We start from the raw sequence: 115343 nt of genomic DNA on the forward strand, positions 1-115343 counted from the left end.
CGGGCTTGTCCTTGACCGTGCTACGGACAGTGTCGTATTGATGGCTTCTGAAGAAGGCGGTACGGAAATTGAGGAAGTGGCCGAAAAGACACCAGAGAAAATATTCAAAGAAGTAATCGATCCGGTTGTCGGCCTGACTGGTTTCCAAGCACGGAGGATTGCATTCAATATCAATATTCCGGCTTCACTTATAAATAAAGCTTCCAAACTGATGATTAACCTATATACAGCTTTCGTTGATAAGGATTGCTCAATCGCAGAAATCAACCCATTAGTGGTAACGGGCGACGGCGATGTAATGGCGCTTGATGCTAAATTGAATTTCGATGATAATGCGATTTACCGCCATAAGGACATCGCGGAGTACCGTGATTTGGATGAAGAGGATGCGAAAGAGATTGAAGCATCAAAACATGGATTAAGTTACATATCGCTTGACGGAAATATCGGATGCATGGTTAATGGTGCCGGGCTTGCTATGGCGACGATGGACATCATTAAACATTATATGGGAGATCCCGCTAACTTCCTTGACGTTGGTGGCGGCGCCACTGAGGAAAAGGTAAAAGAGGCTTTCAAAATCATCCTTTCCGATCAGAATGTTAAAGGCATCTTCGTTAATATCTTCGGAGGAATCATGAAATGTGACATCATCGCTACAGGCGTCGTGGCTGCTGCCAAAGAGCTTGGACTGGATGTCCCTCTTGTTGTTCGTCTTGAAGGAACGAATGTGGACCTTGGCAAAAAGATTCTAAAAGAGTCAGGTTTAAATATTACGGCTGCTGAATCAATGGCAGATGGAGCACAAAAAATAGTATCACTTGTAGGATAATAGGCAGGGGGGAACATAATGAGCGTTTATATTAATAAAGATACGAAAGTGATCGTTCAGGGAATCACTGGTGCAACAGCATTATTTCATACAAAACAAATGTTGGAATACGGCACGAAAATCGTAGGGGGAGTCACTCCGGGTAAAGGTGGAACAGAAGTGGAAGGGGTACCTGTTTTCAATACAGTTTCCGAAGCTGTCACTGAAACCGGTGCGAGTGCATCTGTTATCTATGTACCGGCACCATTTGCTGCCGATGCAATTCTTGAAGCCGTAGACGCAGAACTTGATCTTGCCATTTGTATCACGGAACATATTCCTGTACTGGATATGGTCAAGGTGAAGCGCTACATGGAAGGCAAAAAAACTCGCTTGATCGGACCGAACTGCCCAGGTGTCATTACTCCTGAAGAGTGTAAGATTGGTATAATGCCAGGGTATATCCACAAAAAAGGCCATGTAGGCGTAGTTTCTCGTTCTGGAACTTTAACATATGAAGCTGTTCACCAATTATCTCAAGCAGGCATCGGACAATCTTCGGCTGTCGGTATCGGTGGAGATCCCGTTAACGGGACGGATTTCATTGATGTTTTAAAAGCGTTCAATGAAGATCCGGAAACACATGCGGTGATCATGATCGGGGAAATCGGCGGAACGGCAGAAGAAGAAGCGGCAATCTGGGTGAAGGAAAATATGACTAAGCCAGTTGTTGGTTTCATTGGTGGCCGTACGGCTCCTGCCGGTAAACGCATGGGACATGCTGGTGCCATCATCTCAGGAGGAAAAGGGACGGCTGACGAGAAGATCCGCGTCATGAACGAATGTGGAATTAAAGTTGCCGAAACTCCATCCGTAATGGGAGAAACATTGATTTCCGTTTTAAAAGAAAAAGATATTTACGAACCTTGTAAAACGCATTGATTTAAGCTGGGCCGACCTTTTTTTGGGTCGGTCTTTATTTCCTCGAATTTCCTCAGGAGAGACCAAGTACATCACTATCAACCTACCTTTAAAAATATCCGATTAGGGGCGTTTCCAATTGAATAAAAAAGAAAAGTTAATCCATCTCCATCATTGCCGCGGAGCAGGATGGAAAACAATCCAAGCAATCATGTCCAAAGACCCATCATTATCTTCCCTGTTCACGACGAATTACGTTGAATGGGCAAAAATGCTCCCTATCCCTTCAAATAAGCTTAACCTCTTTCTCAAAGATTTACATTCACTCCATTCCATTGAAAAACTAAAAAAATATGAAGATAGCCAAATCCATTGTTTGACGATCTTCGATGATGAATATCCTTTTTTGCTAAAACAAATATTCGATCCCCCGTGGGTTCTTTATTTTAAAGGTGATAAGAAGCTTTTAACAAGGAAGAATACCTTGGGTGTTGTTGGAACACGCAAGCCAACCTCGTATGGGCTGGGGGCCTTAAAAACGATTATATTACCGCTTGTAAAGAAAAAGTTCGTGATCATAAGCGGAGTGGCGGCTGGAATCGATGCAGAGTCACATAAGATCACATTAAGGGAAGGCGGAGATACGATAGGGGTTTTAGGCGGGGGGCTTAAGCAAATATATCCGAAATCCAATTTTACCCTAGCTGAAGAAATCATGAATAAAGGCCTGCTTATATCTGAGACTCCACCGGAAGTGAAGGCGGAACCATGGATGTTTCCACTTAGGAATCGAATCATCAGTGGATTATCAAAGGGCGTATTCGTGGTGGAGGCAAAAGAAAGAAGCGGTTCCCTTATTACAGCACAAGCTGCTTTGGAACACGGCAGGGAAGTATTTGCGCTTCCTGGTAATGTTACGAGCCCTGAATCACTGGGTACCAATCAATTGATTTATGATGGTGCCAAACTTGTTTTTAGCTCCAGGCAGATCGAGGAAGAGTTTTGAACAATATAATATAGAAGATAGACGGAGAATCAAACGGGGAATTTGAAAAAATCGGTGCTTTTTTAGAAGGGTGGGTTGAATTATTAGACAAAAAGGTTGAAAATATTGTAAAACTGTTATAAGTTTTGCAAATGGCACCTCTTGTCAAAAAAACTATAAATAAATGAATCAGCATGCTTTGAAAAGTAAAGAGGTGTTGACAAATGATTTTTGAATGATTAATAATAGTGAAGATTTATATTACCTCTTTGAGGAGGATTTATTGGATGTCAGAATACTTAGTGATTGTGGAATCGCCCGCAAAGGCGAAAACAATAGAACGTTACTTGGGAAAAAAATATAAAGTAAAGGCTTCCATGGGGCATGTACGCGATTTGCCTAAAAGTCAAATGGGTGTCGATGTTGAACATGAATATGAACCTAAATATATAACTATCCGCGGCAAAGGCCCGGTTTTAAAAGAATTGAAAACCGCTGCAAAAAAAGCGAAAAAAATCTATCTCGCGGCTGACCCCGACAGGGAAGGGGAAGCAATTGCCTGGCATTTGGCTCACAGTCTTGATGTTGACGTTAACTCAGATTGCCGCGTGGTATTCAACGAGATCACGAAAGAGGCTATCAAGGAATCATTTAAATCGCCTAGGCCAATAAATATGAAATTGGTTGATGCTCAGCAGGCAAGAAGGGTCTTGGACCGTCTGGTCGGATACAATATAAGCCCGTTATTGTGGAAAAAGGTGAAAAAAGGCTTAAGCGCGGGACGGGTCCAATCGGTTGCTGTACGGATGATCATTGACCGGGAGAAGGAGATCAAAGATTTTATTCCGGAAGAGTATTGGACAATCAAGGCTGATTTTGTAAAAGGGAAAGAACAGTTTGAAGGTTCTTTCTTCAGCCTTGGCGGCGAGAAGAAGGATTTAAATACCGAAGAGGACGTCAAAAAAGTGCTCGCTTCTTTAAATGGCGGCGAATTTACGATAGGAGCTGTGGCTAAAAAGGAAAGAAGGCGCAATCCAGCAGCACCTTTTACAACTTCCTCCCTGCAACAGGAAGCGGCACGTAAATTGAATTTCCGTGCGAAGAAAACCATGATGCTTGCTCAGCAGCTTTATGAAGGAATCGAGCTTGGCAAGGAAGGTACAGTCGGGTTAATCACTTATATGAGAACTGATTCGACCCGTATTTCAGATAGTGCCAAAGAGGAAGTCCATACGTTCATTCAAAATAATTATGGTAAAGAATATGTTCAGGTCGAGCAGCGCAAGGAGAAAAAACAAACTAATGCCCAGGACGCGCATGAAGCGGTCAGGCCAACAAGCACATTACGTGAACCGGGTGTAGTCAAGGAGTTCTTATCCAGAGATCAATTCCGTCTTTATAAATTGATTTGGGAACGATTCGTTTCCAGTCAAATGTCTTCGGCGGTCATGGATACGATGAGCATCGACCTGCATAACGGGGATGTCATCTTCAGGGCAAATGGTTCAAAAATTAAATTTCCGGGTTTCATGAAGGTATATGTTGAAGGATCCGATGACTCGGTTGAAGAAAAGGAAAATGCACTTCCGGATGTGAAAAAAGGTGATCAATTCTTTTCAAAAGATATCGAGCCGAAGCAGCATTTTACACAGCCTCCGCCCCGATATACTGAAGCCCGTCTGGTTAAAACCCTAGAGGAGCTGGGAATAGGCCGTCCGTCTACATATGCGCCTACCTTGGATACGATCCAAAAACGGGGCTATGTTACCTTGGATAATAAACGGTTCATCCCGACAGAGCTTGGTGAGATCGTTCTCGAATTGATACGCGAATTCTTCCCGGATATTCTCGATGCAGAGTTCACTGCCAAGATGGAACAGGAATTCGACAGCGTTGAGGAAGGCAATATTGAATGGATTAAGGTCATCGATGAATTTTATAAAGAATTTGCCATTCATTTGGCTAAAGCCGAAGTCGAGATGGAGAAAATTGAAATCAAAGATGAACCTGCAGGTGAAGATTGCGTGGAGTGCGGACATGGGATGGTCTTTAAGATGGGACGTTATGGAAAGTTCATGGCATGCAGTAATTTCCCGGATTGCCGTAACACCAAACCAATCGTCAAGGAAATCGGGGTCAAATGCCCAAAATGTAAAGAAGGGAATATCATTGAAAGGAAAAGTAAAAAACGCCGCATATTTTACGGGTGTGATACCTACCCTGGATGTGACTTCATATCTTGGGATAAGCCTCTGCCGCGGAGTTGTCCAAAATGTGAAGGGACACTTGTTGAGAAAAAACTCAAAAAAGGAGTCCAGGTCCAGTGCATGGATTGTGACTTTAAAGAAATGCCCCAAGCATAGAAAAGGCCGTGAAATCGTTTACTTTCCTTGTGAACTATCGAAAAACCCTAAATATAAATGGACTCGGCATCTGCCGGGTTTCTTTATGTTCAGTGAAGTATGATATCATGGTGATATGTGGATTTACTTCCAAGAAGAAAATGGATAAAGGTTGAAACTTTTTTATTTAGGCCATGTGATGTAAAATTCAGTGGACAAGTACATTCTTTTAAAGATATAATTCCTATTTGCGTCCGTTACCCTTTTAGTAAATAAGGATGGCATATCTTTAAAATAATCGTTAGCAGGAATGAGTATTTCGGGTATAAATACATAGATATCGTTAAAAATGAAACTTCTGGAAAGCAGTTTTAATGATAAATGATCCTGTCTTATCATATCTATACATGGAGGTTCGAAAAATGAAAGAAACAAAAGTAAGTGTAATCGGTGCTGGGCTTGCTGGAAGTGAAGCGGCGTGGCAGTTAGCTAAAAGAGGAATTAAAGTCGATCTATACGAAATGCGCCCTGTAAAACAAACGCCAGCCCATCATACCGATAAATTCGCTGAACTTGTTTGTTCCAATTCACTTCGGGCAAATACGTTAACAAATGCAGTTGGTGTATTAAAAGAAGAAATGCGTATACTGGATTCGGTCATCATGTCCGCAGCGGATGCTTGTGCTGTTCCTGCTGGCGGTGCATTAGCTGTTGATCGTCATGAATTTGCCGGTCTTGTTACGGAAAGGGTCAAAAATCATCCAAATGTGACGGTCATTAATGAAGAAGTGACGGAAATTCCGGAAGGTCCTACAGTCATTGCAACCGGTCCGCTTACAAGTCAGTCACTATCTGATAGCTTAAAGCAAATCATGGATGAAGAATACTTGTACTTCTATGATGCTGCCGCACCAATTCTTGAAAAAGACAGCATCAATATGGATAAAGTATATTTGAAATCCCGTTATGATAAAGGGGAAGCAGCTTATTTGAACTGTCCGATGACGGAAGAAGAGTTTGACCGCTTTTATGATGCATTGATTGCTGCTGAAACAGTCCCGCTTAAAGAATTCGAAAAAGAAATCTTTTTTGAAGGCTGCATGCCGATTGAAGTGATGGCATCACGTGGGAAGAAAACGATGTTATTTGGTCCATTGAAGCCTGTTGGCCTAGAAGATCCAAAAACGGGAAAACGTCCTTTTGCAGTGGTTCAATTGCGTCAGGATGATGCGGCAGGAACACTTTACAATATTGTTGGTTTTCAGACACATTTGAAATGGGGGCCGCAAAAAGAAGTATTGCAGCTCATACCTGGCTTGGAAAATGCGGAAATTGTACGTTATGGGGTCATGCATCGAAACACTTTCATAAACTCACCTAATGTTTTGAAGCCAACGTACCAATTCAAGAATCGGGATGATTTATTCTTTGCCGGTCAGATGACTGGCGTTGAAGGGTATGTTGAATCGGCTGCATCGGGACTTGTCGCAGGTATCAATGCTGCAAGGATCGTCGAAGGTCTGGAGCCTATCATTTTCCCTGCGGAGACGACGATGGGCAGCATGGCAAGGTACATAACGTCGACGAATGGTAAGAGCTTCCAGCCGATGAATGCCAACTTTGGATTGCTTCCAGACCTTGAAGTGAGAATCAAATCCAAAAAAGAGCGGAACGAAACACATGCTAAACGCGCTTTGGACACAATTCAGAACTTTGTGAAAAATTTGTAAAATATTTGCCTGCTGTTTTAAAGTATGATACTATTTATTAGCCTTTGCGAGGTGTTTCCATGATTAATCAAAACAAGGCATTATCATCCTTCATCGAATATTTACAAATTGAAAAAAACAGTTCGCATTACACCATTGAAAATTACAAACGTGATATACACGAATTTTTTCTGTTCCTTAACGAACAGGGCATTGGGGATATCACGTCCGTTGAATATCTTGATGTCCGGTTATATCTAACGAATTTATATGAGAAGAAACTTTCTAAGCGCACTGTAGCAAGGAAAACTTCTTGCTTGCGGAGCCTTTATAAATTTTTACTGCGTGAAGGTGATGTGAAGGATAATCCTTTTTCCCTTGCTTCTTTACCTAAAAAGGATCAAAGACTGCCACGTTTTCTTTATGAGAAGGAAATGAATCAGTTGTTTTCCACTTTAAAGAAAGATTCACCGATAGGAATAAGGAACAATGCCTTACTGGAATTATTGTATGCTACAGGCATTCGCGTAAGTGAATGTTGTGACATTAAACTGCAGGATATCGATCTTTCCTTAGGTACGGTACTGATCCATGGAAAAGGAAAAAAGGATCGCTACGTTCCGGTTGGTAGATATGCACAGGAAGCGATAGATCTATACATACGTACAGCCAGGATGGAATTGACTTCGTCTGACGCCAAGGCGCATGTTTATTTATTTGTTAATTTTCGTGGAGACCCTTTGACACCTAGGGGAGTTCGCTATATATTGAATGAATTGATTAAAAAGTCAGCCGCAGATGGAAGTCTTCATCCCCATATGCTAAGGCATTCGTTTGCTACACACCTATTGAATAATGGGGCGGACATTCGCACGGTTCAGGAATTGCTTGGTCATTCTAAAATTTCATCAACGCAAGTGTATACGCATGTTACAAAAGACCAATTGAAAAAAGTCTACAATGCATCACATCCGCGGCCTTAAATGTTGAAAGGGGACACTTTATGACAACGATATTTGCAGTGCATCATAAAGGTGAATGTGCCATGTCCGGTGATGGGCAGGTTACTTTAGGAAATTCAGTAGTGATGAAGCATACCGCGAGGAAAGTGAGAAAAATCTTTAATGGTAATGTTCTTGCAGGTTTTGCTGGTTCCGTTGCAGATGCTTTCACTTTATTTGAGATGTTTGAAGCTAAACTTGAAGAGTATAATGGCAATCTTCAGCGTGCTGCCGTTGAAATGGCAAAACAATGGAGAAGTGACAATGTATTGAGAAAGCTTGAAGCCATGCTTATCGTGATGGATAAGAACCATTTGCTGCTCGTTTCTGGCACCGGGGAAGTAATTGAACCGGATGACGGGATTCTCGCCATAGGATCGGGAGGGAATTATGCATTGGCTGCCGGCAGGGCATTAATGCGATTTTCCAGCGACCACTTATCGGCAAGGGAGATCGCTCAATCATCTTTACAAATTGCAGCGGAAATTTGTGTATTTACAAATACAAATATAATCGTGGAAGAGTTGTAAGGAGGAGCGCAAATGTCAAAAAAAGCTAATTTAACACCGAGGCAAATCGTTGAAAAACTGGATCAGTATATCGTTGGGCAGCGTGAGGCAAAACGGGCAGTGGCAGTGGCTCTTCGGAATCGCTACCGACGTTCCCTTCTCTCGGATCAACTTCGTGACGAAGTCGTTCCGAAGAATATATTAATGATTGGACCGACAGGTGTTGGGAAAACAGAAATAGCTCGGAGAATGGCTAAATTGGTAGGTGCTCCTTTTGTAAAGGTTGAAGCAACGAAATTTACGGAAGTCGGGTATGTCGGCCGGGATGTAGAGTCCATGGTCCGTGATTTAGTGGAGACTTCCGTCCGCCTCGTGAAGGAAGAAAAGATGGCGAGCGTAAAGGAACGGGCAGAAGAAAATGCAAATCGCCGTTTAATAGAGCTATTAGTGCCATCGACTAAAAAACAGAGTAATTTCAAGAATCCTCTTGAAGTCTTTTTTGGAGGCAATAACAATCAAGTCGAACAGGACCCGGAAGAAAATTCCGAAGATTTAAGTTTGCAGGAAAAAAGAAAAATCGTCGCTGAAAAGCTGGCTAATGGTGAGCTGGAAAGTGAAATGATAACGGTCGAAGTGGAAGAACAGACTGCTTCTATGTTTGATATGCTCCAAGGTTCGGGAATGGAACAAATGGGGATGAACATGCAGGACGCTTTAGGAAGCTTGATGCCGAAAAAAAGCAAGAAGCGCAAATTGAAAGTAAGTGAAGCAAGAACCGTTTTAACAAATGAAGAAGCGGCAAAATTGATTGATATGGATGAAGTAACTTCAGATGCAGTATACGGGGCTGAGCAAAATGGGATTATCTTCATAGATGAAATAGATAAAATTGCCAGTAAGCAATCAGGAAGTTCATCAGCGGATGTATCAAGAGAGGGTGTCCAAAGGGATATCCTGCCAATTGTTGAAGGTTCAACAGTAGTGACTAAATATGGTTCAGTTAAAACGGATCATGTCCTATTCATTGCTGCAGGGGCCTTTCATATGGCTAAGCCATCCGACCTAATCCCGGAATTACAAGGTAGATTCCCAATTCGTGTAGAATTGAACAAACTGACTGTAGACGACTTTGTACGGATTCTGCATGAACCCGATAATGCCTTGTTAAAACAATATGTTGCTTTATTGGAAACTGAAGGTATAGAAATTGAATTTTCTGACGATGCTGTTCGTAAGATAGCAGAAGTGGCCTTCGAAGTAAATCAAAACACAGACAATATTGGTGCAAGAAGACTTCATACCATTTTGGAACGGTTGCTTGAAGACTTATCTTTTGAAGCTCCGGAAATAACGATGGAGAAGATTACAATTACGCCCCAATATGTCGAAGGTAAGCTTGGTTCTATCGCCCGGAACAAAGATTTAAGCCAGTTTATCCTTTAATTAGAAACAATTTTGGCAATGATTTGCCTAGCAATGAACATAAAATTACGGAAATACAACTTCATAGTTATTGTGAACCATGGTATTTTTAGGAGGAACAAATCAAATGAACTTATTAGCAAAAACAAGAAAAATCAATGCAATGCTCCAAAAGGCAGCAGGTAAAGCAGTTAACTTCAAGGAAATGGCTGAGAGTTTAAGTGAAGTTATCGAAGCAAATGTATTCGTCGTCAGCCGCCGCGGGAAATTACTTGGCATCGCAGTAAGTCAGCAAATTGAAAACGAACGCATGTACAAAATGTTGGAAGATAAACAATTCCCTGAAGAGTACACAAAAAACCTGTTCAATATTCCTGAAACCTCTTCGAATCTTGATATCGAAAGCGAATATACTGCTTTCCCAGTCGAAAACAAGGAACTTTTCTCAACTGGATTAACAACGATCGTACCGATTATGGGTGGGGGAGAACGTTTAGGAACATTGGTTCTTGCCCGTTTACAAGAAAAATTTCACGATGATGATTTAATTTTGGCTGAATATGGTGCGACTGTAGTCGGTATGGAAATCCTTCGTGAAAAATCAGAAGAGATAGAAGAGGAAGCTCGTAGTAAAGCTGTTGTTCAAATGGCGATTTCCTCGTTATCTTACAGTGAATTGGAAGCGATAGAGCACATCTTTGAGGAACTTAAAGGTAATGAAGGTCTGCTTGTAGCATCGAAAATTGCGGACCGTGTCGGCATCACCCGTTCCGTTATCGTAAATGCCCTAAGGAAACTGGAAAGTGCAGGGGTCATCGAATCACGCTCTCTTGGAATGAAAGGTACTTATATCAAGGTATTGAACGATAAATTCCTTCTTGAATTAGAGAAGCTTAAAAATAATTAACATATAGAAAGGCAGTCCTTGAAAAAAGGGCTGCCTTTTTTTGATATTTGAATGTGTTCTATCCGGGACAAACAGGCAAATACGGTGAAGGGCAGGGGAGAAATGGAAAATGTGCATATGGACGTGTTTTCTATTATAGGTAAATATATCCTGTAGAGGGAAATTATATTATTATACTGTCGAAAAGGTGTAAATGAACGAGAGAAAAACTTTTTGATTCTTAAAAGACTATTTATAACGGTTTTATTCATCAGGGAAATTTGTCGAATGGTTCAACACTTTGAAAAAAACGGTTTTTTTTCAAAAAAGAAAAAATGCAGTAATTCGTTGGTTTCTTTTAAATCCTTTATTTTAAAGGGTGGAATCAACCAAAATAAAATAATTATTTGAAAGTAAATGTGAAAATTAGTTCTAAAGTATCAGGTATATAGGTAGGTTTTCCGATATGATATAAAAGTTAATTGAAGTAAAATTTGGTTAATATGTAGAATATCATATTAAATTGTAAGTTTACGTAATATTAACCCTATAATGATACTAAGAAAAAAGACAAATTCGAGCAATTTGAGACAAATTTCGACGATAATAGGTCTAAAGTCTATGTATTGTTTATGGACATAGTTATTATGTTTCTTTAAAATTAAAACGTAAATGCGCTGGTTCAATTTATTGGTAAAGTGATTATCTGGTAATTATAGAAAGAGGTGACCGATATGGAATTATTTTCGAATACTTTTCAATCACTAGAAAATGCCCTTGATTATTCTAATGCAAAACAAAAAGTCATTTCACAGAACATAGCCAATGCGGACACGCCTAATTATAAAGCAAAAGATGTCGACAAAACAAAGTCCTTTAAGGCGGAGCTGGAATCTTCCCTCGAGTCATATCGTACCGATGAAAGACATTTTACCTTCAAATCTGAGGGGAGTCATGCTTCTCACATCGTGGCGCAGAAAAATGTCCGATATAACAACAATGGAAATAGCGTGGACATTGATAAGGAAATGACGGATCTTGCTGCCAATCAAATTTATTATAATGCAGTAACCGACAGGCTTTCGGGTAAATTTCAATCATTGCAGAATGTAATTAGAGGAGGTAAGTGATGGGGATCTTCCAAAGTATAAACATGACCGGATCTAGCCTGACGAGTCAAAGGGTTAGGATGGATGTAATCTCTGCTAATATGGCTAATGCCGATTCGACCAGGGCGGAATATGACGCTGAATCGAAAACATGGAAGCCATACACAAGAAAATCTGTTGTGTTGCAAAGTAAGGAAAACGGTTTTTCGAGTTTCTTAAACGCAGCATCCGGAAAAACGAGCGAAGTAGGGAATGGAGTGAAGGTGACTGGAATAGTAGAAGATAAAACACCTTTTGAACTGGATTATAATCCGGACCATCCTGATGCCAATGAAGATGGTTATGTTGAAATGCCAAATGTCGACCCGCTTAGGGAAATGGTTGATTTAATGAGTGTCACACGTTCATACGAAGCGAATGTGACTGTTCTAAATGCATCAAAGGGAATGATGATGAAAGCTTTGGAAATCGGAAAATAAATTTTTGTAAGGAGATGTTGTTATGGAGGGGATTTCTCTTTCGGCAGTGACCAATGCAAATCATGTACTGAAAAAAGATCAAAGCAACACTAATACACCATACGAAGCACAGAGGGATTTTGCGTCGGTATTAAAAGAATCAATGAATAAAGTCAACGAAACACAGGTGGCATCCGATGACCTTACAACCAAATTGGTTAATGGAGAGGATGTTGAGCTTCATTCGGTGATGATAGCTTCACAGAAAGCCAGTGTTACCATGCAGGCTACATTAGAGGTTCGGAATAAGGTTGTGGAAGCCTACCAGGAAATGATGAGAATGAGTATATAGCATTCATTTTTTAACCTCATATTATAGAGAAAAATGACCAGGGGGAAAACAAATCCCCCAATCATAAATTCATAGACTGACCGGGGGATTTAAATGAATGAAGTACTAGTGAATTTTAAAAACAAAATAACTGCTTACTGGACGAGCCGCAGTAAAAAACAAAAAATCATGATGGTTGGTTCAGCGGCATTAATTATCATAATCATTACCGCGGTTTCAATTTTAACCACGCGTACGACGCTGGTGCCTTTATACTCCAACTTAACTCCATCGGAAACGGGGAGCATTAAAGAAAATCTAGACAGTCAAGGGATTATGAATGAAGTTTCTGAAAATGGAACGACCATAAAAGTTCCTGAAGAAAGACTGGATTCACTTAAAGTGGAACTGGCAGCAGAAGGAATTCCGGAATCAGGCAGCATCGACTATTCCTTTTTTAGTCAGAGTGCCGGTATCGGCATGACTGAAAATGAATTTAATGTCATTAAATTGGACTCAATGCAAACGGAATTGGCCAGTTTAATAAAAAAGATTGATGGAGTGGAAGATGCCAGTGTAATGATCACTCTTCCTGATGAAGGGGTTTTTGTCAGTGATTCAGCTGGGGAAGCGTCAGCATCCATTGTATTGAATACGAAACCCGGTTATAAATTTGAGGAAAGTCAAATCAATTCCCTTTACCATCTTGTCTCAAAAAGTGTTCCGAATCTCCCTACAGATAATATCGTCATTATGAACCAAGAGTTTGAGTACTTCGATCTTGAAAAACAAAACTCTTCTTTTGCGTCCGCATTTGCTACTCAAAACGAAATAAAAAAAGAGATAGAACGCGATATTCAAAGACAGGTACAAAATATGCTGGGAACGATAATGGGAAGAGATAAAGTCGTAGTATCAGTAACGACAGACATTGATTTCACCCAAGAAAATCGGGAAGAGAATTTAGTTGAACCGGTCGATGAAGAAAATATGGCTGGGATTGAGATTTCTGCGCAAAGAATAAATGAATCATATAGCGGGGACGCAGCAGGTGCAGGAGGCGTTCCGCAAAGTGAAGATTCCTCAGATTCACTGGGAACCCAATATGCTGAAGGCACAAATGGTTCCGGTGATTATGAAAAAGTGGATGAAACGATAAATAGTGAAGTGAACCGAATCAAGAAAGAAATAGTCGAAAGCCCATATAAAGTTAAAGATTTAGGTATTCAAGTCATGGTCGAACCGCCTTCAGCTGACGATCCGAATTCTTTATCTCAACAGAGTGTGGATGATATTACACAAATCCTGGGTACGATAATACGCACGACAATCGAGAAAAAAGCTGAAGGGGAAGAACTGACGGACGAGGAGCTTAATAATAAAATTGCGATTTCCGTTCAGCCGTTTAACGGAAAAATGAAGGTGCAAAAGGACGAAACGAACCCTTCTTTACCAATATGGGCGTACATCGTCGGCGGAGTGCTAATACTTGCCATTATCATTCTATTAATCTTATTTCTCCGGTCCCGAAAACAAGCTGAAATGGAAGAGGAGTACGTGGTTGAAGAGGAAGAGGAAGAGGTCGTACTTGAAGTTCCGGATTTGAACAAAGAGAAGGAAACGGAAGCATCCTTAAAAAGAAAACAATTGGAGAAACTTGCAAAAGAAAAGCCGGATGAATTTGCAAAATTATTAAGAAGCTGGATAGCGGAAGACTAGGAGGCTTTGAAAGTGACAGAAAGAAAAAAAAAGGCCGGATTGACTGGCAAACAGAAAGCTGCCATCCTCCTTATTTCCTTAGGCCCGGATGTTTCTGCATCCGTATATAAGCATCTTACTGAAGAGGAAATTGAGAGATTGACCCTTGAAATCTCTGGAGTGAGGAAAGTGGAATCCCATGATAAAGAAGAAATCCTGGAAGAATTCCATAATATTGCTTTGGCACAGGATTACATCTCGCAGGGCGGGATAGGATATGCGAAACAGGTTTTAGAAAAGGCATTAGGCACTGATCAGGCAACCGCCATCATTAACCGTTTAACATCATCCTTACAGGTTCGTCCATTCGACTTTGCACGAAAGGCAGATCCTGGACAAATCTTGAATTTCATCCAGAACGAGCATCCGCAGACCATTGCATTGATCCTGTCTTATCTTGATCCCACACAGGCTGGACAAATATTGTCTGAACTTCCGCAAGAGGTGCAGGCAGATATTGCAAGAAGGATTGCATTAATGGATAGCACTTCACCGGAAATCATCAATGAAGTGGAGCAAATACTCGAAAGGAAACTTTCTGCGACCGTAACCCAGGATTATACACAGACTGGTGGAGTTGAAGCTGTTGTGGATGTGTTGAATGGTGTTGACCGCTCAACGGAAAGAACGATTTTGGATGCACTTGAAATCCAAGATCCGGAGCTTGCTGAGGAAATCAAGAAACGAATGTTTGTTTTTGAAGATATCGTGACCCTTGATGGCAGGGCGATTCAGCGAGTAGTCAGGGAATCTGATAACGAAGACCTTAAACTTTCTCTTAAAGTGGCTAGTGATGAAGTGAAGGAAATCGTCTTCCGAAACATGTCAAAACGCATGGTTGAAACGTTCCAGGAAGAAATGGAATTTATGGGACCGGTACGTTTGCGTGATGTGGAAGAAGCACAATCAAGAATTGTTGCCGTCATTCGAAAGTTGGAGGAAACTGGTGATATTGTGATAGCCCGCGGCGGAGGGGATGATATCATTGTCTAGGATTATCAAATCCCAGCAGGCTAATCAGGAGAAAAGCAAAAAGATTGCAATAAAATTGCGCCCTTTCGACCTTCTTCAAAATGATGTTGCAGATGAGCGGAAAAACCTTCATTATCTTCAATCTGATGAATTTCTCAATGATGCTAAACAGGAAGCGGAAACGTTATTGCTCGAAGCTAAACAAAAAGCCCAAGCGATTGCTGCCGAAATCCAGCAAGAACGAGAACAATGGGAGAATCAAGAGAAAGCAATGTTTATCGAACAAGCTCAAAAAGAAGGGTATCGGCAGGGAGTAGAAGATGGTATTCAAAAGGGGTATAACGAGATTGCAGCGGAAATAGCCTTCGCTAATGAAGTGGTAGAGTCTTCAAAAAAGGATTATCGGCACCACATTGAATCATCTGAAACGGTTATTTTGAATCTTGCCCTGAAAGTGGCAGAGAAAATTATCGGGCAACAGCTTGAAAAAGATGAAGTGTCTTTTTTATCGATAGTTAAAAGAGCCATCAAAGAGGTGAGAGATAGCAGTGAAGTGCAACTGCACATCCATCCGATCCAATATCAATCGATTCTTTCTCATAAAGATGAATTGATGGCAATCTTTCCGAAAGATACCGAGTTGTATATCTTTCCGGATGATGAGCTTGAAGAAAGCAGCTGTATCATTGAATCCGAAAACGGAAGGATGGATGCCAGTGTCGACAGTCAGCTGCAGGAAATAAAAGTGAAACTAACTGAATTGCTGGAAGGGGAGTAGAGATGAAAACTAGAGACCTATTGGCCTTAATTGATGAGGTTGATCCTTTCAAACATTACGGACGGGTCAAACGTGTCGTGGGGTTAATGATAGAATCTCAAGGCCCTGAAAGCTCTGTAGGCGATGTTTGTTATATCTATACAGGTATACAAAGAAAGAAAAATCGAATCTTGGCTGAAGTTGTCGGCTTCCGTGATGAAATGGTTATTTTAATGCCGTTTACAGCAGTTAGTGATATTGCACCGGGTTGTATCGTGGAAGGGAGCGGAAGGAGTCTTGAGATAAAGGTGGGAAGTGGGCTAATTGGCAAAGTAGTCGACCCATTGGGAAATCCTATTGATGACTCCATGCTTCCAAAAGGTCTCGCGACAATTTCCGTGGATCAAGATCCGCCGAATCCGATGAAACGACCTCCCATTAATGAGCCGATAGATGTAGGAGTTCGAGTGATTGATAGTTTATTAACAGTTGGAAAAGGACAACGTGTTGGTATCTTTGCAGGGAGCGGTGTCGGGAAAAGCACGTTGCTTGGAATGGTGGCAAGGAATACGGATGCGGACTTAAATGTAATCGGTCTTATTGGAGAACGGGGCCGTGAAGTTCGGGAATTCATTGAGAAAGATCTTGGACCAGAAGGACTTGCACGATCAATCGTTGTAGTGGCGACATCTGACCAGCCTGCGTTGATGAGGATAAAAGGTGCTTTGACGGCAACTGCCATCGCGGAATATTTTCGTGATAAGGGATTGAATGTGATGCTGATGATGGATTCGGTCACGAGGGTTGCGATGGCCCAGAGGGAAATTGGGCTTGCCATCGGGGAACCGCCGACGACCAAGGGGTATACGCCATCCGTTTTTGCCATCCTTCCAAGGTTACTTGAAAGAACGGGAACAAATCAGCTGGGTACCATTACAGCTTTTTATACAGTTCTCGTCGACGGTGATGATATGAATGAACCGATTGCTGATGCTGTCAGGGGAATTTTGGACGGTCACTTCATACTGGACCGTAACTTGGCCAATAAAGGACAGTTCCCAGCGCTCAATGTATTAAAGAGCATTAGTCGTGTCATGAACAATATTGTTGGGGAAAAGCATAAAAACGCTGCAGAAAAATTGCGGGCAAGTTTATCAACCTATATGGAGTCGGAAGATTTGATAAATATAGGAGCTTATAAGAAGGGTTCTTCCAAACAGATAGATCATTCAATTATACGCTATCCGGACATCATTTCATTTTTAAAGCAAGGAACCAATGAACATGCTTCTAAAGATAATAGTATCAACGCCCTTGTCGAATTGATGGAGAAAGAGGATTAATGATGATTTATCAATATAAGTTCGAGAAAATCCTGTCCATCAAAGAAAAAGAAAAAACCGATGCACTGGCTAAATATAATGCTGCTTTAAAAAAATTTGAAGAAGTGGCAGAAAAATTATATAAGCTTTTAAAGAAAAAAGAAGAGTTGCTTGAGTTTCAACAGGAGAAGCTGCGAAATGGATTATCCGTTCAGGATATTCGTCATCATCAGTTATTTATGGACAATTTGGAAAAACTCTTAAGCCTCTGTCAACAGGAAGTCATTGAAGCGCGATACAAGATGAATACTCAACGGGATATATTGATGGAAAGAAATATCGAGGTTAAAAAGTACGATAAAATGAAAGAAAATGATTATCTTGAATTTCTCGATGTCATGAAGGAAGCTGAGAACAAAGAAATGGATGAAATATCTATCCGGCAATACTTAAGCAAAGGCGTAAGGTGATGGAATGCGTAAAAAAAGTGAATCTAATGAATTGAAAGAAAGCAAGATAAGCAAGTTTCAATGGTTTCTTGTCATCTTCATTCCATTAATCTTTGCGGTAACTGTTGCATTGATCGTTTTTACAGTTGCAGGGGTGGATGTAGTGAAAAAGGCAAAGGAAATGTCGGCGAAAATACCCTTCATTGAATCGGATCAAAAGGATGAAGAGAATGGTAAATCAGCGAATAATGATGAGAAAGTTTCCATGAAGCTCGAAAAATTGGAAACCGAGATTGATAATAAGGAAAAGGAGATAGAGAAGCTTGAGGGCATCATTGATACACGTGATAAGGCCATTGCGAAGGCAGAAGCGGAAAAACAGCAGCTTCAAACAGAAATGAATCAACTTAAGGATAGTCAGAATAATAGTAAACAAGCGTTCAAAGATATAATCCGTACTTATGAAACGATGGCTCCCAAGAGAGCTGCACCTATCATTACAGAAATGAATGATGAAGATGCAGTGGAAATTCTTTCAAGTATGAAAGCAGCCACATTAGCTAAGGTTTTGGAGCAAATGACAACAGCGGATGCTGCAAGATTAACGAAGAAACTAACGGAACAAAGTTCTTAAGTAGAAAGAGTGAGGAGGTGAATATATGAATTCAGCCATTAATTCTATACTTCCTTTGGCATCATTGAATCTAAAGGTACCGATTAAGGCAAATCAGCAAACTAATTCAGGGTTTGGTTCCGTCCTTCAATCAGCCATGGGTGCAGACCCCCCCATTCCATCGGATATGGCAGTCATCACTGAAGGACGAATTTCTGTAATAAAGGATTTGCTTGTTTTTTTGAAACTTGAAAGGTTGAGTGATACAGGGGAAGAGAATGCTGCCGTAGCCCCTACAGTAAACCAACAAGGTAACAGCCATATTTTACAAGTCCTATCAAATGAATCTGGAAATGATGAGGATGCCCTTGCGGATTTCTTAGCGAGCATCAAGGAACTGGATTTAGAACAAGAAGTGGATGACTTCAGTCTGAATTCACAAAGTTTGTTATCAGCCAATGTCATGGACCTGTATACAATCCTGAAAAAGGTTACTGCATTGAGCGAAGAAGAATGGCAAGACCTCCCCTTATCTGGTGTGGTGAATCTTTTGAAAATGGTGAAAATTCAATCTATTCTCTCGGAGAATAAGGATATGACACAAGATGAAGCAGCCATCCAGAAGCAAATGAACCGCCTGCTTGAAGGGATAACGGGAAAGCTGGAGAAATGGGTGTCCAATCAGTCTAAATCAGAAATTGAACGATCATTTAACACGTTGGAGAAAGGGCAAACTAATTCCATAGAGACATTGAAAAGCGCATTCTCGCAATCATCCGGGAGTGACAAAGTAAATAAGGATGGGGCAGTGGGCAGCGATTTGACTTTGCAAAGTACGGATAGCGGTAAACATCAAGGGCCTGGTATGCCTTTTTTCATGACAAAGCTGGAACAATTCGTCTTGACAGCTCCAAAAGGTGGGCAAACCATCAGTCAAGAAGAGTTTGTTAAGCAATTTGAAAATATTTTAAGTAAGGCTAACTTTAGCGGAACTAACGGTGTAAATAAACTGGTGATCAGATTGAATCCTGAACATTTAGGGTCCCTAAGAATTGAGTTGATTCAAAAGGATGGTATGCTGTCAGCCAAGATTCTGGCTACTACTTCCCAGGCCAAAGATATGCTAGAGAATCAGATTCACGGTTTAAAACAAGCCTTTAGCGGACAAAACATTCAAATTGAAAGAATTGAAATATCGCAGGCCTTCAATGCTTTTAACTCTGAGAAATTCAGCCAGAAAGATGCGGAAGAACATAATGAACAACAGGAGAGTAAGGAAGAAAACAATGATGAGACGGAAAGCGAGTTTATGGGATCCCTTGCCGATGCTCTGTTAAATCTGGAAGTGTAGGTGAAAAAATGACGACCATCGATACATCGCTATTATTACCAAAATCTCAAACTGAAAACAGAAAAGCCGGGGATGCATTGGGAAAAGATGATTTCTTGAAATTGTTGCTTACCCAGCTTCAAAACCAAGATCCTTCAAGTCCGATGGATAATACGGAATTCATCGCCCAAATGGCCACTTTTTCTTCTCTGGAACAGATGATGAATATGGGAGCCCAATTGGAAGAAATAATTGGGGTCAATCAACAGAATAGTTTAATGAACTATAACTCTTTTGTAGGAAAGGAAGTAACTTGGCACAAGTTGGATGAAGGCGATGAAGACCTTGCGATAGAAGAAGGGAAAGGCATCGTTAAATCCATTCAATATAAGGGGGATGGTGTTTATTTTCTGTTAGAAGATGGCACAAAGCTTGAACCCGCAAATATTTCGGCAATGAAACAAACAAGTTCCACGGCGAATAACCTGACGGAGGCAAGTGAATTAATAGGCAAGCGCGTTTCCTGGATGGACGAAAAAAGTGGAGAGTCTTCCGCTGTCGTAATCTCGGTATCCATGAGTAATGGCAAGCTGCAAATTGAAATGGATGATGAAAACAAAACCAAGTTATCATCAGAGCAATTGATAAAAATCGCTGAAGCTTAAGGAGCAAAGCAGATTCCGCTCAGGTGATGTCACAAACCCAATTACAGTTTAGGCAAAGGCAGATGATCCCACAAAGGCTTTCGATAGCATTTTCAAGCTGCTGTCTCCACAAATGAAAATTAGACCATTAGTAAACATGCTCAATTACGGAAGAGTCAAAGGAGTATAGATATAGCCCTGCAAACTTGGGACAAAATAGCCCATAAAGCCAATGAGGCCAAAAAGGTGTGGGTAACCGAAGCTCTTTTCATTATTACAGCTAATGCGGCACTCATAGTAAGCACGGAAAGCAACAAGGCCATCACGGTCATGGACAGGGATGAAGCAACATCACAAATTTTCACGAAATCAATGGAACCATAATTATAGATAAATAGGCTGGACCTGGAAAAGGAAGCCTGGACTGCGGAATGACGGAGCAGTCGTTATATGAAAGGGGAGGTTTATATGCTTCGTTCAATGTATTCGGGAATAAGCGGATTAAAAAACTTACAAACAAAATTGGATGTTATCGGTAATAACGTTGCCAATGTCAATACATATGGTTTCAAAAAAAGCCGTGTGACTTTCAGTGATGCGATGAACCAAACGGTATCTGGTGCAAGTGCAGCAACAGCCAATAAAGGCGGAACCAATTCCAAACAAATTGGATTGGGCTCCACGATTGCTACAATCGATACGATCCATACACAGTCAAGCCTGCAAACCACCGGCCGCGATCTTGATTTAGGGATATCCGGTGATGGCTATTTTGTCGTCAAGCAAGGTGATTCTCTTTCATATACACGCGCAGGTAACTTTTATCTGGATGATAACGGTACGCTTGTAAACGCGAATGGTTTGAAAGTACAGGCATACAAGATTGATGAAAACGGGAAAAGATCAAAAACGATTGGCGACGTTGCTGTTAACGTCAATGCGATTTTACCTGCCATTACCACTACTAAAATATCAGTAAGTGGAAATCTAGCTTCTGACGCAATTGATGGTACCGTATTTAGCCAGCAAATGAAAGTTGTGGATGAAAAGGGAAGAGAACAAACGGCAACTATCTATTTCCAAAAAAACGGTGATGATAAATGGGAGCTTTTTGATGAAGAACCTGCTGCTTTGGGGAATACCTCAGCCACTAAACCAAAGCCGTTCACTTCAGTGAGTTTCGATGCTAATGGTCAGATCGTGGCAGCAGATAAAACCCAGGCAGGTCAAACCATAAACATTTCAAGCGGCAATGAGGACGACTCGGATACAGCAGTTGATGAAAGCGTTCAAAAAGTTAATTTGGATTTTGATTTCTCGAACCTCACTCAAGTTAAAGGTTCCACTACTGCTCTTGTCAATCCGGACGGTAATAAAGAAGGTAAACTGGAAAGTTTTAACATTGGTGCATCAGGGGAAATAAATGGCGTTTATTCCAATGGACTTATCACAACCTTAGGCCAACTGGCCGTTGCCAAGTTTTCCAATGCATCAGGCTTGACGAAAACGGGTGGAAATACTTTTCAGGAATCAATCAATTCAGGTACTGCAAACATCAATATCGCAGGTGAGGGGCGCGGTGTGATTGCATCAGGTTCATTGGAAATGTCCAATGTGGATTTATCAGAAGAATTTACTGAAATGATCGTTGCTCAACGTGGTTTCCAGTCGAATTCCAGGATCATTACGACGTCGGATGAAATTTTACAGGAATTAGTTAACTTAAAACGATAGGTTAAGGGAGGGAGGAGCCAGGTCTCTTGCTCTGGCTCCTAAATATCATTATCAAAGTCAGAAGGCTCAATGGAAAATGCTTTCATATAAATGCATTGTACATAGACACAGTCGAGTCATTGCCAGATACGACGATTACATTTACAAATGGTAAGAAAATCGTTGTGCTAGAGAAGGAAGAGGAACTGGTTGAAGCTATCATACAATTTTATCGTACCGTTAATGTTCTCGGTTTTCGTAAGGATGTGGAGGAAAGTTCATGAAAAAAAAACTATTGACTATTATGTTGATTTTACTCGTGGCTATAACGCTTGTTGGTGTCATAGCGGTCGTGGTTGTGACAAAGTTATCTGATCCCACATCTGCCGAAGATAAACCTAGCATTGACGAAATTGTGCAATCATCAGTGGAGGTTCCTGAAATTACTACGAATCTTGCCGGCAATGATTATATTAAAATATCATTTATGGTCCAAACGGAAAATAAAAAAGCAAAAGAAGAGTTGGAAAAAAGAAATTTTCAAGTGAAAAATATCATCATTACCGAACTATCCGAAATGAAAGCGGAAGAGTTAACCGGTAAAAAAGGTAAGGAAAAGCTTCAGGAAGCTTTAAAGACTAGAATGAATGAATTAATGGAAGAAGGAAAAGTTGAAAAGGTTTATATAACTTCCTCGATTCTGCAATAAGAACATCCTTGCTTCATTAAATAAGAAGGGGAAGCTTTGGAGGTGAGTGTTAATGTCCGGGGAAATATTATCGCAAAATGAAATCGATGCTTTGTTATCGGCCATTTCCACAGGGGAAATGGATGCAGATGATTTAAAAAAAGAAGAAGTAGAAAAAAGAGTGAAAGTATACGACTTTAAAAGGGCGCTTCGGTTTTCAAAGGATCAAATCCGGAGTTTGACTAGGATACACGAGAACTTTGCCAGGCTGCTGACCACATACTTTTCTGCTCAGCTCAGAACATATGTCCAAATATCCGTTGCTTCTGCAGATCAATTACCATACGAAGAATTTATCCGATCGATTCCGAAAATGACCATCATGAATGTTTTTGAGGTACCGCCCTTGGATGGACGAATCATTCTTGAGGTAAACCCGAATATCGCATATTCCATGATGGATCGCGTTTTGGGCGGGCGGGGCATAAGCATGAATAAGGTGGATAGTTTAACGGAAATAGAAACGAAAATCATGTCGAATTTATTCGAGAAGGCTTTTGAAAATTTACAGGAGGCTTGGGGAACGATCGTTGACATAGACCCGGTGATGACTGAGTTCGAGGTGAATCCACAATTCCTGCAACTGGTTTCGCCCAACGATACAGTTGTGGTCATATCCTTGAATACACAAATCGGAGAAACGAGCGGAATGATAAATGTTTGCATTCCTCACGTCGTATTGGAACCGATCATACCAAAGTTGTCCGCTCATTATTGGATGGAAAATTCCCAAAAGGAAAAAATCCCGGAGGAAATCATGATTTTGGAACAGCGTATCCGAAACGCAGATCTTCCCATTATATCCGAACTTGGTTCCACGGACATCACCATCGAGGATTTTTTGCTGCTTGATGTTGGCGATGTCATCGATTTAAATAAGGCAATCGATGAACCTTTGACGATTACCATTGGAGGGGTCCCAAAATACAGCGGGCAGCCAGGAAAAGTAGGAAAAAAACATGCTATCCAGATTCTTGATATTTTGAAAGGGGGAGACGAAGATGGTAAGTGATGGAATGCTTTCACAAGATGAGATAGATGCCCTTTTAAAAGGTACAAGTGATATAGAGGATGAGGTGTTCCCTCTTTCGATTGACGATTATTTATCAATGATGGAACTCGACACCCTCGGTGAAATTGGTAATATCTCCTTCGGAAGTTCGGCCACTGCTCTATCCACGTTGTTGAATCAGAAAGTGGATATCACCACCCCGACGGTTACTTTAATTGAAAGGGGACAGATCGAGGAAGAATTCCCGCATCCATACGTAGCGATTCAAGTGCAATATACAGAAGGTTTTTCAGGTATAAATATGCTGGTAATCAAGCAGAGCGATGCAGCTATCATTGCAGATTTGATGCTTGGCGGAGATGGGGAGAATCCTTCTGACCTGCTTGGGGAAATTCAATTGAGTGCTGTCCAGGAAGCCATGAACCAAATGATGGGTTCTGCTGCGACATCCATGTCGACCATTTTCAGTAAAAAAGTGGATATTTCACCACCTAGCGTAGATTTACTTAACTTTTTAAATGGAGTAGGTGAAAATGCGATACCTGACGAGGACTTATTTGCAAAAATCTCGTTCCGCCTCCGTGTCGGTAACTTAATTGACTCCAACATTATGCAATTGTTGCCGTTAGAGTTTGCTAAAGGGTTAGTTTCTGAATTATTAAATGGGACGGGCGAAAGCCAATCTGCCGATATGAATACGCAAAAAGCACTGAGTGATCCAGTAATGAACATTCCAACTCAGGAGCCGGCACCATTCCAGGATAACCGGCCTGATCGATCGGTAAATGAAACTTATGGACAAGGCGGTCATCAAACCCAACCCATGAACCAAATACCGAATGTACCACAACATTTTGGAGTTTCATCCGTACCAACAGGACAGCCGGTGAATGTTCAGCCTGCCAGTTTCACTAGTTTCCAGCCTTATCAGCTTCAGGAGCCTGAAAAGAAAAATCTCAGCATGCTGATGGATATCCCCTTGCAAGTGACTGTGGAACTTGGAAGAACGAAACGCTCCGTAAAGGATATTTTGGAGCTTTCCTCCGGATCGATCATCGAATTGGATAAATTAGCAGGAGAGCCAGTGGATATCCTGGTAAACAGCCGCTTGATAGCAAAAGGTGAGGTAGTGGTGATTGATGAAAACTTTGGAGTGCGTGTTACGGATATCATGAGTCAAAGTGAACGATTAAATAAAATAAAATAATTTGGGGGACGAAAATAATGGCTAATAAAATTTTAATTGTGGACGATGCAGCATTTATGAGAATGATGATAAAGGATATCCTTTCTAAAAATGGTTTTGAAATAGTCGGGGAAGCAGCAGATGGCGCCCAAGCAGTGGATAAATATAAAGAAACCCACCCGGATCTTGTAACGATGGATATTACCATGCCCGAAATGGATGGTATTACAGCGTTAAAGGAAATTAAAAAGATAAATCCTCAAGCTAAGGTCATCATGTGTTCAGCGATGGGGCAGCAAGCCATGGTCATCGATGCGATCCAGGCGGGTGCAAAAGACTTTATCGTGAAGCCATTCCAGGCAGACCGTGTTTTGGAAGCCATAAATAAAGCATTAAGTTAAGAGGGTGTCTTCATATTGGTTTTAATTAAAAAATGGCTTCAGTTCTCACTGATGATAGCAGTATTCTTCTCTGGGGCCATACAGGCCCATGCGGAAGATCTTGAAAAAACAGTGAAGGATGTTTATGAACAGCCAGATGATTTAAAGGTGGATAAAGGTGAAACAATAGACTCGAAATCTACCAAACAGGCAACGAATCCTGACAAAGTGGGGATAACCGTTTGGGAGTTTCTGAGAATGATATTTGCTACTATTTTTGTAGTGGCCCTTCTATATACCCTATTAAAGTTCATTAATAAAAAAAGTAAATCGTATCAAAAGGCAAATTCGGTGGAGAATTTAGGCGGTACGGCCCTTGGTGCAAACCGTTCAGTTCAGCTTGTTAAGGTCGGCGGGCGAATATTGGTGATCGGGGTAGGCGAAAATATTCAGCTTTTGAAAGAAATAGATGATCCCGAGGAATATGAACAGCTTTTGAAAGATCACAACGATAAGATCGATCAAATGATCCAGCCTGGGAAACTTGCATTGAAGTTGAAAAATAAGTGGTTGAAGAAAGGCGGGTCCGAAGCCGCTAGTTTCTCTGCAGAGTTCAAAAGTCAACTTGATCAAATGTCTGATAGCAGGAAAAAGCTGTTAAAGGAGCTTGATAGGAAAGGAAGAGACAATGAATGAATGAGTTCATGGAGTTTTTTAATAACAGTGATCCCACTAATGTCTCTACTTCCGTCAAACTTGTACTTCTGATGACTGTCTTATCACTGGCTCCAAGCATATTGATCTTGATGACCTGTTTTACAAGAATCATCATTGTCCTGAGCTTTGTGAGAACATCGCTAGCTACACAGCAGATGCCGCCGAATCAGGTGTTGGTCGGCTTGGCACTTTTCATGACATTTTTCATAATGGCACCGACTTTTCAGGAAGTGAATGAAAAGGCATTAACCCCATTATTTAATGAAGAGATAGATTTAGAAGAGGCATATGTACAGGCCTCGATACCATTCAAGGAATTCATGAGTGCCCATACAAGGCAAAAGGATCTGGCGTTATTTTTGGATTATGCCAAGGTGGATAAGCCTGAAACGATACAGGACATTCCCTTGACTGCCTTTGTACCGGCTTTTGCAATCAGTGAAATCAAAACAGCTTTTCAAATAGGCTTCATGATTTTCATTCCCTTTTTGGTTATTGATATGGTCGTTGCAAGTGTTCTGATGTCGATGGGGATGATGATGTTGCCGCCAGTCATGATTTCCCTGCCATTTAAAATCCTCCTTTTCATTCTTGTTGATGGATGGTATTTAGTGGTGAAGTCTTTATTACAGAGTTTTTAAGCAGGTGAGAAAAAATGAGTGCAGATTTTGTTATTGATATAGCAGAAAAAGGAATTTATATGGTATTGATAATTGCTGGTCCATTGATGGTAATCGCTCTTATTGTAGGACTATTAGTAAGCATCTTTCAGGCGACTACACAGATTCAGGAACAAACCTTGGCATTTGTTCCGAAAATCGTCGCAGTCTTATTGGGACTCATTTTATTGGCTCCATGGATGCTGAGCCACCTATTATCATATGCAAATGAAATATTCGGCAATCTGAATCGATTTGTAGGGTAGGGCATGGAGGAATTATTTCCGCACTTTCCCGCCTTTTTATTAATTGTAGTCCGGGTCACTACGTTTTTCGTGGCCATGCCTATTTTTTCGTACCGTTCAATACCGGTACAACATCGGGTCGGGCTTGGAATCTTCCTTGCCTGGATCATGTACTACACCATCGATGCTCCGGTTCTGGAATTGGATGTGACGTTTTATTTTTTGATCATGAAGGAAGCGCTTGTTGGCCTTTTCATTGGGTTTGCAGCGTATATGATTTTGTCCGCCGTTCAAGTCGCTGGCGGATTGATTGATTTCCAAATGGGTTTTTCAATAGCGAATGTCATCGACCCCCAAACGGGGGCACAAAGCCCGTTGATGGGACAATACCTTTATACGGTCGCTTTATTATTCCTATTGAGCACTAACGGTCATCATTTGCTTTTGGATGGAATTTTTTATAGTTATCAGTTCATCCCGATTGACCAATTATTTGTACCATTCGGAGATCATGCACTGATAGAATATTTGGCCAAAGCTTTCAGCAAAGCTTTCATGATTGCTTTTCAAATGTCCATACCTGTAGTGGGAAGTATTTTCTTAGTGGATGTCACGCTGGGGATACTTGCCAGGACAGTCCCTCAATTAAATGTGTTCGTTGTCGGAATTCCAGTGAAAATCATTGCCGGCTTAGCGGTTATCATAGTGGTAATGGGGATGATGATGACAGTTGTCACCCAACTCTTCAATTTCTTGCTTTTGACCATGCGTCATCTAATGCAGTTGATTGGAGGCGTTTGATGTGGAGAGGTTTCAGTTGGATTTGCAGTTTTTCGCAGGTGAGAAGACCGAAAAGGCGACTCCCAAAAAACGTCAGGATTCGAAGAAAAAAGGTCAGGTGGCAAAGAGTCAGGATGTAAATACCTCTGTGAATTTACTTGCAGTGTTTTCAGTATTATTGCTTATGGGACCGTACATGTATAATCATCTGCTCGGTCTCATGAGAGAATATTTGCAACATTTTACCTTGACTGGATTCAACGAGGAAAATATGCAAATTATCATGATTGAGGTTTTAAGGGAGATGGGCCTTATCCTGGGACCCGTTTTCGCAGCAGCGTTAGTGGCTGGGATATTGGCTAATGTCATGCAAGTCGGATTTTTGTTTTCTACTGAATCCATTCAGTTCAAACTTGAAAAATTGGATCCCATTAAAGGGTTCAAGCGCATTTTTTCAATGAGGGCCATTGTTGAATTATTGAAATCCATTCTTAAAATAGCATTTGTTGGTTTTGTTGCCTTTTATGTACTATGGCAGCGCATGGATGAGATAATGATCTTATCGCAAATTTCTGTGGAAGAAGCAATGGCAACATTGGCGGATATTACGATAAAAGTAGGATTTTATGCCGCTGTGGCTTTATTGTTCATTGCTCTATTAGACTATTTGTATCAAAAATATGACTTTGAAAAAAACATCCGGATGTCCAAACAGGATATTAAGGATGAGTATAAAAATTCCGAAGGGGACCCGCTCATCAAATCCAAGATAAAGCAAAAGCAGAGGCAGATGGCAGCTCAAAGAATGATGCAGGAAATTCCCAATGCGGATGTCGTCATCACCAACCCGACGCATTTTGCCATTGCTTTAAAATATGATGAAGAAAAAGCTGAGGCTCCGTATGTAGTGGCAAAGGGCGTTGATTTTGTTGCGCAGAAAATTAAATTCATTGCTAAAGAAAACGATGTGATCATGGTGGAAAATCGGCCTTTGGCCAGGTCTTTATATGATCAAGCCGAATTAGGCCAGGCGATACCTGAAGAGTTCTTTAAGGCGGTCGCTGAAATACTGGCCTTTGTATATAAAACCAAAGGTAAACTGTAAAGAAGTAATAGGGTAACCCGCTAGTAAGGAGAGAAAAAAACATGCGAGCAAGAGATTTAGTTGTTATATCGAGCGTCATCATGATCGTTGCCATGTTGGTCATTCCATTGCCAACATGGTTGTTAAGTATTTTACTCCTATTAAATATCTCTCTTGCGTTGCTGGTTCTATTGACTACGATGAATATGAAAGAACCTCTCGAATTTTCAATCTTTCCTTCCTTGCTCCTTTTACTGACGTTGTTCAGGCTGGGGTTGAATGTTTCCACGACTCGTGCCATTTTGACCTATGGTGATGCTGGGGGAGTTGTAGAAACCTTTGGGTCATTTGTAGTCGGCGGTAACGTGCTTGTAGGATTAGTTGTATTCATCATTTTGGTCATCATCAATTTCATCGTCATCACGAAAGGTTCCGAACGGGTCTCGGAGGTGGCGGCAAGATTTACACTGGATGCGATGCCAGGGAAACAGATGGCCATCGATGCAGATTTAAATGCTGGAATGATTTCCGAAAACGAAGCACGTGCCAGAAGGGAAAAAATCAGTAACGAAGCAGACTTTTATGGTTCCATGGATGGAGCGAGTAAGTTTGTTAAAGGGGACGCCATAGCGGGCATCATCATTGTCATCATTAACTTGATTTTCGGTATGATCATTGGCGTCATGCAATTGGACATGAGCTTTGGAGAGGCAGCCGTCCATTTTTCCATGTTATCAGTTGGTGACGGTATCGTGAGTCAGGTACCTGCTTTATTGATTTCTACAGCTACGGGAATAGTTGTAACCCGGGCTGCCTCGAATGGAAACCTCGGAGCGGATATTGTTGAACAGTTATTTCAATTTCCCAAAATGCTTTACCTAACAGCAGCAACCATTTTCCTTTTAGGGTTATTCACTCCCATTTCCGACTTATTCACCATTCCGATCGCTGCTTTATTAGTCGTTGGAGGGTATACGATTTCAAGGATTCCAAAGCAGGACGAAAGTGAAATACAAGAAATGGAAGAAGTGTTGGAAACCGATGAAATGAAAAGTCCAGAAAGCGTCGTTAACCTTTTAAGTGTCGACCCGATCGAATTTGAATTTGGATATGGATTGATTCCGCTTGCGGATGCCAATCAAGGGGGAGACCTACTGGACCGAGTCGTCATGATCCGCAGGCAGCTTGCGATTGAATTGGGGCTCGTGATCCCAGTTGTCAGAATACGTGATAACATACAGTTGAATCCCAATGAGTATCGGCTGAAGATTAAAGGAAGCGTCATGGCAAAGGGGGAATTGCTCCTTAATCATTTCTTGGCCATGAGTCCAGGGGTGGAGGATGATTCAATAGAAGGAATCGATACAATTGAACCTTCTTTCGGTTTACCAGCCAAGTGGATCACGGATGACATGAAAGAACATGCCGAATTGTTGGGTTATACAGTTGTGGACCCGCCAAGCGTTGTATCCACTCATTTGACGGAAGTCATAAAGGCCAATGCGCAGGAATTATTGGGCAGGCAGGAAACGAAACAATTGATCGATCATCTTCACGAATCGGCACCTATACTGGTGGAGGAAGTCACTCCGAATCCTTTGTCTATAGGAGATGTACAAAAGGTATTGGCAAAATTATTGAAGGAAAAAGTTTCAATAAGGAACTTACCGATCATTTTCGAAACACTTGCTGATTATGGCAAGTTATCGACTGACACAGATTTGCTTACTGAGTATGTAAGGCAGAATTTAGCCAGACAAATAACGAATTCTTTTATTACGGATGAAAATAGAATTAAAGTCATAACATTATCGGGAAAAGTGGAGAAGACTATCGCGGATGGTGTACAGCAAACCGAACATGGTAATTTTTTATCATTGGATCCAACTCTATCGCAATCCATATTGGAGGCAATTGCAGCCAAATTGGAAGAGCTGACCCTAATGGATCACCAACCGATCTTACTCTGCTCTCCAGCAGTAAGGATGTATGCCCGGCAATTAACTGAACGTTATTTTCCTAATGTACCGATTCTTTCATACAATGAACTCGAATCGAATGTAGAAGTACAAAGTGTAGGGGTGGTGAATTTCGATTGAAGGTAAAGAAATATTTGGCACCAACAATGAACGAGACAATGAAGCGAATAAGGGAGGAACTAGGCAGTGATGCGGTAATCTTAAGTTCAAAGGCTGTATATACTGGTGGTTTCTTAGGGTTATTCAAGAAGAGGAATATTGAAGTCATTGCAGCCATAGACCCCTTGTCCCAGTCTATCCAAACCGTAACCAAACAAAAATCGAAGAAGTTGCCTTCAAAGCTGGAAATGGCAAGTCATGCCCTGGAACCTAATGAAGGCAATAGGGAAAGTGCTGACTTATTAAAAGAAATCGAAGGTTTGAAAGATATGATAAAGACCTTGCAAATCTATTCACCTGATCAAAAATATCCGGGGAAACTGCAGGAAATGCATGAATACCTAACCGAGCAGGAAGTGGATCTTTCACTTCGGTCCAAAATCATGGATGAACTTCTTGAAAAATGGTTCGTTTTTAAACAACAATCCACTGATGAAGAGGTTCAAGTTTGGTTGGAAGAAGCCATGTTCGGGATTTTGGAAAAGGTCGATAATGGAAAAACCGGACTGCAAAAAAAGTATATTAATTTTGTTGGCCCGACAGGTGTGGGAAAGACGACGACCTTGGCAAAAGTGGCTGCAGAAACCATGTTGAAGCATGATAAAAAGGTGGCTTTCATTACGACGGATACGTACAGGATTGCTGCAATAGATCAACTTAAGACATATGCCAAGATCTTAAACGTTCCCATAGAAGTGGCTTATAATCTGGAAGACTTCAAAAGGGCGGCTGAACGCTTCTCCCATTATGATTTTGTTTTCATTGATACGGCCGGAAGGAATTTCCGTAACGCGCAATATGTTAAGGATCTAAATGAAATCATCCATTTTACAGATGAGATGGAAACCTATTTAGTGCTGTCATTGACTTCTAAACAGAAGGATATGGAAGATATTTATCGACAGTTTGCTGCCATACCGCTTAAACAGGTCATTTTTACAAAAGCGGACGAAACTTCCACTTTCGGGCCTGTATTCAATTTTATACACACTCATAAATTAGGAGTCGCCTATATAACAGATGGACAGAATGTACCGGACGATATTGAAATAGCTACATCATCACAACTAATGAAAATGGCTTTTGGGGCTAAAAAATATGAAAGATCAAGCTGAGAATTTACGAAGAAGATTGGAAGTCCGCCAAAATCAATCAATGGCCAAAACGATTGCCGTTTTAAGCGGTAAAGGTGGAGTGGGAAAATCAAACTTTTCTTTGAATTTTTCCATTGCTTTATCCCAAAGAGGGAAAAAGGTACTGTTGTTCGACATGGATATCGGTATGGGGAATATTGATATTTTGATCGGGGAACACTCGCCCTGCAGTATTATTGATTTTTTTGAAAAAGAATGTAGGTTGAAGGATATCATCATGTCAGGACCGGGAAATATTTCAATCATTACAGGAGGAACAGGGATGACGAATCTCTTTTCACTTGATGAAGATAAATATTCGCGCTTTAATGAAGAATTCAGTTTATTGCTGGCAAATTACGATTATATCTTATTTGATATGGGTGCAGGCATCACTGAGGATTCCATGAAATTCCTGTTATGTGTGGATGAATTGGTCGTTATCACGACGCCTGAACCTACGTCCATCATGGATGCATATTCCGCAATGAAATATATTCATTCAGTAAACAAAGAGATTCCATTCTTCCTAGTTTGCAATCGCGTTTTCTCGAGTAAGGACGGCAAAGAAACGATTAACCGGCTACAAAATGCGCTAGTGAAATTTTTAGGTCTGGAAGCTGTAGCTCTAGGTTACCTGCCAGCTGATAGAAGCGTACCCAAATCTGTTACCAAACAAATGCCCTTTCTCCTTTTCGATTCTGAAGCCGATGTATCCAAAGCCATCATGGACATTGCTTCGAGATATGCAAATCATTCATTTGGGGAAGAATTGACTTTGCAAAAAAGCCGTTTCCTCCAAAATATGAAGAGATATTTTTTGGGAAAGTAGGTCTCCTTCTATGGATAAAGTAAAAGTGCTGATAGTGGACGATTCTGCATTTATGAGAAAGTTAATCTCAGATTTTTTAGCAGAAGATAGCAGGATGGAAGTCATCGGGACTGCCAGGAATGGAATAGATGCCATAGAAAAAATAAAGGCTTTAAAACCCGATGTCGTGACTTTGGATGTGGAAATGCCGATTATGGACGGGTTGGAAGCATTAAACCGGATCATGAATGAATGTCCAACCGCTGTAGTCATGTTATCAAGCACAACAAAAAAAGGAACGGAAAATACATTTGCCGCCATGAACAGCGGAGCCTTTGATTTTGTGGCTAAACCTTCGGGAGCCATTTCATTGGACTTACATAAAATCAAGAAAGAACTCCATGAAAAAGTTTTGGCTGCCAGCAGGGCAAATGTTCACAAACTAGAAAAAAATGCGAGAAATATTGAAAGAAGCCCATCCGTTTGGGAAAAATATAGTAAAATAGATTCAATGTTATCATCAACAAACGAAAAAAATCAAATAAAATGGTCCTATGGATACAAAAAAATAATAGTCATCGGTACATCAACAGGAGGCCCGAGAGCTCTGCAGACTGTCTTGACAGGACTCCCAGAAGACATTGATGCTCCTATACTCATTGTCCAGCATATGCCCCCCGGTTTCACAAAATCCTTGGCAACACGCCTGAATTCGTTATGCAAGATTAAAGTGAAGGAAGCTGAAGAGGGAGAACTGATTCAAAAAGGTGTCGCCTACATCGCACCTGGAGGTTATCACTTGAAAGTGAGGAAAGTCGGAATCAGCTGGGCAATCCTTTTGGATCAATCCGATTTGCGTAATGGACATCGCCCGTCGGTTGATGTGCTGATTGAATCGGTGAGTGAAATGAATGATTATGCGAAAATAGCCGTCATCATGACCGGGATGGGGATGGATGGGTCAAAGGGGCTTACCAAGCTTAAACAAAAGGGTCCTTTAAAAGCGATAGCCGAATCACAGGAGACTTCAATCGTTTTTGGTATGCCCAAGGCGGCAATCAATACCAAGTTAATAGATAGCATAGAGGATGTAGAAAAAATAGCTAGAGCAGTAATAAGCTATTGTTAACACGTGGAGGTGTGAGATTGTATGGATATGAATCAGTATTTAGAGGTATTTATTGAAGAAAGTAAAGAACATCTTCAAACATGCAGCGAACAGTTGCTGGTACTCGAAAAGAACCCGGAAGACCTCTCGATAGTAAACGAAATCTTTCGTTCCGCCCATACCTTAAAAGGGATGTCAGCAACTATGGGTTATGAGGATCTAGCCAATTTAACTCATAAAATGGAGAATGTTCTGGATGCGATCCGAAACAGTCAAATCGTTCTTTCGCCTGAATTGTTTGACGTGATATTTTTAGCGGTAGATGATTTAGAAGCGATGGTCGTGTCTATTGCTGAAGGTGGAGATGGAAAAAGAAATGTGATGGGGGTTGTCCATCAGCTGGAAATGATTGAAAAAGGCGAGTCACCCGTTTCTTCAACCATTGCAGAAGTGGCAGCAGCTTCTGCTGTCCTTGAAAAGGAGGAAATGACTGTTGGAGATTACGATGAATTTGAATGGACCGTACTACAACAGTCAAAGGATCAGGGATTCAACAGCTTCGAAATTTCGATAGGGTTGCGTGAGGACTGTCTTTTAAAAGCTGCCAGGGTGTTTATGGTTTTTGAGGTGCTTGAAAAGTCCGGTGAAGTAATCAAGTCACACCCACCCGTCGAACTTTTGGAAGAAGAGCAATTCGATCAGCGATTTACAATCACGATGGTAACAACGGAATCGAGTGATGAGATAAAGAATAAAATCATGAAGGTTTCAGAAGTGGAACAAGTTGTCGTAAATGCACTTGATCTAGAACACTTGCGGTATGCCGCCCATTCTATAGAGGATAAAGTTACTGAAATCCCAAAACAAGAGACAAATAATGCCGAGCTTCCAACGGAATATGATGATAAGAAAAAACAGGCACCCGTTAAGACGGCATCAAGCAAGACCATTCGGGTTAACATTGAGCGGCTTGATATATTGATGAACTTATTCGAGGAACTAGTAATCGATAGAGGCAGGCTTGACCAAATTTCCAGTGATTTGGATAATCAAGAATTGCATGAAACGGTAGAAAGAATGTCCCGTATAACCAGTGATTTACAAACAATCGTATTGAATATGCGGATGGTGCCCGTGGAAACTGTATTCAATCGTTTTCCTAAAATGGTACGTCAATTGGCAAGGGACTTAAACAAGAAAGTCAATTTGGAAATCAACGGTGCCGAAACGGAACTTGATCGTACAGTCATTGATGAAATCGGTGATCCCCTCGTCCATTTAATAAGGAACGCCATGGATCATGGAATTGAAACACCTGAAGAACGTTTGGCGAAAGGGAAGAATGAAGAAGGTAAAATCCTGTTAAAAGCATATCACAGCGGTAATCATGTTTTCATTGAAATCGAGGATGACGGCGCAGGAATCAATAAAGATCGAGTCTTGAACAAGGCGCTATCCAATGGGATATTAACTAAGGAAACTGCCGCCACCCTAACCGATAAGCAAATCTATGAATTGATATTCGCATCTGGTTTCTCAACAGCGGAAACCATTTCAGATGTATCGGGACGCGGTGTGGGGCTTGATGTAGTTAAAAATACCATAGAGTCCCTCGGTGGATCTGTGGCGATCGATTCCAAAGAAAATGAAGGATCCATCTTCCTTATTCAGCTTCCGCTTACATTGTCCATAATTTCTGTCATGCTGGTTGCCATCCAAAACGAAAAATATGCCATACCGCTTTCTTCCATCATAGAAACAGCAATCATAAAAAAAGCTGATATCATGAATGCCCATAATCAACAAGTCATTGACTTCAGGGGTAAGGTTCTGCCGCTTCTATTCTTGAAAGATATATTTGAAGTGCCTATCAGTCAGGAAGAAGAAGAGTCCCTCTCTGTGGTGATTGTAAGAAAAGGTGATAAATTAGCGGGATTAGTCGTAGATTCATTTATCGGGCAACTGGAAATCGTTCTGAAATCATTGGGCAATTATTTAACCAGTGCATTTGCCATATCCGGGGCTACGATACTTGGTGATGGTCAAGTTGCATTAATCATAGATTGCAACACATTGATTCATTGAATGATAGATGAATGGTGCAGGTATTGGGATGGTTCGACCATGTCGATGAGATTTCGTCAAGACTTCACAATCATCATTATTTTTTTAAAGGAGGGGAATAGATGTCGGAGGATATGAAAGTAATCGTATTTCAAATTAAGGATAAGGAATATGCAATTCCAGTGGATAAGGTCAGCGGCATTGAAAAGCTACTGCATATTACCAGGGTTCCAAAGGCTTTAAAATTCGTTAAGGGAGTCATAAATTTAAGGGGGGTAATCACTCCAATTATTGATTTACGGGTTCGCTTTGATTTTGAAGAGGTGGAATATGATGAATCAACCAGGATTATCATCGTTATTCTGGATGATATGGAGGTGGGGTTAATAGTGGACTCTGCCAATGATGTTTTGGATATTCCAGTGGAGAGTATCGAACCTCAGCCTGAAGTTGTGGGACATTTGTCTTCAGAATACATTAGCGGAGTGGCTAAAATTGAAAAGCGACTGCTCGTCCTGATTAATTTGGAGAAGGCCTTAAGTCTTGAAATGACTGAAAATATGTTAAGAGAAGGATAATCATATGTCGTTCATTGAGAAAATCAACACTCTTCAGCTCGATATTTTGAAGGAAATCGGTAATATAGGTGCAGGAAACGCAGCTACGGCACTTTCTGCCATCCTTAATAGGAAAATTGATATGAATGTTCCTAATGTCCGAATCGTTTCTTTTGATGAAATGATGGAAATGGCTGGCGGGGCCGATCACGTCGTGGCAAGCGTTTTTCTTAGAATAGAAGGTGATGCTTCAGGGAGTATGTTTTTTATCCTTTCACTTCCTGTAGCCCAATACTTGATTCGTAGGATGACTGGTGATGAAACCTTTTTGATGGAATCAGCACCCTATACTGAACTGGCACTCTCTTGCCTGCAGGAATTAGGGAATATTTTATCGGGATCCTATCTCTCTTCCCTATCTGATTTTACCCGATTGAATATCTATCCATCCGTTCCATCCTTGAGCATCGATATGGTAGGGGCAACGATCAGTTATGGGTTATTGGAATTATCTCAAGTAAGTGACGCAGCCATCGTCATTGATACTGTACTTGAAAAGGACCAGCTTTTTGCTGACTCGGTTAGTGGTCATTTCTTTTTATTACCTGATCCCGAATTTTTTGATATCATTTTTTCCGCCTTAGGAGTCTCACCTAATGATTGAATCGGTAAAGGTCCAGGTTGTTAAGGTTGGAATAGCGGATATGAATATAATAAAGCCTCCCTATACGATTCGTACTTCAGGTTTGGGATCGTGTGTCGGTGTTGTGATTTATGATGAAAAAAAAGAAATTGCAGGTTTGGTCCATATCATGCTTCCAGACTCTTCACTCGCTAAATCGGGACAGATCAACGTTGCCAAATTTGCAGATACGGCGATAAAGGAATTGGTGCAGGTATTAGTCAAAGAAGGCGCAAGATTGCCATTCCTAAAAGCGAAGCTGGCTGGAGGAGCACAAATGTTTCAATTTGCCTCCGGAGGGGATTTAATGAGAATCGGACCCCGGAATGTGGAAGCTGTCCGGAAAGAGTTATCTGACTTGCGGATTAGAATCGTTGCCGAAGATGTTGGCGGGAATAGCGGAAGAACGATTGAATTCAATTTAAATGATTGTCTGCTAAATATACGTACCGTTACAAAAGGGACTAAAAACATATAGGATCGGATTTGGGTTTTGAAAAGCCAAAAATATGACAGGTACATTTGCAACCGAATTTTTATTGCATGTATGGCTTTTAGGGCCGTAGATCACAAATCGTATAACAATGTTAGGAGGATGTCCAATGTCTCATCTGACCATCGAAGAAGAGCAGTTATGTTGGAAAAATTGGGTGGATTGCAGAGATCCGCTAGCCGGGGACATATTGGTAAAGAAATACATACCTCTTGTATCGTACCATGTTCAACGTATTTCAGTAAGTCTTCCTAAAAATGTGAGCCGGGATGATATAAGGAGTTTGGGAATGATGGGGTTATTCGATGCCCTGGAACGTTTTGATACGAAGCGTGACCTCAAGTTTGACACATATGCATCATTTAGAATTCGTGGTGCCATTTTAGATGGATTAAGAAAAGAGGATTGGCTTCCACGGAGTGCAAGAGATAAAGCCAAGAAAATTGAATCTGCAATAGAGAAGCTGGAGCAGCAATACATGAGGAACCTTTCGCCAACTGAGATTGCCGCTGAATTGAATATTCCGGAAGATGAAGTATATGCTGCATTAAATGAGAATTTCTTTGCCAATGTACTATCGATGGATGAAAATCCCCAAGAGGACGATAAAGAAAGCGCAAATTTTCATATTAAAGATGAAAAGGCGGATTTACCTGAGGAACATGTGTTAAGGGATGAACTGTATGAGGAATTAGCCAAAGTCATTGAAACCCTAAATGAAAAAGAACAGTTGGTTTTACAGCTTTTTTATAAAGAAGAACTGACGTTAACCGAAATCGGACAGGTGATGAGTCTATCTACGTCACGGATATCCCAAATTCACTCGAAAGCGATTTATAAATTAAGAAACACGATGCAAGATCAAAAGATTTAATGAAGATATTTTCATTGAAGAGGGCTATGGAGTCTGGAAGGCATAAGAGATTCCTATTGAACGGAGAAAGCACTATAAATCAACTTGATAGAAGTCTTACGGATACCTACATCAATAAATGTTTCGAAATCACAGAATGTTCGAACTGTACTTCGTCAAGAAGAGCATAGGGAAAGTAATCAAGAAGAAAAAAACAACAGTGAAAAAAGATCCCCATCCGCTTAAAGGTCAGGATTGACTATTACGGTTAATTAGGAGGCAGCATGTCAGCATTTTTTATATTTCTGTTGTTTGTATTGAACATATTCACCATTTTTGCCATCATCATTTTATATCTTCGTCAAAATCGTTTAAGTATGTTGGAAAAAGACCAAAAAGCCGTCCTTGGAGAAATGGAACAACTTTTGTCTGGTTATTTAATGGAGATGAAGGAGGACAACGAGACACTGGTAAAGGCAATCAAAAATTCGCTGGTAATGAATCCTGAGCATGGACAAAAAGGACAAGAACATGTTTCAATCAAAGAAACAAAGGAAGAAAAACAAGAAAAACAAGAACAAAACATTCTACTAGATTATAAATTGGGAAGTCGTGCCGCCGCTAAAAAGCAGGCTATTGACGCTTATAAAATAATGCCTGAAGAAAATGAGGCCAATGCTTTACCCTTAAAAGTCGAGGACAAATTGGAACTTGCAACGGCTTCCACTTCCACTCAGAATCAGGGGAAGCCGGCTGTCAAGGAATTTTCGGACATGCTGCAGGCTTCGTTAAATGAACGGTCATTAAATGAAAAAGTGGATATGTTAGCGGATCAAGGACATTCAATAGAGGAAATCGCCAAAAAGTTAGGTCGCGGTCAAACGGAGATAGAGCTATTACTAAAGTTTCGCATGAATAGATAAACTTATCTCTTGATTGTGTAGAGTCATTATGATATATTATGAAATGGTGTTAATACACACGCCCCGTGATTCTTACAGATGGTGCTGTTACGACAGTTTCTGTATGAAAATGATCGGTGCGGAGGAAAAACAAAACCATTTAGGAGGAACTAAAATGTCAGTCATTTCTATGAAACAATTGCTTGAAGCTGGTGTGCATTTCGGACACCAAACACGTCGCTGGAACCCAAAAATGAAGAAATATATCTTCACTGAGCGTAACGGCATCTACATCATCGACCTTCAAAAAACAGTTAAAAAGGTTGAAGAAGCTTATAACTTCGTGAAAGAACTAGCTGCTAACGGCGGTACTGTTCTTTTCGTCGGAACTAAAAAACAAGCTCAAGAATCTGTTAAAGAAGAAGCTATCCGTTCTGGTATGTACTATGTAAACCAACGTTGGTTAGGTGGAACTTTAACAAACTTTGAAACAATCCAAAAACGTATCGCTCGTCTTAAAGATATCGAAAAAATGGAAGAAAACGGAACTTTCGAAGTCCTTCCTAAAAAAGAAGTTATCCAACTTAAAAAAGAATGGGATCGCTTAGAGAAATTCTTAGGCGGTATTAAAGATATGAAGACTCTTCCAGATGCGATCTTCGTTATCGACCCACGCAAAGAGCGTATTGCTGTTGCGGAAGCACACAAATTACACATTCCACTTGTTGGTATCGTTGATACAAACTGTGATCCGGATGAAATCGATGTAGTTATTCCTGCGAATGACGATGCAATCCGTGCTGTTAAATTATTAACAGGTAAAATGGCAGATGCTATCTTAGAAGCTAAACAAGGCGAAGAAACAGCAACTGAAACAACTACTGCTTAATAAGTAAAAAAGGTTGCTTATTCAGTAAGAAAAAAGGTGATAAGAGGATAATGCCTTTTATCCCTTTTTTTTGCACTAAATAAACATACATAAAATCACTGTACGGAATGTCTTTTTTAAAAGGTATGGGCGATTTTTAAGGGATGAAAATCATCAGCTGGTTTAGTCCGTCATATTGACTGAAAAAGTGGATGTTTTTCGGAAATATCGTCAAAGCTCGTTATTTTCTTTGATGATAACAAGTATTTTTTGGCAGTAATGGGTAAAGATTGAATAAACTGCATTTAATTTGAGGAGGATATATATTATGGCAATCACTGCACAATTAGTTAAAGAATTGCGTGAAAAAACTGGTGCCGGTATGATGGACTGTAAAAAGGCACTTGTACAAACAGAAGGCGATATGGAAAAAGCAATCGATTTCCTACGTGAAAAAGGAATTGCAAAAGCTGCTAATAAAGGTGACCGTATCGCTGCTGAAGGTTTAACTTCAATCGTTGTTGAAGGAAACCAAGCGGTTATTCTTGAAGTAAACTCCGAAACTGATTTCGTTGCTAAAAACGAAGGCTTCCAAATCCTTGTTAAGGAATTGGCTGGGTTCCTTCTTGCGAACAAACCTGAAAGCGTTGAAGCTGCTCTTGAGCAAACAATGGAAAATGGAGCAAAAGTTGCAGATCATATCAATGCTGCTGTTGCTAAAATTGGGGAGAAATTAACTCTTCGCCGTTTCCAAGTCGTTTCTAAAACAGATAACGACGCATTTGGTGCATACCTTCACATGGGTGGACGCATCAGCGTACTATCAGTTCTTGAAGGTACAACTGACGAAGAGGCAGCTAAAAGCGTTTCAATGCATATAGCTGCAATTAACCCTAAATATATCTCTCGCGACCAAGTGGATGCTAGCGAATTAGAACGCGAACGCGAAGTTCTTACGCAACAAGCTCTTAATGAAGGAAAACCTGAAAAAATCGTTGCCAAAATGGTTGAAGGACGTATCAATAAATTCTACGAAGAAATCTGTGTTAACGAACAAGCTTTCGTTAAGAACCCTGATCAAAAAGTGGGACAATTCGTTGAATCAAAAGGTGGAAAAATCCAATCATTCGTTCGTTATGAAGTAGGGGAAGGTCTTGAAAAACGTCAAGAAAACTTTGCTGAAGAAGTAATGAACCAAGTTAAAAAAGACTAATTGTCAGATAATTAATAATGGGGAACACTCTTGTGTTCCCTATTTTTTGAAATGTCATGAATTTTTGGCAGTATTCCAAGAAAGCATGATGAACGAATGAAAAGATTACATAGTTGGAGGTTCTCATGAGTAACGCTAAATATAAACGTGTCGTTCTAAAACTAAGTGGTGAAGCATTAGCCGGTGAAGAAGGATTTGGAATTAACCCTGCAGTAATTAAATCCATTGCTGAACAAGTCAAGGAAGTGGCTGAGCTTGATGTGGAAGTGGCTGTTGTTGTCGGTGGCGGAAACATCTGGCGCGGGAAAATAGGCAGTGAAATGGGCATGGATCGTGCTAATGCCGACTATATGGGGATGTTGGCTACAGTCATGAACTCATTGGCATTACAAGACAGCCTTGATCAGCTTGGAATTGAAACGCGCGTGCAAACTTCCATTGAGATGAGACAAGTCGCAGAACCATACATTAGACGCCGTGCAATCAGGCATCTAGAGAAAAAGAGAGTGGTGATTTTTGCAGCTGGTACAGGTAATCCATACTTCTCGACGGATACCACTGCCGCCCTGCGTGCTGCAGAAATTGAAGCTGATGTCATCTTGATGGCGAAGAATAATGTGGATGGCGTATACAATGCAGATCCGGTTAAAGACAAAAATGCAGTGAAGTATGATAAACTTTCCTATCTTGATGTGATTAAAGAAGGGTTAGAAGTAATGGATTCAACTGCGTCCTCACTATGCATGGACAATGATATCCCATTGATCGTCTTCTCGATCATGGAAAAAGGTAATATTAAACGGGCCGTTTTAGGCGAAACGCTTGGAACTATTGTAAGGGGGAAATAAAAGATGCCGAAACAAGTTATTTCGAATGCGAAAACGAAAATGGAAAAAGCCATTGGAGCGTACACACGTGAATTAGCAAGCATCCGTGCCGGAAGGGCAAATGCCTCATTGCTTGATAGAATCTCGATTGATTATTATGGTTCGCCGACACCAGTTAATCAGGTGGCTGGTATTTCTGTCCCGGAAGCTAGACTATTAGTCATTCAACCATATGATAAAACGGTATTGGGTGAAATCGAAAAGGCGATTTTGAAATCAGACTTAGGCTTAAATCCTTCTAATGATGGATCGGTCATCAGGATAGCCATCCCGGCGTTAACTGAAGAGCGCAGAAAAGAGCTTGTGAAAGTTGTGAAAAAAGAAGCGGAAGAGGCGAAAATAGCAGTCCGTAATGTGCGTCGCGATGCTAATGATGATTTGAAAAAGCTTGAAAAAAGTGGTGAAATCACTGAAGACGATTTACGTGGCTATGCTGATGACATCCAAAAGATGACAGATGGCAATATCACGAAAATCGATGAAATTACAAAAGATAAAGAAAAAGAAATTTTGGAAGTATAATTTCCAATTATGAATTGATTAAATAAAGAGGACCGAATCCATACTGGGTCATGTCTTGGTGCTAACATATAGGTGTGCTTAAAGGAGAAAACTGTTATAATAAGGTTTCTCCGATAATGATTACTCCTTGAGTTGGTATGTTGCATGCAAACGTTGGAGGTGGTCCTTTTTTTGCATTTTTCATGGCAGTCATAATCGGTTTTAGAAAAAAAGAAGTAATGATTTCTCCCTTTCAAGCTTCTAATGAAGAAATAATTTTCATAATAATAATATGAGAACCAGTTTTTTTTTGATATTATAATATAGATTCTTTTTAAGCGGCAGAAAGCTTGATATACATAGTGCACGAAAAACTTTGCCTTTGTAGAGAGATAAGTACAACCTGATGGGGGACTAACATATGTATTCACTTTGGAAGCGTTTCGTTAAAAAAGATGCTTCTTCCGATGTAACAAATAGGATTCAGCATATTAAACAGTTTGATGTTCCTCAGCATATCGCCATCATTATGGATGGGAACGGCCGTTGGGCCAAAAAGCGTGCATTGCCACGTGTGGCAGGTCATCATGAAGGAATGAAAACCGTTCGTAGAATTACAAAAGTTGCCAATAAATTAGGGGTCAAAACTTTGACGGTCTATGCGTTTTCCACTGAAAACTGGAAACGTCCGAAAAGTGAAGTCGACTTTTTGATGAAGCTGCCCCAGGAATTTCTTGGGACTTTTTTACCCGAGCTCATTTCCGAAAATGTTAGAGTTGAAACGATTGGGGACTTGTCACTCATTCCGTCACATACTCAAAGTGCCGTTAAACGGGCAATGGAAGACACGAAAGACAATGATGGGATGATTCTGAATTTTGCCCTGAACTATGGAAGCCGTGGGGAGATTGTATCTGCAGTGAATAGCATCATTCAAGATGCTAAGAATGGTATAATAAAGGAAAATGTAACGGAGGAAATGGTATCCAGTTACCTGATGACCAAACATTTGTCGGATCCTGATTTACTGATCCGTACAAGCGGTGAAATCCGTTTAAGTAATTTCATGCTTTGGCAGTCTGCTTATACGGAGCTATGGTTTACTGAAGTGCTGTGGCCGGATTTTAGTGAAGAGCATTTATTGCAGGCAGTTGAGGAGTATCAAAAGCGTTCACGAAGATTCGGTGGCGTTTAATGTAGAAGGCGAGGAAAATGGAATAATGAAACAACGAATTATTACGGCGGTCGTAGTTGCCGCTATCTTCATTCCACTAGTCATTTTAGGGGGCACTCCCTTTTTACTGACGGTTTATCTGTTAGGTTCAATCGGTTTGTATGAACTGATGAAAATGAAAAAGTTACGTGTACTATCTTTTGAAGCAATTCTTTCTCACATATTATTGTGGGTGCTTTTATTGCCTAATGAGCATACCGCTTTTTTGGCAGAAATTAATTATGATAAAGTTCAAGTATTCTTGATCGGGGTTTTGCTGCTGTTACTTTATACAGTCGTTTCAAAAAACCGTTTTACCTTTGATGACGCAGGCTTTCTAGTGATTTCAATCTTATACTTGGGCATAGGTTTCTACTTCCTATTTGAAACACGTGACTCTTTGGGGTTGGGGCTGATCTATATCCTGCTTACCCTATTTACGATCTGGGCAACTGATTCCGGAGCCTACTTCATTGGTAAATCGCTTGGTAAAAGAAAGCTGTGGCCAGAAATAAGTCCAAACAAGACGGTGGAAGGATTTATCGGCGGGTTAATATCCGCGATGGTCGTGGGTGTTCTATTTTACGCCTTCTCCAGCCTTGATTACACGTTATTACAATTATTATTGATTTCATTAATCATTGGGGTATTCGGCCAATTGGGTGATCTCGTCCAATCGGCGTATAAACGTCATTATGGCGTAAAGGATTCAGGGAAGCTTCTCCCGGGACATGGTGGAATTTTGGACAGGCTAGATAGTGTGATCTTCATTTTACCGATTTTGCATTTATTGCATGTTTTATAAGATAAATATAGGCAAGTGTTATATGGATTAGGAGATGAACAATTTGAAAAATATCAGCCTTTTGGGCGCGACAGGATCGATTGGTCAACAAACGGCGGATGTAGTTAGGTCCCATCCAGATCAATTCAAGATCGTGGCGCTTTCTGCTGGAAAGAATATAGAATTGGTCAGGACTTATATACAAGAGTTTGAACCGAAACTGGTTTCAGTCCAGACGGAAGAAGATTATCATGTTTTGAAAAGTGAATTCTCCAACCGCAAAGATATCGAGTTCATGTATGGGGATGATGGATTGACTGCTGTTGCTGTTTATGGTCAGGCGACGATATTGGTCAATGCCGTCATCGGAAGCGTGGGTCTTTATCCGACACTTCAAGCAATAAAGGCTAAAAAGGATATTGCTATCGCCAACAAGGAGACGTTGGTGACGGCAGGTCATTTGGTCATGAGTGAAGCAAAAAAAGCGGGGGTCAGATTGCTGCCGGTTGACAGTGAGCATTCCGCCATTTTTCAGGCACTGCAAGGTGAAAAGGAAAAAAATATAGAACGTCTTGTCATTACTGCTTCAGGAGGCAGTTTTCGAGATCGGACCAGGGAAGAATTGAAGGATGTAACGGTGGAAGAGGCTCTGAACCATCCGAACTGGTCAATGGGAGCTAAAATCACGATCGATTCAGCATCAATGATGAATAAAGGTTTGGAAGTGATCGAGGCCCATTGGCTATTCGATCTTCCGTACGATAAAATTGATGTATTGCTACATAAGGAGAGCATCATCCATTCCATGGTTGAGTTTCATGACTCCAGCGTGATAGCACAACTGGGGACACCGGATATGCGGGTTCCGATACAATATGCACTTACTTATCCAGACCGTATTCCGCTGGCAGGTCGCAAACGATTGAACCTTGCTGAAGCAGGTAAACTGCATTTTAGGGATATGGATTTCACCAGATATCCTTGTTTGCAATTCGCCTATAAAGCAGGTAAAATGGGCGGAACGATGACTACTGTGTTGAATGCCGCCAATGAAGCCGCAGTCTCTGCATTCTTATCTGGAAAGGTAACCTTCCTTGAAATTGAGTGGTTAATTGAAAAAGCGCTGAATCAGCATTCCGTCATAGCCCTTCCAGATTTAGAAACGATTCAGGAAGTCGATAATATGACAAGGCAGTATATAGAATCTTTAGTGAAAGATAGGTGACCGGAACATGCAGACTTTAGAAACGATTATAGCGTTCATCATCATTTTTGGAGCTCTAGTATTTTTCCATGAGCTTGGGCACTTAGTGTTTGCAAAGCGTGCAGGAATCTTATGCCGTGAGTTCGCAATCGGTTTCGGGCCAAAAGTATTCACATATAAAAAGAAGGAAACCGTTTATACCATCCGCTTGCTTCCTCTTGGCGGTTACGTGCGTATGGCCGGTGAGGACGCAGAAAATATAGAATTGAAACCCGGCTATCGGGTGGGATTAATGTTCGATAATGATGAGAATGTTACAAAGATCATTTTGAATAATAAAGATAAATATCCTGATATTCGCCTTGTTGAAGTTGAAGTGATCGACCTTGATCATAAACTCATCCTTACTGGTTATGAAGAGGGCGAGGAAGATACACTAAAAACGTTTACCATCAATAAAGAAGCTGTGATTGTTGAAAATGGTGTAGAGAACCAGATCGCTCCTTTTGACCGGCAATTTGCCTCAAAGTCGCTTGGGCATCGTTTTCTGACGATTGTGGCTGGTCCGGCAATGAATTTCGTTTTGGCTTTTGTCATTTTTGTGCTGATCGGCCTGTTTCAAGGTGTCGTGGTGGATGAAGCGAAACTTGGTGAGTTGACTCCGGATGGTTCGGCTGTAAATGCCGGTTTAAAATCGGGAGATGTCATTCAATCCATAGAAGGGACGGAAGTCTCCACTTGGGGCGATGTTCAGGAAAGCATTCAAAAGAACCCTGGGCAAGAGATCGAGTTCGTCGTTGACAGGGAAGGGAAAACATTGGAAGTACCGGTTGTTCCACAAGAAGTGGAAAGGGAAGGGAAGAAGATCGGGATTATCGGTGTTTACCCTCCGGTTGAAAAAGCACCGATTAAAGCTATACAATATGGTTTTACAGAAACGTACTTTTGGACAAAACAAATCTTCATCATCCTTGGTGATCTTGTAACGGGCGGATTTACGATCGATAGTTTATCTGGTCCTGTAGGCATATATAAATCAACTGAGGAAGTGGCGAAACAAGGTTTATTCACATTAATGAAATGGGCAGGGCTGCTCAGCATTAACTTGGGAATCATGAACTTGCTTCCTCTGCCGGCATTGGATGGAGGAAGACTGTTATTCTTTGTGGTCGAATTCTTAAGAGGGAAACCAATTGACCGTCAAAAAGAAGGGATGGTCCACTTCATCGGCTTTGCTTTGCTGATGTTATTGATGATTGTCGTTACTTGGAATGACATCCAGCGATTCTTCCTGTAAGACATGTTTGGATAATGCAAAAACAGGCCAGCAGAATTATCTGTTGGCCGTTTTCTTATCTGAAGGGATTTCCTAGTTTTTTAATCGTTTTGGGGAAATTGTTTGTTTTCTAGGGAAATCGTAAGTATAATCGAGAATGAGTATATTAAATTAGCTTTTCTGAATGACCGGAAAGTCTTTTTTTATGAAATGACCGTATTAAAATGTTGCGGTATCAAATTTACCGAAGCTGCAAGTAATTTAAAGGAAATATTGAAGAGGTGCAGATATGAAACAAAGTATGACGTTGATCCCTACATTGAGGGAAGTGCCTGCAGATGCTGAAATCAAAAGTCATCAGCTGCTATTGCGTGCAGGATTTATGAGACAAAATTCCAGCGGGGTTTATAGTTTTATGCCGCTTGGAAAAAAGGTGCTTCAAAAGGTTGAGGCAATCGTTCGGGAAGAGCTGGAAAATGCAGGTGCAGTGGAACTGTTGATGCCGGCTTTACAACAAGCCGAATTCTGGCAGGAATCTGGACGCTGGTATACTTATGGTCCAGAGTTGATGCGGCTTAAGGATCGCAACAACCGTGAATTTGCACTTGGTGCCACTCATGAAGAAGTGATAACCAGTTTAGTTCGCGATGAGGTGAAATCCTATAAGCGTCTTCCATTGACGGTTTACCAAATCCAAACTAAATTCCGTGATGAAAAAAGACCGCGTTTCGGATTGTTGCGTGGACGTGAGTTCATCATGAAGGATGCTTATTCTTTCCATGCTAATCAAGAAAGCCTGGATGCTGTATATAAAAATTTATTTGCGGCATATTCGAATATATTTAGCCGTTGTGGGTTGAACTTCCGTGCGGTCATTGCCGATTCTGGGGCAATGGGTGGTAAGGATACACATGAATTCATGGTCCTGTCTGAAATAGGGGAGGATACCATCGCTTATTCGGATACTTCCGATTATGCAGCCAATATTGAAATGGCACCTGTGAATGTAAAATATGAAAAAAGCAGCGAAGAACAAATTGCACTTGAAAAAATTCATACACCGGGTCAAAAGTCGATAGAAGAAGTTGCTTCATTCCTGAATACTGATGCAGTGAAACTAATAAAATCATTATTGTTTAAAGTGGATGAAAAGTATGTGCTAGTTTTGGTACGAGGAGATCATGAAGTCAATGATATCAAGCTGAAGAACTTCTATAATGCTTCAGTCGTTGATTTGGTCGATCCAAATGAGACGAAGGAAGTCTTGGGATGTGCAATTGGATCTCTTGGACCAATAAATGTCACTTCTGAAGTGGAAGTGATTGCGGATCTTGCCGTCGAAGCCATGGTTAATGGAGTTTGTGGTGCAAATGAGGAAGACCACCATTATGTGAACGTCAATCCCGCTCGTGATTTTAACGTGGCCAACTATATAGATCTTCGTTTCATCCAAGAGGGTGACCCATCTCCTGACGGAAACGGAAAAATTAAGTTTGCCAAAGGGATTGAGGTGGGCCACGTATTCAAACTAGGAACAAAATATTCCGAAGCTATGAATGCGACATTCCTGGATGAGAATGGGCGGTCGCAGCCAATGATCATGGGATGTTATGGTATTGGGGTTTCCCGTACACTTGCAGCTGTCGCTGAACAATTCAACGATGAAAAAGGATTGGTCTGGCCAAAGGATTTAGCGCCATACCAAGTCCATTTGATTCCAATCAATATGAAGGATGAGGATCAGGCTGCCCTGGCAGAAGAATTATATAAAGATTTAAAGGGACAAGGCATGGAAGTTCTAATGGATGATCGTCAAGAACGTGCGGGCGTAAAATTCGCAGACTCCGACTTGATCGGTCTTCCTGTCAGGGTGACTGTTGGTAAAAAGGCATCCGACGGAATTGTCGAAGTGAAAATCCGTAAAACGGGTGAGGTTCTTGAACTTGAAAGAGCTGAACTAACTCAAAAGCTTCACGAAATACTCGGATAATTTAAAAATGGGGGAACTAGGCATCATTCAATTGGATGATGCTTTTCCTTTTCATGGATTTGGATACTAGTGAAACATTCATGATATGTTATAATAGCCTCTGATATCAAAACGAAAATGATAGTGAATAATATCTAAAGAGATAGTAGATAGGGGAGAGAGGGAATGGATCAAAATCCAAATAGCGGTAGAGAGAGATTTCAACTCTTGCTCCAGCAAATGGACTTGACCGAGGATGCCTTTGTGAATTACTTCATAGGTGCCGAAATTGATAAACTCTCAATCGAGAGGGAGTCCAAAACATGGCATTTTGCCTTTAATATACCTGCATTGATTCCTTGCAGTGTTCATACAAGACTAGCTACTCAACTAGCAAGTACGTTTTCCCATATTGCGAAGGTCACATTCAACTTGAATGTGGCCAATCCGCAAGTGACCGAACAATTGGTAAAAGAGTATTGGAAAAACTGCATTGGCGAACTTGAAGGAATGTCTCCAGCACTGTTATCGCTCCTGAATGAACAAGTGCCAACCGTAAATGGATATAAGCTTATCGTAAGCGCCCGAAATGATACGGAAGCTGGTCAGCTGAAACGAAAATACTCTGGCATCATTTCGAATATCTACCAAACATTCGGTTTTCCCCCGTTGACACTTGAAGCGGAAGTGAAGGAAACCGTGTCGAATCCTGATTACCAAAAGTTTTTGGAAGAGAAACAAAAGGAAGACGCGGAAAAAGGACTTGCTGCGCTAGTGGAAATGCAGAAGAAAGAATCGGAAAAAGGCGGCGACGATGGCGTCTACGAAGGACCGGTTAAAATTGGGTATACGATTAAAGAAGATGCGGATTTCCGCAGAATCGAACAAATTATCGATGAAGAGCGCAGGATTGCTATCGAAGGATTCGTATTTGATGCAGAAGTGCGTGAGTTGCGAAGCGGACGAAGCCTGCTGACATTTAAAGTCACGGATTATACGAGCTCGATATTGGTCAAAATGTTTTCGCGTGATAAAGAAGATGCTGCCATACTTGCCCGAGTGAAAAAAGGGATGTGGGTACGTGCCCAAGGCAGCATCCAAAATGATACATTCGTACGTGACCTTGTAATGATCGCAAATGATATAAATGAAATTTCTAAACAAGGACGACAGGATAAGGCCCCAGAAGGAGAAAAGCGTGTAGAACTGCATATGCATACCCCAATGAGCTCGATGGATGCAGTGACACCTACTTCAGCGCTTGTTGCCCAGGCTGCAAAGTGGGGGCATAAGGCTGTTGCCATTACAGATCATGCAGGAGCACAATCATTCCCTGAGGCTTATAGTGCCGGGAAAAAGAATGGAATCAAAATCCTTTATGGCGTCGAAGTGAATCTTGTAAATGATGGTGTACCCATCGTTTATAATGAGGCGCATATCGCTTTGGCAGATGCCACCTATGTTGTATTTGACGTAGAGACGACGGGTCTGTCAGCCGTTTATGATACGATCATTGAATTTGCTGCAGTGAAAATCCGTGACGGTGACATCATTGATCGATTCGAGTCATTTGCTAATCCGCATCACCCACTATCCAATACGACGATAGAATTGACTGGAATCACTGATGATCTTGTAGAAAATGCTCCCGAAGTCTCGGAAGTGCTAGAAAAGTTCAAGGACTGGGCGGGCGATGCGATCCTGGTTGCCCACAACGCAGCCTTCGATATGGGGTTTTTGAATATAGGTTATAAAAACTTGGGTTATCCTAAAGCTTCCAATCCTGTTCTTGATACATTGGAACTTGCCCGTTTCTTATATCCGGAGTTTAAAAATCATCGGTTAAATACACTATGTAAAAAGTTCGATATTGATTTGACCCAGCATCATAGGGCCATTTATGACGCCGAAGCTACGGGTTACCTTATGCTGAAGATGCTGAAGGATGCAATGGAAAAGGAGATTACCCACCATGATCAACTTAATGACAATATGGGTAAAGGAAATGCTTACCAGCGTTCCCGGCCGTCACATTGTACGTTGATTGCGCAAACACAGGCTGGCTTAAAAAACCTTTTTAAATTAATTTCAATATCACACATCGATTATTTCTATCGTGTACCTCGATTACCGCGCTCACAACTTAAAAAGTATCGTGAAGGAATCCTGGTCGGATCGGGATGTGATAAAGGGGAAGTTTTTGAAGGGATGATGCAGAAGGGTTTTGAGGAAGTCGTCGATATCGCCGAATTCTACGATTATCTTGAAATCCATCCGAAGGAAGTGTATCAGCATTTGATCGAGCTTGAATATGTACGGGATGATAAATCATTAGAAACGATAATTTCGAATATCGTCAAGCTTGGTGAAAAGCTGGACAAGCCAGTCGTAGCCACGGGAAATGTGCATTATTTGGATCCCAATGATAAAATTTACCGTAAAATCCTTGTGAATTCACAAGGCGGCGCAAACCCGCTGAATCGTCATAAGCTTCCTGACGTACATTTTCGGACAACAGATGAAATGCTGCGGGAATTCTCCTTCCTCGGTTCCGAGAAAGCCAAAGAGGTCGTGGTAACCAACACGAATAAAATCGCTGATATGATTGAAGAAATCAAGCCAATCAAGGATGAGTTATACACACCTAAAATTGAAGGTGCAGATGAAGAGATGCGTGAAATGAGTTACGGCATGGCAAGGAAGATTTATGGAGAAAACCTGCCGGAAATCGTGGAAGCCCGTCTTGAGAAAGAATTGAAAAGCATCATCGGCCACGGTTTTGCCGTTATTTATTTAATTTCTCACAAGCTTGTTAAAAAATCATTGAATGATGGTTATCTAGTTGGCTCAAGGGGATCGGTTGGATCATCTTTCGTTGCCACCATGACTGAAATTACAGAGGTGAACCCACTTCCGCCGCATTATGTATGTCCTGAGTGCAAGAAATCCGAATTCTTCAATGACGGTTCTGTAGGTTCCGGGTTTGATCTGCCCGATAAAGACTGTCCCGATTGTGGCATCGCTTATACAAAAGACGGGCATGATATCCCGTTTGAAACTTTCCTTGGATTTAAAGGGGATAAGGTTCCGGATATCGACTTGAACTTCTCCGGTGAATATCAGCCGAAGGCCCATAACTATACGAAGGTCTTATTTGGTGAAGAATATGTATATCGTGCCGGAACGATTGGTACGGTCGCTGAAAAAACGGCTTATGGATATGTAAAAGGGTATTCCTCCGATAATAACATCCATATGCGCGGAGCCGAGACCGATCGCCTTGTTGCCGGTTGTACTGGTGTGAAAAGGACGACTGGACAGCACCCGGGCGGAATCATCGTCGTTCCGGATTATATGGATATCTATGATTTCACACCAATTCAGTTCCCTGCGGATGACCGGAATTCAGAGTGGAAAACAACTCACTTTGATTTCCATTCCATTCACGATAATATTTTGAAACTTGATATACTTGGACACGATGATCCGACAGTAATCCGGATGCTTCAAGATTTAAGTGGCATCGATCCAAAGACCGTTCCTACCGATGATCCTGAAGTAATGAAAATATTCAGCAGTACTGAATCTTTAGGAGTTACCGAAGAACAGATCATGTGTAAAACGGGTACGCTTGGCATCCCGGAATTTGGTACGCGTTTTGTCCGGCAGATGCTTGAAGATACAAAACCTACGACTTTTTCCGAGCTTGTTCAGATTTCAGGCCTTTCCCACGGTACGGATGTATGGCTGAGCAATGCACAGGAACTGATCCACAACCGGATCTGTACACTAAGTGAGGTTATAGGCTGCCGGGATGATATTATGGTCTATCTGATCTATCAAGGTCTCGATCCTTCACTGGCGTTCAAAATCATGGAATCTGTACGTAAAGGGAAAGGGCTCTCGGAGGAATTCGAAGAGGAAATGAGGAAAAATGAGGTGCCGGAATGGTATATCGATTCATGTAAGAAGATTAAATACATGTTCCCGAAAGCCCATGCTGCAGCTTACGTCTTAATGGCTGTCCGGATTGCCTATTTTAAAGTGCATCTGCCCTTATTATATTATGCTGCCTATTTCACAGTACGTGCCGATGATTTTGAAATCGACGCCATGACACGGGGATCGCAAGCGATCAAAGCAAAAATGGAAGAAATCATGGTAAAGGGATTGGATGCATCCACAAAGGAAAAGAATACATTGACGGTTCTTGAACTAGCTTTGGAAATGTGTGAACGAGGATATTCATTCGCTAAAGTGGACTTGTACAAATCCAGTGCAGATCAATTCCTAATTGAAGGAAATACTTTGATTCCGCCTTTCAATTCGATCCCTGGTCTTGGAACGAATGCGGCGATCAATATCGTCAACGCACGGGGAAATGGTGAATTCCTCTCCAAAGAAGACCTTCAACAGCGGGGTAAGGTTTCGAAGACCATTCTTGAATACCTTGATAAACAAGGCTGTCTGGAGTCATTGCCTGAACAAAATCAGTTATCTTTATTTTAAAAGAGGAAACGGATTTCAAAAAGGAAGAAACAGACATGATATTTGCATAAATATCTTGATTATGGTATATTTTTATTGGAAATACTAAGAGGAACCAATGGCAAGAGTGGGGAAACCCACTCTTTCGTGTTGTAATGACCATTTATTTTGAATCCGAAACCAAGCGCATACAACGCACGTATGGAGGAAACAAATGAGTAAAAAGGTAACGGAAGTCGTAGAGGAATTAGCATTACCAATTCTTGAAGAATTGCAGCTTGAATTAGTCGAAGTGGAGTATGTGAAGGAAGGTAAAAGCTGGTTCCTTCGAGTGTACATTGATAAAGAAACAGGCGTAGATATTGATGATTGCGGAAATGTGAGTGAAAAACTCAGTGAAAAGCTTGATGAGGTTGATCCGATTCCACAAAATTATTTTCTCGAAGTTTCATCACCCGGAGCTGAAAGGCCTCTGAAAAAAGAGAAGGATTTCCTTAATGCTATCGGTAAAAATGTTTACATAAAAACATACGAGCCCATTTTAGATGAAAAAGAATTCGAAGGAATCTTAACCAGTTTCGATGGTGAAGAAGTGACACTCGAAGTCAGAATCAAGACAAGAAAGAAAACGATCGTCATACCATTCGAAAAGGTAGCCAAAGCAAGATTGGCGATTACCTTCGCTTAAGTCAAGCAAATCATTAATTTAAATATCCGTAAGGGGGATCACCATGGGCAATGAGTTATTGGATGCTCTCTATATTTTAGAAAACGAAAAAGGAATTTCCAGGGAGGTTTTGATCGACGCGATTGAATCTGCCCTTATATCGGCATATCGCCGTAACTTTAACCAAGCACAAAATGTACGTATCGACTTGAATCTTGGTAAAGGAACAATGCGTGTATTTGCCAGAAAAGACGTTGTTGACGAAGTGTTCGATTCGCGTCTGGAAATTTCTGTTGAAGAAGCAAGAGCAATTGATCCCAACTATCAGTTAGAGGATGTTGTCGAAATGGAAGTAACACCTAAGGATTTCGGCCGTATTGCTGCACAAACAGCAAAACAAGTCGTCACTCAAAGGGTGCGTGAAGCGGAACGGGGCATCATTTATGCCGAATTCATCGATCGTGAAGAGGATATCATGACTGGTATCGTTCAACGCCAGGATTCCCGATTCATTTATGTGAGCTTAGGTAAAATCGAGGCTTTGCTCCCGGTGAATGAGCAAATGCCGAATGAACAATATAAACCGCATGACCGCATTAAAGTTTTCATCACTAAAGTTGAAAAGACTTCCAAGGGTCCGCAAATTTTTGTATCCCGTTCACATCCTGGCCTTTTAAAACGTTTATTCGAAATCGAAGTGCCTGAAATTTTCGATGGAACAGTCGAGATCAAGTCAGTTGCCCGCGAAGCAGGCGACCGTTCAAAAATCTCCGTGCACTCCGATAATGAAGAAGTCGATCCTGTCGGTTCCTGTGTAGGCCAAAAAGGCCAGCGTGTTCAGGCCATCGTCAACGAATTGAAAGGTGAAAAGATCGATATCGTCAAATGGTCGGAGAATCCGGTCATTTTCGTTGCGAATGCTTTAAGCCCTTCAAAAGTACTTGAGGTCATTGTTAAAGAAGAGGAAAAGGCAACGACAGTAGTCGTTCCTGATTATCAACTCTCCCTGGCAATTGGTAAGCGTGGACAAAATGCCCGTTTAGCTGCCAAGCTTACAGGCTGGAAAATTGATATCAAGAGTGAAACGGAAGCTCGGGAAGCTGGTATATATCCTGTGGAAGAACAGGAATTCCTTTTGAGCAGAGATAGTTATGTTACTGAAGAGGAAACAGATTTCGAAGAGGATAACGAGTAATTCGAGGTGAAAAAAGATGAATAACCGAAAAAAAATCCCGATGCGCAAATGTGTGGCGACAGGCGAAATGAAGCCGAAAAAAGAACTCATTCGCATCGTTCGATCTAAAGAAGGGGAAGTCAGCCTGGATCCGACCGGTAAGAAATCTGGAAGGGGAGCTTATTTGACTCTTGATCGGGATGTTATCGAGCTGGCCAAAAAGAAAAATGTGCTGGCTAATCACCTTAGTACCCAAATCGATTCTTCCCTTTATGAACAATTGCTCGAATTAGTGAATAAGGAGAAAAACTAACACCATGACCCAACAACAACAATGGATGTCTCTATTAGGTTTGGCCAATCGAGCACGCAAGCTAATTTCGGGTGAAGAATTAGTGGTTAAAGAGATTAGAAGCGGTAATGCCAAAGTTGTTATTTTATCCGCGGACGCTTCAAAAAACACTGAAAAAAAAATATCTGATAAGTGCGCATTTTATCAGGTTCCTTTAAAAAGAGTCGAAAGCAGGTCATTGCTCGGCCATGCGATAGGTAAGGATGCTAGAGTTGCCGTCGCAGTTCTGGATGAAGGTTTTGCACAAAAACTCCGAACGCTGCTCGATTAAATTTTACGGGGGTGAACGTATGACAAAATTGCGTGTATATGAATATGCAAAACAAAAGAACGTTTCAAGCAAGGATGTAATAAATAAACTTAAAGAAATGAATATAGAGGTAACAAACCATATGACAGCATTAGACGATTCAACTGTAAATAAATTAAACGATTCAATCAAACCTAAAAACGAAGATAAAAGCCAAGAGCCAAAAGCTAACGCTACAGTTGCGAAGTACGAAGCCGAAGCGGATGAAAAGAGCACTGTCAATAAAGAAAAACTGAAGAAGAAACCACCAGTTAAACCTGTAGGGACGAAAAAACCAACTGGCGGCCAGTTCAACAAGGGTCGCAATAACAAGAATAAAAATAATAAACAAAGACAACAAGCGCCTCAGGCACCTGTTACAAAACGTAAAGAAAGAGAACTTCCAGAGAAAATTACGTTTTATGAGTCTTTGACGGTTATGGAACTTGGAAAAAAACTCCACCGTGAACCTTCTGAAATCATTAAAAAGCTCTTTATGCTTGGTGTTATGGCAACAATCAACCAAACTTTGGATAAAGATGCAATTGAATTGATTTGTGCGGAATACGGTGTAGTGGCCGAAGAAGAGATTCGTGTCGACCTAACAGATCTTGAATCACTTGTCACTGAGGATGCTTCTGAAGATTTGATTGAACGTCCGGCTGTCGTGACGATCATGGGGCACGTTGACCATGGTAAAACGACATTGCTTGATTCTATACGCCATACAAAAGTCACTGAAGGCGAAGCGGGCGGAATCACTCAGCATATCGGTGCTTATCAAGTTAAAGTTAACGACAAGAAAATAACATTCCTTGATACACCAGGTCATGCTGCGTTTACAACAATGCGTGCCCGCGGTGCACAAGTTACCGATATCACCATTCTTGTCGTCGCTGCGGATGATGGCGTTATGCCTCAAACGATTGAAGCGATCAACCATGCTAAAGCGGCAGAAGTACCAATTATCGTCGCTGTCAATAAGATGGATAAAGAAGCTGCCAATCCGGATCGTGTAATGCAAGAATTGACAGAACATGGTTTAGTTTCTGAAGCATGGGGCGGAGACACTATTTTCGTACCAATTTCAGCTAAGAACGGTGAGGGTATCGATAGCTTGCTTGAAATGATTCTTCTTGTCAGTGAAGTGGAGGAGTATAAAGCGAATCCATCTCGTAAAGCAAATGGAACGGTTATCGAAGCGCGTTTGGATAAAGGGCGCGGATCGGTTGCCACATTGCTTGTTCAAAACGGAACGTTGAAAATCGGGGATCCGATTGTTATCGGTAATACATTCGGACGTGTTCGTGCGATGGTTAACGATCTTGGACGCCGTGTTAAGGATGCAGGTCCTTCAACACCGGTTGAAATCACTGGATTGAACGAAGTGCCGCAAGCTGGCGATCGTTTCATCGTCTTTGAAGATGAGAAAACGGCCCGTCAAGTTGGGGAAGTGCGTGCACAGAGACAACTTGCTTCACAACGTAATGAGAAATCCCGTGTAACCCTGGATACTTTGTTCGAACAAATGAAAGAAGGGGAAATTAAAGAATTGAACATCATTCTAAAAGCTGATGTTCAAGGTTCTGCTGAAGCAGTAGCCGCTTCCCTGAATAAAATAGAAGTGGAAGGCGCTAAAGTGAAAATCATTCACATAGGCGTTGGTGCCATTACAGAGTCTGACATCATCCTTGCTACAGCTTCAAATGCAATCGTCATCGGATTTAACGTCCGTCCTGACGTGAATGCGAAGCGTGCAGCTGAATCAGAAAATGTTGATGTCCGCCTGCACCGCATCATCTATAAAGCGATCGAAGAGATCGAGTCGGCTATGAAAGGGATGCTTGACCCTGAATTCGAAGAAAAAATTATCGGTCAGGCTGAGGTTCGTACGACTTTCAAAGTATCCAAGGTGGGCACGATTGCCGGTTCTTACGTTACAGAAGGAAAAATTACACGTGATAGCGGAATTCGCTTAATTCGTGAAGGTGTCGTCATTTACGAAGGTGAAATTGATGCATTGAAACGTTTTAAAGATGATGTTAAAGAAGTGGCAACGAACTATGAGTGCGGTATTACGATTAAAAATTACAACGACCTTAAAGAGGGCGATGTAATTGAAGCGTATGTAATGGAAGAGATCGAACGTAAATGATCGTTGGCTCCGTCCAATGTGAATGCATCATCCATGACACCCATTCTTTAAAAGAAAAAAGGGCCGTGCTTCAGCGGGTCATGACACGGCTTAAGCAGAAGTTCAATATTTCTGTAGCAGAAACCGATTTTCAGGATTTATGGCAGCGGACAAAGATTTCAATCGTAACCGTAACATCCTCAAGGAAGGCTACAGAACGGGAACTTCAAAATGCCCTTAAATTTCTAGATTCTTTTCCGGAACTAGAGCGAACAATAACAGATATAGACTGGCTTTAGGCTATCGAGGTGATATTATGAGCCTTCGTTCAAATCGTGTTGGCGAACAAATGAAAAAAGAGCTGAGTGAAATTATCGGCCGAAAAATTAAAGATCCAAGAATCGGATTTGTTACAGTGACGGATGTCGCGGTTACAGGCGATTTACAACAGGCAACTGTTTATATTTCCGTTTTGGGTGACCAGGAACAAAGGGAGAAAACCCTGCAAGGTCTAGCTAAGGCAAAAGGATTCATGCGTTCAGAAATTGGGCAGCGAATCCGCCTGCGCAAAACCCCTGAGCTGTTTTTTGAATTTGATGAATCGGTCGATTATGGTAATCGTATCGAGTCGTTGATTTCCCAAATCAATTCAGAGGATAAACCGGCTGAAAAAGACGAGGAATAAGCAAGCAGTAAAAGGAGGCCGACTCAATAAGTGCTTTGCACTTCTTGAAGTCGGTCTCTTTTTTTTGAAACCGAATATGAAAAAAGGAAAAACACCTTTCGGGGCGGGGTTCATAATCGTTTAAGGTGTTTTATAAAAGATGAGGTGAAAGCGTGAACGGTATTCTTCCATTATGGAAACCCAAGGGATTGACATCCCATGATTGTGTTTTTAAATTAAGAAAGATTTTAAAGACAAAAAAGGTTGGGCACACAGGTACTTTAGATCCTGATGTAACAGGGGTTTTACCTATTTGTATTGGCAGGGCAACAAAGATAGCCGAATATCTGACAGAAACCGGTAAAGCTTATGAAGGGGAAGTGACCCTTGGTTTTTCAACGACAACTGAAGATGCAAGCGGCGAAAAAGTCGAAGAGAAAAAGATTGATCAAGTGATTCAGCGTAAACGGATTCTCGAAGTGCTTGAATCATTGACAGGAAAAATTGAACAGACGCCGCCGATGTTTTCAGCGGTAAAGGTAAACGGGAAGAAATTATATGAGTATGCCCGTGCAGGGATAGAGGTGGAGAGGCCGACAAGGGAGGTCACCATCTATGATATTACCCTTCTCGATGATCGTTCTGAATTTAAAGGGGAAACCATATCTTTTCGTTTTCGCGTAAATTGCAGCAAAGGAACCTATATTCGGACACTTGCAGTCATGATGGGCGAAGAACTGGGTTTTCCTGCTCATATGTCAGACTTGACGCGTATTGAATCAGCAGGTTTTAAGCAGGAGGACTGTTTCACATTTTCTGAAGTGGAAGAGTTCATGGAAAATGGTCAAATGGATGAATTTCTGTTGCCTTTAGAGCGGGGATTATTTCATTTGCCCAAATTTCAGATTAGTGATAAAGTAGCAAAGAAAGTACTTAACGGCGCGGTATTGGAACAATCAAAGGATGTTGTTGTTGAAAAAGGAATGCCATTTGTGATGGTCGATCCAGCAGATAAGGCAATTGCCATTTATCAAATACATCCGACAAAAGAGGGATTAATTAAACCTGTAAAAGTATTGGCACAAGAATTATAGACCGTTTTACCGCCGGAAAGAGGAGATTGAAAGGTGAAAGTGATCGCAATAGAGCATCCTCATCAACTTAATACGGATGATTTTCCCGAGCTTGTAATGGCGCTTGGATTTTTTGATGGCATACATAAAGGCCATCAAATAGTCATTCAAACCGCCAAGCAAAAAGCCGATGAAATGAATCTTAAGTCAGCAGTCATGACATTTGACCCGCACCCTTCTGCAGTACTGGGTAGGAAAACGGAAAATATCCGATATATCACTCCACTTGAAGATAAGGTGGATATCATAGAGTCGATGGGGATCGATTATTTATTCATTGTCCATTTCAGCAAGGAATTTGCTTCGGTACTGCCGGAACGATTCGTTGACGAATACATTGCCGGGCTGAATGTCCGTCATGTAGTTGCAGGCTTTGATTATTCATACGGTCGCTATGGTCAAGGGTCGATGGAAGATTTGCCTGTTTACGCACAAGGCAGATTTTCGCAGACAGTCGTTGCAAAACAGACACTTGAAGATGAAAAGGTTAGCTCGACGAGAATCAGGGAAACTCTCGGTAATGGCAACTTTTCCGACTTTTATCATTTGGCTGGACGACGCTATATAACGAAAGGTCATGTCGTTCACGGTGAAAAGCGGGGCAGGAAGTTGGGTTTCCCCACCGCTAATATTGAAGTAAGTGATGATTATATCTTCCCTGCAGCAGGCGTGTACGCCGTCAGGATCAAAATAAGTGGTAATTGGTATAAAGGGGTTTGCAATGTCGGATACAAACCTACGTTCCACGAAGAAAAACCTAAATATCCCACTGTTGAGGTCCATGCCTTGGAGTTCTCGGGAGATATTTATGGCAACCAGGTTTCGGTTGAATGGCATACAAGACTTCGGAGTGAGCATAAATTTTCCGGACTTGAGGCATTGGTCGCTCAGATCGAAACGGATAAGCAAAATGCAATAGCCTATTTTGCAAAGCTTGAAGCATAAAAGACAAGACTTGCAATTTTAATGAAAAACATGTATTCTATTGTATGTATGAAAATAACCATTGCTTGGCTAGTCGAGACTCCGACGCTGGCTCGGTAATAGGTGATTTTACAGAATTTTAGGAGGAATAATAACATGGCAATTACACAAGTACGCAAAAACGAACTTATCGCAGAATTCAGAACTCACGATACTGACACTGGATCTCCAGAAGTTCAAATCGCAGTATTAACAGAAGAAATCAACAACTTGAACGATCACTTACGCACACACAAAAAAGACCACCATTCACGTCGCGGTCTTCTAAAAATGGTAGGTAAACGTCGTAATCTTTTAACTTACCTACGTAACAAAGACGTTACTCGTTACCGTACACTAATTAACAAATTAGGTCTACGTAGATAATTTTTTCAGGAAGGCGGGAAATTTCCCGCTTTTTTGATGTTAATCAAATGATTTGGACGTGTTCTACTTAAGGCTGGGCCTTCGTCCTTGGGACTCGGCAGGAGCCGGGTCCTTTTCCATTTATAAATGATCAGGATATACATAATCAAATGAATGAAATTTTTATTCATTTTACTGTTAATGCTTGTTTTTTTCGTGCATAATAGGAATAGTTTGGTTTTAACTCGAGTTCAGTTACTTTCACATATAAATGATTTAATCCAATACAGGTTTAGGTAAACTAAACCTCTAAGTGAAGATTCAGAGAGGGGTTTAATAAATGGGACAGGAAAAACATACGTATTCATTTGACTGGGCCGGCCGTAATGTAACGGTAGAGATAGGGCAATTAGCCAAACAAGCGAACGGGGCAGTTTTAGTCCGTTATGGAGAAACTGCTGTATTAAGTACTGCGACAGCTTCGAAGGAACCTAGAAATGTTGACTTCTTCCCTTTGACAGTCAACTACGAAGAAAGGCTTTATGCAGTCGGTAAAATTCCGGGAGGCTTCATCAAACGTGAAGGACGACCGAGTGAAAGGGCAATTCTTGCTAGCCGTTTAATCGATCGTCCAATCCGTCCGCTTTTCGCCGATGGCTTCAGGAACGATGTTCAGATCATCAGCATGGTCATGAGTGTCGATCAAGATTGCTCTACGGAAATGGCAGCCATGCTAGGTTCTTCCCTTGCACTTTCAGTTTCCGATATTCCGTTCGAAGGTCCGATTGCTGGAGTTGTAGTGGGGAGAATCAATAATGAATTCATTATTAACCCTACTGTTGACCAACTAGCTAAAAGTGACATCAATCTGACGGTTGCCGGCACTAAAGATGCCATCAACATGGTTGAAGCCGGAGCGAATGAAGTACCAGAGGAAACGATGCTTGAAGCAATCATGTTCGGACATGATGAAATCAAGAAGATCATTGCATTCCAAGAGAAAATCGTTGCTGAAATCGGCAAGGAAAAAATGCAGGTCACTTTATACCAAGTGGATGCGGAACTGGAAGCAGAAGTGAAAGGCCTATGTGAAGCAGACTTGAACAAAGCTGTACAAGTTCAGGAAAAACATGCTCGTGAAGACGCGATCAAAGCAGTAAAAGATCGTGTATTGGTTCATTATGAAGAAGAAACTGATGAAGAAAAATTAAAGCAAATCAAAGAAATCCTTAATAAATTGGTTAAATCCGAAGTCCGCCGTTTGATCACGGAAGAAAAAGTGCGTCCGGATGGCCGTAATCCTGATGAAATCAGACCATTATCATCTGAAGTCACGATTCTGCCCCGTACACACGGTTCCGGATTGTTCACACGCGGACAAACCCAGGCGCTATCCATCTGTACATTAGGTGCACTTGGTGATGTGCAGATTCTGGACGGACTCGGGACCGAAGAGTCAAAACGTTTTATGCATCACTATAATTTCCCGCATTTCAGTGTAGGTGAAACAGGTCCTATCCGTGGGGCAGGGCGCCGTGAAATCGGTCATGGTGCACTTGGTGAAAGAGCATTGGAGCCCGTCATTCCAAACGATAAAGACTTCCCATATACAATCAGGCTTGTTTCTGAAGTCCTTGAATCGAACGGTTCAACATCACAAGCAAGTATCTGTGCAAGCACTTTGGCAATGATGGATGCCGGGGTTCCATTGAAAGCTCCAGTTGCCGGTATTGCCATGGGCCTAGTCAAATCAGGTGAGCACTATACAATCTTAACGGATATCCAAGGTATGGAAGATCATCTGGGAGACATGGACTTTAAAGTTGCAGGGACTTCAAAAGGTGTTACTGCCCTACAAATGGATATTAAGATTGAAGGACTTTCAAGAGAGATTCTTGAAGAAGCTTTACTTCAAGCCAAACATGGCCGGATGCACATTTTGGAATCAATGATGTCAACCATCAATCAACCGCGTGAGCAGTTATCCAAATATGCTCCAAAAATCGTTACAATGTCCATAAATCCGGATAAGATCCGAGATGTCATTGGACCGAGCGGAAAACATATCAACAAAATCATTGAAGAAACTGGCGTGAAAATCGACATCGAACAAGATGGAACGGTATTCATATCTTCTACTGATGAACCAATGATTCAAAAAGCGAAGAAAATCATTGAAGATATCGTACGTGAAGTCGTAGTGGGCGAGCTATACTTAGGTAAAGTTAAACGTATCGAAAAGTTCGGTGCCTTCGTTGAAATCTTCAATGGTAAAGACGGTTTGGTACATATTTCTGAACTGGCTGAAGAAAGAGTCGGAAAAGTGGAAGATGTCGTTTCACTTGGCGATGAATTATTGGTCAAAGTCACTGAGATCGATAAGCAAGGAAGGGTTAACCTTTCCCGTAAAGCAGTCTTGAAAGAGCAAAAAGAGGCAGCCAACCCTTCTCAATCGTAATTGAAAATAGAAATCCGGCATGCGATTCCTTGTGAATCTGCATGCTTTTTTTGTTTAAAGGTATTGGAATATCCATCGGGCGAATGGCGTTAAAAGGATGTCATGTTCTACCTTGTCCGTTTTCTTCATACATTTTGGTATGAAGGGGGCGTAAAAAATGAATAATAAATGGAAGCAGATAGTTGCGATAAGTGCCATTGCAGGTATATCATGGTTATTAGTGCAAAATCCATATACACAAATTTATTTGACCCAATTAACCGATGATTCAGTTGCTTCAATGAAGCAAGAAGACGAGCTACTTTTACAAATAAAAGAATCAACAAAAAAATATGAGATTGCACCACAGGATGCACGAATAGATTCTGTTTGGAAAACCGTTCCTGCATATAATGGCCTGAAGGTAAATATTGATGATTCTTATAAAGCCATGAAGAAGGAGGGCGTGTTCGATAAGAATAAGCTGGTATTTCAGCAGGTCCCTGCAAAGATACATATGGAGGATCTTGATCCTGCTCCCATTTACCGGGCCCATCCCGAAAAGCCAGTGGTATCATTTTTAATCAATGTGGCCTGGGGGAATGAATACTTACAAGATATGTTGGCCGTGTTAAAAAAGAATAATGTCAAGGCCACATTTTTCCTTGAAGGTAATTGGACCAAGAAAAATCCCGAATTGGCCAAGATGATTAAGGGTGGCGGGCACGAAATTGGAAATCATTCTTATTCACATCCAGATATGAAAAACATATCCGCACAAGCTACACGTGAGGAAATTCGAAAAACGAATGAAGTCATTGAAGCTGTGACAGGTTTGAAAATGAAATGGTTCGCACCACCAAGTGGAAGCTACCGGGATGAAACGGTGAAAATCGCGGATTCTTTCGGTATGGAGACCGCCATGTGGAGTGTGGATACGATCGACTGGCAAAAGCCAAGCCCTGAAGTCCTTCAACAAAGAGTGCTTTCTAAGGTACACCCTGGAGCATTTATATTGATGCATCCAACTGAATCTACTGCAAAATCATTGGAAACGTTAATAATTGAAATAAAAAAGAAAGATTTAGATATCGTTACCGTTTCGGAAGCAGTAGATGAAGAGCGATTGAATCCATAATGTATTGGTAACGATAGCAGCATAGAATGATTGGGAGGAATGTTAGTTGATTAAGAAATACACGTGTCAAAATGGAGTTAGAATTGTATTGGAAAATATTCCAACTGTACGTTCAGCAGCAATTGGAGTATGGATAAAAACAGGTTCAAGAAATGAAACGCCAGAATTGAATGGGGTTTCTCATTTTCTGGAGCATATGTTCTTTAAAGGAACAACTAAGAGAAATGCGCGCGAAATTGCCGAATCGTTCGATAGTATCGGTGGACAGGTGAATGCATTCACATCAAAAGAATATACATGCTATTATGCTAAAGTAATGGATAACCATGCAAGCTATGCGCTTGAAATCCTGGCTGATATGTTCTTCAACTCTACATTTGATGGGGAAGAATTGAAAAAAGAAAAAAATGTCGTCTATGAAGAAATCAAAATGTACGAAGACACACCAGATGACATTGTCCATGACCTCTTAAGCAAGGCGGTATATGAAAATCACCCCCTTGGTTATCCAATTCTAGGGACGGAAAATACGCTTGACACTTTCAATAGTGATACACTAAAAAAATACGTCCATGACATGTATACACCCGATAAGGTAGTCGTGTCCATTGCTGGGAATGTGGATGAAAAATTGATCAAGGAAGTCGAAAGCTACTTTGGCTCGTATCAAGGAGGGGAAGACCGTCTTGAATTGGTCAAACCTTCCTTCCACGAAAATAGGATCACCCGTAAAAAAGATACGGAACAAGCCCACTTATGCCTTGGTTACAACGGATTGGAAATAGGCAACGATAAAACATACAGCCTGATTACCTTGAATAATATCCTTGGGGGAAGCATGAGCAGCCGTCTATTCCAGGACGTCAGGGAGCAACGCGGCCTTGCCTATTCCGTTTACTCTTATCACTCCAGCTATCAAGATAGCGGTATGGTGACAGTATATGGGGGGACAGGCACAAATCAGCTTGACAGCCTGTATGAAACCATTCAGGAAACACTGGATACTTTAAAAAGGGATGGCATTACGGAAAAGGAATTACGAAATAGTAAAGAACAACTAAAAGGCAGCTTGATGCTCAGCCTTGAAAGCACGAATAGCCGCATGAGCCGGAACGGAAAAAATGAGCTTATGTTGGGTGAGCACCGTTCCCTTGATGATATCATCATCAAGATTGACGAAGTGACTGAGGATACCGTCAATGAATTGGCAAATCAGATCTTTACGGAACATTCCTTGTCATTAGTGAGCCCACTGGAAAATTGGGACAAATAATAACGAACAAGTCTGAACCTTCATTAATGGGGGGGCAGGCTTTTTTTCTTTGAATGCGGGAGGGTCCAGTTTTTATGGACAATATTTGGTTAAATGCCTTCTAAGTTTACCTTTTTCGGATATAGATTGAATAGAAGACGAAAAAGGGGGAACCAAAATTGAGGTTGAGCGAACTGAGCGGTAAGGAAATAGTCGATGTGAATAGGGCGGAAAGATTAGGAATCCTTGGTCAGACGGATTTGGAAATAGATGAAACTGGACAAATTACCTCGTTGATCATTCCATCTGTCAAATGGTTCGGCCTTTTAAGGAATGGCAGTGAAATAAGAGTGCCATGGGAACATATAAAAAAAATCGGTGCGGATATGGTCATCATTGATTTTCAGGAAGGACTCTCGCTTAAAGAAGGAGAGCATATGGACGGATAATGACGCTCGCTTCATACTACTTGGAACTTCTCGAAATACACTTTCGAAAACGCCTTAGCTGGCAATAGCTATGGCGTTTTTTCTTTTCTTATCACCGTTTTTTAAGTAAAAACATAAGATGGCAGGGTAACTAGAGAATGTAGCAAAAACCGAATTGCTTCCTGAAGGAATTGTATCACGAGGCAAGGAATGTTTAGGATCTTTTAAATAAAGAAGGTGACGGTTTTAATGCTTACAGGCATGCAAATCGCTGTAATTGGTGGAGATGCGCGTCAGCTTGAAGTTGTCCGTAAACTGACGGAGCTTGATGCAAAGTTATTATTGGTAGGTTTTGAACAGCTTGACCATGCTTTTACCGGAGCGGTTAAGGGAAAAATGGAAGATATAAACTTCAAGGAATTAGATTCAGTTATTTTACCTGTCCGGGGTACGGATTCAGATGGGAAAGTAGAAACGATCTTTTCCAGTGAAGAGGTTGTTTTGACTGAAGAAATGATAAAAAATACCCCGGAACATTGCACTTTTTATGCAGGAATCAGTAACGATTACCTCGATGAGATATTCAAGAAGGTGGATCGCAAACTTGTTCTATTGTTCGAACGTGATGATGTCGCTATTTATAATTCGATTCCCACTGTTGAGGGTGCGATCATGATGGCCATTCAACATACGGATTTTACTATTCATGGATCGAATGTAGCCGTTCTGGGACTGGGAAGGGTCGGTATGAGTGTAGCCCGGTCATTCCAGGCACTTGGAGCAAAAGTAAAGGTGGGGGCAAGAAAAAGCGAAGATATAGCGAGGATCAGTGAAATGGCATTAGCCCCTTTTCATTTAAATGATCTTGCTGCAGAAATGAAAAATGTTGATATATGTATCAATACGATCCCTTTTCCTATAATTACCGCAAACGTCATCGCTAATATGCCCGTTCATACATTAATCATCGACCTTGCTTCAAAACCGGGGGGGACGGATTTTCGTTACGCTGAAAAAAGGGGAATTAAGGCGCTGTTGGCACCGAGCCTACCGGGGATAGTTGCCCCGAAAACAGCTGGTCAGATATTAGCGAATGCACTGGGACTATTGATTCAAGGCGAGTTCTTGAAAAGGAAGGGGAAAATAATATGAGTCTCAAAGGTAAACGGATTGGTTTCGGATTAACAGGATCACATTGCACATATGATGAAGTGTTTCCGGAAATAGAAAAACTTGTAAATGAAGGGGCGGAAGTCATCCCAATCGTAACATCGACTGTTCAAAACACGGAAACCCGTTTTGGAAAGGGCGAAGACTGGGTCGAAAGAATAGAAAAATTGACGGGGAATCACGTCGTTGATACAATCGTCAAAGCGGAGCCTTTAGGACCTAAATTGCCACTCGATTGTATGGTGATCGCTCCTTTAACGGGTAACTCAATGAGTAAAATGGCAAATGCCCTTACCGATTCGCCTGTACTTATGGCTGCAAAAGCGACGATGAGGAATCACCGTCCAGTCGTGGTCGCGATATCAACAAATGATGCACTTGGGTTAAATGGTGTCAATCTAATGAGGCTGATGGCAGCAAAAGATATTTATTTTGTTCCATATGGCCAGGATAATCCCACAGGCAAACCAAGTTCCATGGTTGCAAGGATGAGCATGATAAGGGATACGATCATATCGGCACTGGAGAGGGAACAGATTCAACCTGTCATCGTCGAAAGGTTCAAGGATGATTTAGCCTGAACAAGTTTTTGCCACGGATCTAGCTTTCAACGACTGGTATATATGCATAAATTTGTAGGTTGAAGTTATAAAAAACCACTCCACTACCAGAATATTTTGTTAAAGTCCGACCCTTTGGAATGTTAATGTGATAAAATAAATGATATTCTGAACAAGAAGTAATAAATCCAACAAATAACTTATTTAAGAGATAGAAAAGGAGTATGCATAAATGACTGAGACACAGGGATTGCGTATTGCAGTTGTGGGAGCAACTGGAGCAGTAGGACAACAAATGATTTCAACACTCGAACAAAGGGACTTACCGATAAAGAAAATCATCTTTTTATCATCGGCTCGTTCCGCAGGAATCAAACTTACGTTTAAGGGCGAAGAAATCGAAGTTCAGGAAGCAAAACCTGAAAGCTTTGAAGGCATCGATATCGCTTTATTCAGTGCTGGAGGAAGCGTGTCTAAGGAATTGGCTCCAGAAGCAGTGAAACGCGGTGCGATAGTGGTGGATAATACGAGCGCTTTCCGCATGGATGAAAATGTGCCGCTAGTCGTTCCTGAAGTGAATGAAGAAGACTTGAAGCAGCATAATGGGATCATTGCAAACCCGAATTGTTCAACTATCCAAATGGTTGTGGCATTAGAGCCTATCCGCCAGACATATGGCTTATCAAAAATTGTTGTTTCTACCTACCAGGCTGTTTCTGGTGCAGGTGCAGCAGCGATAAATGAATTAAAGGAACAGGCTCGCGACTTGCTTGATGAAAAAGAAATCGATCCGAAAATATTACCGGTAAAAGGGGACGAAAAGCATTATCAAATCGCATTTAACGTCATTCCCCAAATCGATAAATTCCAAGATAATGGGTACACATTCGAAGAGATGAAAATGATTAATGAAACAAAGAAAATCATGCATATGCAAGACCTTCCAGTGGCTGCAACTTGCGTGAGGCTTCCTGTTGTAACAGGTCATTCGGAATCTGTATACATTGAAGTTGAAAAAGAAGGCATAGCGGCTTCCAAAATCAAGGATTTAATGAGAACGGCACCTGGCATAGTGTTGGAAGACGAACCGGAACAACAAGTTTACCCAACACCTGCTTCATCCGTCGGCAAGAATGATGTATTCGTCGGTCGAATTCGCAAAGATTTGGATGAAGATAAAGGCTTCCATTTATGGGTGGTTTCCGATAATCTATTAAAAGGTGCAGCTTGGAATTCCGTTCAAATTGCTGAAAGCCTTTTGAAATTAGGTTTGGTTACCGTTAAGTAATAATTTATTCTTAATGAACTCGACAGAAAAACAAATTCCAATAGGATAGAGAGTCTTTGTCAGCTTCCCGGATCGGGGAGCTGGCTTATATTTGGGGTGCATATTATGAAAATTATCGTCCAGAAATACGGCGGGACATCCGTTCGTGATGAGGAAAGCCGTTCATTTGCCAAGGGGCATATCGAAAAAGCGATTAAAGAAGGATATAAAGTGGTGGTTGTGGTTTCAGCAATGGGAAGAAAAGGGGATCCTTATGCAACGGATACCTTACTTTCCCTTGTAAATGGAACCAAAGCCAGCCTTTCAAAGCGAGAACAGGATTTACTTATGTCTGTCGGAGAAACTATATCATCTGTAGTATTTACTAACATGCTCTTGGAACATGGTATTGATGCGGTTGCTTATACTGGAGCTCAAGCAGGATTCATGACGAATAACGACTATTCCAGTGCGAAAATAATCGAAATGAAATGCGATCGCCTCATGAAAGAACTTGAGGTGAAGGATGTTGTCGTTGTAGCAGGTTTCCAGGGAGCTGCTAAAAATGGTGACATCACGACCATCGGCCGTGGTGGAAGTGATACTTCAGCAGCTGCATTAGGTGCCGCATTGCAAGCTGAACGGGTCGATATTTTTACGGATGTCGAAGGAATCATGACAGCAGATCCACGCATTGCAGATCAAGCTCGTCCATTATCAATCGTTTCATATACGGAAGTTTGCAACATGGCATATCAAGGGGCGAAGGTCATACATCCGAGAGCTGTTGAAATTGCGATGCAGGCAAAAGTCCCGATTCGGATAAGGTCAACATACAGCGAAGGTTTGGGAACCCTTGTTACAAGCGTGAACAAGGGAAGCCAGGGCAGTGACATACGTGAAAGGCTTGTGACCGGGATTGCCCATGTACCAAAGATCACTCAAATCAAGGTCCGTGCGAAAAAAGATCAATATAATTTACAGGCTGAAGTTTTCAAAGCGATGGCCAATGCCTCCATTTCAGTTGACTTTATAAATATATATCCAAGTGGTGTAGTTTATACCGTATCGGAAGAGATGACAGAACTTGCCCTCTCGATTTTGGCCGAGCTTGGTCATGAACCGGTCATTGAAAGGAATTGTGCCAAGGTATCGGTAGTCGGTGCAGGCATCAATGGAGTACCTGGCGTGGCAGCGAAGATTGTCACGGCGCTTTCCGAAAAGGAAATTGCCATTCTCCAGTCAGCTGACAGCCATACGACAATTTGGGTACTCGTAAAAGAAGAAGATTTAATAGAAGCCGTTAATTCCCTGCACTATGCATTTCAATTGCATGTAGGGGAAGTCCAATAATCAGGTTTTTATTAAGTAAATGTTTTAAAAATTAAAGAGGTGTTAGATGATGATATTTGGTAGAGTATCAACCGCGATGGTCACCCCTTTCGATAGCAAGGGAAATATTGATTTTCAAAAGACGACTTCATTGGTTAATTACTTATTAACGAATGGGACCGATTCACTTGTGCTGTCGGGAACGACAGGGGAATCTCCAACTTTATCTTCGGAGGAGAAAATCGCGTTATTGCGTCATGTTTCTAAGGTTGTTGAAAAACGTGTGCCCATCATCATGGGTACAGGAAGCAACAATACGTATGCTTCCATCGAGTTGACAAAAAAGGCGGAACAAAATGGCGCCGATGCGATAATGCTGGTTGCCCCGTATTATAGTAAAACGAATCAAGAAGGTCTGTACCAGCATTTTAAGGCTATTGCAGCCAGTACGACGCTCCCTGTTATGATATATAATATCCCTGGGCGGGCTTCCGTTAATATTGAACCGGAAACGATCATCCGCCTTTCGAAAATTCCCAATATCGTAGCCGTTAAGGAAGCAAGCGGGGATTTAAATGCTATGACCCAAATCATAGCCGGCACGGATGAAGATTTTGCATTATATAGCGGGGACGATGCTTTAACACTACCGGTGTTGGCGATTGGTGGTGTGGGTGTAGTATCGGTTGCTTCACATATTGCTGGCAAGGAGTTGCAGAAAATAGTGGAGGCCTTCATCAGTGGGAACTTGAAAGAGGCAGCCCGGCTGCATCAGGAACTGTTACCGCTTATAAAAGGTTTGTTTGCAGCGCCAAGCCCTGCACCTGTCAAAACAGCTCTTCAGTTATATGGAATTGACGTTGGATCGGTCAGACTCCCAATCGTGCCATTGACGGAGCAGGAACGCCTGGCATTAACCAAGGTATTAAAAAAATAAAAAGACACGGAACAAGCTGATCGTTGAAGATTGGCTTGTTTTTACATAATGATGTATATGAACGGGATATACTTTCCGATTTCGGGATGATAGTATTTGAATTTTTTATAATCAATCGAAACTGGTAAAAGTACAAAGGATCTCTTACATAATAGGTTGTTTTTTTTGAATTATATGAAAAAGTCCCTCTGAAAATGGTAAGTGTTGTCATGTTTTTTGAACATCGGTTATAATGAAATCATTGGGAAATTATGAACGGGATTTTTTAAGGAGGATATTCGATTGGGTAAAGATAAAAATAATGGAATAAAAGTGATTTCTCTTGGAGGACAAGGGGAGCTTGGTAAAAATATGTACGTCGTTGAGGTGAACGAGGACATCTATCTTCTTGATGCAGGATTAATGCTGCCGGAAGACGAAATGCTCGGAATCGATGCGGTCATCCCAGATATTTCTTATTTGATGGATAATAAGGAACGGGTGCAGGGGATATTCATTACCCATGGTCATGAAGACCATATGGGAGCGCTTGCTTATGTCTTGAAATATTTACCGGCTCCTGTTTATGGAACTAAGCTTACACTTGCTTTAATCAAAACGAAATTAAAGGAAGATGGCTTTAACGGCAGGGCAACTTTCACTGAAATCGATTCGGATTCCCTTTTAAGTTTCCCTCAAGCAGCCGTGTCCTTTTTCCGGACTAACCATAGCATTCCCGATTCTGTCGGAGTCGTGATCCATACTCGTGAAGGTGCAATCGTTTATACAGGGGATTTCAAATTCGACCAGGCAGCAACGGATCTATATAAACCGGAAATCGGTAAGATGGCCAGTATCGGTGAAGAAGGTGTCCTATGCCTGCTTTCGGATAGTACCGGTGCCGAGAGGCCAGGTTATACGACTTCAGAAGCAGTTGTGGCCAAAGATATAACAGAGGTTTTCCATGCTGCCTCCGGAAGGATCATCGTTGCGTGCTTCGCTTCGAACATCAACCGGATTCAACATGTTTTCAATGCAGCTGCAGCAAGTCGCAGAAAAGTGGCAGTTGTAGGAAAAAGCCTGCAACGCGTTTATGAAACAGCCTTGAATCTTGGCTACTTAAAGGTCGAAGAAAAGCTGATAATCCCGATTAATGAAATTTGCCATTATGACGACCGTGAAATCGTCGTGTTATCGACTGGTCATCAGGGTGAACCCATTGCAGCACTTCAAAAAATGGCAAAGCAGACCCACAAGCAGGTAACGATCAAAAAGGGAGACACCGTTTTGATCAGTGCATCACCCCTGCAGGGCGGTGAACTTATTTTATCCAAAACCGTCGATTTGCTATACAGGGTTGGTGCTGAAGTGGTATCTGCCAATAAATATAAAGTGCACGTAACAGGGCATGGGAGCCAGGAAGAGCTAAAAATGATGATCAATTTGATGAATCCTAAATTCTTAATCCCTGTACATGGGGAATACCGCCATTTATATGCCCATCAAAAAGTTGGGGTTGCTGCGGGAATTAAGCGTGAAAACATCATAATTGCCGAAAAAGGGGATGTCATCGAACTAAAGGGCAATAAAATGGGGCTTTCCGGCAAAGTCTCTGCAGGAAATATCTTGATAGATGGCAGCGGTGTTGGAGATGTGGGTAATATCGTTCTTCGTGATCGGCGCTTGTTATCCCAAGATGGCATTTTGATTGTAGTCGTCACGTTGAACCGTCAGGATAAAAGCATTGCAGCAGGCCCTGAAATCATTTCAAGGGGCTTCGTATATGTTCGCGAATCAGAAAAAATGATTGCGGAAGCAACTGAAATAGTAAGTGAAATCGTAAAGAAAAATGGGTCGCGCCAGCCTTTTGATTGGTCCACGCTGAAGCAGGAAATGCGTGATGCACTAAACCAATTCTTCTATGAAAAAACGAAACGCCGCCCAATGATTTTACCGATCATAATGGAATATTAAGTAAGTAACCCCTGATTTGAACAGTCAGGGGTTCTTTTTTCTGACTCCATATCTTGAAGAATGAAGTCCGAGACTCGAGACATAATAAAGCTATAGGCTAAAAGAGAAAGGGGTTGGCATAGTGGATAATGCACCATTACCAAATGAAAATGAAGGCAAGCAGGAAGGTAAGAATTCAACTTTAATCGAAAAGATCCAGCAGCTGGGGGCTACTAATGTTCCGCAACTATCTCAAGACTCAAAAATCCATTGTTTGACGATCATTGGACAAATTGAAGGACATATGCAGCTGCCGCCTCAAAATAAAACGACCAAATATGAACATGTTATTCCGCAAATTGTGGCAATTGAACAAAATCCCAATATAGAGGGGCTGCTTGTCATATTAAATACGGTCGGAGGAGATGTCGAAGCGGGACTGGCAATCGCAGAAATGCTGGCTTCCCTATCAAAGCCATCCGTCTCGATTGTACTTGGGGGAGGGCACTCGATCGGTGTGCCGATTGCGGTTTCGTGTGACCATAGCTATATAGCAGAAACAGCAACGATGACGATTCATCCAATTCGTTTGACGGGGCTAGTCATTGGCGTGCCTCAAACCTTTGAATACTTGGATAAAATGCAGGAAAGAGTCATTAAATTTGTTACGCGCCACTCCAACGTTACGGAAGAAAGTTTTAAGGATTTAATGTTTGCCAAAGGAAACTTGACACGTGATATCGGTACGAATGTTATCGGGGCCGAGGCAGTTGAAATCGGTATGATCGATGATGTAGGAGGAGTGGGCCAGGCCATGAGAAAACTAAATAGCTTCATGGAAGAAAGAAGGCCAAAAATTGCCGGGGAAGAGGAGGGGCTTTTGCAATGACGCTTTATACGATCGTTCCTGAAGAAATAATTTTCCCTCATCACCATGAGAAGACGGCGAATTTAATGGAAATGATCTACAATGGTGTACATGTTATGGTTGAACATGACGGTGGCCGCACGTTTCGCATTGATCGAATCGTCAGCACCGATCCTGAAGATTATATGAATGTACACATTCAGCCGGGAGCTGTCATAAATGTGTTTGAACATATGAACCATTAGTAAAAACGACTAACTGAGGTAAATTATGATATACTGGAATGAAAATCAGCAGCCGCTTGGCTGCTTTATTCATTATATGGGAAAAATGTCCTCCTAAAGAATGAATGGTATATATATCAAGGACAGGGTCATATTTATTTGGTATAATCAGTAGCGAACGTTTGTTTCGTGAAGGGAAATCATGTAGTGATGTTGAATAGGAAAGTTAGAATAGTTTCATGAAGAATCAGGTGATCTTATGGCAAAGAAGAAACGCAGAAAAAAGAATAGTACAGAGAAGTTAAAACTAACGCTTAAATATGAATTGATTGGCCTCACCATAATAGGCTTGGCCATCATTGCCATTGCCAAGCTTGGAGCAGTGGGAAACGGGACGGTCTTTTTAATCCGCTTCTTCATGGGGGAATGGTATATCCTCTTTTTGTTGGGAGCAATTGCAGCTGGATTCTATTTGATGATAAAGAGAGAGGTCCCGTACCTGTTGAAACGGCAATTGGTCGGGATGTATTTCCTTGTTGCGAGCATGCTCCTGCTAAGTCATGTTACCCTGTTTAACATGCTTGCAGATGGAGGGCCGTTTACGAAGCCCAGCGTCATTTCGAATACATGGGAACTTTTCTGGATGGAAGTGACCGGCAAGGCCAGCTCAAAGGACCTTGGGGGCGGTATGATTGGAGCGATATTATTTGCAGCTTCATACTTTCTATTCGACGAAGCTGGATCGAAAATCGTTTCATTCCTCTTTATCATTGTAGGTGCCGTCCTATTGACCGGGAAAACGTTAGGTGAAACCCTAGGGAAGTTTTTCAGGGGTCTTGGCGGCTTTTTCAAAAAGCAATGGTCCGCATTCAGAGATGATGTGAAAACGTGGAATGAAGACAAAAAAGAAAAGAAAAAGAATCCCGTGAAAAAGAAGAAACGGCAAAACGAACCGGTGGAAGAAACGGATCAGCCCCCTCTAGAAGAGGAAACACAGGAAATGGCGACGGAACGGATCATTTCCAGCTTTGCTGATAAAGCCTATAGCGACGAAAACGAAATAATTCCCGTTGTTACGGAGCCTGCAGCTGAAAATGCAGGGGACCAGGATGATGCCGTTCCGCCTATGAATTTTACGGAAGTGGAGAATAAAGAATATCTTTTACCGCCTCTTTCTTTGTTATTGCAGCCTAAAAAAACCGACCAAAGCGGAGAGTACCAATTAATTCATGATAATGCGGCAAAACTTGAGCGCACCTTTCATAGCTTTGGGGTGAAAGCGAGGGTCACTCAAGTTCATTTAGGCCCTGCCGTAACCAAATACGAAGTACATCCGGATGTAGGGGTGAAGGTAAGTAAAATTGTCAGCCTATCCGATGACTTGGCCCTTGCACTTGCCGCAAAGGATATTAGGATCGAAGCGCCGATTCCCGGAAAATCGGCAATCGGAATAGAAGTGCCTAACTCCGAAGTGGCGATGGTGTCATTAAGGGAAGTTTTAGAGGCCAAAGAAGTTGACAAGCCTGACGCAAAACTGCAAATAGGCCTAGGGCGGAATATTTCCGGTGAAGCGGTTAAGGCGGAGCTCAATAAAATGCCGCATTTACTAGTGGCTGGTGCTACGGGCAGCGGGAAATCCGTTTGTATCAATGGGATTATCACGAGTATTCTGATGCGGGCAAAACCGCATGAAGTGAAAATGATGATGATCGATCCAAAAATGGTCGAGTTGAATGTCTATAATGGAATTCCCCACTTACTCGCACCTGTAGTGACCAATCCAAAGAAAGCTGCACAGGCTTTGCAAAAAGTGGTCAGTGAAATGGAAAGGCGCTATGAGCTATTTTCTCATTCCGGTACGCGAAATATTGAAGGCTACAATGATTACATTAACCGGTATAACATTGAAGAAGACGCCAAACAACCGCTCTTGCCTTATATCGTAGTCATTGTCGATGAGCTGGCAGATTTGATGATGGTCGCTTCTAACGATGTAGAGGATGCCATCACAAGGCTTGCACAAATGGCTCGTGCTGCTGGCATCCACTTGATAATCGCGACTCAGCGGCCATCCGTAGATGTAATTACAGGGGTCATTAAAGCGAACATCCCATCTCGGATTGCTTTTAGTGTTTCATCAATGACCGATTCGAGAACGATCCTCGACATGGGCGGGGCCGAAAAACTGTTAGGCCGGGGTGACATGCTCTTTCTGCCTTCAGGAGCTTCAAAACCGGTCCGCGTCCAAGGGGCCTTTTTATCCGACAATGAAGTCGAGGAAGTTGTCACATATGTCATTTCACAGCAAAAAGCACAATACAACGAAGAAATGATACCCGATGAAATTGCAGAAACCTCAAATGGTGAAGTCGAAGATGATTTATATGGGGATGCGGTATCCTTGATCGTAGAAATGCAGACTGCATCTGTTTCCATGCTGCAGCGCCGTTTCCGGATTGGCTATACCCGGGCAGCCAGATTGATTGATGAAATGGAAGCGAGGGGAATTGTCGGTCCATATGAAGGCAGTAAACCCCGAAATGTATTGGTTACAAAAGATGAACAAGATGAAGCTCATTCATCATAGGTAAAGAAAAAACCGGGCAGCGGCCCGGTTTTTTAATTATTCATCGCCTCGTCTAAATGTTTAAGGCAGAAGTCGGTAATCATCGCTTCTTCATCTTCTTCTAAATCGAATTCGAGTGCGCCTTCGCTCCCTTTTTCAAAAATATCATATTTAATCAATTTGCCTTTTTGTTCCTCCAAAGCAAAAAGCACCCGGATATATAAACCATTTTCTGAAAAGAGCTCATCCTCTTCAGGCACTTCAATATCCAAGAACAACTCGTAACGTTCCCCGGACAAAATACCAAATGGATCATTCAATTTTTCGATTGTGTATTCTGTAATCTTTAACATCTTGTGTACATCCCTTCAAAGAAGATAAATCCTATTATACAGGAAAAAAGCATCTTGAACATAGCTGGATGCATCTAGCCTTTCACTTTAAGATTTATCTGATTTAGGAGAATAATCGTACAAATTCTGCAGCCACATCTAGATTGAAAGACACAGGGAAGGGTAATTTCTCCTAAATTCTTTTAAAGTAAATAGTAAAACACTATTTATTTATATTAAAAAAAATGTTATATTATTTTCGATTAGTAGGAATGATTCAACATCAGAGGTCTGATGTCTTAAGAAATTAGCTGGGGGAAACTGTATGTCAATAAAATCAGATAGTCGACATTTATATTTGCAGGTCATTGATTACCTGAAGCAGGATATTGAAGCTGGAGTCTATCAGGAAAATGAAAAATTCCCTTCAGAATTCGATCTTGCGAAAAAATTGGGAGTTAGTAGGGCGACACTTCGAGAAGCGCTGCGAATTTTGGAAGAAGAAAACATTATCATTCGCCGCCATGGAGTTGGGACTTTCGTCAATCCGAAACCTCGGTTCACCTCAGGTATCGAGCAATTAAAAAGTGTCACGAACATGATTGAAGAGGCAGGGATGAAGCCGGGTACGATTTTCTTAAGCTCGACGGCCCAAGAACCTACAGAAGAGGATATACGCAGGTTTTCTTGTTCTACAGACGAACGCATCGTCAGCATCGAACGAGTAAGGACTGCGAACGGGGAGCCAGTCGTCTACTGTATTGACAAAATTCCTGAATCTATTCTTTCAGAAAATTTTGACCGTAATGATGAGTCCCTTTTTGATATTTTGGAAAGAGATGCGCATCGGAAAATTACGCATGCCGTAGCGGAGATTGAGCCTATTGGATATCATGAGAAAGTTTCTCCAATCCTTAAATGCTCGCCAGAAGCCGCGCTACTCGTTTTAAAGCAGATGCATCTGGATGATTGGGACCAGCCTATCCTGTATTCTGTTAACTACTTTAAAGCCAATATGTTCAGCTTTCATGTTCTTCGTAAACGTGTGTAGGCCTTGACTCTGCATACGGATGAATGCAAGCGATTGTTTCGATTCCAAAAAAGTCGATCAAACGTATGCAAAAAAAATTAACGAGAAGTGAAAACGCAAACATAAATGACTTTTCAGAACATTCCTGCTCAAAAACTATGTAAATTAGGGGGATAAAAATTGAAAAAGCGCAAATTAGGACTAGCTCTTTCACTTGTTCTTGCAGCAGGTACGCTACTGGGAGCATGTGGTAATTCAGAGAATGATGATAAAGAATCTTCAAATGGGAAAAACAAAGATAACTTCACTGTTGCGATGGTAACTGATACTGGCGGCGTGGATGACGAGTCGTTCAACCAATCAGCTTGGAAGGGAATTCAGGAATTCGGTAAGGATAATGGTCTGGAAAAAGGTAAAGATGGCTACAACTACCTGCAATCTAAATCTGATGCCGATTACGCTAAGAACCTGAATACGCTTGTACGTGAAGATTATCAACTAATCTATGGTATCGGTTTTCTTTTAGCGGAAGCTGTTGGTGAAGTGGCTGACCAACGTCCGGATTCACACTTTGCCATCGTGGATACAGTTGTTGACAAAAAGAATGTAGCCAGCATTAATTTTAAAGAGCAGCAAGGTTCTTTCCTGGTAGGTGTAATTGCCGGAATGCAAACGAAAACAAACAAAGTCGGTTTTATCGGCGGAGTTGAATCTGAGTTAATCAAGAAATTCGAAGTTGGGTTTAAGGCTGGGGTTTTATCTGTAAATCCGGATGCAAAAGTTGAAGTTAAATATGCCGGAGATTTCAATAAAGCTGATATCGGTAAATCAACTGCAGGCTCCATGTATTCTTCAGGTGTCGATATCATTTATCATGCTGCTGGCGGAACTGGTAAAGGTGTATTCACTGAAGCAGTAGAGCAAAAGCAAAAAGATCCTAAGAGAGAAATCTATGTTATCGGTGTAGATAGCGACCAAGCTAAATTGGGGGCAGTTCCTGGAACTGACGACAACATCACTCTGACTTCCATGTTAAAACGTGTTGACGTGGCAGTTAAAGACCTTTCCGAGAAAGCGAAAGAAGGAAACTTCCCAGGCGGAAAAGTAATTGAGTACGGTATCGAAGAAAATGGTGTAGGCATTTCCGAAACAAAAGATAACGTAACAGAAGAATCTTTAAAAGCGGTCGAAGAATGGACAGAAAAAATTAAATCAGGTGAATTCGTCGTTCCGGGTACGGATGAAGAATTCGAAAAACTTGATTTATAAGCTGTAATGCCAGAAAGAATAGGGAGGCAGAAATGCCCTCTATTCTTTCTTTTCCCAATCACGCTTTGCCTTAAAAATATCGAATGAAAAACTATGAAAGAATCGTAGTTTTTCATTTGGTTTTTTTTAAAAAATCAATAAGCTAGTAAAGCAATGAATGATTAAAGAATATTTACACTCATTTTAGGAGTTGATAATACGTGGAATATGTAATTGAGATGCTTAATATCCGTAAGGAATTCCCCGGCATCGTCGCAAATGATAACGTTACACTTCAGGTTAAAAAAGGGGAGATTCACGCATTATTAGGTGAAAATGGCGCGGGTAAATCCACTTTGATGAATGTTTTATTCGGTTTATACCAGCCTGAGCAGGGAGAAATCCGTGTCAATGGGAAGCCAGTCAAGATTACCAGTCCCAACATTGCCAATGATTTAGGGATTGGGATGGTCCATCAGCATTTTATGCTCGTTGACCCTTTTACAGTAACGGAAAATATCATTTTAGGAAAAGAACCATCCAAAGCGGGTAAGATCGATTTAAAAGAAGCGAGTGATGAAGTTAGGAAACTATCAGAACAATATCAGCTTCGTGTTGACCCCTATGCGAAAATTGCCGATATTTCAATAGGGATGCAGCAGCGTGTCGAGATTCTTAAGACGCTTTACCGTGGTGCGGAAATATTGATTTTTGATGAACCGACCGCTGTATTGACTCCTCAAGAAATCAAGGAATTGATTTATATTATGAAAGCCCTTATCAAAGAGGGTAAATCTATCATTTTAATCACACACAAACTTAAGGAAATCATGGAGGTTTGTGACCGGGTAACGGTTATCCGCAAAGGGCAAGGAATTGGTACAGTGAACGTCAACGAAACGAATCCTAACGAATTGGCGAGCTTGATGGTCGGTAGGGAAGTTCTATTCAAGACGGAAAAAACGGCCGCTACTCCTTCGGATGTAGTTCTCGAGGTTCAGGAACTGGAAGTCAAGGATTCCCGGGGCGTTTCAGCTGTTCGGAACTTGGATTTAACAGTCCGTGCAGGAGAAATTGTCGGTATTGCCGGTGTAGATGGAAACGGTCAATCCGAACTGATTGAGGCATTGGCTGGCCTAAGGAAGACAACAGCTGGTTCGATAATGCTAAATGGAAAAGAAATCAGGAATCTGAAGCCGCGTAAAATTACTGAAGCAGGTGTCGGCCATATTCCAGAAGACAGGCATAAGCATGGCTTGGTTCTCGATTACAGCATTGGGGAAAATATTGTCTTGCAAACCTACTATCAAAGGCCTTTCTCAAAAGCCGGTATCTTGAACTCAAAGAAAATATTTGAAAAAGCCCGTTCATTGATCAAAAGCTATGATGTTCGGACTCCGAGTGAATATACCCCGGCAAGGGCTCTTTCTGGCGGGAATCAGCAAAAAGCGATCATCGGCCGGGAAGTTGATAGGAACCCGGATTTATTGATTGCCGCACAGCCAACACGCGGGCTTGATGTAGGAGCGATCGAGTTTATCCATAAACGGCTCATTGAACAGCGTGATGCAGGAAAAGCGGTACTTCTCATTTCATTTGAATTGGAAGAAATCATGAATGTGAGCGATAGGATTGCCGTTATATACGAAGGGGAAATCGTCGCAATTGTCAATCCGAAAGAAACGACTGAACAGGAGCTAGGCCTTCTAATGGCCGGCAGTAAACGGACGGAAGCAGGTGGAAAACAAAATGTCTAAGTATTTATCTAAATTAACGAGTCCGTTAATAGCAGTTATCCTCGGCTTAGTCGTTGGGGCCATAATCATGTTAGTAAGCGGCTATGACCCAGTTGCCGGCTATGGCTCCATGGTAAATGGGATTTTTGGGGATTCTTATTATGTAGGGGAATCCGTCAGGACAATCATCCCTTATATCCTTGCCGGTTTGGCAGTGGCTTTTGCTTTTCGCACGGGCCTTTTCAATATCGGTGTGGAAGGGCAATTGATTGTAGGCTGGCTGGCGGCAGTTTGGGTCGGAATCGCTTTTGATCTTCCAAGGATCATCCATTTGCCATTGGCCATCTTAGTTGGTGCAGCTGCCGGGGCATTGTGGGCATTTATCCCTGGTTATTTAAAAGCTAAGTTCCGTGTACATGAAGTAATCGTTTCTATCATGTTGAATTATACAGCTTTATATGTGACGAATTATTTAATTAGGAATGTAATGACTGACAAGCTGGATAAAACAGAAAGAATTGCTGATACAGCATCTCTGCGGTCTCCTTTTTTTGAAAGCATTACGGATTTTTCCCGGATGCATTGGGGAATAGTGGTAGCGATTATTTGCGTAATCATCATGTGGTTCCTACTTGAAAGGACCAAAACCGGCTTTGAACTGAAAGCGGTAGGTTTCAATCAGCACGCGTCCGAGTATGCAGGGATGAGTGTCAATAAGAACATCATACTTTCCATGGTTATTTCAGGTGCTTTTGCAGGACTTGCTGGTGCGATGGAAGGTCTTGGAACTTTCGGTTATGCCGCAGTCAAAGGCGGGTTCACAGGTATGGGCTTTGATGGGATTGCAGTAGCCTTATTAGGGGCGAATACAGCTATTGGTGTTGTGCTTGCAGCCTTATTATTTGGAGGACTGAAAGCCGGGGCCTTAAATATGCCGCTAGAAACCGGAATACCTAGTGAAATTGTGGATATTGTCATAGCATTGATCATTTTCTTCGTCGCTTCCAGTTATTTTATTCGTTGGATTGCCGCTCGATTTAAGAAAGGGGTGAAATAAGTGGATTTTTACCAAGTATTACAAATTATTATTCCATCTATGATAGCTCTAGCTGCTCCACTTATTTTTACTTCACTCGGAGGAGTGTTTTCTGAACGGGCTGGTGTCATAAACATCGGTTTAGAAGGTTTGATGGTCATTGGTGCCTTTACAGGGATTGTTTTTAACTTAATGTTTGCTGATGTATTTGGTGAATGGACTCCTTGGCTTGCCGTCTTAGCGGCTATGGTTGCCGGCTTGCTGTTTTCCATTCTGCACGCTGTGGCATGCATTACGTTCAGGGCGGACCAAACGGTTAGTGGGGTAGCCATCAACTTGTTGGCAGTTGGTCTGACCATGTTCTTGGTGAAGCTGATTTTTGACAAAGGTCAAACTGATAGAATCACAGAAACATTCCCAAGGATTGATGTTCCGTTACTAAGTGATATTCCATTTATTGGCCCCATCTTTTTCGCAAATGGTTATTACATCGTATATATAGCGATTCTCATATCTTTTGTCGTTTGGTATGTACTTTATAAAACACCATTCGGGTTAAGGATCCGTGCCGTGGGTGAGCATCCAATGGCTGCTGATACGATGGGTGTCAATGTTACGAAAATCCGATATGCCGCCGTTTTATTATCAGGTGCTTTTGGGGGTATCGGCGGAGCGATTTATGCTACCATCTTTTCAAATGAATTCAATCATGCGACAATTAATGGTCAAGGTTTCATGGCCATTGCCGCCATGATTTTTGGTAAGTGGCACCCAATCGGGGCAATGGGAGCAGCTTTATTCTTTGGTTTGGCTCAAAGTTTGAGTATCGTTGGCTCGAGCCTTCCCTTCTTCAAGGATATTCCATCAGTTTACCTCTTGATCGCTCCATATGTTCTGACGATCATTGCGCTAACTGGTTTCATTGGACGTGCAGATGCTCCTAAAGCATCCGGACAGCCATACATCAAAGGAAAAAGATAAGTGTCTAACCGGTCAGCAAACTGTGCTGGCCGGTTTTTTTCTTTTGAGGTTGAGCCATAAGTGATGGTGAGCTGGTGAAAAACGAAAAAAAGTAGCTGTAACTTGCATGATTTTTCCTTTCACATGTATATTTTAAGTAGATGTTTAAAAGGGTTCCAATCTACAAACAATAAGCTAATAAAGGTGAGTTATATAATGAGGAGGATTATTCATGTCTATTGCTTCCGATACAATTACGGAAAAAAGCGGCTACAAGCTTCATGTGGTCCGGACGGATAAATATAAAACGAATACTCTCGTGCTGAAGATGAAAGCCCCTTTGACGAAAGAGGACGTTACATATCGTGCATTGCTGCCATATGTGTTACAAAGCAATACAAGTAAATATCCTACAACACCCGAGCTTCGATCTTATCTTGATGATTTATATGGAGCAGGGTTTTATGTCGATGTAGCTAAAAAAGGAGAATATCAAATCATAAGTTTTACGATTGATATCGTAAATGAAAAATTCCTTAGTGATTCAACCCCGCTTCTTGAAAAGGCTTTTGGGCTATTATCAGAGGTGATCTTCAATCCGAAGAAAAACGGCGAAGCCTTTGACTCTAAAACGGTTTCCAATGAAATCCGTTCCTTAAAACAGCGGATTCAATCCATTTCCGATGACAAAATGCGATATTCAGCTACACGTCTAGTAGAGGAAATGTGCAAAAACGAACCATATGCTTTAGAAGCGAGCGGTAATCTTCAAGACTTGGAAACGATAACTCCAGAGTCCCTATTCGCCTACTATAAAAAAATGCTGTCGGAAGATGAAATCGATTTATATGTAATCGGCGACATCGATGGATCGGAAGTGGAGGCGCTGGCTGACAAGTATGTGTCGTTGCAAGAACGTAAGCCTGTTAGACTGCCAAGGGAGACGGGCAAGTCAGTGGAGAAGGAAAAAGAAATCATCGAGAATTCGGATGTGAAACAAGGGAAATTGAATATCGGTTATCGAACCCAAGTTGCATACGGTGATCCGGATTATTATGCTCTTCAGCTATTCAATGGGATTTTTGGTGGCTTTTCACATTCAAAACTTTTCATTAATGTCAGGGAGAAAGCCAGCCTTGCTTATTATGCAGCTTCAAGGCTTGAAAGTCATAAAGGTCTATTGATGGTCATGGCCGGCATTGAAAATGCCAACTACAAGCAGGCATTGGATATCATTCATGCACAAATGAAGGAAATGAAGCAAGGGAACTTTTCCGATGAAGAACTGGCACAGACAAAGGCGGTCGTTAAGAACCAGCTCCTTGAAACCATTGACGTTTCGAGAGGGCTTGTGGAAATTTTATATCATAATGTGATTTCCGGGCAGGATATATCACTCGACGAGTGGTTTGCAAAAACAGAGCGGACGACAAAGGACGAAATCATTGCAGTCGGTCAAAAGATCCAGCTTGATACGATTTATTTCCTAACGGAAGCGGAGGTGCAAGGGTAATGGAAAAAATAGCATTCACTCAATTGAAAGAAGAGCTTTTCCATGAAAAAATGGATAATGGTCTCGAAGTATATATTCTTCCGAAAAGCGGGTTCAATAAATCATTTGCGACTTTCACGACGAATTATGGTTCAATCGACAACCATTTCAAACCATTGAATGAAACGGAATTCTCAAAAGTACCAGATGGGATTGCCCATTTTCTTGAACATAAGCTATTTGAAAAGGAAGATGGTGATGTTTTTCAGCAATTTTCAAAGCAGGGAGCATCTGCAAATGCCTTTACCTCTTTCACCCGTACAGCTTATTTATTTTCCAGCACGTCTGATTTCGAAAGGAATCTAACTACCTTAATTGACTTTGTCCAGGATCCTTACTTTTCGGAAAAGACGGTAGAGAAGGAAAAAGGAATCATTGGGCAGGAAATCAACATGTATGATGATAATTCAGACTGGCGGTTATATTTCGGGACGATTGCCAATATGTATCATCAGCATCCAGTGAAAATCGATATTGCCGGTACTGTGGAATCGATTGCAGGTATTACGAAAGATATGCTTTATGAATGTTATAATACGTTTTACCATCCTAGCAACATGCTCCTATTCGTTGTAGGACCGGTAGATGTCGAAAGTACCATGAAACTGATTCGGGATAACCAAAATGATAAAGGCTACAACGAACAACCAGCAGTGGAACGTAAATTTGACGAAGAGCCGGAAATCGTTGCCAAGGATAAAGAAGTCTTAAGGATGAATGTCCAGACACCAAAAGTGATGCTGGGGATCAAGGCCATCAATGTAAACCAATCCGGTTTACAGCTTTTGAAAAGGGAATTGGCGACCAGTATTTATTTGGAAATGCTGTTTGGCAAGAGTTCGCCTTTGCATGAGGAGCTGTATGAGGAAGGGTTGATCGATCAAAGCTTCTCATATGATTACACACAGGAACAAGGTTTTGGGTTTGCGTTAATTGGCGGGGACAGCGCCAAACCTGATGAGTTGATGGAGTCTTTATTCGGTATCCTGCAAAAATCAAAAGCCGGTACCGGCCTGAATGAAGAAAGCCTGCAAAGGACAATCAAGAAAAAAATCGGTTCCTTCCTTCGTTCCTTGAATTCGCCGGAATATATAGCGAATCAATTCACCAGATATGCATTCAATGATATGAACTTGTTCGATGTTGTACCAGTATTGGAAAAACTAACCATCGAAGATATCAACGAGGTCGCCAAGGACTTAATATCCGATGAACGGATGACAGTCTGTCAGGTACTTCCGAAATAATATAAAGGGGGCGTGAAAGTGGGGAAACGTTTTGCCCTTATTACAGGAGCCAGTGGAGGAATCGGCAGGGAAATCGCTATAAAGCTCGCCGAGGAGAATTACTCACTTTATTTACATTATAACAGCAATGAAGAAGCCATACTTACCCTGATTGAAGAACTGAAGCCTCATCAAGTCGAACTTATTCCGATACAAGCGGATTTGGCTGCACCGGACGGCTACAAGAAATTGGCGGAAAATATTTTTGCCCTCCATGCAATCGTCCTTAATAGTGGCAATAGCTATTACGGGCTTATATCTGACATGGATGAGACTATCGTTACTGAAATGGTTCAGCTGCATGTAACGAGCCCTTTCCAATTAACAAAGGAACTGCTTCCGAAGCTTATGTACCAAGAACAGGCTGCAATCGTTGCCGTCACATCGATTTGGGGGCAGACAGGTGCATCGTGTGAAGTTTTATATTCAATGGTCAAAGGCAGCCAAAATGCATTTATCAAGGCGCTTAGCAAAGAAGTATCGCTTAATGGAATCCGGGTGAATGCCGTTGCCCCGGGTGCGATTTCCACTTCCATGCTCGAATCTTTCAGTGCAGAAGATCTGGAAATCATCAAAGCCGATATCCCGATGGGCAGGATGGGGCATTCCAAAGAAGTCGCAGAGGCCGTATACTATTTGCTTTCCGACAAGTCGTCCTATATAACCGGGCAAATTTTAGGCGTAAATGGCGGATGGTACACATGATTTTTTTAAAGACATGTATAATTTCCTCGGTTCCTTCACAAAATATCTTTGTACTATTTTGAAGGAAAGGGTGACCATTCATGTCTGTACTGGACAATTGGGATCAATGGAAAAACTTTTTAGGCGACAGATTACATCAAGGTGAACAACAAGGCTTGTCAGGAGACGCTGTTAACAACTTGGCTTTCGAAATCGGTGATTACCTAGCTAATCAGGTTGAGCCCCAGAATGATCAAGAGAAAGTGCTTGCTGATCTTTGGTCAGTGGCAAGCGATCAAGAAAAACATGCCATGGCAAGTGTCATGGTCAAGTTAGTCGAGAACAATGGAACGAAGTAAAATATGAATCCAAAAGGCCCTGTTATTAATTAACAGGGCCTTTTGGATTCAAGGGGGATGACTATTTGTCCTCTTATATAAAAATGAATACTTTTATAGGGTTTTTCCTTTTAACTTATCACGAAATGCTATATTATAGAAGCTAGACAATTAATATTAAAGTGTTCAGACTTGAAATTTACGATGGATAAGTTTTTTGCCCATGATTAGGGCAAAAGCTTTTAGGCTTAAGGAGTGTTATCGTGGATAATAAAGAATGGTATTTTGAATATGAAATTCAAGTCAACCGTCCTGGTTTATTAGGGGATATTTCATCCCTTCTAGGTATGCTTTCCATTAATATCATCACCATTAACGGGGTAGATGAAGGCAGGCGTGGGTTACTTTTGTTGGCCAAAGACAGCCGTAATATAGAAAGATTCGAGTCAATTCTCCGTACAATGGATACGATAAAGGTCATTAAGCTTAGGGAACCTAAATTACGTGATCGCCTCGCAGTCAGGCATGGACGCTATATCCAGCGCGATGCCGATGAGAAAAACACCTTTAGGTTTGTTCGTGATGAACTAGGCTTGCTTGTCGATTTCCTGGCCGAGCTATTTAAACAGGAAGGTCATAAATTGATCGGGATCCGAGGGATGCCCCGTGTCGGAAAAACTGAATCTATCGTAGCGTCGAGTGTTTGTGCAAATAAGAGATGGTTGTTTGTGTCATCGACCCTTCTAAAGCAGACTATCCGCAGCCAGCTTATTGAGGATGAATATAATAATGATAATTTGTTCATTTTAGATGGAATTGTTTCCACTCGCCGTGCAAATGAGCGTCATTGGCAGTTGATTCGTGAAATAATGAGGCTTGATGCTGTCAAAGTAATCGAACATCCGGATGTTTTTGTCCAAAATACGGAGTATACCCTCGAAGACTTTGATTATATTATTGAATTGCGAAACAATCCTGAAGAAGAAATAACATATGAAGTTGTCGACCAAAAAGACCAGTTTTCAGGGTCCGATTTTGGTTCCTTTGACTTTTAAAATGGCAGGTGTTTTATTTGACTGAGTTGGGTAATCGATTAAAGGAAGCTAGGGAAGCCAAAGGTCTTAGCTTAGAAGATTTGCAGGAATTAACAAAGATCCAAAAGCGTTACCTCATTGGCATTGAAGAGGGAAATTACAGTATGATGCCTGGAAAGTTCTATGTACGGGCATTCATAAAGCAATATTGTGAAGCGGTCGGATTGGATTCAGAAGAGATTTTCGAACAATATAAGAGTGAAATACCATCGATTTATAGTGAGGAATTGCCAGAACAGCTTTCACGGGTCCAAACCCGGAAAACCATTCCGGCAGGAGATTCAAAGGTTGTGGAATTGTTACCGAAGATTTTGGCTGCCGTTTTAGTCATTGGTGCGGCCGTATTGATTTGGGTTCTGGTATTGAACTATATGAGCAATCCGGATAACGATGACAAAAAGGACGCAAAACAGAGCGATGCCGTGGATTACAATAAAAGTGAAGAGTTTAACAAAGAAGAAGCTAATGCAGACCAAAAACAGACTGAAGATAAATCAGATTCATCTGAAAAGAAGAATGAAGATGATACAGCAGTCAAAGATGAAGAGAAAGAGCAAAATCTTGCCGTCACAAGTTCCAGCGGTAAAAATAGTACCTATGAATTAAAAAATACCGATACTTTTAAATTAAAGGTGACCTCCAAAGGCTCACCATGGGTCGGCATAAAAAATGGTGAAGGTAAATTACTTTTCCAGGGCACTATCGAAAAGGACAAAAGCCAGGAAATTGATTTCACCAATGAAAAAGAAGCTGTCATCAACATAGGCAGGGCATATGAAACTGAGATTTATGTGAATGATGAAAAGCTGGAGTATTCCATTTCACCGACTGAAGTGAATACGCAATTGGTTACGATACAATTTACGAAAGCCGAATAGTCATCTTATAGATGACTATTTTTGCTCTATATAATAGTAAGGCGGCGGGAAATGGTTCACCCGGCATATAAGATTGGATTTTGAGTTAAATTATACATATAAGCATTATTTTGATCTAAGACGCATTGCCCAAATGGCAGGCGTAAATTTTGGAGGTAAAAGTTTTGAATCTGCCTAATAAGATTACAGTAGCAAGAATCTGTTTAATACCAGTATTTTTAATCATCATGCTCGTTCCTTTTTCATGGGGGACACTGACTTGGGGAGAATACAGTTTGCCAGTGGCACACCTGGCTGGAGCCATCCTCTTTATAATCGCTTCCACTACGGATTGGATCGATGGCCATTTTGCCAGAAAATATAATATGATTACTGATTTAGGGAAATTTTTAGATCCATTGGCAGATAAACTTCTGGTTTCGGCTGCCTTAATCGTTTTGGTTGATCTAGATTTAATGTACGGTCAATCTTGGATTGCCATCGTGATCATAAGTCGCGAGTTTGCAGTCACTGGATTGCGTTTGGTGTTAGCGGGTACAGGGGAAGTGGTTGCAGCGAACCAGCTAGGTAAAATTAAAACATGGGCACAAATTGTTTCTATTTCGGCTTTATTGCTGCATAACCTTCCATTTGCCCTCATTTCACTTCCATTTGCCAATATAGCATTATGGATTGCATTAATCTTTACAATCTGGTCAGGTTTGGATTATTTTATAAAAAACAAAGAAGTATTTGTTAATTCAAAGTAAAACGAATGGTGGTTTTGAAAAGATGGATGCAGAAATCATTGCAGTGGGCTCAGAGCTTCTTTTAGGTCAAATCAATAACACTAATGGAAGATTCTTATCGCAGCAGTTTGCGGAAATGGGGATCAACGTTTTTTACCATACTGTGGTTGGGGATAACGACCGCCGATTACAACATGCTATAGAAATCGCTGAATCGAGGGCGAACTTGATTGTTTTTACCGGTGGGCTTGGTCCTACCAAAGATGACTTAACGAAAGAAACGATTGCTCGCCATATCGGGAAAAAGCTCGTTTTTAATGATGAAGCTTTGCAATCCATTGAAGCTTACTTCCAAAAACGGGAACGGCCGATGACGGAAAACAACAAAAAGCAGGCCCTTGTCTTGGAAGGCAGTGAAGTGTTGGCAAACGATCATGGCATGGCCCCGGGAATGGTCTTGTCCAAATCCGGGATTACATATATGCTCCTGCCTGGTCCACCAAGTGAAATGGAGCCGATGTTTTTAAGTTATGGTTATGAAAAGATCATGAATAAATTGGAAAAGCATGAACGGATCGATTCCAAGGTTCTCCGGTTCTACGGTATAGGTGAAGCAGAACTGGAAACGGTGATTGAAGATCTCCTTGTCAATCAAACGAATCCGACAATCGCTCCGCTGGCAGCCGAAGGGGAAGTGACGTTAAGGATAACCGCCAAAGGCCCTTCCAAAGAAAAATGCGAAGAGCTTATTTTAGAAACGGAAAAAGAAATTCTTAGCAGGGTCGGCAAGTTCCATTATGGTAGTGATAATACTTCGCTAATAAAGGAACTTGTAAAAGAATTAACGGTCCGCAAGCTTTCAATCGCGGCAGCTGAAAGCTTGACCGGGGGGATGTTCCAAGAACAGCTGACAACCATCCCGGGCGCCGGTAAAGTCTTTAAGGGCGGAATGGTTTGCTATACGAATGATGCGAAGTCCGATGTCCTCGGCGTCAGTGATGATACCATATCTGTGTATGGGGTGGTCAGCGGTGAGTGTGCAATGGAAATGGCCTCTAATGTCCGGAGTAAGCTCGATGCGGATGTAGGCATAAGCTTTACGGGTGTTGCAGGGCCGGATGAACAAGAAGGCAAGCCTGTTGGTACAGTATTTATTGGCATTTCCTATCGCGATGGAAACACTCATTTCAAGGAGTTGAATCTTTCCGGTAGCAGGGCGCAAAACCGTATTCGGAGTGTGAAGTACGGCTGTCATTACCTATTAAGGGATTTATAAACGCCATAAGCAGAGCTTTAATACAGCTCTGCTTTTTATTTGGTTTTAGAAGTTTGTTTCTTGAAAAATAGGGAAAAAAGAAAAAAGTTAATTCAATGAAAATGTATTTTTTAGGGAGTAAGTGAAGCGAAATGGAAATTTCCTTAAGCTAAAACGCGTTTTTACAAAGGATATCCCGAAAGAAAAAAACGAATGAATGTTCGACTTTTTGCTTGGCAAAATAGTAAAAAGAGTATATAGTAAAGATAGGTTTTGAGACAGGGTACAAACCTTGAACTCGAATAATTGCTAACGTAAGTACACCTTTAATCGGACAGCCGATTAGTTGAATATAGAGGAGGAAATTAAGTGAGTGATCGTCAAGCGGCTTTAGATATGGCGTTAAAACAAATTGAGAAACAATTTGGTAAAGGTTCGATTATGAAACTTGGGGAACAGACTGATCGTAGAATTTCAACGATCTCAAGCGGTTCTTTAGCATTGGACGTAGCGTTGGGAGTGGGCGGATATCCAAGAGGCCGGGTCATTGAGATATATGGACCTGAAAGCTCCGGTAAAACGACTGTAGCATTACATGCCATTGCAGAGGTACAAAAGACTGGCGGCACGGCTGCATTTATTGATGCCGAGCATGCTTTAGATCCAGCATATTCAGAAAAACTTGGTGTGAATATCGATGAGTTACTGCTTTCACAGCCTGATACGGGTGAACAAGCCTTAGAGATCGCTGAAGCGTTAGTTCGAAGCGGAGCGGTAGATATCATTGTCATTGACTCGGTGGCAGCACTTGTTCCTAAAGCTGAAATCGAAGGCGAAATGGGAGATTCCCATATGGGTCTTCAAGCCCGGATGATGTCTCAGGCACTTAGAAAACTGTCTGGTTCCATTAATAAATCAAATACCATTGCCATTTTCATTAACCAAGTCCGTGAAAAAATCGGTGTTATGTTTGGGAATCCAGAAACGACTCCGGGAGGCCGGGCATTGAAGTTCTATTCAACTGTTCGTCTGGAAGTGCGCCGTGCGGAACAATTAAAACAAGGTAATGAAATCGTCGGTAATAAAACGAAAATCAAAGTTGTAAAAAACAAGGTTGCTCCACCATTTCGCCAAGCTGAAGTTGACATCATGTATGGTCAAGGGATTTCACAGGAAGGTGAAATCATCGATATGGGTGCAGATCTTGATATCGTCCTTAAAAGTGGCTCATGGTATTCATACAATGAAGAGCGTGTCGGACAAGGCCGTGAAAATGCGAAGCTGTTCTTGAAAGAAAATCAGGATATCGCTCAGGAAATTTCTCAGAAAATCAGAGATCACTATAATCTTGATGGAGAGCATGAATTACCACCAGAAGAAAATGAAACAGAAGAGCATTTTGAATTGCTTGATTAATGATATTTGGAAAAGGCCTAAGTTATTCGCTTAGGCCTTTTCTATATATTTTGAGAAAAGTGTGAAATTTTCAGCGGAATAAATGCCATTGAAATCAGATTTACAGACTTCTTCCATAAAGAATGCTGTACATTATGATGGTTGATATTAAGAAAACTTGAATAATCATTGATACATAAGGGACAAACGCTTGACAATAAAAATTCTCAACTATACAATTAATATGTATATTTTACAATTTTTCAAACTAAAATTTTGAAAATTAAGTGCTGTATATTGAATTTATGTGCAATGTACTTGCCGACAGTTCAACATTTTATGTAAAAAGTTCATAGCAAGGGGAGGTGAAACGATGGAACCCATGACAATCATCTTCACTTTGCTTGGCCTAATCGTCGGTGCAGTTGTTGGTTATTTTATTCACAAATCAAAATTTGAGAGTAAAATAGCAGGGGCAAAGGGCTCTGCTGAACACATCCTTGAGGATGCAAAACGTGAAGCGGAAGCACTTAAGAAAGAAGCCTTGTTGGAAGCAAAAGATGAAATTCATAAAGTTCGTGCCGATTCGGATCGGGAAGCCCGTGAAAGAAGGAACGAATTACAAAAACAAGAAAATCGGTTATTGCAAAGAGAAGAGAATCTGGACCGCAAGGATGAAACGTTAGACAAACGTGAAAGCCTTTTGGAGAAAAAAGAAGATTCTCTAAACCAAAGACAACAGCATATTGAAGAGATGGAAAGCAAAGTGGACGAGACGGTTCGTAAGCAGCAAACAGAGCTTGAACGTGTTTCCGGTTTAACTCGTGAAGAAGCTAAAGCAATCATTATAGACCGAATGGAAAACGAGCTTGCTCACGATGTAGCGCTTATGATTAAAGAAAGTGATACCCGTGCCAAAGAAGAAGCTGATAAAAAAGCAAAAGAAGTCCTTTCTCTTGCCATTCAGCGTTGTGCGGCTGATCATGTTGCAGAAACCACCGTTTCTGTAGTAAATCTTCCAAACGATGAAATGAAAGGACGGATAATCGGACGTGAAGGCCGAAATATCCGGACGTTAGAAACGCTAACAGGTATTGACCTTATTATCGATGATACTCCTGAAGCTGTCATTTTATCTGGATTCGACCCAATTAGACGGGAAACGGCACGCTTGGCTCTTGAGAAACTTGTTCAGGACGGACGGATCCATCCGGCCCGCATTGAAGAAATGGTTGACAAAGCAAGACGTGAGGTGGATGAACATATTCGTGAAATTGGTGAACAAACAACTTTTGAAGTTGGCGTTCACGGTCTCCATCCAGATCTCATCAAAATACTAGGACGTTTGAAGTTCCGTACCAGTTATGGGCAAAACGTACTTAAACATTCAATTGAAGTGGCACAGCTTTCAGGTTTACTGGCCGCTGAACTTGGTGAGGACGAAGTTCTTGCCCGCCGTGCAGGTTTATTGCATGATATTGGGAAAGCGATCGATCATGAAGTGGAAGGCAGTCACGTTGAAATTGGCGTTGAATTAGCAACCAAATATAAAGAGCACCCAACTGTCATTAACAGCATCGCTTCACATCATGGCGATACGGAACCAACTTCTATCATTTCAGTGCTTGTGGCTGCCGCTGATGCATTATCAGCCGCAAGACCGGGAGCTAGAAGTGAAACGCTTGAAAATTACATTAGAAGACTTGAAAAACTTGAGGAAATTTCCGAATCCTATGATGGAGTGGAAAAATCATTTGCGATTCAAGCCGGACGAGAAGTGCGGATTCTAGTGAAACCAGAACAAATCGATGATCTTTCGGCCCATCGACTCGCACGTGATATCCGGAAAAGGATTGAAGAAGAGCTCGATTACCCTGGTCATATTAAAGTCACGGTCATCCGTGAAACAAGAGCAGTGGAATATGCTAAATAATCGTTAACGAAAGACGAAGTGGTGCAAACCACTTCGTTTTTTCTTTTTCGGATATTAATCGTCTAGCGTAATTCCTATAATTACCCCAAATTATGTTACAATACATACTTAAATAATTCATATAATCAGGTGAATCCAGAAAGGGTTTTACAATGAAATTGCTATTTATAGGGGATGTAGTGGGATCTCCAGGTCGTGACATGATCCAAGAATACCTTCCTAAGTTAAAAGAAAAGTATCGTCCGCATATCACGGTCATCAATGGCGAGAATGCGGCAAGTGGCCGGGGGATTACAGAAAAGATTTATCGCAGCTTTTTAGAGTGGGGAGCGCAGGCAGTGACCATGGGAAACCATACATGGGATAATCGTGATATCTTCAATTTTATTGATGAAGCGAAATATCTTGTCCGTCCAGCAAACTTTCCAGACGGGGTACCCGGAGAAGGGATGAAATTTTTAAAATTGAACCAGCATGAAATAGCTGTCATCAATTTGCAGGCGAGAACGTTCATGCCGGATTTGGACTGTCCGTTCAAAAAGGCGGAAGAACTAGTGGCGGAGGCTCGAAAAAAGACACCGATCATCTTTGTCGATTTTCATGGTGAAGCGACAAGCGAAAAGCAAGCCATGGGGTGGTTCCTGGATGGTAAGGTTACAGCCGTCGTTGGTACACACACACACGTCCAGACAGCCGATAACCGTATATTACCTGCAGGCACCGCTTACATATCAGATGTAGGAATGACAGGACCATATGATGCCATCCTTGGTATGGAAAGAGAGGCAGTCATCCATCGGTTCCTGACCAGCCTTCCAGTTCGTTTCGAAGTCCCAAAAGAAGGACGGACCCTATTAAGCGGGGTTCTCCTTGAAATTGATGAGAAAACTGGCAAGGCAAAGAAGATAGAAAGGATCCTGATTAACGAAGATCATCCCTTTTACCATTGATTCGAACGGATGGACAGTCAAACTGCCATCCGTTTTTCCATTCTTTAATAAATGGTGTACAATCCCGGTTTTCTTTGTCATACAAGTTTTACTTGATGAATATAGTAGCAGTGGAAAGTGTTATAACTATTGAGCCAAGTTAGAATCGGCAGGGAAAACAAGGAGGACTAGGAATGGAAATATTAAAAGTTTCAGCAAAATCTAATCCTAATTCTGTAGCAGGCGCACTAGCGGGAGTGCTCAGGGAAAGAGGAGCAGCCGAAATTCAAGCAATCGGTGCAGGTGCGTTAAATCAAGCCGTCAAGGCAGTAGCAATCGCAAGAGGGTTTGTCGCACCTAGTGGAGTTGACTTGATTTGTATTCCTGCCTTTACAGATATACTTATTGATGGCGAAGAAAGAACGGCAATAAAACTAATCATTGAACCAAGATAATTGTGTTTGGGTGTCCTGTTTGTCGGATGGCGAGCAGGCTCTTTTTTGTCGTGACTTCCAAATGACGAAAGGTCCTTATCGCTTTATAATGGTATATATAATCATAAAAAAGGTACAGGAAGGGGGATTACATTGGAGATTTTTGATGCACATTGTGATGTGCTGATGAAGATGTTCATCGATCCGGATATTTCTTTTATAAATAGTGATAAATTACATATAACAAAGCGGGGGTTATTGGACGAAGGGGGAAAAGTCCAATGTTTTGCCATATATATTCCTGAAAAGGTCCACCCTGATATGAGATTTCAAGCTGCTTTGGCGATGGTGGATATATTTCATGAAAAGATTTTGTCGGAGCCGGAAATGAAATTTATAAAGACAAAGGCAGACATCGAATCTTTAAAAGAAAAGGAAATCGGTGCAATGCTAACTTTGGAGGGGTGCGATTGCATTGGGAATGATTTGTTGAAACTGAAAACCCTTATTCATCTTGGAGTATCCTCCGTAGGGCTAACTTGGAATCACGCTAACTTGGTAGCGGATGGGGCATTAGAAACAAGGGGGGCCGGCTTGACAGGATTTGGAACGGAAGTGGTCGCGCTACTGAATGAGAAGTCAATTTGGTGTGATTTATCCCATTTATCTGAAGCTGGATTTTGGGACACCCTAAAGTTGGCGAAATTCCCGATCGCCTCACATTCGAATGCTTATCAGCTTTGTCCGCATCCGCGAAATTTAAAGGACGGGCAGATAAAAGCCCTTTTACAGAAAAATGGGGTGATCGGAGTAACCTTTGTCCCGCAATTTCTAGCAAATGGCCCGGTTACGATAAAGGATATCTTGAAACATATAGAGCATATATGCAGTTTGGGCGGGGAAAGACAAATTGGATTAGGGTCCGACTTCGATGGAATCGATCATATGGTAGAGAAGTTAACGTCATATAAGGATTATCATAACTTAATAAATGAATTGAACAGGCTTTATAGCAGTGAGTTTGTAAAAGGTCTTCTTTTTGATAATTTCACTCGTAATTTTCCGCTTGAAAAGGAAATATCTTAAGTGATTTTCAATTCTTACTATATAGATATGAATAAATATTCTGAAAATATAAAAAATAAAAGCAAAAAGGTTGCAATTTGATGATTTAACCGATAGAATTGAAAGCGTTTAGTACACCTTTCCTAAATTAGAACGATAATTATACATAGTTGAATGTTCTAAGAGAGGTGCGGTTAAATGCATTTATATACGAACGTCCTAAAGGAGTGTAAGACATGATCAATCAACTTTCATGGAAAGTTGGCGGACAACAAGGTGAAGGTATTGAAAGTACAGGAGAAATATTCTGTATTGCCCTCAATCGCTTAGGTTATTACTTGTATGGCTACCGTCATTTCTCATCCCGAATCAAGGGTGGACACACGAATAATAAAATTCGTGTAAGTACTACGGAAACTCGTGCTATCTCTGATGATTTAGACATCTTAGTTGCTTTTGACCAAGAAACAATCGACGTCAATTATAAAGAATTACATGAGGGTGGCATCATAATTGCAGATGCAAAATTCAAACCTGTCTGCCCAGAAGATACAAAGGCAGAATTATATATTGTTCCTTTTACGGAAATAGCAGCCGAATTAGGAACATCATTAATGAAAAATATGGTCGCCATCGGTGCGACATGTGCTGTTCTCGGAATGGAAATTTCCGTATTCAACGATGTGGTTGATGAAATATTCGGCCGTAAAGGTGAAGAAATCGTTAAGAAGAATATGGATGCCATTACTGCCGGATATAAGGCAATGGAAGTTTTGCTTGGAGAAAAACTGGGCGCGATGGAGCTGGAAAAGGCAGACGGCCAAAAACGAATGTTCATGATCGGAAACGATGCTATCGCTTTAGGCGCAGTTGCAGGAGGTTGTCGCTTCATGGCAGCTTACCCGATTACTCCGGCCTCGGAAATTATGGAATACTTAATTAAGAAACTTCCTCAATTTGGCGGGACGGTCATACAGACTGAAGATGAAATCGCTGCAGCCACAATGGCAATCGGTGCTAACTATGGCGGTGTACGTGCCATCACAGCTTCAGCTGGACCTGGTCTTTCCTTGAAAATGGAAGCGATTGGTTTAGCGGGCATTACCGAAACGCCAATTGTCATCGTCGATACTCAACGTGGCGGTCCATCTACGGGACTTCCCACAAAACAGGAGCAATCCGATTTAATGGCCATGATTTATGGTACACACGGTGAAATACCTAAAATCGTCATGGCTCCGAGCACTGTTGAGGAAGCTTTTTATGATACGGCAGAAGCATTCAACCTTGCAGAGGAATATCAATGTCCAGTTATCGTTTTATCCGACTTACAGCTATCATTAGGTAAACAAACGGTTCAGCCGCTTGATTACGGTAAAGTGGAGATAAGACGCGGTAAATTGGTGGACTTTGAAATTGAAGAGCCTGAAAACAAATCTTACTTCAAGCGTTATGAAGTAACGGAAGACGGAGTCTCACCACGGGTAGTGCCTGGTATGAAAAATGGAATTCACCATGTTACGGGTGTTGAACATGATGAAACGGGCAGACCTTCCGAGACGGCCTTGAATCGCAAATTGCAAATGGATAAACGGATGCGTAAGCTGAATAATTTAACTAACACATTCCAAACACCAGTATACAAAAACACACCGCATGAAGAAGCGGATTTATTAATTCTTGGTTTCAACTCAACACGCGGGACGATTGATGAAGCGATCGGCCGTTTAGAAACGGATGGAGTGAAAGTGAATCATGCGCAAATCCGTTTGATTCATCCTTTCCCAGCTGATGAAGTCCTATCATTGGTGCAAAGTGCTAAGAAAGTAGTAGTTATTGAAAATAATGCGACTGGACAATTGGCTAATATTATCAAGATGAATGTCGGACATGTTAATAAAATTAAAAGCATCCTAAAATATGATGGCAACCCATTCCTCCCGCATGAAATTCACACACAATGCAAGGAGATGTTCGAATATGGCAACGTTTAAAGATTTTCGGAATGATGTAAAACCAAACTGGTGTCCTGGTTGCGGGGATTTCTCCGTTCAGGCTGCCATGCAGCGTGCGGCAGCCAATGTAGGTTTGGAGCCGGAGAATTTGGCCGTCGTTTCCGGTATCGGCTGTTCAGGGCGTATATCCGGTTACATCAAGTCATATGGTTTCCACGGCATCCATGGCCGCTCACTGCCAATTGCTCAAGGAGTGAAAATGGCTAACCGTGAATTGACCGTTATAGCTTCAGGCGGTGACGGAGATGGTTTTGCAATCGGGATGGGACACACCATTCATGCGATCCGCCGTAATATCGATATTACGTATATTGTCATGGATAACCAAATTTATGGATTGACAAAAGGCCAAACTTCTCCTAGATCTGCTGCTGGATTTAAAACGAAATCCACTCCAGAAGGATCAATAGAACAGGCTGTTTCACCTATGGAATTAGCATTGTCAGCTGGCGCTACGTTTGTCGCTCAAAGCTTTTCCACTGACTTGAAAGACCTGACGGCGATCATTGAAGCAGGGATAAACCATAAAGGGTTCTCCTTTATCAATGTTTTCTCTCCTTGCGTAACATACAATAAGATCAATACGTATGATTGGTTTAAACAAAACTTAACTAAATTGAACACTATTGAAGGCTACGATTCATCAAATAAAGAACAGGCCATGCAGACTTTGATGCAGCATGACAGCCTTGTGACAGGGATCATTTATCAAGACTCTTCACGCCCTTCGTACCAGGAATTAGTGCCAGGGTATGCTGAAAAAGCGCTAAACAAATCAGATTTGACACTGGATCAAGCGCACTTTGATAAGCTTGTTGCTGAATTTATGTAAAAGTTAAAAGGTTCACCCCTTAAGATGGGGTGAACCTTTTTTTGTGATTAACTGGAAAGCTCAGTAGAGAGAATCACTATACTCTCTAAATTAGCTTACCACCAACCGTTATTACATCCACCGCCGAAGATATTGCAACGGTTCCTTCTGTGACAATGGCGGTCCCGATCACGGTCCCGATCACGGTCCCGATCGCGGTCGCGGTCGCGGTCGCGCCTATTACAGCCTTTCACAGCACGACAAAAATCGTCTGCGATTCTATCGTTGTCCCGATCCCGATCGTGGTGGTCATCGCGATCGTGGTGGTGATCGCGGTCACGCCTATTACAGCCCCTTACAGCACGACAAAAATCGTCTGCGATTCTTTTGTTATCTCTGTCCCGATCTCTATCCCGATCGTGATCCCGATCATGATCATGATTATTGCATCCACATGACATATAAGTCACTCCTTCATTGTTTTTGTTTTTGTTGTACAAGATATCTTATTCGAGAGCGGACAAGATGCTATAGAAACATGACCCATTTAACAAAAATGTACGAATGCCTAAAAATCATCATTATTAATGTGAAAAGGCCGGTACATAAGTGGTTATGGTATTTTTGTGATTGATTTTTCATATCTTTACATATTAAGGTAGATGAAAAAGCACAGCCCTATTCAGGGGGAATGTACATGTTGAGAGGTAAAATGAAAGCGATCGTCAAACATCACCGAGGTTATGGGGCACAATTACAAGTTGTCGATATCCCGGACATCCGAGATGACGAGGTCTTGATTCGAGTGAAGATGACCTCGATCTGCGGAACGGATATTCATATTTTCACCTGGGATGAATGGTCACAAGGAAGGGTGAGCCCGCCATACGTATTTGGGCACGAATTTGCAGGTGAAGTAATCGAGATAGGAGCAAGTGTCAGTAATGTTTCAGTTGGTGATTGTGTATCTGCCGAGACACATATAGTTTGCGGTACATGCAGGCAGTGCTTAACCGGACAATTCCATATCTGTAACAAAACAAACATTATCGGTGTCGATAAACAAGGGTGCTTTGCAGAGTACATAGCTCTGCCAGCCAAGAATTTATGGAAAAATCCAAGTGATATGCCACTAGATATAGCTACCATCCAAGAACCGATGGGGAATGCCGTCCATTCAGTGCTAGCTGGCGAGGTGCTGGGTAAAACGGTGGCAATTATCGGTTGTGGTCCAATTGGGCTTATGGCGATTGCTGTAGCAAAGGCCGCAGGTGCTGATAAAGTAATCGCTCTTGATATTAATGATTATCGACTTCAGCTTGCCAAAAAGATGGGTGCCACACACCTCATTCATTCAATGAATCAGGATCCAGTGGAAATCACGAAAAGCATAACAAGTGGGGACGGGGTGGATGTTGTTTGTGAAATGAGCGGTAATCCAACAGCTATCCAACAAGGGTTCAAGATGGCGACCAATGGTGGAAGAATATCGATTCTAAGTCTGCCTTCTAAGCCCGTCACGATTAATATAACAGAGGATATCGTATTCAAGGGTCTTACTGTCCAAGGGATAACTGGAAGGAAGATGTTTTCAACCTGGCAACAGGTTTCAAGTCTGCTTGAAAGTGGCAAGGTTGATGTAAAACCAATGATTACCCATCGGTTTTCACTAAGTGATTTTGAAAAGGGATTTGAACTGATGATCAAAGGCCAGTGTGGTAAGGTTCTCCTTATACCTTGAACACCTGAAAAGGTGGAAATTGCATGGTCTGCATTTGAAAAATCTTGAAAGGGGAAAGCGTCATCCAAACATGATAAGAAGAGGCTAAATTCGTCATAACCTCTTCTTTCATGTTCTTATTTTCAATATTTATGAAAATTTTCTTACAATTGAAGAAGCCACGACAGAATGATTGTTTCTTGCTGTTAAAAGCTTTATACTATGATAATGTGGATATATCACACTTAATAGCTAATATTTACTGGAAACTCTTGAAAAGGAATCCGTATAAATCCATTTGAAGATAGGTCTTGGAATAGTTGGTGAAAGAAATAAACTAACTATTTTGAAAGGAGATTAACTATGAACGAGAAACAACGACTAGAATCACAACAAGTACAGGCTGAGAATCCAGCGGACAAAAAATCCGAAAAGGACTTCAGTAAGTACTTTCAAGCCGTTTATATTCCGCCTTCCTTAAAGGATGCGAAAAAGCGGGGAAAAGAAGAAGTAGAATATCATGATGACTTTGCCATTCCTGAAGGTTTCCGCGGAATGGGAGAAGGTAAAAAGTTTTACATTCGTACTTTTGGCTGTCAAATGAACGAACATGATACAGAAGTCATGGCGGGCATCTTTATGGCACTTGGTTATCAAGCGACAGACACGGTGGATGATGCTAACGTCATTTTACTTAACACTTGTGCGATTCGGGAAGGCGCAGAGAATAAAGTGTTCGGTGAATTGGGGCATTTAAAATCATTGAAATTGGAAAAGCCGGATTTATTGCTTGGGGTTTGCGGCTGTATGTCACAAGAGGAGACAGTTGTAAAGCGGATTCTAGAGAAGCACCATTTTGTAGATATGATTTTCGGAACGCATAACATCCATCGCCTGCCGCAAATTCTTAATGAAGCTTATCTTTCCAAGGAAATGGTCATTGAGGTTTGGTCTAAAGAAGGGGATGTAATCGAGAACCTTCCGAAAGTGCGTAAAGGAAAAACCAAGGCATGGGTCAATATCATGTATGGCTGCGATAAGTTTTGTACATACTGCATCGTACCGTACACGAGAGGGAAAGAAAGAAGCCGCCGGCCTGGAGATATCATCCAGGAAGTCCGTCATTTAGCGGCACAGGGTTACAAGGAAATAACCCTGCTTGGACAGAATGTGAATGCTTACGGTAAAGATTTTACGGATATCGATTATAGTTTCGGCGATTTGATGGATGAAATCCGCAAAATCGACATTCCGCGTATTCGCTTTACGACAAGCCATCCCCGTGATTTTGATGATCATTTGATTGAAGTACTGGCTAAAGGCGGAAATCTCGTTGACCATATCCATCTTCCAGTTCAATCGGGAAGTACGGAAACACTTAAAATCATGGCCCGTAAGTATACACGCGAACAATATTTAGAGCTAGTTAAAAAAATCAAGGAAGCTATCCCAAGTGCATCGCTAACGACGGACATCATTGTAGGCTATCCGAATGAAACGGAAGAGCACTTTGAAGAAACGATGTCATTATACCGTGAAGTTGGTTTCGATGCAGCATATACTTACATCTATTCACCACGTGAGGGAACACCGGCTGCGAAAATGCAGGATAATGTACCGATGGAAGTGAAAAAGGAACGTCTGCAACGCTTGAATGCCCTTGTAAATGAAACGTGCGCATTGAAAATGAAAGAGTATGATGGACAGATTGTTGAAGTGCTCGTTGAAGGCGAAAGCAAGAAGAATGCGGAGGTATTAGCAGGTTATACAACGAAAAATAAGCTCGTGAACTTCAAAGGACCAAAATCCGCTATTGGCAAAATCGTAAAAGTGAAAATCACCGGAACGAAAACATGGTCATTAAATGGGGATATGGTTGAAGAAGCAACGGCGATTGAGGTGGAGTAATATGACTAAATATACTAAAGATGACATTCTGAACAAAGCGGCCGAACTTGCTGAAATGATCGCCAGCACGGAAGAAGTCGATTTCTTTAAACGGGCAGAAGCTCACATCAATGAAAATCAAAAAATCCGTGAAATGATTGCGAGCATCAAGAGCTTGCAAAAACAGGCTGTAAACTTCCAACATTACGGCAAAGAGAAAGCATACAGTCAAGTTCAGGCCAAAATTGATGCACTTGAAAAACAATTGGATGAACTTCCTATCGTGCAAGAATTCAAACAATCCCAAGTGGATGTAAATGATCTTTTACAAATGGTCTCTTCACAGGTATCGAATAAGGTGACGGACCTGATTATTGAATCGACCGAAGGCGATGTCCTTCGCGGTGAGACAGGTTCACAGGTACAAGCAGGCGGCGGAAGCTGTTCATGAATATTAAAAAAGCCCTTCTGGTTTCAGAAGGGCTTTTTTAATATGCGGAAATCCTTATACAGTGCCCATTCGTGACACATATCCCAAAACTTGAGCATAAAATAACCTAGGTTTAAAACATTACAGCAGTTTTCAAACAATTAAAATTCTACGCACACTAGACTTTTACCACGCATAGGATGAATGGAAACTGTATGAGGAGGGTTCGCTAGCATGTCACAATATAGAGAGATAATTACTAAAGCGGTGGTGGCAAAAGGACGTAAATTCACCAAGTCCTCTCACACCATTTGCCCGGCTCATCATCCTTCTAGCATTCTAGGTTGTTGGATCATCAACCATAAATACGATGCAAAGAAAGTCGGCAAAAAGGTAGAAATTCACGGCAGCTACGAAATCAACGTCTGGTATTCTTATAACCAAAATTCAAAGACGGAAGTTGTAACTGAAAAAGTGCAATATACCGACGTTATTTCGCTGAAATACCGTGATCCCGATTGTCTTGATGACCATGAAATCGTTGCAAAAGCTGTCCAACAGCCGAATTGTTTAGAAGCTTGCATCTCCCCATGTGGACAAAAAATCATTGTCCATGTGGAAAGGGAATTCTTTGTGGAAGTCGTCGGCGAAACGAAAATTTGTGTCGCTGTAAGTCCAGATGGCCGCTGTGAGGATGACTGGGGCTCTGATTTCGATGATGAGGATTTCGAAGATTTAGATCCGGATTTCCTTGATGAATTCGAAGACGAATAGAATATAGAAATTAATACCGGATGACATTCCCTTCATCCGGTTTTATTTAATTTGAAGCGGGACAAGTCCCTATGGCTTTCCAGATACAGCCAGCTTAAAAAGTGAAGGATAATTGATTTACCCTGCAATTTCGAATACAGGCCATGTTGCATTTTCGTATGTTATAATGAAGGACATAAATGTGTAATAGATTTTAGTTTGGAAAGGTTTTGAAGGAATGGCTGGATATACTCCGATGATACAGCAATATTTAAAAATTAAGGCAGAGTATCAGGATGCCTTTTTATTTTTTCGCTTAGGCGATTTTTATGAAATGTTTTTTGACGATGCACTGAATGCATCACAAGAGCTCGAAATCACATTAACGAGCCGAGAAGGCGGTAGTGAAGAGCGAATTCCGATGTGCGGCATTCCGTATCACTCGGCTGCTAATTATATTGATATATTGATAGAAAAAGGTTTTAAAGTAGCTATTTGTGAACAAACCGAAGATCCGAAGCAAGCCAAAGGTGTGGTACGCAGGGAAGTCGTCCAGCTGATCACCCCGGGAACGAAAATGGATAGTAAGGGTCTTCGTGAAAAGGAAAATAATTATATTGCCACCATCACTTATTTTACGGATGGTCAGTTTGGCTTTGGATACAATGATTTATCGACAGGGGAAAATAAGGTTACATTGATTGAGAGTTTCGAGGAAGTTCTGAATGAATTTGCCATCCTTGGTGCGAGTGAAGTTGTCATTGCCGAGGATTTCAATGAAGAATGGAAAAAAATCCTTCAAGAACGGGGCGCAGCCGCTCTATCCCTAGAGAGTAATTTGGTTCAAAGCGAGTCATTCGCTCCATTGCTTCATTTGTTAAAAGACCAGAAACTGGCGACAACGACCTCTCGCTTATTGAATTATCTATACCGTACCCAAAAACGCAGCCTGGATCATTTACAGCCAGTGCTTGCATATGAAACATCACAATATATGAAAATTGATTATTATAGCAAACGCAATTTGGAATTAACTGAAACCATTCGTTCCAAAGGTAAAAAAGGCTCATTATTATGGCTGCTTGATGAAACGAAAACAGCGATGGGCGGAAGGATGTTGAAGCAATGGATTGATAGGCCGCTCATTAATAAAAAACAGATCGAGCGGAGACAAAGCCTTGTTGAAACCCTGAAAAATCAATACTTTGAACGGCAGGACTTACGTGAACGCCTGAAGGAAGTGTACGACTTGGAGCGGCTTGCCGGAAGGGTGGCCTTCGGGAATGTAAACGCTCGGGACTTGATTCAGCTGAAGCGTTCCTTGCAACAGGTGCCGGTCATTCGTGAAATCGTGAAGTCAATGGCCTCCAATCAGGATATTTCAATCCTGGCCGATAAATTGGATCCTTGTGAAGAAGTGACGGATTTGCTTGAAACGGCGCTTGTAGAAAACCCTCCATTGTCCGTGAAAGAAGGGAATATCATTCAGGACGGTTTCCATAATGAGCTGGATACTTACAGGGATGCCAGCAGAAACGGAAAGACGTGGATTGCACAGCTTGAACGCGAAGAGCGGGAACGCACCGGGATCAAATCCTTGAAAATCGGATATAATCGTGTTTTTGGCTATTACATTGAAGTGACACGAGCAAATTTGCACCTGCTTGAAGAAGGCCGTTATGAACGGAAGCAAACTTTAACGAATGCCGAACGTTATATCACACCTGAATTGAAAGAAAAGGAAGCTTTGATTTTACAAGCAGAAGAAAAAAGCATCAGTTTGGAGTATGACCTATTCCTCAATCTTCGTGAAGAGGTCAAAAGCTATATCCCTCGCTTACAGGATTTGGCGAAGGGCGTCAGTGAACTGGATGTCCTGCAGTGCTTTGCGACGATTAGTGAAGAACGCCATTATGTGAAGCCTGTCTTTTCCGAAGATCGAAGAATCGTACTGAAGGAAGGCAGGCATCCAGTGGTTGAGAAAGTCCTTCAATCACAGGAGTATGTCCCCAATGACTGCTTCATGGATGGAGACCGGGAGTTACTCTTGATCACCGGGCCCAATATGTCGGGTAAAAGTACGTATATGCGTCAAATTGCGCTAACATCGATTTTAGCGCAAATTGGATGCTTCGTATCCGCAAGTATAGCTGAATTACCTATTTTTGATAAGGTATTTACCAGGATTGGCGCGGCAGATGATTTGATTTCCGGTCAAAGTACATTCATGGTCGAGATGCTTGAAGCAAGAAATGCCATCATGAATGCGACAGAAAACAGTTTGATATTATTTGATGAAATAGGCCGGGGAACATCAACTTATGATGGGATGGCGCTCGCTCAGGCCATCATTGAATATATTCATGAGGAAATTGGGGCAAAGACACTCTTTTCGACGCATTATCATGAATTGACTGTATTGGCAACGGAACTGCCAAGATTGAAAAATATCCATGTAAGTGCCATTGAGCAAAATGGAAATGTCGTTTTCCTTCATAAAATTAAAGAAGGGCCAGCAGATAAAAGCTATGGAATTCATGTGGCTAAGCTTGCTGATTTACCGGAGCAGTTAATAGATCGGGCAGCTGCTATTTTAGCCCAGCTAGAGAATGAAAATGGACAGGCAAAGACGATTCCTGAACAGCCTGCTGCTGAAAAAGCACCTATTGCCGAAGTTGCTCCTGTGACATCCCTCAATGAGGCACAGCTTTCCTTCTTTGGGGAAGAAGCTCCTAAAGGAAGGGTGAATTCTTCACCAAAGGAAAAAAAGGTGCTGGATGACATAAAGTCACTGGATATCCTTGAAATGACGCCGCTTGAGGCAATGAATACCCTTTATAAATTACAAAAGAAACTTAAATGAGAATTAAAGCGAGGCGATAAAAATGGGAAAAATCATACAGCTTGATGAGGCTTTATCTAATAAAATCGCAGCTGGCGAAGTTGTTGAACGCCCAGCCTCAGTCGTTAAGGAACTTGTGGAAAACGCAATAGATGCAAACAGTACCATTATAGAGATTGAATTGGTGGAGGCTGGACTTGGTTCCATTCGGATCGTGGATAATGGCGATGGGATTTTGGCGGATGACATGGAAGCGGCATTTAAACGTCATGCCACTAGTAAAATAAAAGATGAAAATGATCTCTTCCGAATCCGAACACTTGGCTTCCGCGGTGAAGCAATGCCCAGTATTGCTTCAGTTTCCCGTTTTGAAATGAAAAGCAGCACTGGCGAAGGGGTAGGAACGCGCATACTTCTTGAAGGAGGCATGGTTAAGGAACTTGAGGCTTCATCCAGCCGTAAAGGAACGGATATCCTGGTTTCCGACTTGTTTTTCAATACCCCTGCACGGTTGAAATATATGAAAACCATTCATACCGAGCTAGGAAATATTACGGATGTCGCTAACAGGCTCGCACTTTCGCACCCGGATGTTTCTATACGGCTAACACACAATGAGAAGCGTATCCTCCATACGAATGGTAACGGTGATGTCAGGCAGGTGCTGGCGGCAATCTATGGTACGAATATCGCCAAAAAGATGATTCCGGTTCAGGCAGGCTCCTTGGATTTCAAATTATCCGGATATATCGTCATGCCCGAGATCACCCGGGCTTCAAGGAATTACATTTCAACCATGATAAACGGGCGCTTCATTAAAAACTATGCGCTCGTGAAAGCAATCCTGGATGGGTATCATACACTTCTTCCAATTGGACGTTTTCCAATCGCGTTGCTGAATATCGAAATGGATCCGATTCTTGTCGATGTCAATGTACATCCATCCAAAATGGAGGTAAGGCTCAGCAAGGAACAGGAATTGTACAGTCTAGTATCGGAAACGATTAAAGCTTCGTTTAAAAAGATGTCTCTAATACCAAGTGGATATACACCAGCAGCAAAGCCGGAACAGGTGAAAAGTGAGCAAACCACACTGGAATTGGACCATGTTGTGGAAAGCGGCAAGCGGGTCCTGGAAAAAGCCAAGAAAGAAGCTTCCCTCTTGAAGAATACCCTGATTCGGGAAAAGCAGGAACAAAAGAGTGATGTGGATCATAATGAAGATTTCAACCTTGAACCAATAAAGGAAATAATCTATAGCAATGAAAAGCAGCAAATGGAAGATGTCTATGTACCGGTCTTACAAGATGATGGAAGCAAACCATATTTCGAGTCAGCTGAAAAGTTTACAACCTACACTGTCGAACAAGAGGAGGAAATCGAGGCGAATGAACCCGACAGCCGCATCCCTCCGATGTACCCGATTGGGCAAATGCATGGAACATATATATTCGCCCAAAACGAAAAGGGTTTGTATATCATAGACCAGCATGCTGCCCAGGAACGGATCAAATACGAATATTTTAAAGAAAAAGTTGGTCGAGTTGAAAACGAACTACAGGATATGCTGGTCCCCATCACCCTTGAATTTTCAACGGACCAATGTATCCGGATAAATGAATATCGGCATGAGTTGGAAAAAGTGGGCGTCTTTTTAGAGGAGTTTGGCTATAACGCCTATATTGTCCGATCGCATCCACAATGGTTCCCTAAAGGAATTGAACAGGAAATCCTTGAGGAAATGATAGAACAATTGCTATCGATGAAAAAGGTCGACATCAAAAAATTGCGCGAAGAAGCAGCCATCATGATGAGCTGTAAAGCCTCCATAAAGGCAAACCGTCATCTTCGCAATGATGAAATCCAAGCACTTCTGGATGAACTTAGGCGTACAACCGATCCCTTCACATGCCCTCATGGAAGACCTATCATCATCTCGTATTCCATATATGAAATGGAAAAAATGTTCAAACGGATCATGTAATTAAAAGCAATGGAGAATCCTTATGTAATGGGGTTCTCATTGCTTTTTTTAGTTAAATGACAAACACTTATCTCTTTTTCCTGGAGCTTTTGTAAAGTTTTCTGCTGAAGAGTCATGATTTTGAATGTGTTAATCTTTCTGATACCACTTTGGCATTTACTCCAATCTCTAACATAATAGTAGCAATTTAGCCAACCGCAAAAATGTAGTGAATGATCCGTTGTTATAGATGGGATCAGTTTGAGAATGTCTATATTATAAGAAGAAACTCGGTAGAATACACAGAGTTTGTATAGCGGATAATTGTATCCAAGCGTATCATGGATTTTTAAAGCCCATAAAACACATTAGGTGACCATCATAATGTAAGATGTGGCGAAGTGAAAAAAGGATCATGTAATTAAAAGTAATGGAGAATCCTTATGTAATGGGGTTCTCCATTGCTTTTTCGATTACGATTTATTAGTTGTATAGGCCCTCGAACAGGGGGAATCATGCTCCCGATATCTATCTTCAATAATAATGATACGGGGGATTGAGCTGATATTGATAGTTGTAAGCCGGAGCAGTATACATTTGGTTATCATAGTGATTAATATATTGAGGATATTGCTGCATGTCTTCTTCGGCCGCTCGATGGCAGTTGGCTGGCGGACCGATGAATGTTGATGGCTGAATTGGTGCAATTGCTTTTTTCCATTGGTTTTCATCCATGCAATAAGTATGAGCCATAATATTTGGAGGTGTCAATTTCAAGATATCTGAACCGAGGATCACCTCAGGTGTTGGTGCATTAAAAATGGCAAGCAGGTGGGTATTATCAGCATTAGCAACTTCATAATGCCACCAACCTTGTGGGACGTTGGCTACTTGACCGGGTTTAATGGGGTAATTTTGAATTTGCTTTGTAAATGGATTCAGTAAGGAAACGGTTGCCGCTCCAGAAATGCAATACACTAGCTCTGCTGCATTTTGGTGATAATGCGGTTCTACCACATTGTCTGTGCTAAGGTAAATATCTAATAATGAAACATTTTCGAGGGTATTTAATTGTTTAACACCTAATGCATTAATATAGTTTTGATTGTCTTTTTTCATGAAATTGCTTTTATTGACATCGAAAAAGAATTGTATGGATGGTGAAGTATAGTCGATATAGGAGACCATGAATTTATCATTCCTTTTTTTAAGACTTGATTTTTCAGGATATGTTATATCTTATTTTAATGTGCACTAACCCAGGCGTGTTTGCCTATCGAGCTGATAAGGGGTGCTGATGATACTGTCATTGAATGAATGATAGACAGTGACTTCGGGTAACGCATTAGTCATGGTTATTATATCAATATTATTTTATATATTTTTTAACCGAAACTACTAATCTGATTATTGGGTATAATCAAACTTTTAATAAGCAAAATTTCCCCATTGCGTTACTTTAAATTACAGTGATATAATATTCTCTGTGATTTTAAAGTTTAACATAGGAAGTGGCTAAATTGTCGAACAATTCAAAAGAGAGTAAATTCGTCCCGTACGTTTCTGCATCTAAATCTCTACCGGAATTGACTGCAACTGCAATCATTCTAGGGATCATTCTTGCAATCGTATTCGGGGCGGCAAATGCATACTTAGGCCTACTTATTGGTTTAACTGTCTCTGCTTCTATACCCGCGGCGGTAATTTCAATGGCCATATTAAGAGGGGTTTTTCGCAGGGATTCAATATTAGAAAACAATATTGTGCAAACGATGACCACGGCAGGTGAGGCTATTGGTGCCGGTGCTGTATTTACCATTCCGGCATTATTCATGTGGGACATGGACGTGAGTCAAGCATTCATCATTTTCGTAGTATTAACTGGGGGATTTTTAGGGGTCTTCATGATGGTTCCCCTTCGCCAGCTTTTGATTGTAAGGGAGCATGAAACATTACCTTATCCAGAAGGTACGGCATGTGCCGAGGTCTTGAAGTCAGGAGAAAAGGGCGGTACAAGCGCCAAACTAATCGGAGCAGGTTTGGTTATCGGCGGTGTTGTTAAAGGGCTTGGTGATGGGTTCAAGCTTTTCAAGACAGAGGTTGAAACAGGAATCACGAATTTTAAAAATGCAGTGGTCGGTCTTGACGCCTTTCCTTCCCTTTTGGGTGTAGGGTATATTATTGGACCGCGTGTTGCAGGACAAATGCTAGGTGGGGGTTTATTAGCCTGGGTCGTTTTAATACCAGCCATCAGCTTTTTTGGCGGAAACAATGGGACAGCCATTTTCCCTTCGGATGTACCGATCGGTGAATTGGATGCATGGGGAATCTGGGATAATTACATTCGCTATATTGGTGCTGGTGCCGTTGCAACAGGCGGATTGATCACTTTGATCAAAACATTACCAATACTTTTCAGTTCAGTTATCGATACTCTTAAAGGCGTAAAAGCCAATAAAGGACAACTAAAATCGGGTTCTATCCGTACAGAACAAGACATGCCGGCTAAATACGTTTGGTTGGGTACGATCATCGTAATTTTAATCATTGCTTTCACACCTATAACAGATGTGGGAATCATCGGTGCTATTGCAATCGCGATTTTTGGATTTTTATTCGTGACAGTGGCTTCAAGGGTTGTTGGAATCGTCGGAAGTTCTTCTTCCCCTGTTTCTGGAATGACAATCGCCACACTATTGATTGTAGCGATTGTCTATAAGGCAACTGGTTTTACTGGTACGACTGGAATGGTAGCCGCTTTAACGGTCGCTGCGATCATTTGTACAGCGCTTGCGGTTTCAGGCGATGTTTCTCAAGATCTAAAAACAGGATATATCGTTGGCGGAACACCATGGAAACAACAAGTTGCCATGATGATCGGTGTTGTCGCATCGGCTTCTGTCATTGGTTTTATCCTGGTTCTTATGGATAATGCATATACGATGGGGTCTGCAGACCTGCCCGCACCGAAAGCGGCACTTATGAAAATACTTGCCGAAGGTGTTCTAGGGGGAGATTTACCTTGGACTCTGATTTTTATCGGTGCGGCTATTTCCATTACATTAGAGTTTTTCGGTCTGAATTCACTTGTTGTTGCAGTGGGCATTTACCTGCCGGTTCATACTAGTGCGCCAATCATGATCGGTGGATTTATCCGATTCTTCGTTGAGTTCTTCTCGAAAACAAAAGAAGCGCTTAAAGCACGGGTTGACAGAGGTGTATTATTTGCCTCTGGTTTAATAGCGGGTGAATCATTGATTGGTGTTCTTATTGCCATATTGATCGCGGCAGGTGTTCAAGTTCCGGCTGCAGCTAAATTAGCCAGCAATTTGCTGCCATTCTTATTATTCCTTGCTTTAGCTGGATTGCTTTGGTTCGTATCCAGCAAAGGGAAAAAAGAAGATGCTTCGTAAACGCCAATCAAAAAAGAGGAACCTGTTAACCATGGTTCCCCTTTTGGAAAGACGTGTCACTATGGTACAAGAATCTTCGGAAGCAACTTTTTTGGTCATTCAAAGGACCAATTTTGTGGAACGAATGACCGTTCGTTTCTTTAAACAGCCATCAGTCCGTAAAATCAAGCTTGATAAGTTTGGAGCATATGCCATTAAACAGATGGAGTTACAAAGGAATGTAAATCAGATCTCTGGAGCGATGAGTGAACATTTTGGTGAGGAAGCGGAACCGGCTTTACCGAGGTTGATGAAATTCCTGGAAATTCTTGAGGTTCATGATTGGATCATATGGGATGATGAAGAAGAAAAATGAAAAAAGCTGAAGCACTTTTGGTTGCTTCAGCTTTTTTCTGTTTTGGTAAACAAGATTTACCACATCTGCATTTTACGTAATTGGACTATAGGTATAATTATTTGTGATAACTTTATATACATTGTATTCTTGTACTGTTAGTCATGATTAATAAAGCAAAACTATACATATTTTGAAGAGCAGGCGGGTTATCATGGGAAGAGTCAAGGTAAAGAAGCATTAGTGACAGGTGGAGCTTAGAGTATAGGGTTATCCTTATCGACACTAATGGCTAAAGAAGGCGCAAAAGTCGTGATTGCTGATTTTAATGAAGCAGGAGCAAAAGAAGCGGCCAAAACATAAAAGGTATTCTTGGATGCTGGACAAGCAGAATCCATTCAGGCAACAGTCGACTTTACCATTGAACAATATGGAACGGATACGTTAATTGTTAATAATGTGGGTTTAACTAACCTGCATAAAGGTCTGGATGTCGTGAACTTAGATTTGGAAGAATGGGACCGACTTATGGACGTGAATTTAAAAAGTGTGCTATTGGGAGCAGGTTCGATATAAATACGGCCTCAATGGCTGGATTTACAGGTGACTCCGTACAATCCGCATATGGTGCGTCCAAAACGGAGGTAGTGAAATTTGACTCGTTATATCGCTGCACAGTATGGCATAGATCATATTCGTTGTAATGGAGTGGCACCTGGCCTTATTTTAACTCCTGCAGCGAAAAATAATATGCCTCAGGCCGTACTCGATATTTTTGCCAAATTCAATGCATTGCCATATCATGGTGAAGCGGATGATATCGGTTATACAGTACTATTCCTTGCATCTGACGAGTCCAAATTCAGTACAGGTCAGACGATCCAAGTGGAACGCGGTCATTATATAGCCAACCCAAGCATCTCCGATTTCAATGATTATGTAACGAAAGCAAAATCCAATTAATTATTGGACATTCATATAACAAAACCTTACCCTGGATAAGATCAACCCATTCCGGGGTTTTTAGTAGGAAGCCCTTTATTTAAAAAACATGAAGCAGGTGCATATAACATATGGAAGTAATGAATTATGATGAAATGCTGAATATCAGGACGGAAGGTGAACAAAAAAATTTCAATGATTCTTTGCATTACCACCGATACGAACCTACGCCATACAGCGCATTAGAACAGTTATTCAAAGAATATCCACTGAAAAGAAATGATCGCATTGTGGACTTTGGATGCGGTAAAGGACGCTTGAATTTTTTGATCCATCACTTCTATCAATCGTCTGTGGTTGGCGTGGAGATGAATAAAAATTTCTATAAAGAAGCGATCGAGAATCTGAATGGCTACATGAAGAAAAGGAAAAACGACAATAACAATATAGAATTCCACTGTTGCTTGGCA

106 protein-coding genes and 1 pseudogene (2 of these 107 cut by a window edge) are annotated in these 115343 nt (G+C 41.4%); 105 read left to right on the top strand and 2 right to left on the bottom strand.

What is annotated here, in order from left to right; translation table 11 throughout:
* From sucC to J7I96_RS09660, 75 genes are all read left to right on the top strand, one after another.
* On the top strand, positions 1-832 hold the 3' portion of the coding sequence (gene sucC / locus J7I96_RS09290) for an ADP-forming succinate--CoA ligase subunit beta (RefSeq protein ID WP_214768538.1). Its footprint begins 329 nt before the window's first position; only the last 832 of its 1161 coding nucleotides appear in the window; the start codon falls outside the window, past its left edge; it ends in the stop codon at positions 830-832.
* Positions 833-850: 18 nt separating this feature from the next.
* Entirely contained in the window at positions 851-1753 is a 903-nt protein-coding gene (sucD, locus tag J7I96_RS09295; protein ID WP_048684890.1) for a succinate--CoA ligase subunit alpha, read from the top strand.
* Positions 1754-1871: 118 nt separating this feature from the next.
* Positions 1872-2738 (top strand): DNA-processing protein DprA, encoded by an 867-nt coding sequence (gene dprA / locus J7I96_RS09300; protein WP_251029133.1) that lies wholly within the window; start codon positions 1872-1874, stop codon positions 2736-2738.
* A gap of 266 nt (positions 2739-3004) precedes the next feature.
* Positions 3005-5080, top strand: a complete 2076-nt coding sequence (topA, locus tag J7I96_RS09305; RefSeq protein WP_214768536.1) for a type I DNA topoisomerase — start codon at positions 3005-3007, stop codon at positions 5078-5080.
* A 401-nt stretch (positions 5081-5481) separates the two neighbouring features.
* A complete protein-coding gene (gene trmFO, locus J7I96_RS09310; RefSeq protein ID WP_048684880.1) occupies positions 5482-6789 on the top strand; it encodes an FADH(2)-oxidizing methylenetetrahydrofolate--tRNA-(uracil(54)-C(5))-methyltransferase TrmFO in 1308 nt (435 codons plus the stop codon).
* Between the two features lie 59 nt (positions 6790-6848).
* Positions 6849-7751, top strand: a complete 903-nt coding sequence (gene xerC / locus J7I96_RS09315) for a tyrosine recombinase XerC (protein ID WP_214768535.1) — start codon at positions 6849-6851, stop codon at positions 7749-7751.
* Between the two features lie 20 nt (positions 7752-7771).
* Entirely contained in the window at positions 7772-8299 is a 528-nt protein-coding gene (gene hslV, locus J7I96_RS09320) for an HslVU peptidase proteolytic subunit (RefSeq protein WP_214768534.1), read from the top strand.
* A gap of 12 nt (positions 8300-8311) precedes the next feature.
* The gene (hslU, locus tag J7I96_RS09325) at positions 8312-9721 is read left to right on the top strand and encodes an ATP-dependent protease ATPase subunit HslU (protein ID WP_214768533.1); all 1410 of its coding nucleotides are present in this window, start codon (positions 8312-8314) and stop codon (positions 9719-9721) included.
* Positions 9722-9827: 106 nt separating this feature from the next.
* The gene (codY, locus tag J7I96_RS09330; protein WP_034313657.1) at positions 9828-10607 is read left to right on the top strand and encodes a GTP-sensing pleiotropic transcriptional regulator CodY; all 780 of its coding nucleotides are present in this window, start codon (positions 9828-9830) and stop codon (positions 10605-10607) included.
* A 713-nt stretch (positions 10608-11320) separates the two neighbouring features.
* Positions 11321-11716, top strand: coding sequence for a flagellar basal body rod protein FlgB (flgB, locus tag J7I96_RS09335; RefSeq protein ID WP_214768532.1), 396 nt, complete (start codon positions 11321-11323; stop codon positions 11714-11716).
* On the top strand, positions 11716-12174 hold the full coding sequence (gene flgC, locus J7I96_RS09340; RefSeq protein ID WP_214807857.1) for a flagellar basal body rod protein FlgC: 459 nt from the start codon (positions 11716-11718) through the stop codon (positions 12172-12174). The genes flgB and flgC overlap by 1 nt, the downstream gene beginning before the upstream one ends.
* Before the next feature lie 22 nt (positions 12175-12196).
* Positions 12197-12505, top strand: coding sequence for a flagellar hook-basal body complex protein FliE (fliE, locus tag J7I96_RS09345; protein WP_214807854.1), 309 nt, complete (start codon positions 12197-12199; stop codon positions 12503-12505).
* A 93-nt stretch (positions 12506-12598) separates the two neighbouring features.
* Positions 12599-14203 carry a flagellar basal-body MS-ring/collar protein FliF gene (gene fliF / locus J7I96_RS09350; RefSeq protein WP_214922945.1) on the top strand — a complete coding sequence of 535 codons (1605 nt, stop codon included), beginning with the start codon at positions 12599-12601 and terminating at the stop codon, positions 14201-14203.
* 12 nt (positions 14204-14215) lie between these two features.
* On the top strand, positions 14216-15235 hold the full coding sequence (gene fliG / locus J7I96_RS09355; protein WP_214922946.1) for a flagellar motor switch protein FliG: 1020 nt from the start codon (positions 14216-14218) through the stop codon (positions 15233-15235).
* Positions 15228-15992 (top strand): flagellar assembly protein FliH, encoded by a 765-nt coding sequence (gene fliH, locus J7I96_RS09360; protein WP_214922947.1) that lies wholly within the window; start codon positions 15228-15230, stop codon positions 15990-15992. Before fliG ends, fliH begins: the two co-directional genes overlap by 8 nt.
* A gap of 2 nt (positions 15993-15994) precedes the next feature.
* Positions 15995-17314, top strand: a complete 1320-nt coding sequence (fliI, locus tag J7I96_RS09365) for a flagellar protein export ATPase FliI (protein WP_214768526.1) — start codon at positions 15995-15997, stop codon at positions 17312-17314.
* Positions 17314-17763: a flagellar export protein FliJ gene (gene fliJ / locus J7I96_RS09370; protein WP_311380714.1), complete on the top strand. Its 450-nt coding sequence runs from the start codon at positions 17314-17316 to the stop codon at positions 17761-17763. The genes fliI and fliJ overlap by 1 nt, the downstream gene beginning before the upstream one ends.
* 4 nt (positions 17764-17767) lie before the next feature.
* Positions 17768-18376 (top strand): MotE family protein, encoded by a 609-nt coding sequence (locus tag J7I96_RS09375; RefSeq protein ID WP_214768524.1) that lies wholly within the window; start codon positions 17768-17770, stop codon positions 18374-18376.
* A gap of 25 nt (positions 18377-18401) precedes the next feature.
* Complete coding sequence (locus J7I96_RS09380; protein ID WP_214922948.1) at positions 18402-19706, top strand: flagellar hook-length control protein FliK; 1305 nt, start codon at positions 18402-18404, stop codon at positions 19704-19706.
* A gap of 8 nt (positions 19707-19714) precedes the next feature.
* Positions 19715-20350: a flagellar hook assembly protein FlgD gene (flgD, locus tag J7I96_RS09385; protein ID WP_214768522.1), complete on the top strand. Its 636-nt coding sequence runs from the start codon at positions 19715-19717 to the stop codon at positions 20348-20350.
* Positions 20351-20575: 225 nt separating this feature from the next.
* A complete protein-coding gene (locus J7I96_RS09390; protein WP_214768521.1) occupies positions 20576-20713 on the top strand; it encodes a hypothetical protein in 138 nt (45 codons plus the stop codon).
* Between the two features lie 84 nt (positions 20714-20797).
* Positions 20798-22063 carry a flagellar hook protein FlgE gene (locus J7I96_RS09395; RefSeq protein ID WP_214922949.1) on the top strand — a complete coding sequence of 422 codons (1266 nt, stop codon included), beginning with the start codon at positions 20798-20800 and terminating at the stop codon, positions 22061-22063.
* 26 nt (positions 22064-22089) lie between these two features.
* Positions 22090-22326, top strand: a complete 237-nt coding sequence (locus J7I96_RS09400) for a flagellar FlbD family protein (protein WP_207200431.1) — start codon at positions 22090-22092, stop codon at positions 22324-22326.
* A complete protein-coding gene (gene fliL / locus J7I96_RS09405) occupies positions 22323-22751 on the top strand; it encodes a flagellar basal body-associated protein FliL (protein WP_214768519.1) in 429 nt (142 codons plus the stop codon). Before J7I96_RS09400 ends, fliL begins: the two co-directional genes overlap by 4 nt.
* Positions 22752-22803: 52 nt before the next feature.
* A complete protein-coding gene (fliM, locus tag J7I96_RS09410; RefSeq protein WP_214768518.1) occupies positions 22804-23802 on the top strand; it encodes a flagellar motor switch protein FliM in 999 nt (332 codons plus the stop codon).
* The gene (gene fliY, locus J7I96_RS09415; RefSeq protein WP_214768517.1) at positions 23792-25009 is read left to right on the top strand and encodes a flagellar motor switch phosphatase FliY; all 1218 of its coding nucleotides are present in this window, start codon (positions 23792-23794) and stop codon (positions 25007-25009) included. The genes fliM and fliY overlap by 11 nt, the downstream gene beginning before the upstream one ends.
* Before the next feature lie 17 nt (positions 25010-25026).
* Positions 25027-25389: a chemotaxis protein CheY gene (cheY, locus tag J7I96_RS09420; RefSeq protein ID WP_048684828.1), complete on the top strand. Its 363-nt coding sequence runs from the start codon at positions 25027-25029 to the stop codon at positions 25387-25389.
* 15 nt (positions 25390-25404) lie between these two features.
* Positions 25405-26064 carry a flagellar biosynthetic protein FliO gene (locus J7I96_RS09425; protein ID WP_214922950.1) on the top strand — a complete coding sequence of 220 codons (660 nt, stop codon included), beginning with the start codon at positions 25405-25407 and terminating at the stop codon, positions 26062-26064.
* The gene (gene fliP / locus J7I96_RS09430; protein ID WP_063596265.1) at positions 26061-26726 is read left to right on the top strand and encodes a flagellar type III secretion system pore protein FliP; all 666 of its coding nucleotides are present in this window, start codon (positions 26061-26063) and stop codon (positions 26724-26726) included. The genes J7I96_RS09425 and fliP overlap by 4 nt, the downstream gene beginning before the upstream one ends.
* Before the next feature lie 14 nt (positions 26727-26740).
* Positions 26741-27010, top strand: a complete 270-nt coding sequence (gene fliQ / locus J7I96_RS09435; RefSeq protein WP_101224658.1) for a flagellar biosynthesis protein FliQ — start codon at positions 26741-26743, stop codon at positions 27008-27010.
* Positions 27011-27013: 3 nt separating this feature from the next.
* Positions 27014-27790 (top strand): flagellar biosynthetic protein FliR, encoded by a 777-nt coding sequence (gene fliR / locus J7I96_RS09440; protein WP_214768515.1) that lies wholly within the window; start codon positions 27014-27016, stop codon positions 27788-27790.
* 1 nt (position 27791) lies between these two features.
* A complete protein-coding gene (flhB, locus tag J7I96_RS09445; protein WP_214922951.1) occupies positions 27792-28874 on the top strand; it encodes a flagellar biosynthesis protein FlhB in 1083 nt (360 codons plus the stop codon).
* Between the two features lie 41 nt (positions 28875-28915).
* Entirely contained in the window at positions 28916-30952 is a 2037-nt protein-coding gene (gene flhA, locus J7I96_RS09450; RefSeq protein ID WP_214768513.1) for a flagellar biosynthesis protein FlhA, read from the top strand.
* The gene (flhF, locus tag J7I96_RS09455) at positions 30949-32106 is read left to right on the top strand and encodes a flagellar biosynthesis GTPase FlhF (RefSeq protein WP_214922952.1); all 1158 of its coding nucleotides are present in this window, start codon (positions 30949-30951) and stop codon (positions 32104-32106) included. The genes flhA and flhF overlap by 4 nt, the downstream gene beginning before the upstream one ends.
* Positions 32090-32956 (top strand): MinD/ParA family protein, encoded by an 867-nt coding sequence (locus J7I96_RS09460; protein WP_214922953.1) that lies wholly within the window; start codon positions 32090-32092, stop codon positions 32954-32956. The genes flhF and J7I96_RS09460 overlap by 17 nt, the downstream gene beginning before the upstream one ends.
* Positions 32957-32966: 10 nt before the next feature.
* Complete coding sequence (locus tag J7I96_RS09465; protein WP_214922954.1) at positions 32967-34064, top strand: protein-glutamate methylesterase/protein-glutamine glutaminase; 1098 nt, start codon at positions 32967-32969, stop codon at positions 34062-34064.
* Between the two features lie 21 nt (positions 34065-34085).
* Complete coding sequence (locus tag J7I96_RS09470; protein WP_214768509.1) at positions 34086-36128, top strand: chemotaxis protein CheA; 2043 nt, start codon at positions 34086-34088, stop codon at positions 36126-36128.
* A gap of 101 nt (positions 36129-36229) precedes the next feature.
* Positions 36230-36685 (top strand): chemotaxis protein CheW, encoded by a 456-nt coding sequence (locus J7I96_RS09475; RefSeq protein ID WP_214768508.1) that lies wholly within the window; start codon positions 36230-36232, stop codon positions 36683-36685.
* Positions 36686-36689: 4 nt separating this feature from the next.
* A complete protein-coding gene (locus J7I96_RS09480) occupies positions 36690-37328 on the top strand; it encodes a chemotaxis protein CheC (RefSeq protein ID WP_214768507.1) in 639 nt (212 codons plus the stop codon).
* Positions 37321-37824: a chemotaxis protein CheD gene (locus J7I96_RS09485; RefSeq protein WP_214768506.1), complete on the top strand. Its 504-nt coding sequence runs from the start codon at positions 37321-37323 to the stop codon at positions 37822-37824. Before J7I96_RS09480 ends, J7I96_RS09485 begins: the two co-directional genes overlap by 8 nt.
* Positions 37825-37948: 124 nt before the next feature.
* Positions 37949-38713: a FliA/WhiG family RNA polymerase sigma factor gene (locus tag J7I96_RS09490; protein WP_134783235.1), complete on the top strand. Its 765-nt coding sequence runs from the start codon at positions 37949-37951 to the stop codon at positions 38711-38713.
* A 263-nt stretch (positions 38714-38976) separates the two neighbouring features.
* Positions 38977-39615, top strand: coding sequence for a DUF6115 domain-containing protein (locus J7I96_RS09495; RefSeq protein ID WP_214922955.1), 639 nt, complete (start codon positions 38977-38979; stop codon positions 39613-39615).
* 154 nt (positions 39616-39769) lie between these two features.
* On the top strand, positions 39770-40483 hold the full coding sequence (gene rpsB / locus J7I96_RS09500) for a 30S ribosomal protein S2 (protein WP_034313644.1): 714 nt from the start codon (positions 39770-39772) through the stop codon (positions 40481-40483).
* Positions 40484-40790: 307 nt separating this feature from the next.
* Positions 40791-41675: a translation elongation factor Ts gene (tsf, locus tag J7I96_RS09505; protein WP_034313641.1), complete on the top strand. Its 885-nt coding sequence runs from the start codon at positions 40791-40793 to the stop codon at positions 41673-41675.
* Positions 41676-41800: 125 nt separating this feature from the next.
* Positions 41801-42523, top strand: coding sequence for a UMP kinase (gene pyrH, locus J7I96_RS09510; protein ID WP_034313639.1), 723 nt, complete (start codon positions 41801-41803; stop codon positions 42521-42523).
* Between the two features lie 3 nt (positions 42524-42526).
* Entirely contained in the window at positions 42527-43084 is a 558-nt protein-coding gene (gene frr / locus J7I96_RS09515) for a ribosome recycling factor (RefSeq protein WP_053534379.1), read from the top strand.
* A gap of 400 nt (positions 43085-43484) precedes the next feature.
* A complete protein-coding gene (locus J7I96_RS09520) occupies positions 43485-44258 on the top strand; it encodes an undecaprenyl pyrophosphate synthase (RefSeq protein WP_034313634.1) in 774 nt (257 codons plus the stop codon).
* Between the two features lie 25 nt (positions 44259-44283).
* On the top strand, positions 44284-45081 hold the full coding sequence (locus J7I96_RS09525) for a phosphatidate cytidylyltransferase (RefSeq protein ID WP_063596537.1): 798 nt from the start codon (positions 44284-44286) through the stop codon (positions 45079-45081).
* Between the two features lie 43 nt (positions 45082-45124).
* Complete coding sequence (gene dxr / locus J7I96_RS09530) at positions 45125-46285, top strand: 1-deoxy-D-xylulose-5-phosphate reductoisomerase (protein ID WP_214768503.1); 1161 nt, start codon at positions 45125-45127, stop codon at positions 46283-46285.
* 7 nt (positions 46286-46292) lie between these two features.
* Positions 46293-47561 (top strand): RIP metalloprotease RseP, encoded by a 1269-nt coding sequence (gene rseP / locus J7I96_RS09535; RefSeq protein WP_214922957.1) that lies wholly within the window; start codon positions 46293-46295, stop codon positions 47559-47561.
* A 268-nt stretch (positions 47562-47829) separates the two neighbouring features.
* Positions 47830-49530 carry a proline--tRNA ligase gene (locus J7I96_RS09540; RefSeq protein ID WP_214922958.1) on the top strand — a complete coding sequence of 567 codons (1701 nt, stop codon included), beginning with the start codon at positions 47830-47832 and terminating at the stop codon, positions 49528-49530.
* Positions 49531-49695: 165 nt separating this feature from the next.
* Complete coding sequence (locus J7I96_RS09545; protein WP_214922959.1) at positions 49696-54018, top strand: PolC-type DNA polymerase III; 4323 nt, start codon at positions 49696-49698, stop codon at positions 54016-54018.
* A gap of 193 nt (positions 54019-54211) precedes the next feature.
* A complete protein-coding gene (gene rimP, locus J7I96_RS09550) occupies positions 54212-54685 on the top strand; it encodes a ribosome maturation factor RimP (RefSeq protein WP_048684765.1) in 474 nt (157 codons plus the stop codon).
* A 43-nt stretch (positions 54686-54728) separates the two neighbouring features.
* The gene (gene nusA / locus J7I96_RS09555) at positions 54729-55859 is read left to right on the top strand and encodes a transcription termination factor NusA (RefSeq protein WP_095389885.1); all 1131 of its coding nucleotides are present in this window, start codon (positions 54729-54731) and stop codon (positions 55857-55859) included.
* 16 nt (positions 55860-55875) lie between these two features.
* The gene (gene rnpM / locus J7I96_RS09560) at positions 55876-56151 is read left to right on the top strand and encodes an RNase P modulator RnpM (RefSeq protein ID WP_034313617.1); all 276 of its coding nucleotides are present in this window, start codon (positions 55876-55878) and stop codon (positions 56149-56151) included.
* A 4-nt stretch (positions 56152-56155) separates the two neighbouring features.
* Positions 56156-56461 (top strand): YlxQ family RNA-binding protein, encoded by a 306-nt coding sequence (locus J7I96_RS09565; RefSeq protein WP_034313614.1) that lies wholly within the window; start codon positions 56156-56158, stop codon positions 56459-56461.
* 19 nt (positions 56462-56480) lie between these two features.
* Positions 56481-58634 (top strand): translation initiation factor IF-2, encoded by a 2154-nt coding sequence (infB, locus tag J7I96_RS09570; protein ID WP_053534384.1) that lies wholly within the window; start codon positions 56481-56483, stop codon positions 58632-58634.
* Positions 58631-58912 carry a DUF503 domain-containing protein gene (locus J7I96_RS09575; RefSeq protein WP_034313609.1) on the top strand — a complete coding sequence of 94 codons (282 nt, stop codon included), beginning with the start codon at positions 58631-58633 and terminating at the stop codon, positions 58910-58912. The genes infB and J7I96_RS09575 overlap by 4 nt, the downstream gene beginning before the upstream one ends.
* Positions 58913-58929: 17 nt before the next feature.
* The gene (rbfA, locus tag J7I96_RS09580; protein ID WP_034313607.1) at positions 58930-59298 is read left to right on the top strand and encodes a 30S ribosome-binding factor RbfA; all 369 of its coding nucleotides are present in this window, start codon (positions 58930-58932) and stop codon (positions 59296-59298) included.
* Between the two features lie 152 nt (positions 59299-59450).
* Positions 59451-60371 (top strand): tRNA pseudouridine(55) synthase TruB, encoded by a 921-nt coding sequence (truB, locus tag J7I96_RS09585; protein ID WP_214922960.1) that lies wholly within the window; start codon positions 59451-59453, stop codon positions 60369-60371.
* A gap of 33 nt (positions 60372-60404) precedes the next feature.
* Entirely contained in the window at positions 60405-61355 is a 951-nt protein-coding gene (gene ribF / locus J7I96_RS09590; protein ID WP_214768498.1) for a bifunctional riboflavin kinase/FAD synthetase, read from the top strand.
* Positions 61356-61490: 135 nt separating this feature from the next.
* Entirely contained in the window at positions 61491-61760 is a 270-nt protein-coding gene (gene rpsO / locus J7I96_RS09595) for a 30S ribosomal protein S15 (protein WP_034313598.1), read from the top strand.
* Positions 61761-62079: 319 nt separating this feature from the next.
* Positions 62080-64197 carry a polyribonucleotide nucleotidyltransferase gene (gene pnp, locus J7I96_RS09600; RefSeq protein ID WP_034313594.1) on the top strand — a complete coding sequence of 706 codons (2118 nt, stop codon included), beginning with the start codon at positions 62080-62082 and terminating at the stop codon, positions 64195-64197.
* Positions 64198-64354: 157 nt separating this feature from the next.
* Complete coding sequence (locus J7I96_RS09605; protein WP_214922961.1) at positions 64355-65314, top strand: polysaccharide deacetylase family protein; 960 nt, start codon at positions 64355-64357, stop codon at positions 65312-65314.
* A 46-nt stretch (positions 65315-65360) separates the two neighbouring features.
* Complete coding sequence (locus J7I96_RS09610) at positions 65361-66587, top strand: M16 family metallopeptidase (RefSeq protein ID WP_214768496.1); 1227 nt, start codon at positions 65361-65363, stop codon at positions 66585-66587.
* 158 nt (positions 66588-66745) lie between these two features.
* Positions 66746-67015, top strand: coding sequence for a YlmC/YmxH family sporulation protein (locus tag J7I96_RS09615; protein WP_214768495.1), 270 nt, complete (start codon positions 66746-66748; stop codon positions 67013-67015).
* A 228-nt stretch (positions 67016-67243) separates the two neighbouring features.
* Positions 67244-68146, top strand: coding sequence for a dipicolinic acid synthetase subunit A (gene dpaA / locus J7I96_RS09620; RefSeq protein ID WP_214922962.1), 903 nt, complete (start codon positions 67244-67246; stop codon positions 68144-68146).
* A complete protein-coding gene (locus tag J7I96_RS09625) occupies positions 68143-68745 on the top strand; it encodes a dipicolinate synthase subunit B (protein ID WP_034313581.1) in 603 nt (200 codons plus the stop codon). Before dpaA ends, J7I96_RS09625 begins: the two co-directional genes overlap by 4 nt.
* 211 nt (positions 68746-68956) lie before the next feature.
* Positions 68957-70012, top strand: coding sequence for an aspartate-semialdehyde dehydrogenase (gene asd, locus J7I96_RS09630; RefSeq protein WP_214922964.1), 1056 nt, complete (start codon positions 68957-68959; stop codon positions 70010-70012).
* Positions 70013-70117: 105 nt separating this feature from the next.
* Positions 70118-71344: an aspartate kinase gene (dapG, locus tag J7I96_RS09635; protein WP_214922966.1), complete on the top strand. Its 1227-nt coding sequence runs from the start codon at positions 70118-70120 to the stop codon at positions 71342-71344.
* A gap of 46 nt (positions 71345-71390) precedes the next feature.
* Positions 71391-72260, top strand: coding sequence for a 4-hydroxy-tetrahydrodipicolinate synthase (dapA, locus tag J7I96_RS09640; protein WP_214768492.1), 870 nt, complete (start codon positions 71391-71393; stop codon positions 72258-72260).
* A 282-nt stretch (positions 72261-72542) separates the two neighbouring features.
* Entirely contained in the window at positions 72543-74213 is a 1671-nt protein-coding gene (locus J7I96_RS09645; protein ID WP_214922967.1) for a ribonuclease J, read from the top strand.
* A gap of 184 nt (positions 74214-74397) precedes the next feature.
* Positions 74398-75081, top strand: a complete 684-nt coding sequence (locus tag J7I96_RS09650; protein WP_396020081.1) for a ClpP family protease — start codon at positions 74398-74400, stop codon at positions 75079-75081.
* On the top strand, positions 75078-75305 hold the full coding sequence (locus J7I96_RS09655) for a YlzJ-like family protein (RefSeq protein ID WP_214768491.1): 228 nt from the start codon (positions 75078-75080) through the stop codon (positions 75303-75305). Before J7I96_RS09650 ends, J7I96_RS09655 begins: the two co-directional genes overlap by 4 nt.
* A gap of 238 nt (positions 75306-75543) precedes the next feature.
* Positions 75544-77871, top strand: a complete 2328-nt coding sequence (locus J7I96_RS09660; protein WP_214922968.1) for a DNA translocase FtsK — start codon at positions 75544-75546, stop codon at positions 77869-77871.
* A 32-nt stretch (positions 77872-77903) separates the two neighbouring features.
* Here J7I96_RS09660 and J7I96_RS09665 read toward each other — a convergent pair whose 3' ends face one another.
* The gene (locus tag J7I96_RS09665) at positions 77904-78203 is read right to left on the bottom strand and encodes a DUF6509 family protein (RefSeq protein WP_214768489.1); all 300 of its coding nucleotides are present in this window, start codon (positions 78201-78203) and stop codon (positions 77904-77906) included.
* 304 nt (positions 78204-78507) lie between these two features.
* On the opposite strand from J7I96_RS09665, the gene J7I96_RS09670 reads away from it, so the two are divergent.
* The 26 genes from J7I96_RS09670 to mutL all read left to right on the top strand — a co-directional run bounded on the left by J7I96_RS09670 (position 78508) and on the right by mutL (position 110205).
* On the top strand, positions 78508-79233 hold the full coding sequence (locus tag J7I96_RS09670; RefSeq protein ID WP_034313556.1) for a GntR family transcriptional regulator: 726 nt from the start codon (positions 78508-78510) through the stop codon (positions 79231-79233).
* A 159-nt stretch (positions 79234-79392) separates the two neighbouring features.
* Positions 79393-80481, top strand: coding sequence for a BMP family lipoprotein (locus J7I96_RS09675; protein ID WP_214768488.1), 1089 nt, complete (start codon positions 79393-79395; stop codon positions 80479-80481).
* Positions 80482-80681: 200 nt separating this feature from the next.
* Positions 80682-82217, top strand: a complete 1536-nt coding sequence (locus J7I96_RS09680) for an ABC transporter ATP-binding protein (RefSeq protein WP_214922969.1) — start codon at positions 80682-80684, stop codon at positions 82215-82217.
* Positions 82210-83253 (top strand): ABC transporter permease, encoded by a 1044-nt coding sequence (locus J7I96_RS09685; protein ID WP_214768486.1) that lies wholly within the window; start codon positions 82210-82212, stop codon positions 83251-83253. Before J7I96_RS09680 ends, J7I96_RS09685 begins: the two co-directional genes overlap by 8 nt.
* On the top strand, positions 83254-84213 hold the full coding sequence (locus J7I96_RS09690) for an ABC transporter permease (RefSeq protein WP_214922970.1): 960 nt from the start codon (positions 83254-83256) through the stop codon (positions 84211-84213).
* Between the two features lie 211 nt (positions 84214-84424).
* Complete coding sequence (gene yfmF / locus J7I96_RS09695) at positions 84425-85705, top strand: EF-P 5-aminopentanol modification-associated protein YfmF (protein ID WP_214922971.1); 1281 nt, start codon at positions 84425-84427, stop codon at positions 85703-85705.
* Positions 85705-86991: an EF-P 5-aminopentanol modification-associated protein YfmH gene (gene yfmH / locus J7I96_RS09700; RefSeq protein ID WP_214922972.1), complete on the top strand. Its 1287-nt coding sequence runs from the start codon at positions 85705-85707 to the stop codon at positions 86989-86991. Before yfmF ends, yfmH begins: the two co-directional genes overlap by 1 nt.
* Positions 86992-87009: 18 nt before the next feature.
* On the top strand, positions 87010-87735 hold the full coding sequence (ymfI, locus tag J7I96_RS09705; RefSeq protein WP_214922974.1) for an elongation factor P 5-aminopentanone reductase: 726 nt from the start codon (positions 87010-87012) through the stop codon (positions 87733-87735).
* A gap of 80 nt (positions 87736-87815) precedes the next feature.
* Positions 87816-88073 carry a DUF3243 domain-containing protein gene (locus tag J7I96_RS09710; protein ID WP_214768482.1) on the top strand — a complete coding sequence of 86 codons (258 nt, stop codon included), beginning with the start codon at positions 87816-87818 and terminating at the stop codon, positions 88071-88073.
* 242 nt (positions 88074-88315) lie between these two features.
* Complete coding sequence (locus tag J7I96_RS09715; protein WP_034313530.1) at positions 88316-89107, top strand: DUF3388 domain-containing protein; 792 nt, start codon at positions 88316-88318, stop codon at positions 89105-89107.
* A gap of 17 nt (positions 89108-89124) precedes the next feature.
* Positions 89125-90024: a RodZ domain-containing protein gene (locus J7I96_RS09720; RefSeq protein WP_214768481.1), complete on the top strand. Its 900-nt coding sequence runs from the start codon at positions 89125-89127 to the stop codon at positions 90022-90024.
* Positions 90025-90188: 164 nt separating this feature from the next.
* A complete protein-coding gene (gene pgsA / locus J7I96_RS09725; RefSeq protein ID WP_034313524.1) occupies positions 90189-90773 on the top strand; it encodes a CDP-diacylglycerol--glycerol-3-phosphate 3-phosphatidyltransferase in 585 nt (194 codons plus the stop codon).
* A gap of 22 nt (positions 90774-90795) precedes the next feature.
* Positions 90796-92028, top strand: a complete 1233-nt coding sequence (locus J7I96_RS09730; protein WP_214770048.1) for a competence/damage-inducible protein A — start codon at positions 90796-90798, stop codon at positions 92026-92028.
* Positions 92029-92376: 348 nt separating this feature from the next.
* Positions 92377-93423 carry a recombinase RecA gene (gene recA / locus J7I96_RS09735; protein WP_034313522.1) on the top strand — a complete coding sequence of 349 codons (1047 nt, stop codon included), beginning with the start codon at positions 92377-92379 and terminating at the stop codon, positions 93421-93423.
* 352 nt (positions 93424-93775) lie between these two features.
* Complete coding sequence (rny, locus tag J7I96_RS09740; protein ID WP_063231807.1) at positions 93776-95335, top strand: ribonuclease Y; 1560 nt, start codon at positions 93776-93778, stop codon at positions 95333-95335.
* 152 nt (positions 95336-95487) lie between these two features.
* Positions 95488-96285: a TIGR00282 family metallophosphoesterase gene (locus J7I96_RS09745; RefSeq protein WP_063591644.1), complete on the top strand. Its 798-nt coding sequence runs from the start codon at positions 95488-95490 to the stop codon at positions 96283-96285.
* 173 nt (positions 96286-96458) lie between these two features.
* Positions 96459-96719 (top strand): stage V sporulation protein SpoVS, encoded by a 261-nt coding sequence (spoVS, locus tag J7I96_RS09750; protein WP_029281188.1) that lies wholly within the window; start codon positions 96459-96461, stop codon positions 96717-96719.
* 132 nt (positions 96720-96851) lie between these two features.
* The gene (locus J7I96_RS09755; protein WP_214922975.1) at positions 96852-97784 is read left to right on the top strand and encodes a dipeptidase; all 933 of its coding nucleotides are present in this window, start codon (positions 96852-96854) and stop codon (positions 97782-97784) included.
* A 215-nt stretch (positions 97785-97999) separates the two neighbouring features.
* Positions 98000-99757, top strand: a complete 1758-nt coding sequence (locus J7I96_RS09760; RefSeq protein WP_053534401.1) for a 2-oxoacid:acceptor oxidoreductase subunit alpha — start codon at positions 98000-98002, stop codon at positions 99755-99757.
* On the top strand, positions 99744-100610 hold the full coding sequence (locus J7I96_RS09765) for a 2-oxoacid:ferredoxin oxidoreductase subunit beta (RefSeq protein WP_096338178.1): 867 nt from the start codon (positions 99744-99746) through the stop codon (positions 100608-100610). The genes J7I96_RS09760 and J7I96_RS09765 overlap by 14 nt, the downstream gene beginning before the upstream one ends.
* Before the next feature lie 676 nt (positions 100611-101286).
* Positions 101287-102330, top strand: coding sequence for an L-threonine 3-dehydrogenase (gene tdh / locus J7I96_RS09770; RefSeq protein ID WP_214922976.1), 1044 nt, complete (start codon positions 101287-101289; stop codon positions 102328-102330).
* Between the two features lie 342 nt (positions 102331-102672).
* Positions 102673-104217 (top strand): tRNA (N6-isopentenyl adenosine(37)-C2)-methylthiotransferase MiaB, encoded by a 1545-nt coding sequence (miaB, locus tag J7I96_RS09775; protein WP_214922977.1) that lies wholly within the window; start codon positions 102673-102675, stop codon positions 104215-104217.
* A gap of 1 nt (position 104218) precedes the next feature.
* Positions 104219-104647: a YlbF/YmcA family competence regulator gene (locus J7I96_RS09780; protein WP_034313499.1), complete on the top strand. Its 429-nt coding sequence runs from the start codon at positions 104219-104221 to the stop codon at positions 104645-104647.
* Between the two features lie 213 nt (positions 104648-104860).
* Complete coding sequence (locus J7I96_RS09785) at positions 104861-105400, top strand: outer spore coat protein CotE (protein ID WP_034313495.1); 540 nt, start codon at positions 104861-104863, stop codon at positions 105398-105400.
* 217 nt (positions 105401-105617) lie between these two features.
* A complete protein-coding gene (gene mutS, locus J7I96_RS09790; protein WP_214922978.1) occupies positions 105618-108242 on the top strand; it encodes a DNA mismatch repair protein MutS in 2625 nt (874 codons plus the stop codon).
* Between the two features lie 22 nt (positions 108243-108264).
* A complete protein-coding gene (gene mutL, locus J7I96_RS09795; protein WP_214922979.1) occupies positions 108265-110205 on the top strand; it encodes a DNA mismatch repair endonuclease MutL in 1941 nt (646 codons plus the stop codon).
* A 513-nt stretch (positions 110206-110718) separates the two neighbouring features.
* Here mutL and J7I96_RS09800 read toward each other — a convergent pair.
* A complete protein-coding gene (locus J7I96_RS09800; protein WP_214922980.1) occupies positions 110719-111372 on the bottom strand; it encodes a cupin domain-containing protein in 654 nt (217 codons plus the stop codon).
* A gap of 332 nt (positions 111373-111704) precedes the next feature.
* Between J7I96_RS09800 and J7I96_RS09805 the strand changes: the two genes are divergently transcribed.
* The 4 genes and pseudogenes from J7I96_RS09805 to J7I96_RS09820 all read left to right on the top strand — a co-directional run.
* A complete protein-coding gene (locus J7I96_RS09805; RefSeq protein ID WP_214922981.1) occupies positions 111705-113597 on the top strand; it encodes an OPT family oligopeptide transporter in 1893 nt (630 codons plus the stop codon).
* Positions 113587-113952, top strand: a complete 366-nt coding sequence (locus J7I96_RS09810) for a PqqD family protein (RefSeq protein ID WP_214768473.1) — start codon at positions 113587-113589, stop codon at positions 113950-113952. Before J7I96_RS09805 ends, J7I96_RS09810 begins: the two co-directional genes overlap by 11 nt.
* Before the next feature lie 351 nt (positions 113953-114303).
* Positions 114304-114894: pseudogene (locus tag J7I96_RS09815) on the top strand (SDR family oxidoreductase).
* Positions 114895-115004: 110 nt separating this feature from the next.
* On the top strand, positions 115005-115343 hold the 5' portion of the coding sequence (locus tag J7I96_RS09820; RefSeq protein WP_214922982.1) for a methyltransferase domain-containing protein. Its footprint extends 270 nt past the window's final position; only the first 339 of its 609 coding nucleotides appear in the window; its start codon is at positions 115005-115007; its stop codon lies off the right edge, out of view.

This window comes from Bacillus sp. ISL-78 (genome assembly GCF_018613455.1).
Taxonomy (GTDB): domain Bacteria; phylum Bacillota; class Bacilli; order Bacillales; family DSM-1321; genus Peribacillus; species Peribacillus frigoritolerans.

What these genes read in the sequence shown, in the direction of transcription:
- rpsB (WP_034313644.1), top strand. Translation starts at nt 39,770, where the DNA reads ATGTCAGTCATTTCTATGAAACAATTGCTTGAAGCTGGTGTGCATTTC.
- fliP (WP_063596265.1), top strand. Translation starts at nt 26,061, where the DNA reads ATGAATGAGTTCATGGAGTTTTTTAATAACAGTGATCCCACTAATGTC.
- J7I96_RS09495 (WP_214922955.1), top strand. Translation starts at nt 38,977, where the DNA reads ATGTCAGCATTTTTTATATTTCTGTTGTTTGTATTGAACATATTCACC.
- xerC (WP_214768535.1), top strand. Translation starts at nt 6,849, where the DNA reads ATGATTAATCAAAACAAGGCATTATCATCCTTCATCGAATATTTACAA.
- rny (WP_063231807.1), top strand. Translation starts at nt 93,776, where the DNA reads ATGGAACCCATGACAATCATCTTCACTTTGCTTGGCCTAATCGTCGGT.
- J7I96_RS09520 (WP_034313634.1), top strand. Translation starts at nt 43,485, where the DNA reads ATGTATTCACTTTGGAAGCGTTTCGTTAAAAAAGATGCTTCTTCCGAT.
- J7I96_RS09465 (WP_214922954.1), top strand. Translation starts at nt 32,967, where the DNA reads ATGGATAAAGTAAAAGTGCTGATAGTGGACGATTCTGCATTTATGAGA.
- nusA (WP_095389885.1), top strand. Translation starts at nt 54,729, where the DNA reads ATGGGCAATGAGTTATTGGATGCTCTCTATATTTTAGAAAACGAAAAA.
- frr (WP_053534379.1), top strand. Translation starts at nt 42,527, where the DNA reads ATGCCGAAACAAGTTATTTCGAATGCGAAAACGAAAATGGAAAAAGCC.
- rpsO (WP_034313598.1), top strand. Translation starts at nt 61,491, where the DNA reads ATGGCAATTACACAAGTACGCAAAAACGAACTTATCGCAGAATTCAGA.
- hslU (WP_214768533.1), top strand. Translation starts at nt 8,312, where the DNA reads ATGTCAAAAAAAGCTAATTTAACACCGAGGCAAATCGTTGAAAAACTG.
- J7I96_RS09655 (WP_214768491.1), top strand. Translation starts at nt 75,078, where the DNA reads ATGACGCTTTATACGATCGTTCCTGAAGAAATAATTTTCCCTCATCAC.
- J7I96_RS09670 (WP_034313556.1), top strand. Translation starts at nt 78,508, where the DNA reads ATGTCAATAAAATCAGATAGTCGACATTTATATTTGCAGGTCATTGAT.
- J7I96_RS09625 (WP_034313581.1), top strand. Translation starts at nt 68,143, where the DNA reads ATGAGTCTCAAAGGTAAACGGATTGGTTTCGGATTAACAGGATCACAT.
- fliE (WP_214807854.1), top strand. Translation starts at nt 12,197, where the DNA reads ATGGAGGGGATTTCTCTTTCGGCAGTGACCAATGCAAATCATGTACTG.
- J7I96_RS09800 (WP_214922980.1), bottom strand. Translation starts at nt 111,372, where the DNA reads ATGGTCTCCTATATCGACTATACTTCACCATCCATACAATTCTTTTTC.
- fliI (WP_214768526.1), top strand. Translation starts at nt 15,995, where the DNA reads ATGAAAACTAGAGACCTATTGGCCTTAATTGATGAGGTTGATCCTTTC.
- J7I96_RS09760 (WP_053534401.1), top strand. Translation starts at nt 98,000, where the DNA reads ATGATCAATCAACTTTCATGGAAAGTTGGCGGACAACAAGGTGAAGGT.
- codY (WP_034313657.1), top strand. Translation starts at nt 9,828, where the DNA reads ATGAACTTATTAGCAAAAACAAGAAAAATCAATGCAATGCTCCAAAAG.
- J7I96_RS09665 (WP_214768489.1), bottom strand. Translation starts at nt 78,203, where the DNA reads ATGTTAAAGATTACAGAATACACAATCGAAAAATTGAATGATCCATTT.
- trmFO (WP_048684880.1), top strand. Translation starts at nt 5,482, where the DNA reads ATGAAAGAAACAAAAGTAAGTGTAATCGGTGCTGGGCTTGCTGGAAGT.
- mutL (WP_214922979.1), top strand. Translation starts at nt 108,265, where the DNA reads ATGGGAAAAATCATACAGCTTGATGAGGCTTTATCTAATAAAATCGCA.
- J7I96_RS09575 (WP_034313609.1), top strand. Translation starts at nt 58,631, where the DNA reads ATGATCGTTGGCTCCGTCCAATGTGAATGCATCATCCATGACACCCAT.
- spoVS (WP_029281188.1), top strand. Translation starts at nt 96,459, where the DNA reads ATGGAAATATTAAAAGTTTCAGCAAAATCTAATCCTAATTCTGTAGCA.
- rseP (WP_214922957.1), top strand. Translation starts at nt 46,293, where the DNA reads ATGCAGACTTTAGAAACGATTATAGCGTTCATCATCATTTTTGGAGCT.
- dpaA (WP_214922962.1), top strand. Translation starts at nt 67,244, where the DNA reads ATGCTTACAGGCATGCAAATCGCTGTAATTGGTGGAGATGCGCGTCAG.
- J7I96_RS09660 (WP_214922968.1), top strand. Translation starts at nt 75,544, where the DNA reads ATGGCAAAGAAGAAACGCAGAAAAAAGAATAGTACAGAGAAGTTAAAA.
- J7I96_RS09745 (WP_063591644.1), top strand. Translation starts at nt 95,488, where the DNA reads ATGAAATTGCTATTTATAGGGGATGTAGTGGGATCTCCAGGTCGTGAC.
- rbfA (WP_034313607.1), top strand. Translation starts at nt 58,930, where the DNA reads ATGAGCCTTCGTTCAAATCGTGTTGGCGAACAAATGAAAAAAGAGCTG.
- fliL (WP_214768519.1), top strand. Translation starts at nt 22,323, where the DNA reads ATGAAAAAAAAACTATTGACTATTATGTTGATTTTACTCGTGGCTATA.
- dapG (WP_214922966.1), top strand. Translation starts at nt 70,118, where the DNA reads ATGAAAATTATCGTCCAGAAATACGGCGGGACATCCGTTCGTGATGAG.
- J7I96_RS09710 (WP_214768482.1), top strand. Translation starts at nt 87,816, where the DNA reads ATGTCTGTACTGGACAATTGGGATCAATGGAAAAACTTTTTAGGCGAC.
- J7I96_RS09765 (WP_096338178.1), top strand. Translation starts at nt 99,744, where the DNA reads ATGGCAACGTTTAAAGATTTTCGGAATGATGTAAAACCAAACTGGTGT.
- sucD (WP_048684890.1), top strand. Translation starts at nt 851, where the DNA reads ATGAGCGTTTATATTAATAAAGATACGAAAGTGATCGTTCAGGGAATC.
- J7I96_RS09475 (WP_214768508.1), top strand. Translation starts at nt 36,230, where the DNA reads ATGTCGGAGGATATGAAAGTAATCGTATTTCAAATTAAGGATAAGGAA.
- J7I96_RS09785 (WP_034313495.1), top strand. Translation starts at nt 104,861, where the DNA reads ATGTCACAATATAGAGAGATAATTACTAAAGCGGTGGTGGCAAAAGGA.
- J7I96_RS09490 (WP_134783235.1), top strand. Translation starts at nt 37,949, where the DNA reads ATGTCTCATCTGACCATCGAAGAAGAGCAGTTATGTTGGAAAAATTGG.
- J7I96_RS09395 (WP_214922949.1), top strand. Translation starts at nt 20,798, where the DNA reads ATGCTTCGTTCAATGTATTCGGGAATAAGCGGATTAAAAAACTTACAA.
- topA (WP_214768536.1), top strand. Translation starts at nt 3,005, where the DNA reads ATGTCAGAATACTTAGTGATTGTGGAATCGCCCGCAAAGGCGAAAACA.
- hslV (WP_214768534.1), top strand. Translation starts at nt 7,772, where the DNA reads ATGACAACGATATTTGCAGTGCATCATAAAGGTGAATGTGCCATGTCC.
- J7I96_RS09380 (WP_214922948.1), top strand. Translation starts at nt 18,402, where the DNA reads ATGAATTCAGCCATTAATTCTATACTTCCTTTGGCATCATTGAATCTA.
- fliM (WP_214768518.1), top strand. Translation starts at nt 22,804, where the DNA reads ATGTCCGGGGAAATATTATCGCAAAATGAAATCGATGCTTTGTTATCG.
- J7I96_RS09525 (WP_063596537.1), top strand. Translation starts at nt 44,284, where the DNA reads ATGAAACAACGAATTATTACGGCGGTCGTAGTTGCCGCTATCTTCATT.
- J7I96_RS09545 (WP_214922959.1), top strand. Translation starts at nt 49,696, where the DNA reads ATGGATCAAAATCCAAATAGCGGTAGAGAGAGATTTCAACTCTTGCTC.
- flgD (WP_214768522.1), top strand. Translation starts at nt 19,715, where the DNA reads ATGACGACCATCGATACATCGCTATTATTACCAAAATCTCAAACTGAA.
- J7I96_RS09485 (WP_214768506.1), top strand. Translation starts at nt 37,321, where the DNA reads ATGATTGAATCGGTAAAGGTCCAGGTTGTTAAGGTTGGAATAGCGGAT.
- fliR (WP_214768515.1), top strand. Translation starts at nt 27,014, where the DNA reads ATGGAGGAATTATTTCCGCACTTTCCCGCCTTTTTATTAATTGTAGTC.
- fliY (WP_214768517.1), top strand. Translation starts at nt 23,792, where the DNA reads ATGGTAAGTGATGGAATGCTTTCACAAGATGAGATAGATGCCCTTTTA.
- J7I96_RS09730 (WP_214770048.1), top strand. Translation starts at nt 90,796, where the DNA reads ATGGATGCAGAAATCATTGCAGTGGGCTCAGAGCTTCTTTTAGGTCAA.
- flhA (WP_214768513.1), top strand. Translation starts at nt 28,916, where the DNA reads ATGCGAGCAAGAGATTTAGTTGTTATATCGAGCGTCATCATGATCGTT.
- miaB (WP_214922977.1), top strand. Translation starts at nt 102,673, where the DNA reads ATGAACGAGAAACAACGACTAGAATCACAACAAGTACAGGCTGAGAAT.
- fliQ (WP_101224658.1), top strand. Translation starts at nt 26,741, where the DNA reads ATGAGTGCAGATTTTGTTATTGATATAGCAGAAAAAGGAATTTATATG.
- J7I96_RS09460 (WP_214922953.1), top strand. Translation starts at nt 32,090, where the DNA reads ATGAAAGATCAAGCTGAGAATTTACGAAGAAGATTGGAAGTCCGCCAA.
- rimP (WP_048684765.1), top strand. Translation starts at nt 54,212, where the DNA reads ATGAGTAAAAAGGTAACGGAAGTCGTAGAGGAATTAGCATTACCAATT.
- J7I96_RS09605 (WP_214922961.1), top strand. Translation starts at nt 64,355, where the DNA reads ATGAATAATAAATGGAAGCAGATAGTTGCGATAAGTGCCATTGCAGGT.
- flgB (WP_214768532.1), top strand. Translation starts at nt 11,321, where the DNA reads ATGGAATTATTTTCGAATACTTTTCAATCACTAGAAAATGCCCTTGAT.
- tsf (WP_034313641.1), top strand. Translation starts at nt 40,791, where the DNA reads ATGGCAATCACTGCACAATTAGTTAAAGAATTGCGTGAAAAAACTGGT.
- yfmH (WP_214922972.1), top strand. Translation starts at nt 85,705, where the DNA reads ATGGAAAAAATAGCATTCACTCAATTGAAAGAAGAGCTTTTCCATGAA.
- pyrH (WP_034313639.1), top strand. Translation starts at nt 41,801, where the DNA reads ATGAGTAACGCTAAATATAAACGTGTCGTTCTAAAACTAAGTGGTGAA.
- J7I96_RS09810 (WP_214768473.1), top strand. Translation starts at nt 113,587, where the DNA reads ATGCTTCGTAAACGCCAATCAAAAAAGAGGAACCTGTTAACCATGGTT.
- J7I96_RS09565 (WP_034313614.1), top strand. Translation starts at nt 56,156, where the DNA reads ATGACCCAACAACAACAATGGATGTCTCTATTAGGTTTGGCCAATCGA.
- J7I96_RS09780 (WP_034313499.1), top strand. Translation starts at nt 104,219, where the DNA reads ATGACTAAATATACTAAAGATGACATTCTGAACAAAGCGGCCGAACTT.
- dapA (WP_214768492.1), top strand. Translation starts at nt 71,391, where the DNA reads ATGATGATATTTGGTAGAGTATCAACCGCGATGGTCACCCCTTTCGAT.
- yfmF (WP_214922971.1), top strand. Translation starts at nt 84,425, where the DNA reads ATGTCTATTGCTTCCGATACAATTACGGAAAAAAGCGGCTACAAGCTT.
- rnpM (WP_034313617.1), top strand. Translation starts at nt 55,876, where the DNA reads ATGAATAACCGAAAAAAAATCCCGATGCGCAAATGTGTGGCGACAGGC.
- cheY (WP_048684828.1), top strand. Translation starts at nt 25,027, where the DNA reads ATGGCTAATAAAATTTTAATTGTGGACGATGCAGCATTTATGAGAATG.
- J7I96_RS09470 (WP_214768509.1), top strand. Translation starts at nt 34,086, where the DNA reads ATGGATATGAATCAGTATTTAGAGGTATTTATTGAAGAAAGTAAAGAA.
- infB (WP_053534384.1), top strand. Translation starts at nt 56,481, where the DNA reads ATGACAAAATTGCGTGTATATGAATATGCAAAACAAAAGAACGTTTCA.
- flgC (WP_214807857.1), top strand. Translation starts at nt 11,716, where the DNA reads ATGGGGATCTTCCAAAGTATAAACATGACCGGATCTAGCCTGACGAGT.
- J7I96_RS09480 (WP_214768507.1), top strand. Translation starts at nt 36,690, where the DNA reads ATGTCGTTCATTGAGAAAATCAACACTCTTCAGCTCGATATTTTGAAG.
- asd (WP_214922964.1), top strand. Translation starts at nt 68,957, where the DNA reads ATGACTGAGACACAGGGATTGCGTATTGCAGTTGTGGGAGCAACTGGA.
- pnp (WP_034313594.1), top strand. Translation starts at nt 62,080, where the DNA reads ATGGGACAGGAAAAACATACGTATTCATTTGACTGGGCCGGCCGTAAT.
- tdh (WP_214922976.1), top strand. Translation starts at nt 101,287, where the DNA reads ATGTTGAGAGGTAAAATGAAAGCGATCGTCAAACATCACCGAGGTTAT.
- J7I96_RS09685 (WP_214768486.1), top strand. Translation starts at nt 82,210, where the DNA reads ATGTCTAAGTATTTATCTAAATTAACGAGTCCGTTAATAGCAGTTATC.
- fliF (WP_214922945.1), top strand. Translation starts at nt 12,599, where the DNA reads ATGAATGAAGTACTAGTGAATTTTAAAAACAAAATAACTGCTTACTGG.
- mutS (WP_214922978.1), top strand. Translation starts at nt 105,618, where the DNA reads ATGGCTGGATATACTCCGATGATACAGCAATATTTAAAAATTAAGGCA.
- J7I96_RS09540 (WP_214922958.1), top strand. Translation starts at nt 47,830, where the DNA reads ATGAAACAAAGTATGACGTTGATCCCTACATTGAGGGAAGTGCCTGCA.
- J7I96_RS09375 (WP_214768524.1), top strand. Translation starts at nt 17,768, where the DNA reads ATGCGTAAAAAAAGTGAATCTAATGAATTGAAAGAAAGCAAGATAAGC.
- fliJ (WP_311380714.1), top strand. Translation starts at nt 17,314, where the DNA reads ATGATGATTTATCAATATAAGTTCGAGAAAATCCTGTCCATCAAAGAA.